The organism is Janthinobacterium sp. RA13, from assembly GCF_000745325.1.
GTDB lineage: Bacteria > Pseudomonadota > Gammaproteobacteria > Burkholderiales > Burkholderiaceae_D > Janthinobacterium > Janthinobacterium rivuli.
Genome location: NZ_JQNP01000001.1, coordinates 5,150,291 through 5,263,309, shown reverse-complemented (window position 1 = coordinate 5,263,309; position 113,019 = coordinate 5,150,291). Strand labels below are relative to the sequence as shown.

Here is a 113,019-nt window from a genome sequence, read left to right as displayed (position 1 = left end):
GCTTTTTATTGAACGTCGTCGTCGTCGCCATCGCCCTGTCGCTGCCGTTCGCCGGCTTGACCATGCTCGACAATGTACGCCCGATGTCGGAACAGATGTCGGTCGACCCGGAAATCAGCGTCTTCCTGAAGATCGACACCCCGCGCGAGCAAGCCGTGGCGCTGGCCAGTTCCATGCGCAAGATCGTCGGCGAGCAAAAGGCGAAAATCGTCTTCATCCCCCGCGAACAGGCGCTCGACACCCTGAAAAACAAGAGCGGCCTGGCTGATGTGCTGAGCACCCTGGGCGACAATCCCTTGCCCGACAGCTATGTGCTGAAACTCGACGCCTTCAGCAGCGCCAGCGAAGCGCAGGACGTCGATGCCGTGGCGGAACAGTTGCGCCAGTTGCCAGGCGTGGAATCAGCGCAAGTCGATTCGGCCTGGGTCAAGCGCCTGGCGGCCCTGCTGGGCGTGCTGCGCCTGGTGCTGTTGCTGCTGGCCATTACTTTGGGCGTGGCCGTGATCGCTGTTGTCTTCAACACCATCCGCTTGCAAGTGATGCAGCAGCGCGATGAAATCAGCATCTCGAAACTGATCGGCGCCACCGACACCTTCATCCACCGCCCCTTCTATTACACAGGCGCCCTGCTGGGCCTGTGCGCCGGTGCGCTGGCCCTGGGCGCCGTGGCGCTGGCCTTGCAACCGCTCAATACCGCGATTGCCGAGTTTGCCCGCCTTTACGCGTCCGAATTCCAGCTGGTGCCGCTGGCGCCGCTGCCGATGGCCGGCTTGCTGGCCGTCAGCGCCGGCCTGGGCCTGATCGGCGCCTTCCTCTGCGTGCAGCGCCACCTGGCGCGCCTGAACTGACCTTCCCTCCCATGGCGGCGCTTCGGCACCGCCATGCGTCCCTGCACTGCTATCATCTTGATATTAAGCAAGTATTCTTAAGGTTCGCTTCAGCCAGAGGCCGTAGACTGATTACGTGTTCAAATCACTGTTCAGATGTATATCAAGCATTAAATCGCCATAGCATTTAGGCTATCAGGCCGATTAAATGTGCTGATTGGCACTCTCAAGCAGAGAGTGCTAATATAGGGACATACCAAAGGCAGAAGCGCCATGGACGCCAGATGAAGATGGTGCCGCGCTCTGCAAAGTGCAAGACCGAATACGCAAACAGACAACCGGACCACGTCGCGTGACGTGGCCAACTGGAACAAAGCAAGACTACGAGGGAGAAAACATGACTATGATGTCCGCAACGTCCGCATTGGTTCCGACCAAAAGTAATGCGCTGGGCCTCGGTTTCACTGGCAATCTGGGCAATATCGACGCCTATATTTCGGCCGTGAACCGCCTGCCCATGTTGACCCACGACGAAGAAATTTCGCTGGCGACACGCCTGCGTGAAAAAAATGACCTGGCCGCCGCGCAAGAACTGGTGCTGTCGCACCTGCGCCTGGTGGTTTCGATTGCCCGCGGCTACCTGGGCTATGGCTTGCCGCACGCCGACCTGATTCAGGAAGGTAATATCGGCTTGATGAAAGCCGTGAAACGTTTCGATCCGGACCAGGGCGTGCGCCTGGTGTCGTACGCCATGCACTGGGTGAAAGCCGAGATGCATGAATACATCCTGAAAAACTGGCGCCTGGTCAAGGTTGCGACGACGAAAGCGCAGCGCAAGCTGTTCTTCAACCTGCGCAGCCACAAGACGGGCCTGGACGCGATGACGCCGAAGCAGATCGATGCGCTGGCCAAGCTGCTCGACGTGAAGCGCGAAGAAGTGATCGAGATGGAAACGCGCTTGAGCGGCCGCGACATTGCGCTGGAATCGCCGACCGACGATGAAGACGACAAGTTTTCGCCGATCGCCTACCTGTCGTCGGAGCAAAGCGAGCCGACCAAGGTGCTGGAAGCGGAACAAGTGACGCGTTTGCAATCGGAAGGCCTGGAAACGGCCTTGAGCAAGCTCGACGCCCGTTCGCGCCGCATCATCGAAGCGCGCTGGCTGGCCAACGACGACGGTTCCGGCGCCACCCTGCACGCGCTGGCGGAAGAGTTCGGCGTATCGGCCGAGCGCATCCGCCAGATCGAAGTGGCGGCGCTGAAAAAAATGAAGGGCGCGCTGGCCGCCTGGGTGTAATCGAAAGCAATGCCGCAATGCAAAAGGCGCCGCAAGGCGCCTTTTAGTTTTACCACTGATATTTATCAACAGATAAACATTGTCAGCCCTTACGCTGCAGCCAGGCCCTTGACGAGGACTTCGGCAACCAATTCATTCAGATCCGCGCCGCGTTCCTTGGCCAGTGTCTGCAATTGCAAGACCAGATCGCTGTTCAGCTTGACGGCGAACGGCACCAGGCCCAGGGCCTGATCGCGCTTGCGCTGCTCGCGGCGGTCGACGACCACCGCTTCCTTACCGAATGCACCGGCGCCGGGAACATTCATCTTTCCCATCAGTTTCTTGGCATCGCTTTTGGCCAGGTCGGTTTTTTTCATGGTTGTTTCCTGATTTTCAAAACAGCCATTTTACGCAGTAATCGGCGCGCCGCGTGGCCGGCGCGTCAATTCATCGGCAGCACGCCAATAGTGCGCCTGAAAAATATCATTTTGTTACTATCATTTCATCCCGCGCGTGAACAAGCACGCCGGAACGCTCTACCTGAAAGGAAAAACATGCATTCTCTGACCCACTCTTATCGTAGCGTGCTGCGGCCCCTGTTCTTCGCCTGCCTGGCCGTGCTGGCCGGCTGCGGCGCGGCCGGCAGCGCCGGCGACGCGGAAAACACGCCGCGCAGCGTCACCCACGTGCTCTCGCCGGGCGAACAGGTCGCCATCACGGCCACCGATACCCTGAAACTCGAGCGCGTCAACGACAGCCGCTGCCGCAAGGGCGCCGTATGCGTGTGGAAAGGCTACGTCAGCTACAGTTTCAGTTTGCTCAACAGTGCAGGCGCCACCGACATCGTCCTGTCCGATTCCATGCCCGGCGCCGCCAGCTCCGTCACCGTCAACCACCTGACGTTTACCTTGCTCGACGTCGACCCGGCCACGCCGCCGGCCCTGAATGCGGCCGAGCCCACTTACCGGGTCAAGGTGAAAATCACGCAGGGCGCGCTGCCCCGCTAAACGCTGTGGCGCTGGCGGCTGTCGGCCGGCGCCTGTTCCCGGTCCAGCATGCCGTAATCGCGCACCACGGCGGCGATGCGCAGCCGGTAATCGTCAAACACGCCCTGCCTGCCGGCCGACTGCGCCGCGCGGTGCGCTTCCAGCTGCCGCCACCGCACCAGCGCCGCCTCGTCGCGAAAGAAGGATAGCGACAGCAATTTACCTGGCTCGCTCAGGCTGCTGAAGCGTTCGATGGAAATAAACCCATCCACTTCATCGAGCAAGGGCCGCAGGGACGCCGCCAGGTCCAGATAGTGCTGGCGCCCTTCGGCGCTGGGCCAGACTTCGAAAATCACGGCAATCATTTCATTTCTCCTGGGCTAAAGACAGGGATGCGGGCATTCAGCGACGGCAGGTAACGCCACGCCAGCGGCAGGCGTTGCAACGCATCGGTCCACGTCTGCAGGCAAGCCGTGGCGATGGTGTGCGCGATGGACTGGCCCGGACAACCGTGGCGGCCATGGCCAAAGCCCAACTCCGCATCGCCAGCGCTGGCCAGCACGACGACGATCATCTGCCCGGCCGGCACGCGCACGCCATGCAATTCCACGGCATCAGCCGTGTAGCGGCGCGTGTTGTGGATGGCCGGATCATTCCGGCTGACCTCGCGCAGCATGGCCGGCCATCGCTGGGGGGCGGCGCGCAGTGACGGCAGCAAGTCAGGCTGCGCGCGCAAAGCCACGATGGCATTGCCCAGCAAGCCGGCTGTGGCGTCGCAGGTCTGCGACAGCAAGCCCACGAGGTTGGCCAGCATGCCGCTCCCCATGGCATCGGTCTCGGCCACGATACTGGCCAGCAGGCTGCCGGGCCTCGCGTTGCCCTCGCGCAGCAAGTGGCCAAAACCTTGCAGCAGGGAATCGGCCGCCACTTGCGCGCCGGCCAGTTGTTTTCCATTGCTCAACGGCGACAGGCAAGCGACAAAATCTCGCGTCCAAACGGCCAGCGCCGGCCATTGCGCTGGCGCAAAGCCCAGCAAGTCCGCCATGGCGAACAGGGGCAGTTGAAAAATCGCATCGTTGAGCTGGGCGGCGCTGCCGGGAACATAATCACGGGCAAGATGCATCGCCCGCTCCTGCAGGCGCGCCAGATCCACCTGGCCCAGCGCGCGCGCCAGCACCTGTTTCGGCACGGCATGCCGCTCGCCATCGTTCATACGCACCAGTTCGGCAAAAATCGCGCCGCACGGCGTGCCAGCCAGAGTATCCGGTACAGGCTGTCCTGTCGGGCGCACGCGGCAAGCGGGATGCGCCAGCACGGCTTGCACGCCGGCCGCACCCGTCGCCAGCCAGCAGTCGAGTGAGGCCTGGAAACGCAGCGGCGGGCCATCCGCCAGGCGGCGATAGTAATCATATGGCGCCGCGTGGGTAACGGCGGCGAAAGGGTCGGCGGGGTCGATAACAAAGTCGGTGGACGGCATGCGCATTCCATTGCAGTGAGGGTGGGACACGAGTATGCTGGTCCTTCCACCACAACACTTCGCCCACGAACGAATCATGGATGACAAACTTCCCTCGGCCGACATGGGTCTGGCGCAACTGGCCGGCGCCATCGCCGAACCGGCCCGCGCGCGCATGCTGTGCAGCCTGCTCGACGGCCATGCGCGCACGGCCACGGAATTGGCCACGCTGGCCGAAGTGGGCGCCTCGACGGCCAGCGCCCATCTGAGCCGCTTGCGCGACGATGGTTTGCTGTCGATGGTGGCGCAGGGCAAGCACCGCTATTACCGCCTGGCCAGCACGGAGGTGGCGCGAGCGCTGGAAGCGCTGCTGGTGGTGGCCGGCGTGCCGGCGACGCCCTTTACGCCTTCCACGCCCGACCGCCTGCGCCATGCGCGCACCTGCTACGACCACATGGCCGGCACGGTGGCCGTCACCGTGCACGACCAGTTGCTCGCCCGAGGCTGGCTGCTCGATGATGGCGGTGGCGGAGAATATCGTTTGTCGGAAGCGGGCACGGCCGGCATGGCGGCGCTGGGCATCGACGTGCCGCAATTACACAAGCAGCGCCGCCGCTTCGCCTGTGCCTGCCTGGACTGGAGCGAGCGGCGTGCCCACCTGGGCGGCGCGCTGGGGGCCGCCATCTTGCAACTGGCCCTGCGCCAGCGCTGGGCCGAACGCGAACTCGACAGCCGCGCCCTGCGCCTCACGCCCGCCGGTGAACGGCGCCTGCTGGCCGCCTTTGGTGGTGGCTGAACGGCGCAGGCATTTTGTATCTCGGAAGCAACGAAAAAGATAAAAGTGTGCTTTTATCATTCTTTTCATTCATCATAGGCTGCGCCCTTGAGCGATCATTTTTTGGCCATGGAAAGAGTTCATCTTGAAAACAGTGTCATCCAGCACCTGCCATAACTGCAATACCGATGCGCCAGGCAACTTCTGCAGCGCCTGCGGCCAGACGACGACCCTGCACATGCCCAGCGCACGCGAATTCCTGCATGAATTCGTTGCCCATTATGTGGCGCTCGAAGGCAAGCTCTGGCGTACCCTGGCCCTGCTGCTGTTCCGTCCTGGCGCGCTGAGCAATGAATACATCGCGGGACGCCGCGTGCGCTACGTGGAACCGCTGCGCGTCTACCTGACCTTCAGCATCCTGTTCTTTGCCATCCTCAAGTTCAGCAGCCCCGACATGTTTCTCACCGTCCACGGCCAGCAAGCCCAGGCAAGCGCCCACGGCCCCCGTCAAACTCAGGAAAACAAACCATCACCTATACAGCTCAGCATCCTGGGCCAGACACCCACCCTGCCGCAGCAATGGCAAGACTTCGAGCAACTGCCCACGGCGGAGAAACAAAAACTCGTGGTGGACAGCTTTTACCATTACGCGCCGTACGCCATGTTTTGCCTGATGCCGCTGTTCGCCCTGTTCCTGAAAATCCTTTACCTGGGCAGCGGAAGGCGCTATGGCGAACATTTCCTGTTCGCCCTGCATGCGAATGCCTTCGCCTTCATCACGATGGCGCTGATGACCTTGATCCCCGTCAACATTATCCGCATCGCGCTCGGCGCCTGGCTGCTGGCCTATCTGCCCTGGGCCATGTGGCGCGTGTATCGAAGCGGCAAACTCGCCACCGTCTGCCGCTGGCTGGTATTGATGGCAGCCTACGGCATCGCCATGAGCCTGGCGATCCTGGCCTGCATCGCCATCGGCGTCATGCTGCGACATTAAGGGACGCGCCAGCGGCACCGTCTCGGGCTATCATCCTGCACGCTATCTTTTTTGGGATGCACGATGATTGCCTTCGAAGGCTTGTCCAAACAGTACGGCACGTTCGAGGCCGTCAAGCCGCTGACCTTGCAAGTGGGCAAAGGAGAAGTCTTCGGCTTCCTGGGCCCGAACGGGGCGGGAAAAACCACCACCATCCGCATGCTGATGGGCATCCTCGTGCCCAGCGCCGGCCGCGTGCTGGTCGATGGCTTCGATTGCCAGCGCGACGGCGCCGCCGTCAAGCGCAAGGTGGGTTACCTGCCAGACAATCCCATCTTTTACGATTATTTGCGCGGCCGTGAAATCCTGCAATTCGTGGCCGAAATGCATGGTTTTTCGCGCACGGAAGCGGCCGCCCGCGCCGCGCGCCTGCTGACGGAATTCGGGCTCGATGAAGCGAGCGAGGATTTCGCCGTCAATTATTCGCTGGGCATGAAGAAAAAACTGGGCCTGGCTTGCGCGCTGATACACGATCCGGCCGTGCTGATCCTCGATGAACCGATCAACGGCCTCGACCCGCGTGCCTCGCGCGACGTGCAGGAACGCTTGCTGCGCCGCGCCGCCGCCGGCACCACGATCTTCGTGTCCACGCATTTGCTCGATATGGCGCAAAAGCTGTGCAGCAGGGTCGCCATCATCCACCGTGGCACCCTGGTCGCCACAGGCAGCCTGGACGATATTCGCCAGCAACTGTCCAGCGATGGCAGCCTGGAAGAGCTCTTCTTGCAACTGACCGATGAAACCACATGACAACGGCGCCGCCCACCACCTGGCGCGCCGTCTGGCTGCTGACCCGCTTGCGCCTGCAGCGCCTGCTCAACGTCAGCGGCCGAGGCCTTTCCTTCAAGAAAAACAGTAAAAGCCGCCCCGCCACGCCGGGCAAGCGTGGCGGGCGCTGGCTGCTGGGCGCGCTGCTATTGCTGCCCATGCTGTTTTCCTTCGGCAGCATCGCCCGCCATAGCGTGCTGAACATGCATTGTTTGCTGGACCAGGTCGCCGCCTGCCAGGCGCGTGGCAGCCTGCACACGGGCAGCCACCTGCTCGACCCCGTCATCGCGCAGCTGATGGCCGCGCCCTTTAGCGCGGTGCTGACCGGCGGCCTGACCCTGCAGCTGGCGCTGCTGTGGCTGGTCAGCGTCCTGCTGCCGCTAGGCATGGGAGAACTGTCGAAGCCGGACTGGGACCTGGAATGGCTGGTCACCCTGCCCGTCGAGAAAAGCACCTTGCTGTGGGCGCGCGTGCTCGAACGCACGCTCGTCAATCCAGCCGGCTTGCTGGCCCTGTGGCCCGGCACGACCGTCATCGCCTGGTATTCGGGCCAGGGCTGGTTTTCGCCACTGTCCGGCCTGCTAGCCAGCCTCGTCCTGCTGGCCCTGGCCGCCATGCTGCGCACCCTCGTCGACACGGGCTTGCGCCTGTCGCTCACGCCATCCCGGCTGGGCAACCTGCAGGCGGTCATTTCCCTGGCGGGCCTGTTGCCCATGTATCTGGGCATGTCCTTCGGCATGGGCACGGGCGGCTTCGCGTATGCGTGGGCGGCCACCATGCCCGCCTGGAGCCACTGGACGCCGCCGGGCCTGCTGGTGCGCCTGCTCAACGCCGATGGTGTGGCAGCCTTGCTGCCCGCCGTCCTGCTGCTGGCGCAATCCCTGTGCTTGATGCTGCTGGGCATGGCCATCCTGCGCCGCCAGTTGCGCCACGGCGTCGTGGGCGCGGGCCAACGCGAAGCGGCGCGCAAGCGGGCTGCGGCGCCCCTGCCCACACGGCGATGGCGCCCGCGCCTCGGCACGGCGATCCAGCGGCGCGAACTGACGTTACTCTTGCGCGACCGTAATTTCCTCGTGCAAACCCTGCTGATGCCCTTGCTGATCCTTGGCGGACAAGCCGTGGTGACGGGCCAGGCGCACGACCTGCACGCGCTGCTGGATCATCCCGTGCTGCTGGCCTCCACCGGCTTTTTCCTCGGTACCTATGTACTGCTGATGTCCGCTTTCCAGACCCTCAACAAGGAAGGCGGCGCGCTGTGGCTGCTGTACACGTTTCCCCTTTCCATCGAGCAGGCGCTGCGGCAAAAGGCCCAGCTGTGGGCCGTGCTGGCCCTGCTGTACCCATTGGTCCTGTTCGGCGTGGCGCTGGTCTGGCTGCCCGCCTGGTCGTGGCAGACGGCGGGCCTGATGCTGCTGGCCCTGGCCGCCATCCCCCTGTATGCGCTGATCGCCGTGGCGCTGGGCGTATTTGCCAGCGATCCGCTGGCCACCGAAACAACGGCAAAGCTGCGTCCCATCTATACGTACCTGTATTTGCTGCTCACCGGCCTGTACATTGCCGCGCTGGCCGCCGGCAGCCTGGTGCAGCAACTGGTGTTTGTCGTGCTCACGTGCGCGCTGACCGCGGCCCTGTGGCAAAAGGCGCGCGACGCTCTGCCCTACCTGCTCGACTCCGCCGCCTCGCCGCCAGCGAGAGTAACGGCGGCGGACGGCCTGATCGCCGCCATGCTGTTTTTCATCTTGCAAACACTGGCCTTGATCCTGCTCAAAGCTAGCAATGCGGCGCCGCTGGCCATCGCCTTCGGCGCGGCCGGCGTGCTCACGTATGCGCCGCTACGCCTCGTCTACTGGCGCGCCAGGACGGCCGGCGTGCCGCGCATCGGACAGGGGCGCCAGCCATGGCGCCGGGGAGTCGCGGGCGCCTGTGCCGCGGCGCTGTTCGGCATCGCTTATGCGGCCCTGTTGCCGCCAAGCGCTTCAACATTGATGCAGATCAATAGCGACGGACTGTGGCTGTTGGCCGTAGGCGTGCTGGCCGCGCCCCTGTGCGAGGAATTCCTCTTCCGCGGCTTGCTGCAGGGAGGCTTGCGCCGCTCTCTGCCCGCCTGGCAAGCGATCGGTATCGCCGCCGCGCTGTTTGCCCTCGTGCATCCACCGGTCGCCATGCTGCCCGCCTTCGTGCTGGGCCTGTGCGCGGGCCATGCCTACGAGCGCAGCGGCGCGCTGCTGGCGCCCATGCTCGTGCACGGGCTCTACAACGCGGCCCTGCTCGGCTGCCAGCTGAATAGGTGATTGTTGCCGAGTTTGCTAGAATCGCACACGTTTCCGTCCGTATCCCAACCCCTGACTACGCACAGATCACGCATGAATCCACGCTTGTTCGTCCCATTTATCCTCGTTGCACTGTTGAGCGGCTGCACGGTACTCGCCCTGCGCCCCAACCGTGGCGTCGAAAACCGCACGTTTACCGTGCAGGAAACCCCGCGCCTGCGCATTGACGCGCCCAAGGCGCGCATCCAGAACCCGATGCCCAACGACCATTTCATCGGCATCGCCCTGTCCGGCGGGGGCAGCCGCGCCGCCAATTTCTCGGCCGCCTCGCTGGAGCAGCTGGAGCAGTTCGGCCTCGTCAGCGGCGCCTCGGCCATTTCCGGCGTGTCGGGCGGCGCCATCGCGGGCGGCTACTATGCGCTGCATGGCAAACAGACGGACTGGCCCTTGCTGCGCAGCAAACTGAAAACGGATTTCTTTGGCCAGACCATCTTGAAACCGGCCAACCTGACGACGATGTTGTTGACGAACAAGACGCGCACCTCGTTCCTGTCCGACGTGCTGGACGATGTGCTGTACGACAAGAAAACCTACCAGGACTTGCCGCACGACGGCCCCATCTTCCTGGCCAACGCGACGGACGCCACCGATGGCGGCAAGCGCGTGGTGTTTTCCTACGAGTATTTCTACAGCACCCTGCATTCGCCGATCCAGGATATTCGCCTGGCCACGGCCGTCGCCACCTCGGCCGCCTTTCCCGGCGTCTTCGATTCCGTCACCTTCGAACGTTTCCGTCCGAAAAACAGTTTCGTGCCGGAACTCGGTTCCGAGTCGCGCGAATCGCCGTCGTATGTCCACCTGTTTGACGGCGGCGCGGCCGACAACCTGGGCGTGGAAACCCTGTGGGACGTGGCCCTGACGCAGCTGTACGGCAACGACATGGCCGTCGTGCCGCCACGCCTGAACAGCAAGCCCTTCATCCTCATTTCCATCGACGCCAACGCGCCCAATTCCAGCGCCGTCTTTGAAAAGATGTCGGACGAGCGCCAGCCGCTGGACCGCATCTTCAACAAGAATATCTACGACGCCGTCGACGCCCTGTTCTCGCGCCAGCGCAAGGAAAACCTTGTCAAGATGGGCTTTGGGCAAGCCCGCTTCGATACCATCACACATGAAAACTTTGGCGACCTGAGCCAGAAATTCGTCAAGGGCAAGCGCACCTCGGCCTTTGCCATCCCCGTGCTGTGCCGCCCCCACCTGGGCCTGTACCGCTGCGAAGTCGATGCGGCCGATCCCTTGCCGGGCCAGATCCGCACGCGGCTGGAAGGCTTTGCCTGGCATATCTCCATCGACCAGATCGCCTCGCTGGCGCTGCGCCTGGCCAGCGAAGACGTGCACGTCGATGGTGCCCGCAAGGAAGAGCGGGCCGCCCTCGTCAAGCTGCAACGCCTGGCCACGCAAACGAAAACCCATCTGAAGCTGACGGGTCCGGAAAATTGCAGCCCGGAAGTCTTGCAATCGGCCCTGTACAGCGCCGCGCGCGTGCTGATCCTCGACGACGAGGAATCGCGCTTCGCCCTGTGCGACTACATGCTGGCGGGCCAGCTGATCAATGACGACACCGTCTGCAAGCAGCGCTATGTCCACGCCGTGCCCCGCTTTGCCATCGAAAGCGAAGATTTGCAGTACCGCAACCTGAGTTCGGACGGCAATTCCGTGAACGTGCCGATACGCTGCAAGAAGTGAGCGCCCACAAAAAAGCCCGCACGATCACTCGTGCAGGCTTTAGCGCAAGGATTCCAAGCGCCCGATTAACTTAAATCAACCGACTGCGCCTGCGCATGTAGCTGCGGCTTAACGCGCCTTCCAGTTCCTGCTCCGTTTTATGCTGGTTCACCGTGTACAGGGCCCACAGGGCCGCCGGCGCCCAGCCGATCACAGTGCACTGCAAGATCAAGGCGGCGGCACCGGCCAGCGGGCGCCCCAGCATGAAAAACGTGAGACACGGAAGTAGCAAGGCTATCAGCAATCGCATCACGACATACTCTCCTTCAATATAGAGCAGCGGACAAGGGCCGGTATCCGGTCCGTCCCCCGCCCGCTGCGTACTGCTCCTTATAGATGCACGGCGATTTGCGGCATCAGGTCGTCAAAAGTGCGACCGTTGCCGTTTTCTCCGATGGCGTGCATCTTCCATTCGCCGTTATGGCGGTACAGCTTGGCCATGATCTGTGCCGTGTGGGAACCTTGCACAGACAGGTTGAAACGCGCGACTTCCTGGTTATTGCTGGCATTCAAGATGCGGCAATAGGCGTTTTCTACCTGCGAGAAGTTCTGGCCAGTAAAGCTGTTGACGGTGAAAACCAGGCTTTTCACGTTCGCCGGCACTTTCGACAGATCGACATTGATCTGTTCGTCGTCGCCATCGCCCGCGCCCGTGCGGTTGTCGCCCGTGTGGACAATGCTGCCGTCCTTGCTTTTCAGCTGGCGGAACCAGACGATGTCGGACGTGCTCTTGTTTTCATCGAACATGACGCACGACGCATCCAGGTCGACGGCTTCCGTCTTCGAACCGAAACCGAGGAAACCCTTGGTCTTGGCCGCATCCCAGCCCAGGCCCATGGTGATACGGGTCAGGGTGGTACCAGCTTCTTTGTCCAGAGAAATCTTCTGGCCTTTGCTCAAATTGACAGACATACGCATAGCTCCTGTTAAGTGTTTACTGCTTGATTACGCCGGCTTGCTTTGGGTCCAGGCGAGGAAGGCCGCGCGGTTGCGCGAGCACACGAGGATTTTCCCCGTGCCTGAAAACTTCAGTACCATGCCCTCACCGCTGGTCTGGCTATTGATCAAATTGCCCAGAAAGCCGCCGCTGCTGCCGGTCGTCATGGAAATTTCGTATTGCAGGCGGTTGTCCCAGCACACAACGTGCGAGTTATCGATCACCACGTCCTTGCCAGGCGTCACTTCCAGTATCGACATCGCGCCAAAACCGGACACCGCCAACTGGCCGCTGCCTGCCGTCTCGGTAATGAAAAAACCACCGCTCTGGGCAAACAGCGCATTGCCAAGACTCTGCGTGCGCACCTTCAATTCCACGCCGGCACTGGCCGCCACGAAGGCGCCGTCGCTGATCATGTATTGTTCGGCGCCCACCTCGAGCACCCGCATCGCGCCGGGCAAGGTAGGCGACAGCAAACAATCGCCGTCGCCCCGCATGGCCTCGATATGCTGCTGAAAGAACGATTCCCCGTTGGCAAAGGTGCGCATCAGCGCGGCGCCTATGCCGCCCGTCATCTTGCCTTTCAGCTCAAGATTGGTTTCCATCATCACCATCGCATTGGATTCGCAATAAATCTTCTCGCCCTTGGCAAGCGACACATGCAGGAACGGGTCGACGTCCCCGGTAATACTAAAAACTGGCATCTGACGATTCCTTCCTCAACTCGGTAATGATGGGGGCGGTCCACACAGCGGACCGCCTTGACTGCTTACAACTTATACGCCGACGCCGAACGAGGCGGCGAGTGGGCCCAAGCCGCCCTTGTAGCCCTGGCCGATGGCCTTGAATTTCCAATCGGCGCCATTGCGGTAGATTTCACCGAAGACCATGGCCGTTTCCGCCGAACCGTCTTCCGACAGGTCGAAGCGGGCGATTTCCGTGTTGCCGTTGGCATTCACGCAGCGTACGTACGCCTTCGATACCATACCAAAGTTTTGCTTGCGCGCTTCGGCATCGTGAATCGTGACGCAGACGGCGATCTTGTCGATCTCGGCTGGCACCGTGGCCAGGTCGACGATGACGGTTTCATCATCGCCATCGCCAGCGCCGGTGGTGTTGTCGCCCGAGTGGGTGACGGAGCCGTCGCTCGACTTCAGGTTGTTGTAGAAAATCATGTCGACGTCGGCGCGAACCTTGCCGTCGGCCTTCAGCATGAAGATCGAACCGTCGATGTCGAACGCGGCGCCGTCGGTGGCGCGGGCATCCCAGCCCAGGCCGATGATCATCTTCGAAATGCCAGGGGCTTCTTTGCTCAGGTTGACGTTGCCGCCTTTTTGCAGACTGATTGCCATGATGTATTTCTCCTATGTGGGTTGTATATGACCAAACACCTGGCGTCCTCCACCGGCCTGACTCCCCAGGCCGGCGGCGACGCTTGCTACAACTTGCCGACAAACGGGTGTAGCGTTTGTCGCGCATTCTTTACACTGCCGTTGCCTTGACCGCTTCCAGCACTTCCGTCTTGTCTTCTTCGAGGGCCATCCTGCGCTTGTAGCGGATCGACGACCACAGCGAGGCGAGAATGAAGGCCACGCCGATCAGACCCGTGAAGATCTCGGGAATGTGGAACTTCATGCTGACCAACATGATCACGGCCAGGATACCGATCGCATAGTGCGCGCCGTGCTCCAGATAAACGAACTCGTCGAGCGTACCCTTGCGCACCAGGAACACCGTCATCGACCGCACGAACATCGCGCCGATTGCCAGACCCAGCATGATGATCACGACATCCTTGGTGATGGCAAACGCGCCGATCACGCCGTCAAAGCTGAACGAAGCGTCGAGCACTTCCAGGTACAGGAAGCCGCCAATACCGCCGCGCTTGATGATGTCGCCCATGTTGCCGTCGCCGTTATCGCCTTCCAGCAAGCCGCTGATCACATCGACGCCCACGTAGGTCAAAATACCCCACAGGCCGGCCGTCAGCACCACCAGTTTCTGGCCTTCTTCGATCATCGACAGGCTGACCATCAGGGTGCCCAGCGCGATCATCACGGAAATCGAGGAGATCTTGCCCAGCGCGCCCAGTTTTTCTTCAATACGGCCCAGCCAGTGGGTTTCTTTTTCCGAATCCAGCAGGAAGTTCAGGAACACCAGCAACAGGAAGATGCCGCCAAAAGCCGCCACTTCCGCATGGTGATTCGTCAGGTGCATCGAATACTGTTCCGGATTGCTCAGGGCCAGATTCCATACTTCCATCAAGCCCAGGTCCGCCGCTTGCGCCACGATGACCAGCGGGAACAGCAGACGCATGCCGAAGACGGCGATGATGATGCCGACGCCGAGGAACAGGTTCTGCCAGAACTTGTCCCAGTTCTTCAGCACCGAGGCATTGACCACCGCGTTGTCAAACGACAGCGAGACTTCCATCACGCCCAGGATCACCGCTATGCCCAATGCCGACAGCATGGTCGACACGCCACCGTGCGTGTAACCCCACCAGGCGGAAATGCCCAGGCAGATAAATGTCACTAGAAATGACACTCTGAAATGTTTCATCGATAGTTCCCCGTTATCCAAATTCAATGGAACGTAGTATAAGGACATGTGACACATTTAAAAATGGAAGATAATGGAAGTATTACTTCGCAAAAACAGAAGATAGAGGATGCAGCGATGAAAACCACGGGTTTCAATTACCGCCATTTGTACTTCTTTTGGGTGGTCGCCAAGGAAGGCGGCGTGACGCGCGCGGCCGAACGCCTGGGACTGGCCGTGCAAACCATCAGCACACAGCTGGCCCTGCTGGAAAAGGAACTGGGCAAGTCCCTGCTGCAGCCGCAGGGACGGCGCTTGGTGCCGACGGAAGCGGGCCGTCTGGCGCTCGGCTACGCGGACCAGATTTTCTTGCTGGGCGAACAGATGCAGGAAGCGCTGGCCGACACGGACGCGGAAAAGATGCGCCTGACGGTGGGCATTTCCGATTCCCTGCCGAAACTGATGGCCTACCGCATGCTTGACGCCACGCGCAGCCTGGACCAGCCCATCAAACTCGTGTGCCTGGAAGACGAGTTCGAATCCCTGCTGGCCGACCTGGCCCTGCACAAGCTGGACCTGGTCTTGACGGACCGCGCCGTGCCGGCCGGCGCCAGCTTGCGCGTGTCCAGCCACCTGTGGGGAGAGAGCGCCATGAAGCTGTTCGGCATCCCCGCGCTGGCGGAACAGTACCGCGACAACTTCCCGCACAGCCTGCACGGCGCCCCGTTTCTGCTACCGGCGCGCAACAACGCCTTGCGCGGGCGCATCGACGAATGGATGGTGCAGCAAGGCGTACGTCCCGACGTGGTCGGCGAATTCGAGGACAACGCCATGCTCAACGCGTTTGGCCGCAAGGGCCTGGGCCTGTTTTTCGCGTCCGCCAGCCTGGCGGCCGATATCGAGGAACAATTCGGCGCCGTGCTGGTCGGCGACGCCTCGTCCCTGCGCGAGCAGTTTTACGTCATTTCCAACGAGCGCAAGATCATGCATCCGGCACTCGACGTAATCCTGGCGGCCATCCAGGGGACGACAAAGATTCACAAGGAAACCTGATAAATCCATTCGAAAATAACGTTTGAATAATCAATCAAAAGCGATTGTAATAAAGCCTGAGACAAACACGCGCCCATCCCTCGCCGGCAGGGCGCGATCACCATAAAAAACAGGAGCGGCACCATGTCCACGGCAGGCAAGACGATCGATATTCCCGATCTCATCAATAACAACAAGATCGGCTCCTTCCAGATCGGCATGCTGATCCTGTGCGGGCTGTGCGTCATCATGGATGGCTTCGACGTGCAGGCGATGGGTTACGTGGCGCCCGCCATCATCGCCGACTGGCATGTGAGCAAGGCCAACCTGGGTCCCGTGTTTGGCGCTGGCCTGCTGGGCATGCTGGTCGGCTCGCTCGTTTTCAGCATCACGGCCGACAAGTTCGGCCGCCGTCCCGTGCTGATCGGCTCGACCATCTTCTTTTCCCTGTGCATGCTGGTCACGCCGCTGGCCACCACCATCGAGCAATTGCAGCTGATCCGTTTCATCACGGGACTGGGCCTCGGTGCCGTGATGCCGAACGCCATGGCGCTGGCCGGCGAATACAGCCCCCTGCGCAAGAAAGTTACCCTGATGATGCTGGTCTCGTGCGGCTTTACCCTGGGCGCCGTGCTGGGCGGATTATTGTCCGCCGCGCTGATTCCCGCCTTCGGCTGGCAATCCGTGTTTTACGTGGGCGGCGTGGTACCGCTGGTGATCGGCGTGCTGATGTTCTTCCTGCTGCCGGAATCGATGCAATTCCTGGTGCTGAAAAAACGCAAGCTGGACAAGGTCGCGCAGTGGCTCAAACGCATCGATCCTACCATCAACATCACGGCCGGCACGCAATACGTCGTGCATGAGAAGGAACACAAGGGCGCGCCCGTGCTGCAATTGTTTACGGGCGGCCGCGCCAAGATGACGGTTTTGTTGTGGGTCATCAACTTCATGAACTTGCTGAACCTGTATTTCCTGTCCAACTGGCTGCCGACCATTGCCAAGGAAGCGGGCTTGTCGACGGCGAACGCCGTGCTGGCCGGCACGGCCCTGCAAGTGGGCGGCACCATCGGTACCCTCGTCATGGGCCAGCTGATCGACCGCTCCAGCTTCCGCCGCATCCTGCTGCCGTGCTTCCTCGTTGCCGCCGTGGCCATTGCCCTGATCGGCCGTCCGGACGTGTCGCTGGCCTTCCTCTTCATCACGATCTTCATCGCCGGTTTTTGCGTGGTGGGCGGCCAGCCGGCCGTCAACGCCCTGGCGGCCAGCTACTATCCGACCACCCTGCGCTCGACGGGCATCGGCTGGAGCCTGGGCATCGGGCGCATCGGCTCCATCATCGGCCCCGTGCTCGGTGGCGAGCTGATCCGCCTGAACTGGCCCAACAGCACGATTTTCCTCGTCGTCGCCATCCCCGCCATCGTCTCGGCCGTCATGGTCTTTGCCATGCGCGGCGGGCCGCAAGCGGCCCCCGCCAAGGTAGCGGCCTGAGGCCGGCGCATCGCGCCGGTTCAAGCGTACGCCGTCACAAAGTTGCATGTTTTATACTCAAATACTCATCCATTTCAGTGTACCGACATGACCAACCTTGCCAATGACGGCGCCGCAAGCAGCCTTCTGGAAACAGCCTGGACCCAGCGCGAAGAAACACTCTACAAAACCCTGTTCGGGGACCTGGGTCCGGGCATCTATCCGCTCAGCATGTCCCTGTTTGAAGAGCTGTTCAACTGTACCGAAGTCGATCCGCGCTGGCTGCATATCGGCGTGTTCGAATGCCCGCCAACACCCACGCGGTCGCATTGGGCCTACGTGTCGTCGGGCCTGTCCAATCCATGGGACGACGAACCGGATAAGGATGAGGAATGGACGGGACTGGGCCGCGAACTGCTGCTGGAATGCCCGCAACAGTCGCCATGGGCGCTGGCGCTGGTGCGCAGGTTCGCCGCGTACCAGATGCTGCTGGCGGCTGGCCGCTTCGGCGACCAGGAACCGCTGGACGCCTGGGACCGCATGTCCGTTGGCGGCCCCATCGATGGCCAGCAGTCCGCGCTGACCGCCATCATCATGGTGCCCAGCGAACATTACCCGGAAGAATACCAATTGGTCTCGGGAAAATTTGCCTTCCTGCAGATTATCGGCCTCAGCGGCGCCGAGCTGGCGCATGGCCGCGCGCACGACTTCGGGGACTTGTTGCAGACGCTGGGCGAACAGGGCGCCGCGCCGCTGGTCGACGCAGCACGCCGCAGCATCGTGTAAAACCGCAGGGCCGATTTGCCGGAAATTAGGATACTGCGCCCTTCGTCGTTTAAGATGTCGTTTTACCAGCCCATCTTCTGCGCCCCCATGCACAATGTCTTGCTAGTCCTGCTCGCCCTCTTCCTGGTCGCGCTGAACGGTTTTTTTGTTGCCGCCGAGTTTGGCATCGTCACCTTGCGGCGCACGCGCATCCGCGCCATCGCCAAGACACAAGGGCTGCGGGGCCGCATCCTGGCCAAGGTGCATGGCCAGCTGGACGCCTACCTGTCCGCCTGCCAGCTGGGCATCACCCTGGCATCGCTGGGCCTGGGCTGGGTCGGCGAACCGGCGTTTGCCGGCTTGCTGGAGCCGCTGTTCGGCGCCATCGGCGTCACGTCGCAAGAGCTGATCCACGGAGTCTCCTTCGTCGTCGCCTTCAGCGTGATTTCCTTCCTGCACATCGTCGTGGGCGAACTGGCGCCCAAATCGATGGCCATCCGCAACCCGGAAGCCGTCGGCTTGTGGAGCGCGATTCCCCTGTACGGCTTTTACTGGGCCATGTATCCGGCCATCTACCTGCTCAACGCCAGCGCCAACTGGGTGCTGCGCATGGCGGGCCTGTCCGGCAAGGGCGGCCACGATGCCCACTATTCGTCCGAGGAACTGAAACTGATCCTGCGCACCAGCCAGCCGGGCGAAAAGTTTACGCGCGACGAGCGCAACATCCTGGCCCAGTCGCTGGATTTCGAGCAGATGACGGTGTCGGACCTGATGCGCCCGATCAATGAAGTGATCGCCCTGCACGCCTCGAACACGCTGGAAGAAAATCTCGACACGGTGCTGCGCAACCGCTTCAGCCGCTATCCGTATTTCGACATGAATGAAGACGACGTGCTGGGCGTCGTGCACTTGAAAGACCTGTTCTTTGCCCAGCAGGCAGGCAAACCGATCGCCTCGCTCACGCCATTTTTACGTCCCGTGGACATCATTTCCGCGCGTACGCCGGCATTGGAACTGTTCCGGCGCTTTCGCGACGGCGCGCCGCACTTCGCGCTGATCGGCGAAAAGGGCAAGCGCCCGCTGGGTTTCATCACGCTGGATAACTTGCTCGGCGCCATGGTCGGTGAAATCCGCGACGAATTCCGCCGCAATGAAAACGACTGGCTCAAGCAGAGCGACGGCACCCTGATCGGCAAGGCCAGCCTGCCCATCTTCTCGCTCGAACGCATCCTCGGCATCGATATCGAAAACGAGGAGCTGGGACTGGATGACGTGGAATCGGTGGGCGGCTTGATCATGGTCAAGCTCGGTGACATTCCGAAGCAGGGCCAGCGCATCACCTTTGTCGACTTCGACATCGTCGTCAAGAAGATGAACGGGCCCCGCATCGTGCTGATCAAGGTGATCCCCAAGCAGGAACGCGACCTCGATGCGGACTTACGCGATTAATCTTTTTTCAAGGTAATCGTATCTTTTCCCTGCGGCACGGTAGTCTCTCCCACCGTCCACGTTTGCAGCAAGCTGTACAGCACCGCCAGCAGGGTCGGGCCGATAAAAATGCCGACGAAGCCGAAGGCCAGCACACCGCCCAGCACGCCGAGCAGCACCAGCAAAAAAGGCAGGCTGCTGCCGCGGCTGATCAGCATGGGTTTCACGACGTTATCCACGCCGCTGATCAGCAGCGCGCCCCACACCAGCATGAAAATGCCCCAGCCCGTCTGGCCGTCGGTAAACAGCCAGATGGCGGCGCCGCCCCAGATCAGAGGCGGCCCGACAGGAATCAGCGAAAAGATGAAGGTGGCCACGCCCAAGAGCGCCACGGCCGGCACGCCGGCGATCAGAAAACCCACCACGGCCACCAGGGCTTGTGCCAGCGCCGTGCCCAGCAAGCCGTACATGACGCCGCGCACGGTACGGCTGATGGTCAGGCCCACGCCCGGCGCGCTGTCGCCGATGATGCGGCCGGCGCCCGTCATCAGGGCGCGGCTCAGCTGCTGGCCGTCGCGGTAGAGGAAGAAGCTCACGAACACGGCCAGGCTGGTCTGCGCCAGGCCCGTGCCCAGCAGGATGCCGCCGGAAGCGAGGAAGTGGCGCGCCGGTTCCAGCATGGTCTTGCCTAAATTGAGTAATTCCTCGCGGTCGGCGAGCAGGCGTTCCACGTAGCCGGCGATGGTTTCGCCCACCACGGGAATGCTGGCCAGCCAGGCCGGCGGGTGCAGGCCGCCCGATTCCAGCGCGGCGCGCAGCTGTTCATAGATGCGCGACACATTGTCGGCCAGGTTGTAGGTGACGAGGGCCAGCGGCAGCACGATGACGAGCAGCAGCGACAGGGTCATGATGGCGGCCGCCCAGTTGCGCCGGCCTTTCAGGCGTTCCAGCAGGAGGATGTACAAAGGCCAGCTGGAAATGCCCACGCAGGCGGCAAACAGCATGGCGGCGAGGAAGGGCCGCAAGACGAAAAAGCAGCCGATCAACAGAAAGATGATGGCTGCCAGGCGGGCGTGCGGCTCGAAACGTTTGTCCATGTACTGCATATCCTGAAGATGGCGCCCTGAGGCGCGACCGGGTCAGGATAGCAGAAGTTTAAGATCGTGCGCGATGGCGGCAGGCTTTTCGCCGTGGCGCACGAACAGGCGGATCTTGCCTTCGCGGTCGAACACATAGGTGCCGGCCGTGTGGTCGACCGTGTAGCTGCTGTCCGTCTCGCCCTCGACCTTGGCGTAATACACCTTGAATTCCTTGGCCACCTTGGCTGTCGCGGCCGCGTCGCCATACAGGCCGACGAAACGCTTGTCGAAGGCCGGCACATACTGCGCCAGCAATTGCTGCGTGTCGCGCTCGGGGTCGACGGTGACGAACAGCACTTGCACCTGCTCCGCCTGCGGACCCATTTCCTGCATCACCTGGGCCATGTCGGCCATGGTGGTGGGACACACGTCCGGACATTGCGTGTAGCCGAAGAACACCAGCACCAGCTTGCCCTTGTAGTCGGCCAGGGTGCGCGGGTGGCCCGTGTGGTCCGTCAGCGCGAACTCGCGCGCGTAGCCAAGGCCCGTCACGTCCGTGTTCTTGAAGGCCAGCTTGGGCGCGGCAGGCTTGCCGCAGCCGGCCAGGACGGCGACCAGCGCGGCCGCCAACAACAGAGTCAGGGTTTTTTTCATGTGCCGAGTGGAATGTAATGGTCGACCAGCAAAGCCGCGAACAGCAATGCCAGGTAGATGATGGAAAACGTAAAGGCTTTGCGCGCGATCAGGTCCGTGTAGTGGCGGTACATCTTCCACGCGTAGTACAGGAAGCCGGCGTTGAGCACCACGGCCGACGCCAGGTAGATCAGGCCGCTCATGCGCACGGCGTACGGCAGCAAGGTGGTGGCGGCCAGCGCGATCGAGTACAGCCAGACGTGAAATTGCGTGAATTGCATGCCGTGCGTGACGGGCAGCATGGGCAAGCCCGAGCGCGCGTAATCATCGCGGCGGTACATGGCCAGGGCCCAGAAATGCGGCGGCGTCCAGACAAAAATGATCAGCACCAGCAGCCACGCCTGCATCGGCACGTCGTTGGCGACGGCGGCCCAGCCCAGCGCGGGCGGCATGGCGCCGGACAGGCCGCCGATGACGATGTTTTGCGGCGTGGCGGGCTTGAGCACCATGGTGTAGATCAGCGCATAGCCGACAAAGGTGACAAAGGTCAGCCACATGGTCAGCGGATTGACGAGGTGATACAGGATCGCCATGCCCAGGCCGCCGATCACCAGCGCGAACACCACCGTCTGTTTCACCGTGATGTCGCCCATGGCCATCGGGCGGCGCGCCGTGCGGGCCATGCGCGCATCGATTTCGCGCTCGGCCAGGCAATTGACGGCAAACGCGGCGCCGGCCAGCAGCCAGATGCCGATGGTGCCGAACACCACCGCGTGCCAGTCAGGCAACTCCTCGCTGGCCAGGAACATGCCGATGACGGCGCAAAACACGGCCAGTTGCGTCACGCGGGGCTTGGTCAGCGCCCAATACTGGGCGATGCGGGGGGATGGTTTACGGCTGATGGTCTGAGTAGTCATTTATGCGGTACGGGAAGAACTGGCTTGTGCCGAGGGCACTGGCGCGGAGGCGCAAGCGCGCTTAACATTGCGCGCTACATCGAGTTGGAATTTAGCCTTGTAGTTTAACATGGTCAGCAATAACACGAGCAGCGCCGCCCCGCCGTTATGCATGACGGCAATCGACAAGGGCCAGCTCAGGTAAATCGTCGCCAGGCCCGTGGCCGCCTGCAGGGCCAGCACCAGCGCCACCCAGCGTGCCGTGCCGCGCAAGGACGGCAGCTTCCATGCGCGAAACACGGTATAGCTGATGCCGGCCGCCACAATGAAGGCGAAATTGCGGTGCACCCAGTGGATGGCCGTCAGCGCGGAAAACGGCAAGTAGTGGCCGGCGGCCGTCTTGCCCAGCTCGCGCCACAGATGGAAACCATGCTCGAAATCCATCTCCGGAATCACCTTGCCGCCGCACAGGGGGAAATCCGTGCAAGCCAGGGTGGCGTAGTTGGTACTCACCCAGCCACCCAGCGCGATCTGCACGGTCAACAGCACGAGCGAAAAGATGGCCAGCGCGCGCACGGGGCGCAGCACGGACTCTTCCGCATCGGCGCGCAGCACGGGTTTGACGGCATGGTCCTGGCGCCCGCCCAGCCACGTCAGCATGGCCAGCAAGCCCATGCCCAGCAACAAGTGGATGGTGACGATCACCGGCTGCAGTTTCAGGGTGACGGTCCAGGCGCCGAACGCGCCCTGCAGGCAGACGAACAGAAACAGCGCCGTCGGCAGCGCCGGGGCGAATTCTTCGCGTTTGTTTTTCCTCCACTGGCGCCACGCCTGCACCATCATCGCCACGATCAAGACGCCGATGGCCATGGCCAGGTAGCGGTGCGTCATTTCGATCCATGCTTTCACCACCGTCACGGGGCCCGTCGGCATCAGGGTTTCCGCCGCCACGATATGCTCGTGCGCAAGGAAAGGATTGGCAGAACCATAGCAGCCGGGCCAGTCAGGACAGCCGAGGCCGGAATCGGACAGGCGCGTAAAGCCGCCAAACATGATCAGGTCGACCGTCAAAAAGACGGCGATCCACACGAGCTTGCGGTATTTATTGGCGTCCGCAGACACCCAGACCATGGTCAGCGGCAGCAGCGCCACCAGCAGACCCGTCAAGCCCAGCTGGGCCAGCGCGGAGAGATGCATCGTCGGCATGCAGACTCCTCAACCGATCGCCGAAGCTTTGAGCAGCTTGGCGATGTCTTTCTTGATCTTGTTCGGGTCCGCGTCTTTCGGGAAGCGCATCATCAGATTGCCCAGCGGATCGATCAGGTAGAAATGGTCGCTGGTCTTGCCGCCCGGCTCTACGGGCAACCACGCTTTCAAGGCGTCGCTATTGACGCGCAGCATGCTGGTGCCGTCGAACTCGCGCATCACCAGGGTGTCGAGCGGCTGGGCATCCGTCACCAGCCAGACTCTTTCCAGGCGTTCGCGTTCCTTGCCCTGCATGAGGCGCAGTTGTTGCATGTCAAACAATTGCTTCTTGCATGCTTCCTGGCAATCGGATGGCCCTGTCTGCAGCAGCACCCACTTGCCCTTGAATTGCGCCAGCGGCGACGCCTTGCCGTCGAGTTCCGTCACCTGCAGCTGCGCTTCCGGTATCGGATGCAAACGCGGGTCGATCAGGGCGCCATAGTTGTTGCGGCCAGTGGGCTTGATGATGTAATACGTGAAATACGAGGCGATGATGGGAAACGCGCACACGGCCACGACGGCCAGCAGCTTCCAGCGTCCCGTATTCTGTGCCTGTTTATTGCTGCTGTCTTGCGTTGCGTCAGGGTTGTTTGTTTGCACGTCGAAATCCTGTAAAGACAAAAAATAGAAAAGCCATCAGTGCCAGTGCGTACCACTGGAATGCATAGCCGCGGTGCTTGTCGGCGCCCAGGTCCGGCGCCGGCCAGTCGCGCACGGGAAGCTGGCCGGACGCTGGCGCCGTTGCTGTCGAATCAACTGTTTGTTCGAGAATGAATGGTTGCAAGGCCAGGCCGCTGGCCTGTGCCAGCTGGCCGATATCGGCATTTTGCACGATGGCGTGCGGCGCCAGGGCCGGCGCCGTGCCCAGTTCCATCACATGACCCGCGTTCAGGCGCGCGATGCCGGAAATCGTCACCGTGCCGGCAGGTGTCGGGTAATCGGGAATGCGCGTACGCTCGGCATTGTTGCGCGGCAGCCAGCCTTGCGCCACCAGCACGTGCATGGTCGAACCGTCGATCTGGAATGGCGTGAGCACGTGGAAACCGGCCTGGCCCTTGTAGGGGCGGTTGTCCAGGTACACCGTCCAGGCGGGCACGAAATGGCCGGTGACGGTGACCCGGCGATATTCAATCGCTTGCGCATCGCTCGGCAGCATGGGCGCGGCCGTCAATGCCAGCGGAGCGGCCAGGTTGCCCGCTTCCAGCCGGGCGGCGCGGGCGACTTTCTCGTCGCCACGGCGCTGCTGCCATTGCGCCAGCGACACGCCCAGGGCCACCAGTAGCAGCATTACAACAAATGGAATCCATCTAAAATGGAAGCGGATACGCATTACAATGAAACCTCCTCAAGCCTGGCGCTACCATCCATGAAAATCCTCGTTGCCATTGCCTTCATCCTGATCCTGGGCAGCCTGGGCTCAGCTCTGTTCTTCCTCATGCGCGACAAGGGCAAGAGCAACCGCACCGTGCAGGCGCTGGCCCTGCGCGTGGGCTTGTCGATCACCCTGTTTTTACTGATCCTGCTGGCGCACAAGCTCGGCTATATCCAGCCGACGGGAATTCATTAAGACCCGACATTGCCTGATTGGCAAATTCTTCACACTAAGAAAAAAGCCGTACCCAGGATCTCCCGGTACGGCTTTTTTATGGTGCCGGCGCACGCATCAACCGCGCGCGCCCTGCCCCGCCATTATAACCAATACACGACCACGTACAGGCCCAGCCAGACGACGTCGACAAAGTGCCAGTACCAGGCGGCGCCTTCGAAGCCGAAGTGGTGTTCAGGGGTAAAGTGGCCTTTCAGCACGCGGTACAGGATGACGGACAGCATGATGGCGCCCAGGGTCACGTGGAAGCCGTGGAAGCCCGTCAGCATGAAGAAGGTGGCGCCGTAGATGCCGGACGTCAATTTCAAGTTCAGTTCGCTGTAGGCGTGCATGTATTCGTAGACCTGGAAGCCCATGAAGATGGCGCCCAGCAAGATCGTGGCGAACAGGAACAGGGCCGTCATGCCGCGGTGGCCGGCGCGCAGCGCGTGGTGCGAGATGGTCAACGTGACGCCCGACATCAGCAGCAAGGCCGTATTGATGGTCGGAATCCAGAACGGCGTCATGGTGGTGAATTCCTGCACCGTGCCGGCCGGGCCCGTATTGCCCCAGTGGGCGGCGAAATCGGGCCAGATCACCTTGTGGTCGAGGTCGGCCAGCCATGGCATCGAGATGCTGCGCGCATAGAACAGGGCGCCGAAGAAGGCGGCGAAGAACATGACTTCCGAAAAGATGAACCAGCTCATGCTCCAGCGGAAGGAATGGTCGATGCGCTCGCTGTACAGGCCTTGCTCCGATTCGCTGATGGCGTCGCCGAACCAGAAATACAGCACCAGCAGGATGCCGGCCAGGCCGATGTAGTTCAGGTACGGGCCCCAGGAGACGTCGTTAACCCAGGCCGAGGCGCCGATCATGGTCAGCAGCAGGCTGGCGCCGCCCAGCATGGGCCAGCGCGACGGGCCGGGCACGAAATAATAAGGTACGGCGGCGTGGTTGGAACTCATCATCATCTCCTCAAAAACTTATAGGGTGGTTTTTTATAATTTATAAAACGACGAATTTAACAATTGAAATCAGGATGCCGATCAGGCAAGCCACCACCAGGAAGCCGGCGATGACGATGTGCACGGGATTGAGCTTGGCCGAATCCGTGTCGAAATCGCTCTTGCGGCGCAAGCCCGTGAATGACCACACGACGGCGCGCAGCGAATACAGGAACGACGCTTTTTCAGGCTGCTTGGATTCGCCCATGCCACTCTCCTATTGGACGGCCGGCGTCTGAGCCTGGCTCAGACCGGCGATCTCGAAAAACGTGTACGACAGGGTGATGGTTTTCACCTCTTTCGGCAGGGCCGGATCGAGGAAGAACACCACCGGCATCTGCCGCGCCTCCTTCGGTTTCAAGGTCTGCTGCTTGAAGCAGAAACACTCGACCTTCTTGAAATGCGGCGTGGCGCTCTGCGGCGCATAGCTGGGAATGGCTTGCGCATTGACGACGCGGTTTTGCGTGTTGACCACTTCATACATGACGGTCACCAGTTCGCCCGGATGCACCTGCATGCTCGACACGGTCGGGCGGAAGCGCCATGGCCCCTGCGCATTGCCGTCGAACTCGACGGTGATGCTACGCGTCGTGTCGACCTGCGTATTGTTGTCGTAAGCTACCGTGCCATCTTTTTGCGTCAGCACGTTAATGCCCATCACTTCGCAAATCTGCTTGTAGACGGGAATCAGGGCATAGCCAAAGCCGAACATCAGCACGGCAATGACGAGCAGCTTGCCCAGCATCTTGCGGTTCAGGCCGCGTGTTTCCTGTTGGATCGGCGTCGTCACGTCAGAGCCACATGCGCTTGACGAACACGGACAGGAAGAATAAGGCCGCCAGGCCCCCCAGTATCAGCCCGGTACGCAGGTTGTTCGGTTTTTTACGCTCAGTTTTCACTTCGGTCATGACAGGCACTTTATTCAAGACGGGCCGCGCAACACGCCGGCCCGGGATACCTTATTTCACTGTCGGCGGCGTTTCAAACGTGTGGAAAGGCGCCGGGCTCGGCACGGTCCATTCCAGACCTTCCGCACCTTCCCATGGTTTCGCTGGCGCAGCCTTGCCGCCGCGGATGGTCGGCAAGACCACGAAGAACAGGAAGTACACCTGCATCAGGCCAAAGCCGAAGCCGCCGATCGAGGCGATCATATTAAAATCCGTGAACTGCGCCGGATAGTCGGCATAGCGGCGCGGCATGCCGGCCAGGCCCAGGAAGTGCATCGGGAAGAAGGTCACGTTGAACGTGATCAGCGACAGCCAGAAGTGGATCTTGCCGCGCGTCTCGTTGTACATGTGGCCCGTCCATTTCGGCGACCAGTAGTAGAAGCCGGCGAACAGAGCGAACAGCGAACCGGCCACCAGCACGTAGTGGAAATGCGCCACCACATAATAGGTATCCTGCAACTGGATGTCGATCGGCGTGACGGCCAGGATCAGGCCCGTGAAGCCGCCCATGGTAAAGACAAAAATGAAGCCGACCGAGAACAGCATCGGCGTCTCGAACGTCATGGAACCCTTCCACATCGTGGCGATCCAGTTGAACACTTTGACGCCCGTCGGCACGGCGATCAGCATGGTCGCGTACATGAAGAACAGCTGGCTGGTCACCGGCATGCCGGTGGTAAACATGTGGTGCGCCCAGACGATGAAGGACAGGATCGCGATGGAAGCGGTCGCGTAGACCATCGACGCATAGCCGAACAGCGGTTTGCGGGCAAACGCGGGCAGGATCTGCGAGACGATGCCGAAGGCCGGCAGAATCATGATGTAGACCTCGGGATGGCCGAAGAACCAGAAGATGTGCTGGTACATGACGGGGTCGCCGCCGCCTGCCGCGTTAAAGAAGGAGGTGCCGAAATGGCGGTCCGTCAGGGTCATGGTGATGGCGCCGGCCAGCACGGGCATGACGGCGATCAACAGATACGCGGTAATGAGCCAGGTCCAGCAGAACATCGGCATTTTCATCAGGGTCATGCCCGGCGCGCGCATGTTCAGGATGGTAACGATGATGTTGATCGAACCCATGATGGACGAGGCGCCCATCAGGTGCATGGCGAAAATCGCCATGTCCATGCCAGGGCCCATCTGCGTCGACAGCGGCGCATACAGGGTCCAGCCGGCAGCCGTGGCGCCGCCCGGCACGAGGAAGGACGTGGCCAGCAAGATCGCGGCCGGTGGCAGCAGCCAGAACGAGAAGTTGTTCATGCGGGCAAAGGCCATGTCGGACGCGCCCACTTGCAGCGGGATCATCCAGTTGGCGTAGCCGACGAAGGCCGGCATGATGGCGCCGAACACCATCACCAGGCCGTGCATGGTGGTCAGTTGATTGAAAAATTCCGGGTGGAAGAATTGCAAGCCTGGGTGAAACAGTTCCGTACGGATCATCAGGGCCAGCACGCCGCCCGACAGCAGCATGATGAACGAGAACCACAGGTACAAAGTACCGATATCCTTGTGGTTGGTGGCAAACAGCCAGCGGCGGTAGCCAGTCGGGTGGTCGTGGGCATGGTCGTGATCATGACCGGCGTGATCCAAGGTGCTAGTGCTCGTGCTAGTACTCATATACGGCTCCTAATTACTTGCGTGCAGCCACGATTTCGGCTGGTTGAACGATGTTCTCTGCGGCCTTGTTCGACCAGGAATTGCGCGTGTAAGTGATCACTGCGGCAATTTCCGTGTCGGACAGCTGTTTCCAGGCTGGCATTTCAGCGGGATACTTGCCGCTCTTTTGCCCGTTCAGCAAGACGTGGATCTGTTCCGCTTTCGGACCGTTCACCACGGCCGAGCCGTCCAACGGCGCGAACGCACCGGGCACTCCCTTGCCTGTCGCCTGGTGGCAGACCACGCAGTTGGCCGCATACACTTTCTCGCCCTTGACCTTCAATTCATCGATGGTCCACACCTTGCTTGGATCATCAGCCAATGCCGCCATTTCCTTTTGTTTTACATCAACCCAAGCCTTGTAGTCTTCGTTGGACACGACCTTGACGACGATGGGCATGAACGCATGTTCCTTGCCGCACAGCTCGGCGCAATTGCCGCGGAAAGTGCCGATATGGTCGGCCTTGAACCAGGTGTCGCGCACGAAACCGGGAATCGCATCCTGCTTGACGCCGAAGGCGGGCACGGACCAGGCGTGGATGACGTCGTTGGCCGTCAGTACCACGCGGATCTTCTTGTTGACCGGCACGACGACTTCGTTGTCGACTTCGATCAGGTAGTTTTCGCCGCGTTTTTCCGTCGGCGGCACGCCTGGCGCACCCACTTGCGAGCGCGGCGTGGCCAGGTTGGAAAGGAAGGAAATGCCTTCGCCCTCGCCTTTCAGGTAGTCATAGCCCCATTTCCACTGCATGCCGGTGGCCTTGATGGTGATGTCGGCGTTCGAGGTATCTTTCATGCCGACGACGGTGCGCGTGGCAGGCAGGGCCATGCCGATGACGATCAGGAAAGGCACGACGGTCCAGGCGATCTCGACGGTGGTGCTTTCGTGGAAAGTGGCCGGCTTGTGGCCCAGAGACTTGCGGTGCTTGAAGATGGAATAGAACATGACGCCGAACACGGCCACGAAGATCACCAGGCAGATGATCATCATCAGGGTGTGCAAATCGTAGATTTCATGGGCGATCTGTGTCGCCGGCGGTTGCAGATTCATTTCGAACGGCACGGGACCGCCGGTGCCGGGATAGGTGCCGGCAGCCGGTGCCGCCGTGGCCCATCGCCCGATGCCAAACGCTGTCAAAGACAGCCCGAGCAGCAACGATTGAAGTCGCTTTGCATGTGTCATGTTTTCCCCAACCACCCAAAAAATAATGATATTTTAAACGGCTGCGGACTTCTCCGTACTGGACCGCTGCCGCTCCTCCATGAAAGCAACACGGCCAGAATGCGGCCATGTGCGTCAAGCACCAGCGAATTCCATGCTGGCTGCCGACGCCAAAACGCTGACGGACAACCATGCTGGAACCCTGTTTTTCTTCCCCACATCGAAATGGCCTCGTGTGGAAGATGGTTACTATACTAATGCAGTAACTTCGAATTCGTCTCGCTTTGTTTTTTTTATTTTGTATGCAGCCCTTGTTTTTTACACTTATTAAGCTGACAAACAATCAACGATTATAATCAAGTAAACTTGAATCCATCAAGCAATAATCGGCTTTGTGCGCGCCCTTCTCCCGGCCGCCGCGCGCTTTGCAACGCTTGCTGCAACATTAACGCGCGGATGGCGACCAAGTGTCGGTTTCTTTAGCCTTTTATTTGGGTTTGCGCGGCAAATCAAAGCGGATGATCGCCTCGCCATTGCGCGTCACGCGCGGCGCCGGACGGAAGGCGTGGCCATAGATCACCTCGAAACTCAGGCCCAGCTTGCCGTCGGGACGGCGCGTTTTTTCCAGCGCGGCCAGCATGCGCTGCCAGGCCGCCTTGCCCATCAGGCCGCGGCGGCGCGTGGTCAGCGGGTTGCCGCCAAAGGCGCGCACGTCCGCCAGCAGTTTTTCCGCCGTATCGTAGGTCACCGTAATGATTTCCATATCCAGCACGGGCGTGGAAAAACCCGTCTCGACCAGCATGTCGCCAAAGTCGTGCATGTCGACAAAGGGCAAGGCGTGCGGATATAAATCGGCCTCGGCAAAGGCATCGCGCACTTCGCGGAAGGTGTCGGGACCGAAACAGGAAAACATCAGCAAGCCATCGAGGCGCAGCGCGCGCCGCCATTCGGCAAACACGCGGTCGGGTTGCGCATGCCAGTGCAGCGCCAGATTCGACCACACGAGGTCGATGCTGCCCTGCGCCAGCGGCAAGTCACCGAGGTCGCCGCACAATAAATCCACGCCCGCCTTGGCCGGCAGCAGTTTGCTGAGGAACTGGTTCAAACTGGCCAGTTTCGACGCGGGCGCGCGCGCCGCCTGCATCATCGCTTGCGCTGCATCGAGACCGATAATCTGCGCGGCGGGATAATCCTTTTGCAGCTGCGCCAGATCCGCACCCGGACCGCAGCCGGCGTCCAGCACGCGGTGCGGCGTGATTTTCACCAGCTCCAGGCGCTCGTGCATGCGTGCCGACACTTCGCGGCGCAGGAAGTCCGACGGCGCGACGCGCGCCGGACGGGAAAAGAAATCGCGTACTTGCACCGCATCGATGGGCGCACTCATTTTGGGTGGATTGGCGGGAACAGGCATGTTGAAACCGGTGAGGTGAGATAATGTCGGCAGTGTACATGGAACGACGCCATCGCGATGCGGACGGCCACCCAACTCCGCCTTGAGGCCGCCTGGCAGGCGTTGCGCCAGTGGCTGGGCGCCACGGTGCTGCCGGCCCAGTGCGCGCTGTGCGGCATCGGCTGCCCGCAAGTGCTGTGCCCGCCCTGCCGCGCGCAATATCTGGGGCAAGGACGCGGACAAGTGCGCCCCCGCTGCCGCCAGTGCGCCAATCCGCTCGACGATGTGGCAACACTGTGCGGACGCTGTTTGCGCCAGCGCCCCGCGTATGACGCCACGATCACGGCATTCGATTATGCGGCGCCCGTCGACCAGTTGCTGCTGCAACTGAAATTCGGCGCGCGCCTGGCGCTGGCGCCCCTGTTGGCGGAATTGCTGCATGTTGCCATTCAGCAACAACCAGCTTGGCAAGCGCCGCAACTGCTGTGCCCGGTGCCCTTGGGCCCGGCCCGGCTGGCCGAACGGGGTTTTAACCAGGCGCTGGAAATTGCCCGCCCGCTGGCGCGCCTGCTGGACGTGCGTTTACATCCGCGCCTGGCGCTGCGCGTGCGCGACACCCGGGCGCAAAGCGGCGTGGCGCCGCAGGAACGGCAAGCCAACCTGGCGCACGCGTTCGCCATCGCGCCCGAACACGCGCCGTCATTGCAAGGGTGTCATGTGGGCATCGTCGACGACGTGATGAGCAGCGGCCATACCGTCAACGCGCTGGCGGCCGCCTGCAAGAGCGCAGGCGCGGCCAGGGTCAGCATACTGGTGGTAGCGCGCACGCCGCCGCATTGAATTAGTTATATATATGAGGAGAGCATTTTGTTTCACGTTGTTTTGGTAGAACCTGAAATCCCGCCCAACACGGGCAACGTCATCCGCCTGTGCGCGAACACGGGCGCGCAGCTGCATCTGGTCGAACCGCTGGGCTTTCCGCTCGACGATGCCAAGATGAAGCGCGCCGGCCTCGATTACCACGATTACGCCAAGATGAAGGTGCACAAGAACTGGGATGCGTTCCTGGCCGACACCCAGCCCGACCCGGCCCGCATGTTCGCCATGACGACGCGCGGCTCGCGCCCGTTCGGCGACGTGGCCTTCCTGCCGGGCGACGTATTCGTGTTCGGCTCGGAAACGAAAGGCCTGGACCCGGCCCTGCGCGACGGTTTTCCCGCCGAGCAACGCATCCGCCTGCCGATGCGACCGGACAACCGCAGTTTGAATTTATCGAATACGGTGGCGGTCGTCGTGTATGAAGCGTGGCGCCAGCATGGGTACGCCGGTGGCGCTTAACTAACGCAGCGCCAATTGCGGCGCGGCGCCGTCCGCATCCAGCATCACCAGCTGCGTGCGCAAGTCGCGCGTGGCGGCCAGCTTGCCGTTCACGTACAGATTCGTCCTGACGCCATACACGCCTTGCGACACGCCTTCCGGAAAGGTCAGCTGGAACGAGTTTTCAAAGCGCCCGCCCGACTTGTTGTTGCTGGCCAGGGCCTTCGAGCCGGACTTGAATGGCTGGCCTTGCGGGTCGAGCACCACCAGCTCTTCGCGCACGTCGGTGACGCTTTGCGCGCTGCCGTTGACCAGCTCCACCACCGAATTGACCTTGAACGGCTGGCCGCGCTTGACGGTCGACGCGCTCAGCTGCGGCGTGTACGACACCACTTGCGGCTCGCGCGGCAGCGCGCCGCGCGTGCGGATGTAGTCGCGGTCCGCCTGCGCCGCCGTCTTGGTCTGGCGCGAATTGACATTGATGGCCAGACAACCGGCCGCCGCCAGTCCCCCGCCGATGGCCGCGCCCTTCAGCGCAGCATTCTTGCCGCCCGCCAGCGCGCCCAGCAATGCCCCCACGGCTGCGCCGGCGGCGGCCGTCGCGCCCATGCTGCACGGGTCATCGTCCGTTGCCGCCTGGCTTCCACCTTGCGGATAGGAACCGTCCTGGCGCACGCCGTTCGGGCTCATCGGCGCCGTGGCGCAGCCGGCCAGCATGGCCGCGATGGTCAGCGCGGCAGCGGCGCGCACAGTGGTGTGATTCAGCATGTTGACTCCCAGGATTGCTAATTGATCGTTGTTTCCGTCTGCAGCACTTGCCGTTCGCGCTCGCGGATGCGGCGCGACAGATTGTCGATGCGCGCATTGCCCGGATCGACGCGGCGCGCGCTTTCCAGATACGTCTTGGCCGCATCGAACTTGCCTTCCAGCAAAGAGCGCTCGGCATCGCGCAGGAACGATTGCGCCATCTCGTTGCGCATGGCCGCGCCGCTATCGACGGGCGACGTTTCCAGCGGACGGCGTTCGGCCACCGCTGAACGTTCGACCGCGTGCGCGGGCACAGGTTCCTGCTGTGCCGGCGCCAACACGGGGGCCGGGGCTGCAACGGGTGTCGCGGGCGCCGACAGCGCCAGCACGTCTGCCTTCAACTGCGGCAATTCCACCGCTTCGCGGTCGATGGCTTCCAGCCTGGCGATGCCATTTCTTGCCGCCGTCGCATCCTTGCCGTCGAGCGCCTGGCGCACGCCCACCAGCACGGACGCGGCTGCCGCCTGCTGGCGCGCCAGCTGCTTGCGCAAGGAGTCGACGCTCGCTGCGCCCGCGCAATCGGCGTCGAGCGCGGCGATGCCCTTGGCCGCGCTTTGCAATTGATGGCCGTCGATGGCGCGCTCGATGGAACGCACGCCGCGCTGGCAACCGCTGGACGCGGCGCCGGCCTTGCCGATGGCCGCCTGCAAATCGTCCGCCTTGGCGCTGGACTTGCCCGTACATACATTCTTCGCCGTCGCCAGCTTCTGCCGGGCGCCGTCCAGGCTGCCATCCGCCACCAGTTTCAAGCCGCTGTCGATGGCGTCGTTGCAGGCCGACTCATTCTTGCCGCCCGGCTTGCCGTTCATGTAGACGATCACCAAGGCCAGTACGGCGATGCCACCGAGCCAGCGCAGCCACTTGCGCGGCGGCGATGACCGTTCGGTTGACGCCGGTGGCGCTGCCGGCGCGGGCTTGGGCACGGCTTTCGGCTGAGCCGGCTGGACCTGTTTCGCTGGCGCCGGCGGCGGCACGGCAGCCGGCTTCGGCGGTGCTTTCGGCGCAGGGGCCGGTGTCACCGGCACGGGCGGCGGCTTGGGCGCTACCGGCGCCGGCGCGGGTACAGGCAGCGGCGGCACGGCCGCGGCTGGCCGGGCCGCGCCAGCCATCGCGTGACCGCAGTACGGACAATGGCTGACAACGGTCCACAGGCCCGTCTTGCATTTGTTACAGATATCCAAAACTAATCCTTCATTCCAACGTCATTCCAGCGTTCACAGAGGCGGCGGCATCAACGGTGGCGGCGCGCTGAGGAACAGGGGCGCCAGTTCCGGGAACTGGGCCAGGTCGGCCCAGGCCGGCAAGCCGGCGCGCCACACCTTGGTGGTGCCTGGTGCGACCTGCCCCGCCTGCACGTATTGCACGATCTGCTGGGCCGTGAACGGTCCCTGCTGCTGGCCATTGATGCCCAGGAAATACTGGTATTCCACCAGCGGCGGCGGCATGCCGCCCAATGGTGGCGGCGCCATGCCGAACACGGCCGCCGCCGGGGCAGCGGCCGCGCCGGCCGGGCGCAGCAATTGCTCGAGGCGCCCCGCTTCCAGCATTTCCCCCTTGATCGCATACTTTAACCGCGGCTGCCCGTCCGCTTCCGGCTCGCGCACTTCCCAGTCGTAGGCATCGCTGTCGGAGTCGCCGATGACGTTCGCCCACTCCTTCAGGCGGCCCAGCAGGGTTTGCACCGTGCGGTCGAGCTCATCGCTGGCCATGCCCTTGCGGCGCGCCGATTCGCGCAGGCGCGCGCCCACTTCGGCGGAAATGGCGCTGCCAAAACCGACGTACGGCAGTTGTGAGCCGTCGGCCTGCGCCACCAGCTTGGGCGCATACACGGTGCGTTCATAGTATTTTGCCAGCGCGGCCATGGCCGCTGTCTGCACGGCATCAAGCGCCGTCAATTTTTCCTCGATGCGCAGGGCGATATTTTTCTCGTACGAGGCCGGCATGCCGTTCTGGCGGATGGCCCGTTCGTTGCCGATGCGGCGCAAGTCGCCCGGTTCGACGGCAAACTGGTACTGGCCCGGCGGCACCACGCGGCCCGTGTGGCGCGTCAGTATGCCCAGCATGATGGCTTGCAGGAACTCGCCGAAGTCTTCTGCCAGACGCTTCATCTCGTCCGTGTTCGGCGCGATCGGATGCGTAAATTGCGTCGGATCGATATGCGTGTGGGTCGGCGCCTTGTCGTTGTCGCCTTCCTTGCGGTAACTGGTACGCCAGCCTTCCAGGCCGCGCAGCACCGTCATCGGCACGCCAGCCAGTTCGCAATAGCAAACGGCGCGCCCGCGGATGCCCGTCTCGACGATTTCCAGCTGGCTCACCGTGATGCCCACCTGGGTCGGCACGCACGATTCGAGCTCGGCGCCGAACTTCGCCTTGAAGGCGGCCGCGTTGGCCACGCCGATCACGCACTTGAACTGGTCCGACACGACCGTGAAGTCACCGGCCATATTGGCGTCGATCCACGGCATGGAGCAGGCCAGCAGCTTGCGGAAGCGGTCCAGGCGTTCGGACACGTCCATCTGTTCCAGCGCTTCGAACAGCGGGTCGGGCGTGCTCGTCGCGCCTTCGGTCAGACCGGCGCTGGCGATCATGTTTTCCGCCATGCGCGTGACCTTGGCCAGGATCAAGCCCCGTTGCGCCGGTTCGGCCAACATGGGGAACAGCGCTTTCGAGCCGCCCATGTCCTTGAACGCTTCATCGGCCCACTGGCGCAAGGTGGCCGCCGATGGCAGCGCGATGTCTTTTTCCGTGACGGGAATGACGATCAGGGTCGCGTGTTCCTTGTCCAGGTCCTTTTGCAGGATGGTATTGGCCGTTTTGAGTTCCGCCAGCATGGCCAGCACACCTTCGCGGCCCGTTTGCAGCTCGCCCACGAGGCCATTCCACTGCGCGCGGCCCTGTGCGTCGACGCCGACCCGGTTGCCCAGCCAGCGCGACAGTTCGCCCAGCAGGATGACGGACTCGTCCGCCGCCTTGGCGCGCAAATGGAATTTCAGGGCATTCGCCATTTCCGTGCGCAAATGGTCCATCACTACGCCGGCCTGCTTTTCGCCATTGCTGAGGAAACCGAAGGTGCTGCGCGTCTGCTCCAGGTTGTTCAGCAGGCGCTCGTATTCGCGCGAACGCACGGCTTCCTTGATTTCGCGGTAGCGTTCGGCATTGTTGCCGATCTGCGCCGTCAAGCCGCTGCCCGGCGCCTCGATGCGGTCCTTGATCTGTTCCACCAGCGACAGCACGTATTCCAGGCCGCCGAATTCTTTATTATCAAGATAGCCATACAGCTGGTCGCGCACGACTTTCTTGACGTCTTCCAGCACTTCGCGGCGGCGCTTGCTGATGCGGTCTTCCGTCGTGTCGGCCGTGGAATCCTGGTCGCGCACGGCGTCGCGTTCCAGGTGCTTCATGGCGTCGCGCACCTGCGCCGGCCACTCGCTGCGGTCAAAACCCGTGCGGATATCGTTGATGCGCGTATTGACCCGGTTTTCCACGCCGGCCAGCAAGTGGCCGTGGCGGTCTTCCAGCAATTCGTCGACGACGCGGAAATCGATGAAGTCGCCGCTCGAACGCTTCAGTTCGATGCTCTTGTCGGAAAACTCGGGGAAGTCGCTGAAAGGCGTGCCCTTCAGGAACATATTGGCGGCGAGGAAATTGTCGCGCTGCGTATCCGTGGCCCGGTTGGCGCCCGCATCCGTGCCGCCCACGCCAAAGAACGCTTGCAGCATGGCGCCGGCCCAGCGGTGAGCCCGCTCGTCGCGCGCCGCTTCCTGGCGCGTATCGAGCACGGCCATGCCGAACGAGGAAAAGCGCTTCGAGAAATACAGGCGCATGTCGCCGAAACGGTCTTGCGGCACGGGCGCGTTGTACAGCGAGTTCTTGTGCTGCGCCTGGTTGACGGCGATCGAGCGCTTGGCGCGCGCGAAGTCGGCCGAGGCGAAATCCTCGAACAGCGAATCGGCCACCATGTGGTAGACGTCGCTGACATCCTTGGTGTGCTGCTGGGCAAGGTTGCCCGAATCAATCAGGTAGACCTCGCTGTACGGCTCGCGCGTCAGTTCCGGACGGTCATACGCATCCCAGCGGCCCACATAGCCCTTGTTGCCCATCATCGCCGATTCCAGCTCCATCAGTGCCGCATAGCCGTTGGCCTCGACCCGGTCCTTGTTGGCCTTGGTGTAGCCGGTCGGCAAGAACAGCATCAGCTCCACGTCGGCCGCGCCCACTTCGCTGCGCGCCAGCCAGCGCGCCAGCAAGCCCATGTCGAGGAAGGAGCCGGAACCCGTGCCACCGGCCACGGAACCGACGATGACGATGCGGAAACGGTTCGTTTCCATGCGTAAACCCAGCTCGGCCAGCTGGCGCTCGTGTGACAGGCCCGCCTTCAGGGCTTTCAATTTCAAGCGGATCTTGTCGCGGATCTTTGCATACTTGTCAAAGAAATACAGGCGCGAGACGGCGCGGATCTGGCCGGCGCCGCTGCTCATGTCGAAACGCAATTCGCGGATGCGCTGCGGCGTCAGCGGCAGCCACTCCTTGATGTGCGGATATTTTTCCAGAGAATCTTCATCGCGGCTGTACTTGTCCATGTCGAACGATTCGACCACCTTGTCATCGTCCGTGAACTTCACCTGGTCGAACTGCAAGTCCTTCGCCTGCGACTCGCCGCTCTCGATCACGGCGCCATTGTCGAGGTCGAAATGGATGAATTGCGCGATGGGAAAGTCGGCCAAGCCCTCGATGCGCGTGCGGTTGCCCGCGCCGCCCCACAGGGTGTTGAGGACGCGCCGGCGCACGCGCATCAGCACCTGCATGCCCGTGCCGCCGATGCCGATGAACAGGGTCGGGCGCAGTTCGATGATCTTGTCCTGCTTGCGCTCGCTGGCGCCGCCGGTGATGGTTTGGTTCAGGTTCTCTGCCATGGTGATTCCTTCGATGATGCGTGTTACGGCGTGTGCTTAACGGCGGCTGGAGGTAAAAGTCAGCAACAGGGCGACCAGGCCCACCAGCACCAGCGGTCCCATGAACAGTGGCGCGAGGAATTTATGCGCGTTCACGGCGGCCAGCACGACACCGGTCGCCAGGCTGGCCAGGAAGATGAACAGCCACCAGCCCGAGGCATTGGCCTTGTTCGGCGGCACGCGCTTGGCCACGAGGCCATTCGCGTAGGCATTCTTGGCAAAGAAAAAGGCGATGAACAGCAGCAACAGCACGACGCCGCCGATCAGGGTGTCGCGCGACGAAGTGTCGGTCGTGCTGGCAGGGTCGAGCGCGGGCGCAGGTTCGGTGGTGGCCGTGGTGGCGGCTGCGCTTGCCGCCGGTGCGTCCGCCGCGGGCGGCGCGGACGCCGGGGCCGGCAGGATAAAACCAGTGTTGTCTTTAGGAGTCTCTTGCGCCATGGTATGCCTCTGGTGGATTTGAATAGTTTAAAAGGAAATCGTGATCAGGCCAGGCTCAGGGTATGGCCTTCAGCCACGCGCACGACGGCCGGCTTGCCCAGGCCCCGCTTGAGTTCGCCAATATCGCGGCCGTCGTCATCGCGGATCTGCACGCTCTTGAATGGTTTTAATAGCACTTGCCGCTGCACGCCGTCGGCCATCACCTTGTAGCGCGTGGCGCGCGTACCAAGCAAACCCAGCGCCAGCAAGCCCAGCACGAGCGCCAGCACGCCGCCGAGGATCACCAGCACGGGCAGCAGCGGATACTGGATGCGCACCAGCAGCGGTATCGTTGCCTGCGAGGCGCGCACGCTGTCGGGCGGCGTAAACATGCTGGATATCGGGTCGCCCGGGAACAGTTCCTGCAAATCCTTGCCAAAGCTGGACGCCAGCGCCAGCCGCTGTTCCGACAGGCCCACCTGCGCCTGCATCGGCAGCATCACCTGCTTGCCCATGGCGGCGATCGCCTGCGCCGACCATGGCGACGGAATTTGCGCCATCGGCAGGGCAAACTGTACTTGCACGGACTGGCTGGCGCCCGGCTGCAGCTGACGGATTTGATCTGGCACAACGTGCAGCGGTGCGTTCTGTCCCGCCAGGCTGGCGTGCACTTTGGCGCTATCGATCACGTACGGGAAAAACATGTTTTGCAGGGACGCCTGCAACACCACTTGCGGCACCAGCTTGGCCGCATCGACGTCGAGCACGATGGTGCGCCCGTCGCGGCCCAGGCTGGCGTGCACATTGGCGCTGTTCTTGACGGACTGGGGCACAATGCGCACGGCATCCTGGTCCACCGGTTTCAGGCGCGCGGGCGGGCGCGTCAGCACTTGCGACAGCCGCCCTTCGGCCAGGATGCGGTTCAGGGCCTCGGACGCCGGCTGGCCGTAGGCGAGCGCATACACCATCAAGCCCTTGGCGCTGTACAGCTTGCCCTGCACGGGCATACGCAAGGGAAACACCACCGTCTTGGTGATCGACGGTTCCAGGTGCAGCAGGCGGTAAAAGTCGCGGTTGCGCTCGGCCGTCTGGCTGTCGTTGTTGGGACTGTTCTTGTTATTCGTAAAGATCCACACGATGCCGGAGGCGGACTGGAACGGTCCCGTGATGGTCTTGGTGACGGCTTCCTGGAAATCCGTGTCGGCCAGCGTGCCGCCGGCGCTCTTGCGCGCCAGGCCCAGGCTGGCCAGCTGGCCCGCCACGCCGGCGCCGCCCTGTCCCTGCCCGATCAGTGCGGGCGACACATTGCTGCCGCTGCTCTGGCTGAAGGCCAGCGTGTAGACCTTGTCGGACGGGCTCGTCGCAGCCTGCGCCACGGCGCCCACGAGGGCTTTCAGTTGCGACTGTTCATCCGTGTAAAACGGCTCCATCCAGCCCGAGTTTTGCACGAGGAACGCTTGCTGGATGCCGGCGGCCTGCACGCCGGCGGTGGCGAAGGCGAGCAAGGCGGCGCCGGCCGCGATCAGGGCGCGCGCCTTCATGCCTGCAAGGCCCAGCCATCGATGCGCGACAGCAGCGGGTGATACGCCCACAGCATGCCTTCATGCACAAACAGGCGCACCCGCCACGGCTCGCCGACGGCGAACGTGTGGAACACGGTTTCGCGCAATTCATCGTCCTGCACCAGCTGGGCGGCCAGGCGCTCGTTCGAGCGCAGCACGCTCGACAGGCCGGCGCTGGTGGCGAACTTAACGCCAAAAACGCTGTTGCCAACGCCTGACTCCAGCAGCGGCATGACGGCCTGGTTCTTGCCGCCATCGTCGCCATGTTCCGGCTCTTCCCACGGCGCCGTTTTCAGCTTGGTGGCAAAGCGGTAATTGAAGCTGCCCGAACACAGGCGCGGCGCCAGCGCGTCGGCACGTTCGGACTGCGCGCCCAGTTTCACGTAAACATAGGTGCCGCGGCTGCGCTCGAAGCACAGCTGCCACAGGCCGCCATCGCGCGACACGTAGGGGCTGCCGAATTCGAAATGCGGCACCAGCCCTTCGGGCCAGGGCGTAAACGAGGCGGCCACGTTGCCATCCGGCTGCAGTTGCAGGCGCAGCTGGCCGTTGGCGCAAGGCCACACGGCCATGCGGTTGTAGGCGACGGGCGCGCTGACGTTGCCCAGGTCGACCAGGCCGTCGAGCAGCACGTCACTGCCCGGCTTTTGCGCGGCATCAAGATTGACGAAGCGGAGGCGGCCGTCGTCGTCGCGCAGCGGCGCCCACAGCCGGTTCTGGAACCAGACGGGCGCGGCCGCACACGGCGCGCCGCCCACGTGCTCGACCACGTAGGTCAGCGAAGGCACGTCAGGGCGGATACAGGCCAGGCCATGGCTGGTCGGCAAGACCAGCACGCTATTGAACTCCGGCACCAGCTCGGCGCGCCAGGCGCCGTGGGCCAGATCCGATTCAGCCAGCAGGCTGCCATAGTCGGGGTCCAGCGCCAGCCAGCGTTTCGAGGCGGGCAGCCAGGCGTGCAGGACGGCCTTGCGCGGGTCGAGCGCCAGCAGCGCGGGCGCGCTGGTGCCAAACTGCGCGGAAAAAAATTCGTATTCACCGGGCGGCGGCATGGGCAGCGAGGCATCTGCCTGCGCATGCTCTTCGCGCGCGCGCTGGTCGGCCAGTTTCAGCGCTACGCTGGCCTGGCGCAAGCCGGACGGGCCGGCCGGCGGCACGTCGCTGACGGGATAGGCGCCGTAGGGCGGCACCCACGGCGGGCTAATTGACGTGTCGGGCGGCACTTGCAAGGCCGCGCCCGAAGCGGGGTCGAACGCAAATTCGGGCGGAAACTGCCGCACGGGTGCGTCGGCCGCCGCGGGCAGGCGCCGCGCGAGCATCAGCTTGCCGATATCGGCATCGCTCACCAAGGGCGAGACGTTCTGGCCGTCCGCGCTGCGCTGCATGCTCCATGCGCCCTCGTCATCCACGTGCCAGGCGCCGGAAGGCAGTGGCCAATCCCCAGAAGTTTTATGGTCCATTTATTTTCTATGACTAGCAATGCATTCAGACGGTGTAACGTGCTGGGGCTGTCGAAACCAAGTCGCAGCCCTAGCAGTTCTCATAGTAACGTCTTTTTATCTGTATGGAAACATTGACGACAGTCCTCAGCCTTGCTGCGTCCGCACTTTCGTCAACAGCTTGGTGGTCGAGCGGTCATGCTCGAAATCGATGGCCACGGCCTGGCCGCCATACGCGAGCACGGCCTTGCCTTCGGGGATGGCCGCCATGTCGTAGTCGCCGCCCTTGGCATAGATTTCCGGTTCGATGTCCTGCACCACTTCCAGGGCGCTGTCTTCCGAGAACGGCACCACCAGGCTCACCGCTTCCAGCGCGGCCAGCACGGCCATGCGGTCTTCGCAGTTGTTCAGGGGGCGGTCATCGCCCTTGCCCAGGCGTTTCACTGAAGCATCGGTATTCACGGCAACGATCAGCGAGGCGCCCAGTGCGCGCGCCTGCGCCAGATACGTTACGTGGCCGCGGTGCAAAATGTCGAACACGCCGTTCGTCACCACCACCGGTTTCGGCAGGGCCGCGGCGCGGGCGCGCAATTCGTCGCGGCCACACAGTTTGTTTTCAAAGTCAGGCATGAATATCTCTTGTAGGGTTAAATAGGGTCACGCTATGGTCACGCTCAGGCGTGGCTATCGCCTTGGATGCCGCCGGCATCGCGGCGCCAGGCGTCGATCAAGGCCAGAATGGCCGGTTCCAGGCCCTCTTCGGCGATGCAATCTTGCCGGTTGTAAATCATCAGCGCATACACGCCGGCCAGACGGCTGACGGGCGGCGACAGCGCATATTCATTGCCGCGCGCCGGTTGCCTGGCACGCCAGTAATTGATTGCCGCTTCCAGCGCCTGCATCCGCAATTCCATCACAGTCTCCCTTCGCCGCCCGGTCCCGCATTATAGGGGGCGATCCGCTACAATACGCCATCGGCGCCACAGTTTCACGTTTGCGCCACCTTTCATTCATTGCAAGTAAGTACTTCCTGTGTTTCAATCAACCTATGACACTGACTGAACTGAAATATATCGTTGCAGTCGCGAGAGCGAAGCACTTCGGCCATGCCGCCGAAGCTTGCTTCGTTGCCCAGCCCACCCTGTCAGTGGCCATCAAGAAACTCGAAGACGAATTGGGCGTCGTCCTGTTCGAACGGGGCGGCGCGGAAATCTCCGTCACGCCCCTGGGCGCGCAGATCATCGCGCAAGCCGAGCGCGTGCTGGAACAGACGGCCGCCATCAAGGAACTCGCCAAGCAAAACAAGGACCCGCTGGCCGGCCCGTTGCGCCTGGGCGTGATCTACACGATCGGCCCCTATTTGCTGCCGCCGCTGGTCAAGGCCATGATAGACCAGGTGCCGCAGATGCCCTTGATCTTGCAGGAGAATTTCACGGTTCGCCTGCTCGAATTGCTGCGTCAGGGCGAACTGGACGTGGCCATCATGGCCCTGCCCCTGCCCGACCACGGCATGGCGATGCAGGAACTGTATGACGAACCGTTCGTCGTCGCCATGCCGCGCCAGCATCCATGGACGGCGCGCGACAAAATCGCCGCGCAGGATTTGAAATCGGAAACCATGCTGCTGCTGGGCAATGGCCACTGCTTCCGCGACCAGGTGCTGGAAGTGTGCCCCGAAATGGCGCGTTTTTCCTCGCCCGGCAACGGCATGCAGCGCACGTTCGAAGGTTCTTCACTGGAAACCATCCGCCACATGGTGGCCAGCGGCATCGGCCTGACGGTCTTGCCGCGCGCCTCCGTTGCCAATATGCACGCCACCGACGGCATGCTCGAATACCGGCCCTTCGCCGCCCCCGTGCCATCGCGCCGGGTAGTCATGCTGTGGCGCAAGAGTTTTACGCGCAAGGCCGCCATCGACGCCTTGTGCGCGGCCATCGCCAGCTGCAACTTGCCGGGAATTACGCCGCTCTGCGAAGACGACGACTAGCGCCCCAGGCGCAAAATAGTACATTTACATACTATTTGCGATAATCGACCTTTCTCTTCAACAAGATCGAGTCTTCCATGAACAAGCTGGCGCTGTATTTCCGCCTGATACGGCTGGACAAGCCTATCGGTACCGTATTGCTGCTGTGGCCTACCCTGTGCGCGCTGTGGCTGGCGCAGCAGGGCGTGCCGGACTGGCGGCTGCTGCTCATCTTTACTCTTGGCACTTTCCTGATGCGCTCGGCAGGCTGCGCCATCAATGACTACGCCGACCAGGATATCGACAAATTCGTCAAGCGCACGGCCGAGCGCCCCATCACCAGCGGACGCATCAGCGGCAAGGAAGCGCTGGCCGTGGCCGGCGTGCTCACCGTACTTGCCTTTTGCCTGATCCTGCCCCTCAATGCGCTGACCAAGCAGCTGTCCGTGGCGGCCGTCATCATCGCCGGCACCTATCCCTACTTCAAGCGTTTCTTTGCCATCCCGCAAGCGTATCTCGGCATTGCCTTCGGTTTCGGCATTCCCATGGGCTTTGCCGCCATCACGGATGCCGTGCCCGTCGTCGCCTGGCTGCTGCTGCTCGGCAATGTTTTCTGGGCAGTGGCCTACGATACGGAATACGCGATGGTCGACCGCGACGACGACTTAAAAATCGGCATCAAGACCTCGGCCATCACCTTTGGCCGCTACGACGTGGCCATCGTCATGTTCTGCTATGCCGTTTTCCTGCTGCTGTGGCTGGCATGCGGCTGGTATCTGGGCTTGCGTTACTGGTTCGTCGCGGGGCTGGTGGTGGCGGCCGGCTGCGCCGTTTACCACTACACCTTGATCCGCGCACGCGAGCGTATGCCGTGTTTTGCGGCATTCCGGCATAATAACTGGCTAGGAGCGGCGGTGTTTGCGGGCGTGGTTCTGGACTTTGCTTTCCGTTAAGCAATCATCCTTGCGCCGCGGTAGCCCTTGAGGCGGCGCAAGACAGCCTGGCCGCAGCTGCCTACACTGGTATTTCACTGTGCAGTTTCACTTCCATGAGGTAATACATGAGCTCGATACATACCGGAAAATCCAGCAGCGACAGCATCCTCGCCGACGCCGACAAGGCCCGCGACAAACTGGTCGGCGACCTGAAAACCGTCATCAATGAAGCGGAAGGCTGGCTCGACGGTGCCAAGGATCAGACGGGCGAGAATGTCAAAGCCGTCAAGGACAAGTTCATCGCCACGCTGGAAACGGCCAAGAAAGACTTGATCAAGCTGGAAGAAGACTTGCTCGAACGGACCAAGAAGGCGGCCAAGGCCACCGACGAATACGTACAGGACAATCCGTGGAAAGCCGTGGGCGCGGGCGCCGTCGTGGGCGTGCTGTTCGGCCTGCTGCTTTCCTCGTCACGCCGCTAGTCAGTACCGACGCAGTACCGACGGCCTTGGCCGTCTCCTGACGCGAAAGGCAGCATATGGCTATCGTGCACCATGTCGCCCAAGTCGCAGCGACGCTCGCCGCCATCGTCCAGACCCGTCTGGCCCTGGCGGCCGTGGAAATGGAAGAAGAGTCGCTGCGCTTCCTGTCCTATCTGGCGCTGGCCATGCTGGCACTGCTGTGCCTGTTCGTCGGCCTCGTATTGATCGTGTTCCTCGTCATCGTGCTGTTCTGGGATACGCACCGCATCGCCGCCATCGCCATCACGGCCGCCGTTTTCATCGTCGCCGCCATCGCCACCCTGCTGGGCGTGCGCGCCAGTTTCCGCAGCAAGCCGAAACTGCTGTCCTTCACACTTTCCGAACTGAACAAAGACCTGGACGAGCTGCAATTGCTGGCCCGCCGGGGAGCGGAGCGGCCATGACCACGCATCCCACCAAGTTGTCGCATGTGCACACGGCCGCTAGCCTGGCGCAGCGGCGCGACGCGCTGCTGGCCGAATGCGCGCTGCAGCGCCTGGCCCTGGGCGTGCAGACGCGCCAGTTGCTGGAACCGCTCACGGGCGGCAACCTGCGCCACACCCTGGCCACGCGTTTCAAAATTCCCCTGATGATAGGCGGCGGCGTGCTGGGTTTGCTGCTCGTGCGCCCGCGCCGTTTCCTGCCGCTGTTGCGGGCCAGCGGCGCGCTGCTCAAGCATGCCACCACCGCCATGCCCGTCGTGCTGGCGCTGGCGCAGCGTTTCAGCAAGAAAGACACGCCGGACTAAAATATTTTTTCCTGGCTGCATCCAAATGGCAAACCCCTGCGTAGTAATGGTATCAACCAGCCGGTTGAGCCAACTACCAGGAGTTCGCCATGCTTGCCTTCACCGCCCCACGCCACACCGTTCCCGCACTGACTTTGCTGGGCGCCGCCCTGCTGCTGACGGCTTGCGCGCCCATGAGCGCGCGCTATTCGCAGGAACAATTGCCGAACGCCGTCAAAGTGCCCGATGGCCACCAGGTCGCCATGCAAACGGTGGGCGTGGGCAAGATCGCCTACGAATGCAAGGCCAAGAAAGACATGACGGGCCATGAATGGGTCTTCGTGGGACCGGACGCAGCCTTGAACGACCGCAGCGGCATGCAGGTCGGCACGTATGTCGGCCCGCCTGCCACCTGGGCCAACCTGGACGGCTCGAAAGTGACGGCGACGCAAGTGGCCGTGGCGCCGGCCGGTGCGGGCAACATCCCGTATCAGCTGGTGAAAGCCAACCCTGCCACGGGCAGCGGCGCCATGCAGGGCGTCAGCTACATCCAGCGCGTGGCCACCAGCGGCGGCGTGGCGCCAAGCAGCCCCTGCGGCATGGAGTCCATCGGCGCCAAGCAATGGGTACCTTACCAGGCCGATTACATCTTTTGGAAAGCAGCATAAAAGCGTGAGCGTGACGGTTGGCAAGCTGGTTTCTGGCCTATACTCGGTCTTGAAAACTTGCTAACCGTTAACTCCAACGATTGCGCCAACCTTGCCAACCCTAGCCACCCCTTACGATTACGATGCCGCCCTGCGCGCCTGCGCCAGGGGCGAGCAGCAGGCATTGCACGGCCTGTACCAGCAGGAAAGCCGCTATCTGCTGGGCGTGGCTCTGCGCATCGTGCGCCAGCGGGACCTGGCCGAAGACGTGCTGCACGACGCCTTTCTGAATATCTGGCGCCGCGCCGGCAGCTTCGACGCCACGCGTGGCAGCGGCAAGGGCTGGATCTATGTCGTGGTGCGGCACCAGGCGCTGGATGTGGCGCGCGCCCGCGCCCATGAAGTATCGGCCGACGAGGATACCGTGGAAACCCTGCTGCACGAACGCCAAGGCCATGATGCCGGCGATGCCTATGCCGACCAGGCGGATCTGGGCAAGCTGCACGATTGCCTGGGCCACCTGGAGGAAGGCAAACGCAATAGCATCCTGTACGCCTATGTCGATGGCTGTTCCCATAGCGAAATCGCGCAGCGGCTGCAAGCGCCGCTGGGCACGGTGAAAGCCTGGGTCAAGCGGGGCCTGGCCGCCTTGCGGGAGTGCATGGGATGATCGACAGCGACGATGAATTGCAACGGCTGGCCGGCGAATACGTGCTGGGCACCCTGGAACGGGCCGAACGGGCGGGCGTGGAACAGCGTTTGCCGCGCGACGCCGCCTTGCGCGACGCCGTCGACGCCTGGGAACAGCGTTTGCTGCCCTTGACGACACTGGCGCCGCCCGAAACGCCCTCGGCGCAACTGTGGCCGCGCATCGGCGCCAGCCTGTTCACGCCAAAAGCCGTGCGGCAGGCGGGCGGCTGGCAGGCGTGGTGGAACAACCTGGCCTTTTGGCGAGTGCTGGCCGGCGGCGGCCTGGCGGCCACGGCTGTGCTGGCCGTGCTGGTCACTATGCAACTGCAGGCGCCAAGCGGACCCGGCTATCTGGTGGTGCTGGTGGCGCCGCAAGATAAATCGCCTGGCTGGATCGTGCAGGCGGGCGGACGCGGCGGCAAGAACCGCGACCTGAGCCTGATCCCGCTGGGACCAACAAACGTGCCGCAGCAGAAAGCCCTGCAATTCTGGACCAAGGGCAAGGACTGGGGCGCGCCCGTCTCGCTGGGCCTCGTCAAGCCGGGGCAAAGCCTCAAGCTGACGTTGGACAAGCTGCCGCCGCTGCAGCCCGATCAACTGTTTGAAATCACGCTGGAGCCGCAAACAGGCTCGCCGACGGGCCGGCCGACAGGGCCGATCCTGTATATCGGCCGCGCCGTCAAGGTCATCTGATTACTTGGACAGCTCGTCCCCCATCTCGCGCCCGCGCTGCGCGGCCGCCTTGATGCCCTTGACGATGGCCGCCTTCACGCCGCTCTCTTCCATGCTGGTGAGGGCCGCGTACGTCGTGCCGCCCTTTGACGTGACCCGCTCGCGCAGCAAGGATACGGGTTCGCTGGAGTTCGCCGCCAGCTGCGCCGCGCCCGTAAAGGTGGCAATCGCCAGCTGCGTGCCCTGCTCCGGCGTGAGACCCAGCTCGGCCGCCGCCTGCTGCATCGCTTCGATAAAGTAAAACACGTAGGCAGGGCCGCTGCCGGACACGGCCGTCACAGGATCGATCTTGGCTTCGTCATCGAGCCAGACGGTCTGGCCGACGGCGCGCAGGATGGCGTCCGCCGCCTTTTTCTGTTCTTCGCTCACGCCGCCGCTGGCCACCATGCCCGTGATGCCCATGCCGATCAGGGCCGGCGTGTTCGGCATGCAGCGCACGATGGCGGGGTAATCGCCGAGCCAGCGCGACAGGTCTTGCGCGCGTATGCCGGCCGCGATCGACAGGATCAATGGCGCCCGGTCACCATCAAGGAAAGGCAGCAACTGCGCCGCCACCTCGCGCATGCTTTGCGGTTTCACGGCCAGCACGATCACGTCCACGGCGCGCAGCGCGTCGCTGGCGGAGGTGGCCGTCGTCACGCCGAATTGCGCCTGCAATTTTTCCAGCGCGGGGGCGTGCGGGTCGATCACGTGGATGTTGCCGCCCAGGGTTAGCTTGCCCGCCAGGCCGGCGATCAGGGCGGCGGCCATGTTGCCGCCGCCTACGAATGCGATATTCAATTCTGTCGTCATGCTTGTTCTCTCTTTATCAGGAATAGTTGCGGGAACCGAAAATGGCGCTACCCACGCGCACGATGCTGGCGCCTTCCAGCACGGCGGCGCGCAAGTCGGCCGACATGCCCATCGACAAGGTGTCGAGCGCCAGCCCGTCGGCCTTCAATTGTTGGTACAACACGCGCAATTGCGCAAAGGCAGCCCGCTGCAGCGTGACATCCGTTTCCGGCTCGGGGATGGCCATCAGGCCGCGCAAGCGCAAACGGGGCAGCTGCGCCACGGCATGCGCCAGCGCCGGCAATTCGGCGGGTGCCACGCCGCTCTTGCTCGCTTCGCCGCTGATATTGACTTGCAGGCAGATATTCAGGTCCGGCAAGCCGGCCGGGCGCTGTTCCGACAGGCGCGCGGCGATCTTTTCCCGTTCCACCGTGTGCACCCAGTCGAAGTGCTCGGCAATGGGGCGCGTCTTGTTGCTCTGGATGGGACCGATGAAATGCCAGACGGGTGCGCCTTGCGGCAGCGCAAGCTTGACGGCGGCAATCTTGTCGAGCGCTTCCTGCAGATAATTTTCGCCAAACGCCGTCTGGCCCGCGCGCATGGCGTCCAGCACAGCGTCCGCGCCAAAGGTTTTCGACACGGCCAGCAGGGTCACGTCGGCCGGCGCACGCTGCGCCTCAGCGGCGGCCTGCGCAATACTGTCTCGCACGGCTTGCAAGTTCTGTTCGATTGTGGACATAATCATTTTCTAGTGTATAGGGGCGGCGGCACAGTGCGCCAGCCCATCAATGCAGGCACAGGGATTATAAATGGACATCTCCGAACTACTCGCTTTCTCCGTCAGCAACAAGGCTTCCGACTTGCACCTGTCTTCCGGCCTGCCGCCGATGATACGGGTCAACGGCGACGTGCGCCGCCTGAACGTGGCCCCGCTCGAGCACAAGGAAGTGCACAGCATGATCTACGACATCATGAACGACAGCCAGCGCAAGGCGTATGAAGAAGCGCTGGAATGCGATTTCTCGTTCGAGATTCCCGGCCTGGCCCGCTTCCGCGTCAACGCCTACAACCAGGAACGAGGCGCCTCGGCCGTGCTGCGCACGATTCCGTCGAAAGTGCTGACCCTGGAAGAGCTCAACGCGCCGCGCATCTTCGGCGAGCTGGCCATGCGCCCGCGCGGCTTGGTGCTGGTGACGGGTCCGACCGGTTCGGGCAAGTCGACCACTCTGGCGGCCATGGTGAACCACGTCAACGAGCGCCTGAACCACCATATATTGACCATCGAAGACCCGATCGAATTCGTGCATGAACCGAAAAAATGCCTGATCAACCAGCGCGAAGTCGGTTCGCACACGCATTCGTTCAGCAATGCGCTGCGCTCGGCCCTGCGCGAAGACCCGGACGTGATTTTAGTGGGCGAATTGCGCGACCTGGAAACCATCCGTCTGGCGCTGACGGCGGCCGAAACGGGCCATCTGGTCTTCGGCACCCTGCATACCTCGTCGGCGGCGAAATCGATCGACCGCATCATCGACGTCTTCCCCGCCGAGGAAAAGGAAATGGTGCGCGCCATGCTGTCCGAATCCTTGCAAGCCGTCATTTCGCAGAACTTGCTCAAAACCAAGGATGGCGCGGGCCGCGTGGCCGCGCATGAAATCATGCTGGCCACGCCGGCCGTGCGCAACCTGATCCGCGAAGCGAAAGTGGCGCAAATGTATTCGGCCATCCAGACGGGCAGCAATGTCGGCATGCAGACGCTGGACCAGTGCTTGAGCGACCTGGTGCGGCGCGGCACGATCTCGGCGGAAACGGCCCGCTCGGCCGCCAAAGCCCCTGAAAACTTCCCCGGATAAGCCATGCAGACGACGCACGAACACTATGGCGCCATTCACGCGCTGCTGGCGCAGATGCGCGCACGGGGCGGCTCGGACCTGTTCATCACGGCCGGCTTTCCTGCCGCCATCAAGCTCGACGGCAAACTGACGCCGCTGGCGGACGACGCACTCGATGCGCAGCAAGCGGCCGGCTACGTGCGTGCCGTCATGAACGAACGCCAGGCGGCCGAGTTCGAATCCAGCCGCGAAGCCAATTTCGCCATCAGCCCGGACGGACTCGGGCGTTTCCGCGTGTCCGCCTTCGTGCAGATGGGCCAGGCAGGCATGGTCTTGCGCTTGATCAATACCGCCATCCCCACCCTCGATGGGCTCGGTTTACCCGCCATCCTGCAAGACGTGGTGATGAGCAAGCGCGGCCTCGTCATCATGGTGGGCGCCACGGGCTGCGGCAAGTCGACCACCCTGGCGGCCATGGTGGGCCACCGCAACGCGCACAGCCATGGCCACATCATCACCATCGAAGACCCGGTGGAATTCATCCATCCGCACGGCAACTGTATCGTTACCCAGCGCGAAGTGGGCGTCGATACGGACGACTGGGGCACGGCCCTGAAAAACACCCTGCGCCAGGCGCCTGACGTGATACAGATCGGAGAAATCCGCGACCGGGAGACGATGGACCACGCCATCGCGTTTGCCGAAACGGGCCATCTGTGCTTGGCGACCTTGCACGCAAACAACGCCAACCAGGCGCTGGACCGCATCATCAACTTCTTCCCCGAAGAGCGGCGCCAGCAGTTGCTGATGGACCTGTCACTCAATTTGAAGGGCATGATTTCGCAGCGCCTGATTCCCAACAAGGACGGCGGCGGACGCAAGGCGGCGCTGGAAATCCTGCTCAATTCGCCGCTGATGAGCGACCTGATCTTCAAGGGCCAGGTACACGAGATCAAGGAATTGATGAAAAAGTCGCGCGAGCATGGCATGCAGACCTTCGACCAGGCCCTGTTCGACCTGCACGAAGCGGGCGCCATCAGCTATGAAGACGCGCTGCGCAATGCCGACTCCGTCAACGACCTGCGCCTGACGATCAAACTCAAGGGCGCCACGGCGCCGGAACCGGCCCCGCAAGCGGGCGCCACCAAACTGGGACTCCTCTGACATGACCAGCATCCATGATTTCCAGGCCGAGGCGCTGGACGGCACGCCGGTCGACCTGGCGCGCTACAAAGGCAAGGTATTGCTGATCGTCAACACGGCCAGCGCCTGCGGCTTCACGCCGCAATACCAGGGACTCGAAACGCTGTACCGCGAATTTCACGAGCAGGGCCTGGTCGTGCTGGGTTTTCCCTGCAATCAATTCCGCCAGCAAGAACCGGGATCGAACGGGGAAATTGGCGCCTTTTGCGAGAAAAACTTCGGCGTCACCTTTCCCCTGTTTGCCAAGGTCGACGTGAATGGCGCGCAGACCCATCCCCTGTTTGCGCAATTAAAACAGGAGGCGCCCGGCATATTGGGCACGCAATCGATCAAATGGAATTTCACCAAGTTTTTGGTGCGCAAAGATGGCAGCGTATTTCGCCGCTATGCGACGGCCAGCAAACCGGCCAGTCTGGCGGCCGACATACGGCAATTGCTACAGGAGTAAAAACGGATTGCTTTGATTTAAGACAACAATCATGTGAAATCCATAAAACTGCATTTATTTCATGCTTGATATCAATATTGTGTTTCAAATAGCAAATATCGGTGATAATGTTTACATAATTATTCGCAGATATCGATCATAAAACGATGCCAGTCTTTGGGAAAATATTATCTTCTTGGATGCGGATGGGCAGTTATCCCCGCCTTTTCATCCCTATTACCTTCCTGATACTCGCCGTTTCCGCCGTTCGCTATCACGCCCTGCTGGGTACCGAAACGGCGCTGGCCAATGCGCGCTACCAGAGCGACGCCCGGCAACTCGACCTGTTCCTGGCCAATAGCGTGCTGCCGCTGGCCGTGCACACGGACCGGCATGCGACGCACGACAGCGTGCGGCAGGCGCTGCGCAGCGCCCTGCCGCTGAACCGCAGCCTCGTTTCCGCGCGCTGGGATACGGCTGGCGCGCATGTCGAAGTGCTGGCCGACAACAAGCCAGGCGACACACTGGCCGACGGCGTGCCGGCGTGGTTTGCGCGCCTGGCGGGCATGGCGGCCATCCGCAGCCGCCTGACGGTGGCGCTGCCGGACGGCGGCGACGGCATCCTCGACCTGCACTACACGCCCGGCCGGCCTCTGGCGCAGGTGTGGCAAAGGGTGCTCGAGCAGGCCGTCCTCAGCAGCATCAATATCGTCCTCGTCTTCCTCCTGCTGGGCTTGATCCTGGCGTCGCACCGCAAGCTGCTGGCGCGCTTCGTGCAAGCGACCGACCATTTTCGTGATGGCAATTTCGCCGTGCGCCTGGCGGCTGGCGCCACGCCCGAGGCGCAAGCCGTGTCGCAGTCGTTCAACGGCATGGCCGGCGATATCGAAGGACTGCTGACTTCGCTGAAAACCAGCCAGCGCCAGCTGGGCGAACAGCTGAACGAAACCGTGCACATGCAGCAAGCGCTGCAAAAGCTGTCGTGGCAAAACTACAATGACGTGCTGACGGGTTTGCCCAACCGTGCCGCGCTGGCCGCCCGCTTCGAGCAGGAACTGTTCCTCGCGCGCGAACGCCAGCGTCTGCTGGCCGTCTGCCTGTTCGACCTCGACCACTTCCAGGCCATCAACGACCGCTACGGCGCCGAGGCCGGCGATGAAATCCTCAAGCAGGTGGCCGGCCGCCTGCACGGCTTCACGGGCCAGGTCCATTACGCGGCGCGCCTGGGCGGCGATGAATTCGTCATGCTGCTGTGCGGCCAGGCCAGCATCGCCAGCATCGAACAGAACATCACGCAATTGATGCAGGAACTGAGCCGCCCCTACCAGTGCGACCAGCAGGCGCTGCACGTGACGGCCAGCGCCGGCATCGCCGTCTACGCGGGCAAGGACCTGAATACGGAAAGCCTGCTGCGCCACGCCGACCACGCCGTCTACCAGGCGAAACTGACGGGGCGCAACCAGTACCACTTCTTCGACACCAACCTCGACGAGGAAGTGCGCACGCACCACAACCAGCGCACGGAAGTGCGCCACGCCCTGATCAACGGCGAACTGCGGCTGTACTACCAGCCCAAGGTGAACATGCGCGCTGGCACGGTGGTGGGCATGGAAGCGCTGCTGCGCTGGCAGCATCCGCGCCGCGGCGTGCTGTCGCCTGCGCAATTCCTGCCGCTGGTGGAGCAGACGGATTTGATCATCGACATCGGCGAATGGGTGCTGCGCCAGGCCCTGTGGCAGATGCAGCGCTGGGTGGCTTGCGGCAAGCACTGGGTAGTCAGCGTGAACATCGCGGCACGCCACTTCCAGCAAGCCGACTTTGTCTCGCGCCTGGAAACCATCCTCGGCGAATTTCCCGGCGTGCGCGCCAGCATGCTGGAACTGGAAATCCTCGAATCGTCAGCCCTGCACGACATCGAAGACGTGCGCCGCATCATCCGCGCCTGCCAGGCGCTGGGCATCACCTTCGCGCTCGACGATTTCGGCACCGGCTACTCGTCGATGTCATATTTAAAACGCCTGCCGGCGAATATCGTCAAGATCGACCAGAGCTTCGTGCGCAACATGCTCAACGACCGCGACGACCTGCACCTGGTGCGCGCCGTCATCGGCCTGGCCCGTTCCTTCAGCTTGACGGTGATCGCCGAAGGCGTAGAAAGCGTCGAGCATGGCGCGCGCCTGATCCAGCTGGGCTGCGACCTGGCGCAAGGCTACGGCATCGCCCGCCCCATGCCGGCCGACGCCGTGCTGGAGTGGGCTGCGAACTTCGTGCCGGCGCCCCAATGGCGCATTGCGCAGTACAGCGAAGCGCCTATTTAGGCGTCAAGGCGGAGTCGATCAGCTCGATCCAGTGCCGCACGGGCGTCTCCGTGCCTGACTGCAGGTGGCTCAGGCAGCCGATATTGGCCGACACGATCATCTCCGGCTCGCACGCTTCCAGATTCGCCACCTTGTTGTCGCGCAGCTGCTGCGACAGTGCCGGCTGCAGTATCGAATACGTGCCCGCCGAACCGCAGCACAGATGGCTGTCGGCGCACAGGCGCACGTCGACGCCGACGGCGCGCAAGACCTGCTCCACCTTGCCGCGCACCTGCTGGCCGTGCTGCAGGGTGCATGGCGGGTGATATGCCACCCTTTTCCCGATGCGTCCTTTCAGCAGCGCCGCCAGCTCGTTTTCAAACGCCGGCATGATCTCGGACAGATCGCGCGTCAGTGCCGCGATGCGCCGCGCCTTCTCCGCATACTGCGCATCGTGCGCCAGCAGATGGCCATACTCCTTGACGGTGGCGCCGCAGCCGGAGGCCGTCATGACGATGGCTTCGGCACTTTCCACGCTGTCTACGTAAGGCCACCAGGCGTCGATATTGCGGCGCATGTCGTCCAGCGCCGCGTCCTGGTCATTCAAGTGATGGCGCAGCGCGCCGCAGCAGCCGGCCTTGGGCGCGACGATCAGTTGCACGCCCAGCGCATCGAGCACGCGCGCCGTGGCCGCGTTGATGTTCGGCGACATGGCCGGCTGCACGCAGCCGTCCAGCAGCAGCATGCTGCGCGCATGCTGGCGCGTGGGCCATACCCCCGCTTGCGCGCCCGGACGCAATTTATCCTGCAAGCTTTTCGACAGCAGTGGCCGCAGCGCCTGCCCCGCCTTGTACACGGGCGTAAACAGCCAGCGGCGCGGCAAGGCTTCCTTCAGGGCGAAGCGCAGCGCGCGTTCGCGCAAGGGGCGCTGCACGCGCTGCTCGACGACGTTGCGGCCGATGTCGACCAGGCGCCCGTACTGCACCCCGGACGGACAGGTCGACTCGCAGTTGCGGCAGGTCAGGCAGCGGTCCAGGTGCGTCTGCGTCTTGGCCGTGACGGGCGCGCCTTCGAGCACTTGTTTGATCAGGTAAATGCGTCCGCGCGGGCCATCGAGTTCGTCGCCCAGCAACTGGTAGGTGGGACAGGTGGCCGTGCAAAAGCCGCAATGCACGCAGGCGCGCAAAATGGCTTCGGCTTCGTCGCCTGCCGGCGTATTCTTGATGAAATCGGCGAGATTGGTTTGCATGCGCTCAATCCATTCTGTGCGGGTTGAAGATGCCGGCCGGGTCGAAAGCCAGCCGCAGGCGCTGGTGGATGGTGGCGATGGCGGGCGCCAGCGGGTGGAATACGCCCACGGCCTTGTCGCCGCCGCGAAACAGGGTGGCGTGGCCGCCGGCGGCCGCCACGGCCTGGCGAATCTGCGCGCTGCTGGCCGCATCGGCGTCGCCATCGAGCTTGAGCCAGCGCTGCGCCCCGCCCCACTCGATCAGCTGGCGCCCCTTTAAAATCATGGCGCTGGCGTGCGGCGGCAGCGACAAGCGCCACAGGCTGCCCGCGCCCGCGAAGAATGCGTGCGTTTGCTCGCGCACGGCCAGCCAGAAGGCGGCCGCGTCATCGTGCGTCAGCACTTCGCCTCCCAGCGATTGCAGGGCCGCCGAGACAGCCGCCTCGGCGCCGGACAGGCGCACCGTCAACACGCCATCGTGCCAGCAGCTGGCCGATATCGGCAGCGGCTTGCCCGCCCACTCATTGAGCATGCGCAAGGCGGCGATTTCCGCGCAGGCCACGCGGAACGTCGCTTCGCGCAGCGGCAAGGGCAGCACCTTCAGCGACACTTCCAGGATCAGGCCCAAGGTGCCCAGGGACCCCGCCAGCAGGCGCGAGACATCGTAGCCGGCCACGTTTTTCATCACCTGTCCGCCAAAGGCCAGGCGTTCGCCATGGCCATCCATCAGCACGGCGCCCAGCACGAAATCACGCAAGGCCCCCGCGCTGGCCCGGCGCGGGCCGGACAAGGCGCTGGCGACGACGCCGCCCACCGTGGCGCCAGCGCCGAAGTGCGGCGGCTCGAACGCCAGCATCTGGTTGCGCGCGCCCAGCGCCGCCTCGATTTCCACCAGCGGCGTGCCGCAGCGGGCCGTGATCACCAGCTCCGTCGGTTCATAGTCGATGATGCCCGCATACGCGCGCGTGTCGAGCACCTCGCCTTCGAGCTGCTGTCCATACCAGTCTTTCGTGCCGCCGCCGCGCAGGCGCAAGGGGCTGCCCGCCGCGCTGGCCGCCAGGATCTGCTGCCTGAATTGTTCCACGATTGCTTGCAAAAGAGTCTCCGGCGGATTAAAAACGGGGCAGGTTGGCGAACGGCAGGCGCCCCGCCGTCACATGCATCTTGCCGAATTCGGCGCAGCGGTTCAAGGTGGGAATCGCCTTGTCCGGGTTCAGCAAGGCATGGGGATCGAAGGCGCGCTTGACGGCGAAGAAGGCATCGAGTTCGGCGCGCGTAAATTGCACGCACATGGAATTGATCTTTTCCATGCCCACGCCATGCTCGCCCGTGATGGTGCCGCCCACGGCCACGCACAGGGCCAGGATGTCGGCGCCAAACGCTTCTGCGCGCTCGAATTCGCCGGGCATGTTGGCGTCGAACAGGATCAAGGGATGCAGATTGCCGTCGCCTGCGTGGAACACGTTGGCGCAGCGCAAGCCATGCGTCGTTTCCATGGCGGCGATACCCGTCAACACTTCCGCCAGTTTCTTGCGCGGGATGGTGCCGTCCATGCAGTAGTAATCGGGCGAGATGCGACCGGCGGCGGGAAAGGCGTTCTTGCGGCCGGACCAGAATTTCATGCGCTCCGCTTCCGACTGCGACACGGCAATCGCGCTGGCGCCCGCCCCTTCCAGCACGGCCGTCATGCGCGCGATTTCCTCTTCCACTTCCTCGTGCGTGCCATCCGCTTCGCACAGCAAAATGGCGGCCGCGTCGATGTCGTAGCCGGCCTTGACGAACGGTTCGACCATGCGCGACGACGTCTGGTCCATCATTTCCAGCCCGGCCGGGATGATGCCGGCGGCGATCACGTTGGCCACCGCATTGCCACCCGTGACGACGTCGCCGAACGACGCCATGATGACTCTGGCCGTAGCAGGCTTCGGTATCAGTTTCACGGTCACTTCCGTGACGATGCCGAGCATGCCTTCGGAGCCGATGAAGACGGCCAGCAGGTCGAGGCCCGGAGCGTCGAGGCATTCGCCGCCCAGTTCCAGCACGTCGCCAGCGATGGTGACGACGCGCACGCGCAGTACATTGTGCACGGTCAGGCCGTATTTCAGGCAATGCACGCCGCCCGAGTTTTCCGCCACGTTGCCGCCGATGCTGCAGGCGATCTGCGAGGATGGATCGGGCGCGTAATACAAGGCATATTGCGCCGCCGCTTCGGAGATGGCCAGGTTGCGCACGCCCGGCTGCACCACGGCGATGCGGGCATACGCGTCGACGCGCACGATGCGGTTCAAACGCGCCGTCGACAGCACCACGCCATCGGCGATCGGCAAGGCGCCGCCCGACAAGCCCGTGCCGGCGCCGCGCGGCACGATCGGCACCTTCAATGCACGGCAGACGCCGAGGATGGCGATGACCTGTTCTTCCGTGTCCGGCAGGGTCACCACCATCGGCAGCTGGCGGTAGGCGGCCAGGCCATCGCATTCATACGGGCGCGTATCTTCGGCCTCGGACAGCACGCAGCGTGCCGGCAGCACGGCCAGCAGGGCAGCGACGACGGCTTGCTGGCGCGCGGCGGTCAATCCGGATTCAGGAGCGGTATTGAGCATAAGATGGAGGACAAATGAGCATGGGCGTGCAACGATTGTAAGCACAAACGTGGCGTGCAGCGCATTTTTTGTCACAATGGCGGGCAAATGCAGGGCCAGGCGGCGCGCGGTGTCGTATGCTGCCCCCATTCTTCTTTACAGGATCAGCATCATGGGCAACCGACTTTCGAAAATCGCCACGCGCACGGGCGACAATGGCAGCACCGGCCTGGGCGACGGCAGCCGCACCAGCAAGGACAGCGCCCGCATCCATGCCATGGGCGACGTGGACGAACTCAATTCGAATCTGGGACTGCTGCTGTGCGAGGCCATGCCCGACGCCTTGCGCGAGGATCTGGTGGCCATCCAGCACGACCTTTTCGACCTGGGCGGAGAAATCTGTATCCCCGGCTACCAGCTGATCAAGGAAGAACACGTGCTGCGCCTCGACGACCTGCTGGCGAAATACAATGCGGACTTGCCGGCGCTCTCCGAATTCATCCTGCCGGCCGGCTCGCGCGCCGCCTCGCTCGCGCATGTATGCCGCACCGTGTGCCGCCGCGCCGAGCGCAGCATCGTCGCGCTGGCCAATGCGGAACCACTGCACGAGCATCCGCGCCAGTACGTGAACCGCCTGTCCGACCTGCTGTTCGTGCTGTCGCGCGTGCTCAACCGCTTTGCCGGCGGCAGCGACGTGTTGTGGCGGCATGACCGCACGCGGGGTTAAAGCGGCCTATGCCGGTCTGACCAGCGTACTGGCCAGCCGGCAATCATCATTTACGGCAAGTATGGATCGCAGCTTTTAGTGCACATCCGGTGAATCTTGGTGCACGCGCCTGGTGCCGTCGGATGATCCGTCATGCACTGCACCAGATCGTCGTCACACTGCGAATAGCATTCCGGCTCGCCGCCGCCGGCGATCGCATACGAGGCGCTGACGCCCATGGCAAACAAAAAGAAACCCAGCTTTTTGAACATAAGTACTCCTTTGTAGAAACGAGGGACTGCGGACGGATGAGGTGATTCAGCCAGACCTTCCAGGATACTGGCAGGCCGGTAATTTACGGCAAGTCTGGAGCGCAGCGGTCATTGCACAGCATGTATGCCTTATTGCAGATACCTGGCGACATCGGATTTTTAATCATGCACTGCTCCAGATTGTCATCGCAGGTGAGATAGCATTCCAAATCGCCGCCGCCAGCGATCGCATACGAGGCGCTGACGCCCATGGCAAACAAAAAGAAACCCAGTTTTTTAAACATAAGCACTCCTGTTGAATTGACAGACGATGAGTAACAGCCATGGCGCGCCGTCTCTTACGCGCCATCGATAAGCCGGTATTGCCTCCGCGCGTCAATGACGTGGCGGATGCAGGCATTCCTTCTGGCAAGCCTGATAATTTTCCATGCAGGCCGGCTGGCCGAATTCCACGCAATCGAGCAGGTTGCGTTCGCAGACAAAGGTGCAGTCAGGGCCAAATGCCTGGGCACTGAAGGACAACGCGGCGCCGGCGGCAAACAGGAACGCGGCAATCTTTTTGAACATGGTCAGCCTTTCGAGTTAACGATTGAAACGTCAGATTTTCTTCAGCGCCGCTTCCAGCGCGCCCGTATTGAAACCCTGGATCTTGCGGTTGCCGATCAACACCACGGGCACGCCGCCGCCACCGAGTGCTTCATGGGCTTTTCGTGCTTCCGGGGATTTTTCGATATCAAGATCGGCGAAATCGATCTTGTTTTCCTTGAAGTACGCGCGCGTCTTGGCGCAATAGCCGCACCAGTCCGTGCCGTACAACACCACTTTCGTCTGGGCGTTCGGGAAATACGCGGCGTAATTGCCCTCTGTGTAATTCGACTTGAGCAAGCCGGGCAACAGGGACAGGCCATAACCGCTGCCCAGGCCGGCGGCCAGTATCAAGCCATACATGGCAATGGTTTTAATTTTTTTCTGCATCATAAGTATTGTCAGAGGCGTCAAGAATCGAGGGCGACCGGTGCAGCATGCGCTTGCCGGCCGCCTCGCAATGCAAAAACAGCTATCAGGCGCCGGCTTGGCAGGCTCTCAGGCAGGCTTTGTAATTGTTGCTGCACAATGGGGATCTGTCGCCATACACCATCTTGCATTCCCGCAGTTCCTCCTCGCAGCTATAGCAGTCGATATCGGAGGCGATGGCATAGGAAGCGCTCAGTCCCAGGGTAAAAATAAACGCGGCAATCTTTTTCATTTACTACTCTCCATGTTGGCGATTGCACCAGGCAAAGCCGGCAATCGCGTCAGATCAGTCGTAAAAAATCCATACAGATTTCGTCTTTGCTTGCTACGAAAACGAATATAGACCGCACTTATTTTAGAGTCAACGTTTCCTTTCGATAAATTTCCAGTTTGGAAAATATATCGGGAAAGCCCGTGAAATGTGGAATTTGGAGAGATTGGCAGGCGTCAAACGTCTATACAATATCGGCGCCGCAAGCAGAAAAAGGCCGGTTGCGGGCGCAACCGGCCGAGCGGCCATCCGTTAGCGCGAGGATGTCACCGCGCTATCGACCGCCAGCACATGCTCGCGCAGCAAGCCGCGCAGCAGCTGCACCTGGGCCACGGCATCGGCTTGCAGCGGCGTCAGGCTGTCGGCAAGACACGGGCCAGGCGCGCCGGCAGTGGCTTCACCGCGCAGCAAGGCATCGATTTCCCCGCTGACCTCGGCAATCCACCGTTGCAATGCGGGCGGCGCCGGCTCGGCCTGGGGACTCAGGCTGATGCGCGCCGTGCTGCCTGCCACGCGGCGCAGCAGCGGCAAGGTGCGCAGCGCCGCCAGGCCCACGCCACTGCTGCGGTCCAGGCGGCGCTCGATGCGCAAGCGCTGCAGCACCTGTTCCGCGTTATTGCTGGCCAGCCCAGCCTCGCGGCGCAGGCGCGCGATGGCGCTGTCCCATTTACCACCGGCGGCCAGCACGGCCAGCAAGTATTTCAGGTTGGCCGACACGGCTTGCGCCAGGCGCTGATCCAGGTCGTCCGCCTCGCGGTCCGGCCACAGGAAAAACGTGGCCAGCAAGGCCAGCACGCAGCCGAGCACATTGTTGCCCAGGCGGCTCATGGCGTACACCATCTCGCTGGCCGGCGCCGCATAGTCGGCCACCAGTACGAAGGCGGGCGTCATGAACAGCACGTGCAGGCTGTAGCTGACACGGCGCAAGGCCATGGTGGCGACAATCAGGGGAAACACCACCAGCGAGATGCCGAGCGGCGTGTAAATGACCAGGCCGATCAGCACGGCCAGCACGGCGCCCAGCACGCTGCCCGCGACGCGCTCGATGCCGCGCGGCCAGGTGGTCGACACGGACGGCTGCAGTATCAGCAGGGTCGCCATGGTGGCCCAGTAGCCGAACGGAATATGCAAGGCCTCGACCAGCAGGAAGCCGGCCGTCGTCGCCAGCGACACGCGCGCCGCATGGCGCCAGCTCAGCGACTGCGGCGTGGCGTTGACTTTCGCCGTTTGCCACGCCTGCCCCAGCGCCAGGAAAGCGGCCTCGCGCCACGGCAGCTGCGCCGCGCGCGGCAAGCCCAGTTCCATGAAATCCACGTTCAGGCGCAAGGGCAGCAAGGCGCCCAGCGCCGCCTCCAGGCGCCTTCCGCAGCCCGCCAGGCGGCGCTGCAATGCCAGCGGCGGCGTTGCCGGCTGGCGCTGCACGGCTTGCCCCAGGCGGCGCAGCAGCACGGCCATCACTTCCAGGCTGCGCCGCGCGCGCGGGTCCTGGCGCAGGCGCTGCTGCTCGCGCTCGCACGTATGCGTGACGGCGATCAGATAGGCGAAGATGCGCTCGGCATCGCTGAGCGCCAGCAGCAGGTTGTCGTACAGGGCGCTGCGTCCCGCGCGCGCCGGGGGCACGGCGGCCAGCGCCACCCGCGCCGCTTCCAGCGCGGCGCGCGCCTGCGAACGGTAGCTGGCGCCATGCGCGGCAACACCCGCCTGCGCGGCGTCATGTTCGAGGAAACGCGCATTGTCGCGCGCGATGCCGGCCAGGCGCGAATACGCGGCACGGATGGCGCGTCTGGCCGGGCTGAACGGGTGGATGCGCCAGACGGTAAAACTGAGCACGGTGGCGAACAGGCAGCCGAACATGTACAGGCCCAGGAAAGGCGCCGTCTGCGTCATCGATTCCAATGGGTGCGTGACCATCACCACGCAGGCCGTGGCCGCCAGGATGGCCACCTGCGCCGTGGCCGCACCCCAGATGCGCGCCAGCGCGCCTGCCCAGGAAAACAGCAGCACGGCGATAGCCGCCGTCGCCACGCCATGCCCGGCCGCCAGCGCCGTCAGGCCGCCAGCGACCGTCGACAGCAAGCCGAAGCCCACCATCGAGACGAAGCGCATGCGCCGCGTGCCGGCCGCGTCGGCCAGGCACGTCCAGAAGGCGCCGATGGCGGCCCAGGAAAAATCGGGGTGGTCGAACAGCAGGCCCAGCAGCAGCATGGCGCTCGAGGCGCAAGCGGCCCGCAGTCCCTCGGACAGATTCGTTTCATCGATGGCCAGGCTGACCATCCACAGGGGACGGCGCTGCGCCAGGGTATCGGTATAGGCGTGCATGCCCGTCAGCCAGCGGCCGGCCAGTGCGCGCGAACGGCGGTGAAGTTTCCTGAAATGCAAGTTGGACTTTGAAAGGGTATCAAAGCGTCATCGTAGCATTCCCCGGCAGAAAATGTTGCAGTGCAGCGTAAAATTCCTGCGGACGAAAAAAAAGGCTATGTCACCGTCAAATGTGGGAATGCGCCCAGCGTTGCTTTCAATAACGTTTCCGGTGAGCGGATACGCCTGGCGTCGAGTATCCAGCGCCATCCCAGGTAGTTCGGCAGGTAGCGCGTCGCCACGCCATGAAACGGACCCAGCCATTGCCGCAAACGGCTGTGATAGGCATTGACGTTCTGCACATGGGCGGCGCCCTGCACGCGGATGCCGGCGCGCAAGTTGACGGCCTGGTGGCTGATGCCCGCTTCCCTCGCAAAGGCCCGGTAGGCGGCATGGCCATCAGTCACCAGCAGCACGTCCTTGTCGATGACAGGCAACAAGCAATGATGCAGCTGCGCTTTCGTCAACGCCCCTTTCCCCGTGACAAAATCGAGCGTCTGCCCCGTGCGGTCGCGTGCCACCAGGATGCAGACCTGTTCATTGGAAATGCCGCGCTTGTGGGCATGGCCGCCCCGGCGGCGCGCCGGACGCGTCATGTTTCTGGATCCCTTTTCCGATTCCAGCAGATATAACTCGTCGGCTTCGGCAATGCCGTGCAAACCATGCGGTCTGTCCGTCTTTGCCAACGACAAAAACCGGTGGCGCCAGCGGAACATCGTGTTGCGGTGTACGCCCAGCTGTAACGCCGCCTTGCGCACGGAATCCGATGCCAGCAGGTAATCGGCATAATCGAGCCACAGCGCCTTGTGGCGCAAGCGGGCCAGCGGCGTGCCCGTCAAGGCATTGAAGGTGCGGCCGCAGGACACGCAGCGGTAGCGCTGCAAACCGTGCGCATGGCCATGCCGGTGCAAGTGGTCTGAATGGCAGGCGGGACAGGCCAATCGCGGTTGGGCCACACTTTCCAGCAGCGCGACGGTCGCGTCGTGTGGCGCGCTGCCACACAGCAGGGCAATGCTTGCTTGCCGCTGACGCTGGCTCAACTGAGCAAACTGCGCAATCAAGGTGATCCATTCGGCTGGCCGCATGATCTGCTCCTGCAGGGTGGGTATGCAGAGTCAGACAGCACGGTCACAGGAAGATTCCGGCATTTCCCCTACTTGCCGATGACAGAGCCAAAAAAAGCGGCACCGCAGTGCCGCTTCTCAATATGCAGGCAAACTTAGCTGACGGCGGCCAGGCGCGGCTGCGTGCCGCCAAAACGCTGCTCGATCGACGCGGCGATGCCGTTCGCATCGAGACCCACGCTTTTCAGCAACTGCACGGGGTCGCCATGGTCGATGAAGACGTCTGGCAAACCCAGCATCAGGATCGGCTTGACGATCCCTTCCGCCGCCAGCGCTTCGGCCACGGCCGAACCGGCGCCGCCCATGATGCAGCCCTCTTCCACCGTCACCAGGTAATCGTGTTCCGCAGCCAGCTGTTTCACCAGCGCCACGTCGAGCGGCTTGACGAAGCGCATGTTGGCGACCGTCGCGTCGAGCTTCTCGCCCGCCGCCACGCTCGGCGCCACCATCGAGCCGAAGGCGAGGATGGCGATGCGCTTGCCGTGGCGCTTGAGCTCGCCCTTGCCGATCTCGATGCTGGTCAGTTCCGGCACGATGGCCACGCCCGCACCGGCGCCGCGCGGATAGCGGATGGCGGCCGGGCCCGGATAGTGGTAACCCGTGGTGAGCATCTGGCGGCATTCGTTTTCGTCCGACGCGGCCATGACGACCATGTTCGGGATGCAGCGCAGGAACGCCATGTCGTAGTTGCCCGCGTGCGTGGCGCCATCGGCACCCACCAGGCCGGCCCGGTCCAGCGCGAACGTCACGTCCAGGTTTTGCAGGGCCACATCGTGGATCAATTGATCGTAGGCGCGCTGCAGGAACGTGGAATAGATGGCCACGACGGGTTTCAAGCCTTCGCAAGCCAAGCCCGCGCCGAAGGTCACGGAATGCTGCTCGGCGATGCCGACGTCGAAATAGCGGTTCGGGAATTGCTGTTCGAACTTGACCATGCCCGAGCCTTCGCGCATGGCCGGCGTGATGCCCACCAGGCGCTTGTCGTGCGCGGCCATGTCGCACAGCCAGTTGCCGAACACTTCGGTGTACGTCATCTTGGCCGGCGCCGTGGCTGGCTTGATGCCTTCCGCCGGATTGAACTTGCCCGTGCCGTGGTACAGGATCGGTTCCGCCTCGGCCAGCTTGTAGCCTTGCCCCTTCTTGGTGACCACGTGCAGGAATTGCGGGCCCTTCAATTGCTTGATGTTTTGCAAGGTCGGGATCAGCGAATCGAGGTCGTGGCCATCGATGGGGCCGATATAGTTAAAACCGAATTCCTCGAACATGGTGGCGGGCACGACCATGCCTTTGGCGTGCTCTTCAAAGCGCTTCGCCAGCTCCAGCACGGGGCCGGGCAAGACGGACTTGCCGACATTTTTCGCGGCCGCATAGAACTGGCCCGACATCAAGCGCGCCAGGTGGCGGTTCAGCGCGCCGACGGGCGGCGAGATCGACATGTCGTTGTCGTTCAAAATCACCAGCAGATTGACGTCTTCCTGCACGCCAGCATTGTTCATCGCTTCGAAGGCCATGCCGGCCGTCATCGAGCCGTCGCCGATCACGGCGATCGCGTGCAGCGGGTCGCCCTTGATCTTGGCGGCCTGCGCCATGCCCAGCGCGGCCGAGATCGACGTCGACGAGTGCGCCGTGCCGAAGGTGTCGTATTCGCTCTCGTCGCGTTTAGGGAAGCCGGAAATGCCGTCTTTCTGGCGCAGGGTATGCATGCGCTCGCGGCGGCCCGTGAGGATCTTGTGCGAATAGGTCTGGTGGCCCACGTCCCACACGATGCGGTCGTGCGGCGTGTTGAACACGTAATGCAGCGCGACGGTCAGCTCGACCGTGCCCAGGTTGGACGACAGGTGGCCGCCCGTCTTGGAAACGGAATCGAGCAGGAAGCCGCGCAATTCCTGCGCCAGCGGCACCAGTTGCGAGCGGGCCAGCTTGCGCACTTGCGCTGGTTCATTGATGGTTTCTAACAGTTTCATTTATGCCTTCCGCTGCACGACCAGGTCTGCCAGCTCGCGCAGACGGCGTGCCTTGTCCCCGAATGGCGCCAGCGCCGCATGGGCGTCGCACCGCAATTGTTCTGCCAGGGCTCTCGATGGTTCCAGCCCCAGTATCGATACGTAAGTGGGCTTGTTGGCGGCCGCATCCTTGCCTGCCGTCTTGCCCAGGGTGGCCGAATCGGCCGTGGCGTCGAGCACGTCGTCGACCACCTGGAACGCCAGCCCGACGGCGCGCGCATACGCGTTCAGCGCCGTCATGTCGTCTGGCGTCAAGTCCTTGCCGGCCAGCGCGCCGAGAATCACGGCCGCGCGCAGCAAGGCGCCCGTTTTGAGTTGATGCATCTGTTCCAGCTGCGGCAAGGTCAAGGCCAGGCCGACGCTGTCGAGGTCGATCGCCTGGCCGCCGCACATGCCGCTAGACCCGGAAGCCTGTGCCAGCAGGCGCACCATGGCCATTTGCCGCGCCGGCGCAATGGCCGCGCCTTCGGCCAGCAGCATGAAGGCCTGCGATTGCAGGGCGTCGCCGACCAGCAGGGCCGTCGCTTCATCGTAGGCGATGTGCACGGTGGGTTTGCCACGGCGCAAGGCATCATCATCCATGCACGGCATGTCGTCATGCACGAGCGAATACACGTGAATCATTTCCAGCGCGCAAGCGGCGCGCGCGAGGGTATCTTGATCGGCATCAAACAATTCGCCAGCCGCCATCACCAGCAGCGGGCGCACGCGCTTGCCGCCACCGAGCAGCGCATAGCGCATGGCCGCGTGTAGCTTGTGCGGCACGACGTCCGCCGCCGGCAGGAACTGGTCGAGCCGAGCTTCCACGCCGGACTGGGTCGCTTGCATCCAGTCGCCGAAGGTCACGCCGTCTTGTTGCACGCTGGCCATCATAGTGCGGCCTCGCCGGCATCCACGAACGGTTTCAACATGTCGCCTTCGAGTACTTTCACCTGCGCTTCGACACTGTCGAGCTGGGTAGCGCAATACTTGACCAGTTCCGAGCCGCGCTGGTAGGCCGCGACCGATGCTTCCAGCGGCAACTGGCCCGCTTCCATTTGCGTTACCAGCTGCGCCAGTTCCGCCATCGCCTCTTCAAACGAGGCCGGCGCTGCGGCAGCGGCAGTTAATTTCTTCGACATAGACTCAGATCTCTTCGTGGCACGAGGGGCTTGTAGGGAGACGCCGGGGATTCCCGGCCAGCATAGAAGCGTTATTTTAGAACAAACCACACTATTAAGTGAAAACTAAAGCGCAATCGGCGCGCTCAAAGTCAATAGCGTTGCCAGCTTGGCAGTGAATTTTAGCGCAATCGCCCCCATCTACCGGAAATTGCGCGCCAAATGACAATGTTTCTCATTAAAGTCATTATTTGCCGGGGGGTTTTGGCAATGCCGAGGCCGATACGCGCTATAATCGCCGGTTCTGTCCGAAATACCGTTTCAACAAATTTGAATTCAGGTCTTTGCGGATTCTTTCTCTCTGTAGCGGCTGCCCAGGGAATGGCCTGGGGCACTGCTGACCGTTGTACATTTATGGGGGGTTGGGATGTCCGATCTGGCTACTCACGCCAAGCTGGCGCGCTCAAACGCGCAACTTCCGGTCCACGTCTATTTTGACGAAACGCTGTTGCAGCGTGAAATGCAGCAATTGTTCCAAGCCGGCCCGCGCTATGTCGGGCATGAGCTAATGGTGCCGGAAACCGGCGATTTTGCGACCCTGGCGTCTGAGAACGAAGGGCGCATGCTCGTGCGCAACGCCAATGGCATCGAAGTGCTGTCCAACGTGTGCCGCCACCGGCAGGCGCTGATGTTCAATGGCCGCGGCAATGCAAACAACATCGTCTGCCCGCTGCACCGCTGGACCTACGACCTCAAGGGCGAACTGATCGGCGCGCCGCATTTCCCCGAGACGCCGTGCCTGAACCTGTCAAAAACGCCGCTGCAAAGCTGGAATGGCTTGCTGTTCGAGCAAAATGGCTACAACGTGATGGAAAAATTGAAAGATTTGTCCGTCTCGAAAGAACTCGATTTTTCCGGTTACATGTTCGACCACGTGGAAATCCACGAGTGCGACTACAACTGGAAAACCTTCATCGAAGTCTATCTGGAAGACTATCACGTCGAACCGTTCCATCCGGGCCTGGGCAGCTTCGTCAGCTGCGACGACCTGCGCTGGGAATTCGGCAAGGATTACAGCGTGCAAACCGTGGGCGTGCACCGCGGCTTGCAACAGGCCGGTTCGCCCGCCTACAAGAAGTGGCAGGAGCAGGTGCTGCAATTCCGTGGCGGCGAAGCGCCACCGTATGGCGCCATCTGGCTGACCCTGTATCCGAACATCATGGTCGAATGGTATCCACACGTGCTGATCGTCTCGACCCTGTGGCCCGACGGTCCGCAAAAGACGCGCAACGTGGTCGAGTTCTATTATCCGGAAGAAATCGTGCTGTTCGAGCGCGACTTCGTCGAAGCGGAACGGGCCGCCTACATGGAAACCTGCGTCGAGGACGATGAAATCGCCCTGCGCATGGACGCCGGCCGCAAGGCCCTGATGGCGCGCGGCGTGAGCGAAGTGGGCCCTTACCAGTCGCCCATGGAAGATGGCATGCAGCATTTCCACGAGTGGTACCGCAATAATATCGAACTATAATTCCCTCCAGGGCCGCATTGCGCGGCCTTTTCTTTTTCATCATCAGGATTTCTCATGCAATCGCTTTGGATGCTATTTGCCAGTTTCATGTTCGCCATCATGGGCGTGTGCGTCAAACTGGCGTCGGATATGTATTCAACGTCCGAAATCGTCATGTACCGCGGCATCATCGGCATGACCGTCATGAGCTGCACGATTTTGTACCAGGGCGGCAGTTTTAAAACCACGATGCCGGGCCAGCATCTGTGGCGCGGCGTGGTGGGCGTGATCGCCCTGTGGCTGTGGTTTTATGCCATCGCCATCCTGCCGCTGGCCACGGCCATGACGCTCAACTATATGGCGCCCATCTGGATCGCCGTGATCCTGCTGGCCGGCGGCTGGTGGAAAGCAACAAAACAAGTCGAGTGGCCGCTGGTGGCGGCCATTGCCATGAGCTTTGTCGGCGTGACCCTGCTGCTGCAACCCGTGTTCGAAACGGACCAGGCGGCCGGCGCCATCACGGCCTTGATTTCCGGCATGCTGTCGGCCCTCGCCTATTTGCAAGTGCGCAAACTGGGCTTGCTGGGCGAACCCGAATACCGGGTCGTGTTTTATTTCTCGGTCGTCAACTTCCTGGCCGGCGTGATCGGCCACGTGGCCAGCGCCGGCGGCGGCCCTGTCGTCTGGCACGCGCACACGAGCGGCTATGGCATCGGCTTGCTGGCCGCCATCGGCCTGTGCGCCACCATGGCGCAGATGGCCATGACGCGCGCCTATCGCCTGGGCAAGACCCTCGTGGTGGCGAACTTGCAATACACGGGCATCGTCTTTTCCAGCTTCTGGGGCGTGGTGATCTTCGGCGACCTGTTCGACTGGCACGGCTGGGCCGGCATCGGCATCATTCTCGCGTCCGGCATCGCGGCAACCTATTACAATACCCGCAACACGGCCCGTGGCGCGGCGATCGCGCGCACGGATCCGATTGCCAGCGAAGTGTAAAGGAGCGTTTCCGATGTACACCACCTTGTTACAGGCCAGCGAACTGGCCAGCCACCTGAACGACAGCAACTGGGTCATCCTCGATTGCCGCCACGACTTGCTCAACCCGACCGCCGGCAGCGACGCGTTTGCCGCCGGCCATATCCAGAACGCGCAGTTCGCCGATATCGACACGGCCCTGTCCGGCCCCAAGACGGCGCGCGGTGCGGCATTTACGGGCCGCCACCCCTTGCCCGAGCGCAACGCCCTGCTGGCCACTCTGCGCGGCTGGGGAATCAATGACGACACGCAAGTGATCGCCTATGACGGCCAGGGCGGCATGTTCGCCGCCCGTGTGTGGTGGCTGCTGCGCTGGCTCGGCCACCCGGCAGTCGCCGTGCTCGACGGCGGCCTGGCCTCCTGGCAGGCGCAAGGCTTGCCACTGGTCACGCCCGTGGCGCCCCGCCCTGTTGGTAACCTCACGGAAAAAGCCAGCCTGACGCGCACAGTCAGCGTGCAGGACGTCATCGCCAACCTGGAAACCCAGGCCTTGACCGTCATCGACGCGCGGGCACCCGACCGTTATCGCGGCGAAAACGAAACCATCGACCCCGTCGGCGGCCATATCCCCGGCGCGAAAAACCGTTTTTTCAAGGATAACTTGCAAGCGGACGGCCGCTTCAAAAGCGCGGACGAACTGCAGCGCGATTTCAGCGCATTGTTTGACGCACCGCAAGCGGCCGTGCTGCAATGCGGCTCCGGCGTGACGGCTTGCCACAACCTGCTGGCCCTGGAAGTGGCAGGTTTACCTGGCGCGGCCCTGTATCCGGGCTCGTGGAGCGAATGGTGCGCCGATCCGGCGCGGCCTGTGGCGACGGGGAATTAAAAAATGGCGGACCAACTGGTCCGCCATTTTCTTACCAGTGGATAACTACGACGTTATCCCCAGCGCTTGATTCAAACGTTCCAGTTCCGCCAGCCACGCCTGCTGGCTGGCCGGTTTCTGGTGGCGCGGCTTGCGGGCCAGGTCCTCGGCCAGCAATTGCTCCAGTTCGCACAAGCGCTCCAGCTGCACGTCGAGGTCCGCCAGTACCGCGGATGCACGCTCCACTCTTGGCGCGGGCGTCAGCGCTTGCCCATCTTCCGCGCTCAGCCGTGCATACGCGCTGGCCGCATCCGGCCACTCTTCCAGCCCGCCATCGGCTACCACCCAAAAACGGTTGCACGCCGTCTCGATCAGGTCGCGGTCGTGCGAGACCAATAAACAGCCGCCAGCAAAGCTGAGCAGCGCTTGCCCCAGTTCCGCCTTGCCCTGCATGTCCAGGTGGTTGCTCGGTTCATCCAGCAGCAGCAAGTGGTAGCTGGCCAGCGACAGCCCCAGGAATAGCAGCCGCGCCCGCTCGCCGCCGCTCAGGGTCGCTACCGTCTGGCCATGGCGCGCATACGGAAAGCCAGCCGCAATCAAGGCCTGCTTGCGCGCCACCTGGCTGCGGGCAGCCTCGTTTTGCACGGCAAACGGGTACAGGGCGTCGGACAAATCCGCATCGTCCGCCAGTTGCTTGAGCGACTGGTCGTAGTAACCGATGTTGGCCGCCTTGTGGTAGCGCAAGTCAGGCCGCTCGTCCTGCGCCTGGATCGCTTGCCAGAACAGGCGCAACAAGGACGACTTGCCGCTGCCGTTGGCGCCCAGCAAGGCGATGCGGTCACCCGGTTTCAGCCACAGCTGGCCGACCCGGAATAGTACGGCAGACGTGGGCACGGCGCGCACATCGAGTTCGTCCAGCGCCAGCAGCTGGTCGGCCGCCAACGCCTTGCCGCGCAGGCTCAAGCACCACGGCGCGCCGTCGCTGACGAACGATTGCACATCCTTCAATTTATCAATGCGCCGCTGCATGGTCTTGGCCTTGCGCGCCAGGTCTTCATTGTCATAGGTGCGGCCCCACAGGGCCAGGCGGGCGCTGCTGGCCGACAGGCGGTCGATTTCCTTCTGTTCGGCCGCATAGCGGGCGGCCGCGGCAAGATCGGCTTCGGCCAGCGCCGCCAGCGCGGGGCCGCACGGCAAGTCGAAGTCGTACAGGCGGCTATCGCGCAAGATCCAGCTGCGCGTGGCAACATTGTCGAGCAGGCGCTGGTCGTGCGAGACGAGGATGAAGGCACCGCGCCAGGCCAGCAGGAATTGCTCCAGCCACAGCAGCGACGGCAAATCCAGGTGATTGCTCGGTTCGTCGAGCAGCAGCACGTTCGGTTCCTGCAGCAGGGCCCGTCCCAGCAGCAGCCGCGTGTGCTGGCCGCCGGATAAAGAATGCACGGGCACTTGCGCGGTTTCCTGGTCGAAACCCAGTTCAGCCAGCAGGCTGTCGACCCGCCAATGCAGTTCCGGCTGCTCCAGCACGGGCGCCAGCAAGGCGTCGTACAGGCTCAGGCTGGCAAGTTCCGCCGGCAAATGCTGTTCCACATGCTGCAAGCGGCAGGCACGGGCGTAGTGGATGGTGCCGGACGTGGCTTCCCGCGTGCCGCTGAGCAGACCCAGCAAGGTGGATTTGCCGCAGCCATTGTGACCGATCAGGCCGATGCGGTCGCCCTGGCGCAAGGTAAAGGCGAGTTCGTTGAACAGAAAACCGTCGTGGGTATCCAGTTGTAAAGCTTGTGTCGAGATAAGGGTAGTCATGGCTCTTGTCTTTGTTCGGGATGCAAGCATCCGCGTTAACAGGAGCGCTAACGACAACGGAGTACCAGGAAAGGACTCGTGGAGGAGGGTAACTTTGCTCTGGCCAGGTTATCGCAGCGCGATAGAACGTGGGCAAGAGCTGGCAAATGTGCTTAAAGAACGCGCATCCCATAGGGCGAGCATAAAAATTTCCATATTTTCCTCCTTTCTGTGCAAGTTAGTCAGAAAGGCAATACTACACCCACACAGTCAGTACATCAACCGCCGTGGCGCTTGTGCGTCAGGAACAGCACGATGCACACGCCCAGCGCGATCAAGAGCACTTGCGGAATGGTTTCGCGCAGGGTGGCGCGGCGCTGCATCTGCGGCATCAGGTCGCTCAAGGCGATGTAGATGAAACCGGACGAGGCGAACACGAGCACGTAAGGAATCAGATTGCTGGCGCGGTCCAGGGTGAAATAGCCGAGCAGGCCGCCCGCCACCGCCATCAGGCTGCACAGCAGATTGAAGATGTAGGCACGCAGGCGCGAGAAGCCGGCGTTGAGCAGCACGATAAAATCGCCGATTTCCTGCGGGATTTCATGCGCGATGATGGCCAGGCCCGTCACCAGGCCCAGCTTCGGGTCGGCCAGGAAGGCGGCGGCGATCAGGATGCCGTCCGTAAAGTTGTGCATGCCGTCGCCGACGAGAATCATCCAGCCGGCCTTGCCCGCCTCGTGCTTGTCGTGGCCGTGCGCATGGTGGTGTCCATCGCCTTCGTGGTGGTGCGAATGGCGCAGGATGGCGAATTTTTCCAGCATGAAAAAGGCCAGCAAGCCCGCCAGCAGGGTGGCGAACAGGCTGCGCGGGTCCGCCTGCGATTCAAACGCTTCGGGCAAGGCGTGCAGCAAGGACGTCGACAACATGATGCCGACGGACAAGCTGACCATGCGCTCGACCACTTTGGACAGGAATGCAAACGAAAAGATCGCCGCCGCGGTAATGCTCAACACGCCCGCGATCGTGGTCGCGAGCAAAATGGATATAAGGACGGGATCGATGATTTTCTTACCTCAAAATGGCGCCGGGTCACTGGCGCCCGCGATGCTGGCGTCTGGCCTGATGAATGCGTTGTTATCTATTGTTTACATTTGCGCGTCTGGCGGCAGCGTCGCGCGATGAAGATGCAATTGTACTGCATTGGCGCGCAGCGGGCATTTTACAGCCCGGTGCACCTTTCGCGTTAACTTCTGGGAAATGCGGTGTTTTTCTGTTGCAGATCACGCCACGCCGTGCTGCTTGAACCAGGCCAGGCAGCGCGCATAGCCGTCTTTCGCATCGGCCGCCACATAGCTGGGGCGGTAATCGGCATTGAAGGCGTGGCCCGCATCGGGATACACGACGAATTCCGACTTGTTGCCGCCCTTGGCCAGCGCATCCTTCATTTTGCCGATCGATTCCTGGCTGATGCCCGTATCCTTGCCGCCATACAAACCCAGCACGGGGACCTTCAGGGTGGCGGCGATATCGATGGGGTTGCTCGGCTGCAAGGGAGTCGGTTCGCCCACGAGGCGGCCGTACCAGGCCACACCCGCCTTGACGGCCGGATTGTGCGCCGCGTACAGCCACGTGATGCGCCCGCCCCAGCAGAAACCCGTGATGCCCAGGCGGCTCGTGTCGCCGCCATTCTGCTTCGCCCACGCCACCACCGCATCGAGGTCCGCCATCACTTGCGCATCCGGCGTCTTGGCGATGATGCCTTTCATCAGCTCCGGGATGCTGCCCACCTTGGTCGGATCGCCCTGGCGCACGAACAAATCAGGCGCCAGGGCCAGATAACCCTGCTTGGCGAAGCGGCGCGCCATGTCGGCGATATGTTCATGCACGCCAAAGATTTCCGAAATGACCAGTACCACGGGCAAACCCGTCTTGCCTTCCGGCTGCGCCGCGTACACGGGCACGGCCTGGCCATCGACCATCACCGACATGCTGCCCGTGACAAGCCCGGCGGAATCCGTCTTGATGACGTTTTGCGCCGCCACGGGCAGCACGGCCACGGCAAAACCCGTACCCAGCGCCACCTTCAGGAAACCACGCCGGCCATCCGGCCCGGACAAGCTGCTCTGGCCCAGCAAACTTTCACAATCGGTGATCATGTCGCTCATGCGTTTCTCCTGAAGGGGGTGTTCACAAAAAATGTCGGCTTACGCGCTGCGCGCTAAGCCGACCTACGGTCATTGCCGCTATGTCAGATGGTTAATGCGCTTCGTCCCAGTTTTTGCCGACTCCGACTTCCGCCGTCAGCGGCACCTTCAACTCGGCCACGCCAGCCATCAGTTCCGGCAGCTTGCGCTTGACCAGTTCCAGCTCGGCGTCCGGCACTTCCAGCACCAGCTCATCGTGCACCTGCATGATCATTTTTGTTTGCAAGTTGTCCGTTTCCAGCCAGCCTTGCACGGCGATCATGGCCAGCTTGATCAGGTCGGCGGCCGTACCCTGCATCGGCGCGTTGATCGCCGCCCGTTCCGCACCCTGGCGGCGCGGGCCGTTTGGCGAATTGATTTCCGGCAGCCACAAACGGCGGCCGAACACGGTTTCCACGTAGCCGCGCGCCTTGGCTTGCTGGCGCGTGTCTTCCATATACTGTTTCACGCCGGAAAAACGGGCGAAATATCGGTCGATATAGCTTTGCGCGGCCGTGCGGTCCACGCCCAGGTTGCCGGCCAGACCGAATGCGCTCATGCCGTAGATCAAGCCGAAATTGATGACCTTGGCGTAGCGGCGCTGTTCGTTCTGCACTTCCGCAGCCGGCACGCCAAAGATCTCGGCGGCCGTGGCGCGGTGAATGTCGATGCCGTCGGCAAATGCGCGCAACATGGCTTCATCACCCGAGATATGCGCCATGATGCGCAATTCGATCTGCGAATAGTCGGCCGAGACGATGTGGCTGCCGGGCGGCGCAATAAACGCTTCGCGGATGCGCCGGCCTTCCGCGCTGCGGATGGGAATATTTTGCAAGTTCGGGTCGTTCGACGCCAAGCGACCCGTCACCGCCACGGCTTGCGCATAGTTCGTATGCACGCGTCCCGTCGTGACGTTGATCATCTTCGGCAATTTATCGGTATAGGTCGATTTCAGCTTGGCCATGCCGCGGTATTCCAGCAGCACTTTGGGCAGCGGATAATCCTCGGCCAGTTTTTGCAAGACTTCTTCATCCGTCGATGGCGCGCCCGTCGGGGTTTTCTTGACCACCGGCAGTTTCAACTTCTCGAAGAAAATTTCACCGATCTGCTTGGGCGAACCGAGGTTGAACGGCTGCTCGGCCAGTTCGTACGCCTTCTTTTCCAGTTCCAAAATCTTGACGGCCAGCTCGGCCGACTGGATGTTGAGCAATTCGTCATCGATCAGCACGCCGTTGCGTTCGATCTTTTGCAAGACCACAGCCGTCGGCATCTCGATCTTTTCATAGATGAAGGTGAGTTTTTCATCGTTGGCCACATTGCCCCACATGGCATTGTGCAAGCGCAAGGTGACGTCCGCATCCTCGGCAGCGTATTTGGCCGCCTGCTCCACTTCCACCTGGTTGAACGTGATCTGCTTGGCGCCCTTGCCGCACACGTCCTCGAACGGGATCGTCGTATAGTTCAGGTGGCGCAGGGCCAGGCTGTCCATGTCGTGCTTCTTGTGCGACTCGAACACATACGATTCAAGCAAGGTATCGTGGGCGATGCCGCGCAGAATCACGCCATGGTTGGCGAAGATATGGCTGTCGTATTTCAGGTTCTGGCCCAGCTTGGGCTTGTTGGCATCTTCCAGCCACGGGCGCAGTTTCGCCAGCACGTGTTCGCGCGTCAATTGTTCCGGCGCGCCCGCGTAATCGTGGGCCAGCGGGATGTAGCAGGCGGCGTGCTCTGCCACCGAAAGGGAAATGCCGACCATTTGCGCCGTCATCGGTTCCAGCGAGGTGGTTTCCGTGTCGACGGCCGTCAAGGGCGCCGCATCGATGAGGGCGATCCATTTGTCCAGCTGCTCATCCGTCAGCACGGTTTCATACACGGCTTCCACCGCTGGCGCGGCATCGGCAAACATGTCGCCCGTCGTGTTGGCAACAGCACCGCCGGCAACCGGCGCACCGACCGGCGACATCGGCGGCGGTGCCGCACCCAATTCGCGCAGCAGGGCCTTGAAGCCGTAGCGGTTGAAGAAGGCCAGCAGCGCTTCCTTGTCTTCGTGTTTTGCCACCAGCGAGTCGGCGATCGTTGTCATGTGCTCCGACAAATCGCAATCGGTCTTGACGGTGATCAAGGCGCGCGCTTGCGGCAACCATGGCAGGGCCGTGCGCAGGTTTTCACCGACGGCGCCGCCCACCTTGGCCGCATTTTCCATCACGCCTTCCAGACTGTCGTACAAGGTCAGCCATTTGACGGCCGTCTTCGGGCCGCATTTCGACACGCCAGGCACGTTATCCACGGTATCGCCGATCAGCGACAGATAATCGATGATGCGGTTCGGCGGCACGCCGAATTTGACCAGCACGGCCGCTTCGTCGAGCTTTTCATTGCTCATGGTATTGATCAGCATCACCTGGCTGTTGACCAGCTGCGCCAGATCCTTGTCGCCAGTCGACACCACCACGTTCATGCCGGCACTAGCCGCCTGCACGGCCAAAGTACCAATCACGTCGTCCGCTTCCACGCCGTCGACCATCAAAATAGGCCAGCCCATGGCGCGCACGGCTTCGTGGATCGGCTCGATCTGCAGGCGCAAGTCGTCCGGCATCGAGGCGCGCGTGGCCTTGTATTCGGGATACATGTCGTCGCGGAAAGTTTTACCTTTGGCATCGAACACGCAGGCGATGTAAGCGGCCGGGAAATCGGCGCGCAGACGGCGCAGCATGTTGACCATGCCGTGCATGGCGCCCGTGGGATAGCCATCCGGGCTGCGCAGGTCGGGCAGCGCATGGAAGGCACGATAGAGGTAACTGGAACCGTCGACTAACAGCAGGGTGTTTTGCATAATGCCAATAAAATAAGGTGAGCCGCGCCAGCCGGGAAGACACAGCGGCGAACGGGCGGAATATCGCACAATTATCGCAGAGTTTAGGGCCGCGCCACCGGCCGCCACACGTGCCGTTCTTGCTGTTTTTGCCACCCTGGCGGCCTCGTGCGGGCGTGCGGGCTGCCACCTGGGCCGATTTCAACCCATTTAAACAGCATTGCCTACCAGTTTGTTACAATGCCTTATAGATAAATTGACGGCATTACACCACTGCACGCGCTGCAGTCCCACACATGGAAGCGAACCCATCATGATGCGTACATCGACACTCTGGACATTCCTCGCCCTGCCCCTGCTGGCATGTTCGGCCCTTGCCAGCGCCCAGACGCCGGCCAAACCGAGCGACGCGCCACCCCAGCTCGAACGTATCGAGGAAATGGGCGAAGCACCGATCACCGTGGCGCCAGCGGCGGCCAAGCAGCAGATCACCGAAAAGCGCGAAGCGGGCGTGACGTCCGAAGTGAAAGTGACGAGCGGCGGCAGCACGTATTACATGAAACCGGCCGCTGGCGCCGACCAGGCCCACGGCGGCGCCCTGCGCGGCCCGCAATGGAAAGTGCTGGAGTTTGACCTGGGCAAGAAGAAACAGAAACAACGCGACGAAGAGGCAGCGGACGCGCCAGCGCCGCCCGCACCAGCGAAGTAAGCAGCCACTCTCTTCTGCCCTGCCCCGGCCACCTGCGGGGCAGCCGGCTTTTTTTGACCTTTTAGACCATTCCCCTCTTTCCCATGGCAGTTTTTACCGCGCTACACCTGGACGATATCGGCCAGTGGATCACGCAATTTCCACTCGGCAAACCTCTGGCGCTCAAGGGCATCGCGTCCGGCATCGAAAACAGCAATTTCTTCCTGAGCACGGAGCGCGGCGAGTATGTGCTGACGATCTTTGAAAACCTCAGTTTCGAGCAATTGCCGTTCTATCTGCAACTGATGCGCCATTTGGCGGACCGGGGCGTGCTGGTGCCGGCGCCGATCGCCAATGCGGACGGCGAACTGGTGACGGCCTTGCAAGGCAAGCCGGCCGCCATCGTCAGCAAACTCGACGGCAGCTCGCAGATGGCGCCGCAAGCCGTGCATTGCGCGGCTGTCGGCGCCATGCTGGCAAAAATGCACCTGGCGGCGCAGGACTTCCCCCTGCAACAGCCGAATCTGCGTGGCCTGGACTGGTGGAACACCACCACGCCGCTGGTCTTGCACCACCTCGACGATGCCAGGGCGCATCTGCTGCGCGCGGAAATCCATTTTCAGGACGCCTTTGCTGCCTGCGATACCTATAAAGCCATCCCGCGCGGCCCCGTACATGCCGACTTGTTCCGCAACAACGTCATGTTTGACGGCGAGCAACTGACGGGCTTTTTCGACTTTTACTTTGCCGGCTGCGACACCTGGCTGTTCGACGTGGCCGTCACCGTCAACGACTGGTGCGTGGACCTGGCCACGGGCGTGCTCGATACGGCAAGAGTGCGCGCCCTGCTCGACGCCTACCAGGCCGTGCGCCCGTTTACGCAGGAAGAACAGACGGCATGGCAAGCAATGCTGCGCGCCGCCGCGCTGCGTTTCTGGCTGTCGCGCCTGTACGATTATTACCAGCCGCGCGAAGCGGAAATGCTGACCCCGCACGATCCGGCGCATTTCGAACGCATTCTGCGCGAACGTATCGCCACACCTGCTCCGGAACTGTTTTAAACATGGAAAAATTACCTGCAAGTACAGGTTGGCAATGGGTGAAACAAGGCTTTACCCTGTTTCGCAAGCAACCTGGCGGCATGTCGATGCTGTTTCTCGGCTATATGTTCTGCATGCTGGCCGTCAGCATCGTGCCCGTGCTCGGCCAATTGCTGCCCGTCATCCTCGTCCCCGTCTTTTCCGTCGCCTTCGTGCAAGGCTGCCTGAATATCGACCAGGGCAAGCGCGTCTTGCCCAGCCTCTTGATCTCGGGCTTCCGCAAGCCGGCTTTTCCTTCCCTGTTCGGCCTGGGCGTGCTGTACATCCTGATGGCCATCGTCGCCATCGGCGCCTCGACCCTGGTCGATGATGGCTTGCTGTGGAAACTGGTCACAGGGCAATTGACGGAAGAAGCGGCACGCGCCGCCATCCCCGAATCGCGCCTGGGCCTGGGCATCCTGCTGGCCATCGTGCTGTACGTGCCGGCCGCCATGGCATTCTGCTTTGCCGCGCCGCTGATCTACTGGAAACAAGTCAGCCTGGGCAAGGCGCTGTTCTTCAGCTTTTTCGCCGTCTGGCGTTCGCTGTCGGCCTTCATCGTCTTCGCCGCCACCTGGTTCGCCATCAGCATCGTCACCAGCCAGTTGCTAGCCATCATCTTTGGCCGCACGCAGCTGATGATGCAACTGATGATGCCGCTGTCGATGATCTTGACCATCATCATGCATTGCTCGTTCTACGCCGCCTACCGCCAGATCTTCGGCCTGCCCGTCGATGAGAGCAAGACGGTGTCGCTGGACAAGAGCGGCGAGTGATCGCCAGACACTGGTCGGCCGCGTAATCCGACCTACGCGACCGGCCAGTAGGTCGGATTAGCGGGGCCGAGGCCACGCGTAATCCGACAACATTGTTAGCACCCGCAGTGGTGCCGGGTTACCTTCACAGCCGTTCCAGCTTCGCAATCCCCAGATCCAGCACCTTCATGCCGTGCTGTCCGAAATTGATCTGCGCGCGCGCATTGCCGCCGCCGCCTTCGATGTTGACGATCACGCCTTCGCCGAACTTGGCGTGCGCCACCGATTCACCGATGCGCCAGCCGCCGCCCGTGGCTTTTTGTGCGATCTTTTGTGCAATCGCATTGTCCGACCCCAGGCTGGCCACACGCGGTGCCTCGTCCCAGGCCGACTTGCGGTTGCCGAACCAGTTTGCCTGCACTTTCGGCGACAGCCATTTCAGCGATTCTTCCGGCAATTCATCAAAGAAACGCGACTTCATGTTGTAGCGCGTCTGGCCGTGCAGCATGCGCGTCTGCGAAAAACTCATGTACAGCCGCTTGCGCGCGCGCGTGATGGCCACGTACATCAGCCGGCGTTCTTCTTCCACGCCATTGTCTTCCTTCGAGCTGCTTTCGTGCGGGAACAGGCCTTCTTCCAGGCCCGTGATGAACACGTTGTCGAATTCCAGGCCCTTGGCCGAGTGCACCGTCATCATCTGCAGCGCATCCTGGCCCGCCTGCGCCTGGTTGTCACCCGCTTCCAGCGACGCATGCGACAGGAAGGCGGAGAGCGGCGACATCACGGCCGGCAGCGGCGCATCCGCATCTAAAATTTCGATGCCATCCTGGTTGACGACGGGCGCGCCCGACTGCGCCTGGGCGGCAGGGCCCAGATGGGCCGGTGCGCCCTGGCCGAAACCTTCCTCGGAAATGAACTGGCTGGCCGCGCTGACCATCTGCTCCAAGTTCTCGATGCGGTCGGCGCCTTCCTTTTCATTCTGGTAATGCTGCAGCAAGGTACTCGCTTCCAGCACCACTCTGACCATTTCCGGCAAGGACAATTGCTGCGTTTCAAAGCGCACGCCTTCGATCAGCTTGACGAAGCCGGCCAGCACGCTGCCCGCCTTGCCCGCCACATACGGCACGGAGGCGTACAGCGAAATGCCGTACTGTTCCGAGGCGGCCTGCAATTGCTCGATTGAGCGCATGCCGATGCCGCGCGTGGGGAAGTTGACCACGCGCAAGAAGGCCGAATCGTTGTGCGGATTGTCCATCAACTGCAAATAGGCAATCGCGTGCTTGACCTCGGCGCGCTGGAAGTAGCGCTGGCCGCCATACACGTGATATGGAATCGCGGCCGAAAACAGCGCATGTTCGATCACGCGCGACTGCGCATTCGAACGGTACAGAATCGCGATTTCGCTGCGCGAAGCGCCATCGGCGATCAGGCTTTTCGCCTCTTCGATGATCCACTGCGCTTCCTGCAGGTCGGAACTGGCTTCATACACGCGCACCTGCTCGCCATGGCCCGCATCCGTGCGCAGATTCTTGCCCAGGCGCTTGCTGTTGTTTGCGATCAACACGTTGGCGCTGTCGAGGATGTGACCATGCGAGCGGTAGTTCTGCTCCAGCTTGATCAAGTTCTTGACCTGGAACTCGTGCTCAAAGGCGCTCATATTGCCCACGTTGGCGCCGCGGAAGGCGTAGATGCTCTGGTCATCGTCGCCGACGGCAAACAGGGCGCCGCCATCGCGGCTGCCGTGGCCAGCCAGCAATTTGAGCCAGTTGTATTGCAGGTTGTTCGTATCCTGGAACTCGTCCACCAGAATGTGGCGGAAGCGCGCCTGATAGTGTTCACGCAAGGGCTGGTTGCGGCTCAGCAATTCATACGTGCGCAGCAGCAATTCCGCAAAATCGACGACGCCTTCGCGCTGGCACTGGTCATCGTACAGCTGGTACAGCTCGACCATCTTGCGCTCGTGCGCGTCGTACGCTTCCACGTCCGTGGCGCGCAAGCCCTGGTCCTTGGCATTGTTGATGAAATACATCACCGTCTTCGGCGGGAATTTTTCATCATCGATGTTGTTTGCCTTCAACAAGCGCTTGATCACCGACAATTGATCCTGCGAGTCGAGGATCTGGAACGTTTGCGGCAAGGCCGCGTCGCGGTAATGCGTACGCAGCAAGCGGTTGCACAGGCCGTGGAAGGTGCCGATCCACATGCCGCGCGTATTGATCGGCAGCATGGCCGACAATCGCGTGAGCATTTCCTTGGCGGCTTTATTGGTAAACGTCACGGCCAGGATGCCGGGCGGCGATACCTGCTGGGTCTGGATCAGCCACGCGATGCGGGTGGTCAGCACGCGGGTCTTGCCCGAACCGGCGCCTGCCAGGATCAGCGCATGTTGCGCCGGCAAGGTGACGGCAGCCAATTGTTCGGGATTGAGGTTGTGAAGAAGATTTTGCATCCCGTGATTATACCGGCATGGCTAAAAATACTGTGCATTTGTCCAGCGGTCGCGCCAGTTTTCCATGTGCGCGCTACAATCGGCGTCCCGACACAGCAGCCTGTATCCCATGACACCACCGACCCACCTCGACGGCGCCCGCGTACTGGCCTGGGCCTGGTCCGACCTGCCCTTCGGCCATGTCGCCAGTGAAGATGGCGCCGCCCCCACCGCCATCCACGGCCTGGCCGTGTGCCGCTACGGGGACGAAGCGCCAGTCTACCGTTTCAGCTGCGACGCGCAGTGGGAAACCGTGCAGGATGACGTGTATGCCAGCGAGGACGACGCCAGGGAGCGGTTGCCGGCACAATATTGCGCCGTGGCGGCCGCGTGGAACACGCCATGAGCAACACCATCCGCGCGGCCACCCGTGCCGACCTGCCGTTGCTGGCCCAGGTCGAACGCAGCGCCGCAATCCTGTTTGCCCAGGCCGGCCCCGAACTGGCCTGGCTGGCGCATGGCGAACCCTTGCCACTGGAGACCTTGCAGGCGCTGCAGCAGGATGGCGGCGTGTGGGTGGCCGCCGATGGGCAGGATGCGCCAGCGGGTTTCCTGGCCGCCCAGCCGCTCGACGGCCAGTTGTTCATCGTGGAATTGTCCGTTGCACTGCCGCAGCAACGGCAGGGACTGGGCGCGCGCCTGCTCGACGCGGCGGCGGCCCATGCCCGGGCGCTGGGCTGCGCCTGGCTGACACTGAGCACGTATCGCCACCTGCCATGGAACGCGCCCTACTATGCGCGCCATGGCTTCAGCGAAATCGAGGCCGTGGCGCTGGGCGCTGGGCATGCGCTCAAGCTGGCGCGCGAAGCGCAGGACGGGCACGATCCGGCGCTGCGCTGCCTGATGCGCAAGCCGCTGGCCCGCTGATTCGGCACAGCACTCAGCGCACCAGTTTTGCCTTGCCTTCGCTGAGCGCCTGGGCGATTACCTGGCGCGTGGTCTTGTCGGCGATCTTGACGACTTTTTCCTGCTGGCGGCCCAGGTCGCCCATTTGCTTGCCCAGCGCTTCCATCGGCTTGCTGCGCTGTTCCATCTGGCGCGACATCTGCTCCACTTTCTCGGCCTCGCGCTCATGCACATCGGCGATGCGGTCGTTGATCTCTTCCATCTCTTCCTGCGCATCTTCCATCTGCTGCTGCAGGCGCTCCACGTCGCGCTCGGCCGCGCGGCGCGCCGTGTCGCTCGTCGCCAGCGCCTGGCGGCGCGAGGCGTCGCCAAGCTTGCGGCCCAGTTCCTGCTGCTGGCGGCCCAGCGCGCGCAACTGCTCCGACTCGCGCGCGCTGCCTTTTTCCAGGCTGCGGGCACCCATCTTGCGGCCCATTTCGCCCATGGCCTTGCCGTGCGCGCCCATTTGATCGCCGAGCGCACTCATCTCCTTGCCGAGCTGTCTCGAGGGCTGCCATGCCGTGCGCACCTTGCCCAGCAAGGCCGCATCCTGCAGCACATAGGCCTGGCCCTGGTCGCGGAACCACAGGAACGGCCCCTTGATCGAGCGCTTGAGCTTTTCCACCTGCTGCGAGTGGATATCGCTGTCGACGACGATGACGCCCTCGCTATCCGTGGCGCCATCGACGAGCGCATAGCTTTCGCCCTTGTCGAGCGAACGGCTGACCTGCACGCTGGGCGCCGCTGGCGGGGCCGGTGGCGCGGGAGGCTGCGGCGGCTGCACGGCCAGCGCGCTGCCGCCAAGCAGGATGCCTGCCAGGCTGAGGATCAAACGGTGGGAAGTGGACATGGCTGCCTCGTCGCAAAAGTAGTGGAGCATTGACTTTAGCGACGGGTGGAGCACGGCTCCAGCGCGATGCGACAGGCTGCAAAAAGACCTGCCTGGATGGCAGACATGGACGATGGATGGCAAGCGGGCAAAAAAAAACGGAGGCCGCAGCCTCCGCAAAACGCCGTGGTACGGCGTATTTATATTAGTACAACACGACGGAGCGGATCGATTCACCGCTCTTCATCAGGTCAAAACCCTGGTTGATGTCATCGAGCTTCAAACGGTGCGTGATCAAATCGTCGATATTGAGCTTGCCTTCCATATACCAGTCGACGATCTTTGGCACGTCCGTACGGCCGCGCGCGCCGCCGAAAGCGGAGCCTTTCCACACGCGCCCCGTCACCAGCTGGAATGGACGCGTGGAAATTTCCTGGCCGGCCGCCGCCACGCCGATGATGATGGACTGGCCCCAGCCCTTGTGGCAGCACTCGAGCGACTGGCGCATGGTGGTGGTGTTGCCGATGCATTCAAACGAATAGTCGGCGCCGCCGTCCGTCAGCTGCACGATGGTGTCGACCACGTTTTCCACCTCGTTGGCGTTGACGAAATGCGTCATGCCGAACTTGCGCGCGATGTCCTGGCGCGCCGGGTTGATGTCGACGCCGATGATCTTGTCCGCGCCGACCATTTTCGCTGCCTGGATCACGTTCAAGCCGATGCCGCCCAGGCCGAACACGACCACGTTGGCGCCCGCCTCGACCTTGGCCGTAAACAGCACGGCGCCCACGCCGGTGGTGACGCCGCAGCCGATGTAGCAGACTTTATCGAACGGTGCGTCTTCGCGGATCTTGGCGAGAGCAATTTCCGGCACGACAATGTAGTTCGAGAAAGTCGAGGTGCCCATGTAGTGGAAGATGGGCTTGCCATCGATGGAAAAGCGCGAGGTCGCGTCCGGCATCAGGCCGCGGCCCTGGGTCGAGCGGATCGACTGGCACAAATTGGTTTTTTGCGACAGGCAGAATTTGCACTGGCGGCATTCCGGCGTGTACAGGGGAATGACGTGGTCATCCTTTTTCAGGCTTTTCACGCCCGGCCCCACGTCGACGACGATGCCGGCGCCTTCATGGCCGAGGATGGATGGGAAGATGCCTTCCGGATCGGCGCCCGACAGGGTGTAGTAATCGGTGTGGCAAATGCCGGTGGCCTTGATTTCGACCAGTACTTCGCCCTCGCGCGGGCCGGCCAGGTCGACTTCTTCGATGGTCAAAGGCGCGCCGGCCTTCCATGCAATCGCTGCTTTGGTTTTCATGTGTGTCCTGTGTATGGTTGAAACGTTTACTTGGCTTTCGCGCGGTTGAGGAAGGCGCCGTGCAAGCCGTTCAGGGTTTCCTCGGCCAGCAGCAGCTGGCTGGCGATTTCATTGATCTTGCGGCGGCTGGAACGGGCGTGGTCGCGCAGCACTTCGAAAGCCGTGTTGCGGTCCGTCTGGAATTTGCCCATCAGCAAGCCCACGGCCAGACTCGTTTCGCGGCCGGCGGCCAGGGCCGCGTTCAGGTTCAGCTCGGTGCGGCGCAGCTGGCGGATTTCATCGGCGCGCGCCAGGCCCGCTTCGAAGGCGGGCATCAAGCGGGCTTCATCGACGGGTTTCACCACGTAACCGACCGCGCCGTAGGCGGCCGCCTGCTTGCCCGATTCGCTGTCGCCGCTGCCGGACAGGAACATGAATGGCACGGCCGTTTCGCCATGCAGGCGCTTGGCCAGTTCCAGGCCGGACATGCCCGGCATATGGATGTCGAGCAAGGCCAGATCCGGCTCGCGCTGGGCGATCAGCTGCAACGCCACTTCGGCCGAATGGGCCAGGGCCGTCTCGTAGCCGGCATGGCGCAGGACTTCGCCGAGGAATTCCAACAGGAGCTGGTCATCGTCAACGATCAGGATAAGGCGTTTCGCGGCGGCTGGCTGACTCATGGGTGGGGGACCTCGGTAATGAATGATGCTCATATTATATGCCGATTACTGCCCCAAACCAGCCCTGCACGCCCATGCTCATGCCGCAAACAAGTGATTGAATTGCTGCACCGCAATATCCACATCGTCCGCTTGATAGACGCTAGTGATGGCCGCCACCATGTCGGCGCCGCGCGCGGCCAGCGGCGCCGCGTTCTCCGGCGTCATGCCGCCGATCACCACGCAGGGCAAGGCGATCTCGCGCTTGGCTTGCAGCACGATATCCAATGGTGTCGTGAGCGGGTATTTTTTTACCAGCGACGGATAAAAGCCGCCGAAGGCGACGTAGCTGGCGCCGCCCGCCTCGGCCGTCCTTGCCAGGGCCATGTCGCCATAGCACGAGGCGCCGACGATCTTGTCCTTGCCCAGGCGCGCGCGCACCTGCGCCACGGACGCATCCGTGCCGCCCACGTGCACGCCGTCCGCGTCGAGTTCTTCGCACAGCTCGATAAAATCATTGATGATGAAAGGCACGCCATATTTGCGGGCCAGTGCCAGCAAGGCGCCCGCCTGTTCGCGCCGTTGCTCCGCCTCGGCGCTCTTGTGGCGGTATTGCAGCAGGGCCACGCCTTCCTGCAAGGCTTGCTCGCTCACGTCGAGCAGGCGGTCGGTGTCGTCCCAGTTCGGGGTGACCAGATACAGTCCACGCATGATGTTTTCCTTATTGAATGAATCGTTGCGGCATGAGTTGACCTGGCGCAATCGCATACGCGCCGGCCAGGGCCGCATGGCAATAACGTTGCGCGCCATCGAGCGCCTCGGGCAATGCCTGGCCCAATGCCAGGCGCGCCGCGATGGCCGACGCCAGGGTGCAGCCGCTGCCGTGAAATTCGCCGGGAAGACGGGGCCAGCGCCACTCGCGCTCCCTGCCCTCACCATCGACCCAGCGGTTGACGATCACCTCGCCGTCGCCATGGCCGCCCGTCACCAGCACGTTCCGACAGCCTTGCGTGCGCAAGTTTTCTGCGCCACCGAGGGCCGCCGCTTCCGGCCCGTTCGGTACGATGACGGTGGTCACCGGCAGCAAGGGCGCCAGCGCCAGCACGGCGTCGTCCCGGCTGAGCACGTCGCCATGGCCGCTGGCCAACACGGGGTCGAGCACGACAGGCAAGCCTGGGCGGGCCAGCCGCATTTGCGCGATCAGCTGCGCAATGACGGCTGCATTCGCGGCGCTGCCGGGAATGCCGATCTTCACGGCGTGAATGGCCATCTTGTCGATCAGGGCCAGCGCCTGCCGGCGCAATAGCTCCGGCACCACCGCCTGCACGCCAAAAACCCTGTCGTTGTCCTGCACCGTCAAGGCCGTGATGACGGGCAAGGCATGCGCGCCCTGCGCGGCAATGGCCACGATATCGGCGGCGATGCCGGCGCCGCCCGACGGGTCGGCACCGGCAAACACCAGCACAGTGACACGCATCGGCGCCATCACGCCAGGCGGCCCGCCATCGGCGACGATGGCGAGGCGGCAAACTTGCGCGGCATGCGGCCCGCCAGAAATGCTTCGCGACCTGCCCGCACGGCCAGCTTCATCGCACGCGCCATGCGCACGGGGTCGCGCGCGCCGGCAATGGCTGTATTCATCAGCACGCCATCGCAACCGAGTTCCATGGCAATGGCCGCATCGGACGCCGTGCCCACGCCGGCATCGACGAGCACGGGCACTTTCGCCTGGTCGATGATCAGCGACAAGTTCCACGGATTCAAGATGCCCATGCCCGAGCCGATCAGGGACGCGAGCGGCATGACGGCCACGCAGCCGATGTCTTCCAGTATCTTCGCCTGGATCGGGTCGTCGCTGCAGTAGACCATCACGTCAAAGCCATCCTTGACCAGCGCTTCGGCCGCAATCAACGTTTCCGGCATGTGCGGAAACAGGGTCTTTTCATCACCGAGTACTTCCAGCTTTACGAGATTGCGCCCGCCCAGAAGCTCGCGCGCCAGTTGCAGGGTGTAGACGGCATCTTTGGCGTTGTAGCAGCCGGCCGTGTTCGGCAGTATCGTGTACTGGTCGGGCGGCACGAAGTCGAGCAGGCTGGGCGCGTTCGGGTCTTGCCCGATATTCACCCTGCGGATCGCCACCGTGATGATCTGCGCCTCGGCCGCATCCGTCGCTTCGCGCGTCTGCGGCAAATCCTTGTACTTGCCGCTGCCCACCAGCAAGCGCGATTGATACTGTTTGCCTGCGATGGTCAGCAGGTCGTTGTTATTACTGTTCATTGCTTTTTCCTTAGTTCAGCCGCCGCCGATGGCGCGTACTATTTCAACCTGGTCGTGTACCTGCAAAACCTGCCCCGGCCACGCCTTGCGCGGCACGACGTTGCGGTTGACGGCCAGCGCCAGCGCCTGGTTTTCCAGCGACAGCGCGGCGATCAATTGGTCGAGGGTTTGCCCCGGCGGCACCTGGTGCGGTGCGCCGTTGAGCGTGATGGATATCAATGCAGGCATCACGCTCTCCTTCAGACCTTGCGGTACAGCTCGGCGCCGTTCTTGATGAATTCGATGGCCTTGATTTCCATGCCCTGCTTGAGCGCCTTGTCTTCCGCGATCCCCATGCCGGCCGCGTATTCGCGCACTTCCTGCGTGATCTTCATCGAGCAGAAATGCGGGCCGCACATGGAGCAGAAATGCGCCACCTTGGCCGAATCCTTGGGCAGGGTTTCATCGTGGAATTCGCGCGCCTTGTCCGGGTCCAGGCCGATATTGAACTGGTCATCCCAGCGGAATTCAAAGCGGGCTTTCGACAGGGCGTTGTCGCGGATTTGCGCGCCCGGATGGCCCTTGGCCAGGTCGGCCGCGTGCGCCGCAATCTTGTAGGTGATGATGCCGTCTTTCACATCGGCCTTGTTGGGCAGGCCCAGGTGTTCCTTCGGCGTCACGTAGCACAGCATGGCCGTGCCGTACCAGCCGATCATGGCCGCGCCGATGCCCGAGGTGATGTGGTCGTAGCCGGGCGCAATATCGGTGGTCAGCGGCCCCAGCGTATAGAACGGCGCTTCGCCGCACTGTTCCAGCTGCAAGTCCATGTTTTCCTTGATCAACTGCATAGGCACGTGGCCCGGCCCCTCGATCATCACCTGCACGTCGTGCTTCCAGGCGACTTGCGTCAGCTCACCCAGGGTTTTCAGCTCGCCCAGCTGCGCCTCGTCGTTGGCGTCATAGATGGAGCCGGGACGCAAGCCGTCGCCCAGCGAAAACGACACGTCATACGCCTTCATGATTTCGCAGATCTCTTCGAAATGCGTGTACAGGAACGATTCCTGGTGATGCGCCAGGCACCATTTCGCCATGATGGAGCCGCCGCGCGAGACGATGCCCGTCAGGCGCTTGGCCGTCATCGGCACATAGCGCAGCAGCACGCCTGCGTGGATGGTGAAATAATCGACGCCCTGCTCGGCCTGTTCAATGAGAGTATCGCGGAAGATTTCCCAAGTTAAATCTTCGGCCTTGCCATTGACCTTTTCCAGCGCCTGGTAAATCGGTACGGTGCCGATCGGCACGGGGCTGTTGCGCACGATCCATTCGCGCGTTTCGTGGATGTGCTTGCCTGTGGACAGATCCATCACGTTGTCGCCGCCCCAGCGGATGGCCCAGGTCATCTTTTCCACTTCCTCGCCTATCGACGAGGTGACGGCGGAGTTGCCGATATTCGCGTTGATTTTCACGAGGAAATTGCGGCCGATAATCATCGGCTCGACTTCCGGGTGGTTGATGTTGGCGGGGATGATGGCGCGGCCGCGGGCGATTTCCTCGCGCACGAATTCAGGCGTGATTTCCGCCGGGATGCTGGCGCCAAACGACTGGCCCGGATGCTGGCGGCCCATCAGGTCGGCCAGGCGCTCGCCCATGGGGCCGGAGGCTTTCAGCTCGCGCAAATATTCCTGGCGGCGCATGTTTTCGCGGATGGCGACGAACTCCATTTCCGGCGTGATGATGCCGCGCCTCGCGTAATGCATTTGCGTCACGTTCTTGCCGGCGATGGCGCGGCGCGGCTTGCGGTGCAAGTTGAAACGCAGCTCGGCCAGCTTCGGGTCCGCCAGGCGGGCGATGCCGTAGTCGGAGGTCGGGCCGGGCAATTCTTCCGTGTCGGCACGCTCCATGATCCACGGCAGGCGCGGCGTATCGAGGCCCGAGCGGATATCGATCTGCACGTCCGGGTCCGTGTACGGGCCGGAGGTGTCGTAGACGTAGATCGGCGGATTCTTTTCGCCGCCGAACGACGCTTCCGTGTCGGACTGGCTGATCTCGCGCATGGGTACACGGATGTCGGGACGGCTGCCTTCAACATAGATCTTGCGCGAATTGGGCAGCGGCGCGATGGCGGCTTCGTCGACCGTGGCGGTGGCGGAGAGAAATTTCGGGTTGGCGTTCATTTTGGCTCCTTGGCTAGACTATTTTTAAGCCTGGAGCCAGCTAAGGAGGTTCGGAATTACGCACGCGGAAAAGCGGGGTGCGTTCATCCTAAAGCTTCCCTTCGCTGGCATTATCCAGATCAGGTTCGGAGGGTATTTCTCACCCGCGCTTGCACCGTGTTTCCACAGCGAAAGGCAGGACCCCTAGCGTTTGCCGCCTTGCGGCAGCGAGCCAATTATACGCGGTTCACGCCGCGCGGCCAGATGATTTCTTGCAGGTGTCGTCTTTGTACATCGCCCTTACTTCTTCTTGCCCCAGCGCCAGCTGGTCGGTTCACCCTTCAGCTGGCAGATGAAAATGAGCGCGGCAACGATGGCCACTTCATAGACGATGTAGCCCACCAGCATGGTTTGCGGCGGGAACAGGAAGGCGCCGCAGGCGAACAGCGCCAGCGCGCTCAAAAAGACCAGCCAGCCCTGCCAGGTGATGGGCAAGCCCCAGCCCCAGCCATAGGTCTTGGCGGGAAACCAGTATTGCGGCGTTGATTTGTCAGTCATGATTTTTCCTGGTCAGTATCGATAGCACCCAGTATAAATCAGGCAATGCGATGGCGCTCCGTGACATCGAGGCCGATGCCGCGGTAGCCGATGAAGCGGCTGCCATTGTCGAACATCGGCTCGCCGCTCACTTGCAGATACTGCGTGCTGCCGTCGAGGTTGGCGCGGCTGTAAATGAAATCGAGAAACGGTTCACGTGCGGCGATTTTTGCGTCGAGCAGCGCTCGTTCAGTGGCGTTCCAGCGCTGCGGCTCTTCTTCGCTGCCAATGCCCAGCATTTCAGCCACGGGGCCGGAAAAACGCGTCAGGTTGCCTTGCGCATCCTGCTCCCAGTACCAGTCGGACGACAGTTCCGTGAAGCGCTGGAAACGCGCTTCGCTTTCGCGCAACTCCGCCGTGCGCTCTTCCACCATTTGCTCCAGCGACTTGTTGTATTCGGCCAGTTTCTGGTACAGCAGGCGCACTTCCAGCATGTTGTGGATGCGCGTCTTGACTTCCACCAGATCGAACGGTTTGCTGACGAAATCCTTGGCGCCCGCTTGCAGCGCGCGCAGCTTGTGGCCGGGCTGGGCCGTGATCACCAGCACGGGCAGGTAGCTGCCCGCCTCGATGTCGCGCAAGCCTTCCATGACTTCAAAACCATCCATTTCCGGCATTTGCAAGTCGAGCAGGATCAGGTCGTAGCGGTGCTGCTGGTGCAGCGTGTGCACGGCTTGCGGGTCCATGGTGGAGGTGATGCGCGTATAACCGGCATTGCGCAGCACCTGTTCCAGCAGCATGACGTTCGCCTCCTGGTCATCGACGATGAGAATGCTGGCGTTCAGAATCTCGGTGGCTTGAAGCATGGCGGTATTCCTAAAAATAAATGCTGAATTAGCGTACTGCGTGAATGTCGTCGGCCAGGCCGTGCGCGGCCGCATGGTGCAGGGCCACGTCAAGTGCATCCATGAATTCGACGACCTTGATCGGCTTGGTCAGGTAGCGGAAGAAGCCCGCTTCCAGGCCTTTCTCGATGTCGCGCGGCACGGCGTTGGCAGACAGGGCCATCACGGGAATATGGCTCGTCAGCGGGTCGTCATGCAGGATGTGCAGGGCGCCAAAGCCGCTGATGCCGGGCAGGTTGATGTCCATCAAGATCACGTCCGGCTGATACGTGCGGGCCAGGTCGATGCCCAGGTGCGCATCGATGGCCGTGAGCAATTTCAAATCGCTGCGGCGGGCGATCAATTGCTCCACCAGCGCCAGATTGGCGGGATTGTCTTCCACGTACAGCAAGGTGCGCTGGCTTTCCTGCGGCACCTGCACCTGCGGCAGCGCGTCGCCGTCGCCCAGCACCAGGGCCGGCGCGCTGCTGGCGGCCAGCTCGAACCAGAACGTGGTGCCCACGCCGACCGTGCTGTCGACGCCGATGGTGCCACCCATCAATTCGACCAGCTGCTTGGTGACGACGAGGCCGATGCCCGTGCCCTCTTCCGTGCTGTTTTCCTGTCCCAGGCGATTGAAGGGCTGGAACAGCTGGGCCACCTGGCCCGCATCGAGACCGGCGCCGCTGTCGCGCACGCTGACCCGCACCTTGCCGCCACGCTGGCTGCAGTCGACGGTGACGGCGCCGCCACTCTGGTTGTACTTGATGGCGTTCGACAGCAGGTTGACCATCACCTGTTTCACGCGCGTGCGGTCCGCATGCACGAAGTAAGCTTCGCCGCAGCGGGGGAATTGCATGCGGATGCCGCGCTTTTCCGCCTGCGGCGCGATCATCGCCTGGCAATCCTGCAACACGTCGAGCAAGGACATGGCTTCCTGCGACAAGGTGACCTTGCCCGATTCGATCATGGCCAGGTCGAGGATTTCATTAATCAAACGCAAGAGGTACCAGCCACCCTTGAGGATTTGCTCGATCGAGCGCTGCTGCGGCGGGCTCGGTGGCGGCACGTCGGACGCCATCAGCTGCGCAAAGCCCAGCACGGCATTGAGCGGCGTGCGCAATTCGTGGCTCATGCTCGACAGGAATTCGGACTTGGCGCGGTTGGCCTTTTCCGCCACCTGGCGCGCCTTCTTCAACTCCGCATTGTTGGTCTCGACCAGCGAACGGGTGTACGCCTGCTGCTCCTGCAGGCGCTGGTCCAGCAAGGCCTGTTCCGCCTCGACCTGCTTGCGTGCCGTGTTGTCCGTGCCGATCAGCAGGTAGCCGATGACCTTGCTTTGCGCATCGCGCAAGGCCGTCACGGAGACGATGGCGGGGAAGCGGCTGCCATCCTTGCGGATATACGTCAGTTCATAAATGTCTTCGATGCCGCGCGTGGCCTTGAACACGAGCGTTTCCACGCCAGGCGTGATGACGGTATCGAGTTCGGCACTGAGGGCGGCCGCGCGCGCGACGATTTCTTGCGCATCGGAAATACCAGCCGGCGTCAGCTTGTCGACCACGTCGCTCGCCGCATAGCCCAGCATGCGTTCGGCGCCCACGTTGAAAATCTGGATCACGCCCTGCGCATCGGTGGCGATGCACGAGAAATTGGCGCTGTTGAAAATCGCATCCTGCAAGGCGCCCGCCTTGAGCAGCTGGCGCGGCAGGCTGGCCGCCAGGGTGCGCCGGTACAGCGCCACGAGCAGCATCAGCAGCAAGAAGACCAGCGCGTCGATGACGCAGGCCGTTTCGAATGGCGCGCGCCAGGCCAGCAGGCCGATGGCCAGCAGCACGATGGCGCTGAACGAAAACGCCAGCGCCATGGGCCAGCGCGACGGCGCGCGCGGAGGAATGTTTTCAACAGATTGCATGAGGTAGCCTGGGCTGTGACAACGATAGAGAGAAGATGCGGTATTCAGCGCGCCTGGCGCTGGCGCACGTCCGACAACAGGCGCGCGAATTCCTTTTTGACCACGCCATAGCATTCGCACACATGGCCTTCGAGGCCGGCGCGGTCCAGCACGGAAATATGGCCGCGACGGTAGCTGATGAAGCCCCGCGTCTGCAAACGCCCGGCCGCTTCCGTCACGCCTTCGCGGCGCACGCCCAGCATGTTGGCAATCAACTCCTGCGTCATGGTCAGCTCGCGGTTCGGCAGGCGGTCCATGGTCAGCAGCAGCCAGCGGCACAGCTGCTGCTCCACCGTATGGTGGCGGTTGCACACGGCCGTCTGCGACATTTGCGTGATCAAGGCTTGCGTATAGCGCAGCAGCAAGCGCATGACGGGACCGGCGCGGTCGAATTCTTCCATCAGCAGGTGGGCCTTGAGCCGGTAGCCGACGCCGCCCGTCTGCACGACGGCGCGGCTCGGCGTCGAGTTGCCGCCCATGAACAGCGACACGCCCACGACGCCTTCATTGCCGACGCCGGCAATTTCCGACGAGCCGCCATTTTCCAGCAGGTAGTGAATGGAAACGATGGCCGTGGTGGGGAAATACACATGCTGCAGCTTGTCGCCCGAATCGTAGATCACGTCACCGAGCAGCATCGATACTTGCTCCAGATGGGGGGCCAGGCGCGCAAAATCGGCGTCGAGCATGGCGGCGAGCAAATGGTTTTGATTCGGGTTGTGCAGCTGGGCATGCGGACTCGACATGGGCAGGTTTCCTGTTTTCCAGTCGTCAGCTAGGGGATAGTTGAAAGGCGTCCGAACGAGGGGCGCCATGTGGTGCAGCGTAACACAGCGCTGGCACAGTGACCCGACTATATTTCTTGTCAGCATCGCCGTCCGTTCGGTAGCGAACGGACGACATTTCGCCGCGCACCCTACAGTCGGTCACTGCCCGGCCTGCCTGATCATGGATCGGCACCGGCGCTGCCACGGGACGTCACCATGCAATCATTCTTCAAACGCATTTCCATTTCCGTTTCCACCTCGGCCCTGCTCACTCTGGCGTTCGGGTTGTGCCTGACGGCCCTGTGCTACGCCTCGGCGCGCCAGATCGAAGGGGAAAGCGCACGGCTGCTGCTGCAGTACCACGCCAGCGGGCACACCGTGGGCGCCGCCCTGCTGCCGGCCAAAGGCATGGGCCTGGACGCCAACCATCGCGGCTCGCTGTATGTGCTGCTGGGTGGAGTGCTGTCGAGCCTGCTGGCAGCAGCCTATGTGTATCAGCTGGTGTCGCGCAATTCGGTCATTGCCCGCATCACGGGCGAACGCACGGCGGCGCTGCAGTTTGCCAATTTGCGCCTGTCCGAGGATATCGCTGCGCGCATGCGCAATGAAAAGTCGCTGCGCCTGCGCGAACGCATCATCGAAGTGTCGGCCAACGCCATCATCCTGTGCAGCGCCGACGCGCCGGGCTACCTGATCGAATACGTCAACCCCGCCTTCGAACGCATCACCGGCTATGCGGCCGGCGACGTCATCGGCCAGCGCCTGGAAGATCTGCAGGGGCCGGAACATGCGCGCCAGGACATGCACGCCATTAGCGCAGCCCTGCACGAACAGCGCGAAGGCAAGGCCATCGTGCGCAATTTCCGCAAGGATGGCAGCACTTACTGGAGCGAGCTGTTCGTCGCTCCCGTGCGCGACGAGGGCGATGGCGCCGTCAGCCACTTCGTGGTGGCGCAATACGACATCAGCACCGTCATGCGCTTCGAGCAGGAACTGGAATTCCAGTCCCGCCACGATATCCTGACGGGCCTGGCCAACCGTTTGCTGCTGCGCGAACGGTTGGAACAGGCGATGGCCGTGGCGCGCCGCAACACCCTGCCCCTGTGGGTGGTCTTCATCGACCTCGACCGTTTCAAATTCGTCAATGACACCCTGGGCCACGACGCGGGCGATACCCTGCTGAAACTGATCGCCGACCGCCTGCGCGCCGCCACGCGCGAAGTCGATACGGTGGCGCGCCTGGGCGGCGACGAATTCGTCCTGCTGCTGCCGCAACACACGAACAGCGAACCTGGCCAGCTCATCCTGCAGCGCGTGCTGGACACGGTGGCCCAGCCACTGCAGGTGGGCGGCCATGAATTCTTTCTTACATGCAGCATGGGCGTGGCCACCTATCCCGACGATGGCGACAGCGCGGAAACCCTGATCAAGCATGCCGACATCGCCATGTACCGGGCCAAGGAGCAGGGACGCAACCATTGGCAAAGCTACGCGCCGGCCATGAATGCCAGCATGCTGGCCCGCTTAAGCCTGGAAAGCGAATTGCGCCATGCGCTCGAGCGTGGCCAGTTCCACCTCGTTTACCAGCCGCAGGTGGAACTCGACAGCGGCAGGATCGTCGGCATGGAAGCGCTGCTGCGCTGGCAGCACCCCACCCTGGGCGCCATCGCGCCCGGCGACTTCATCCACCTGGCCGAAGAAATGGGCTTGATCGTGCCCATCGGCGCGTGGGTGCTGCAGACGGCGTGCGCGCAGGCAAAAGCATGGCAACGACAGGGACTGGGTGGCTTGCGCCTGGCAGTGAATTTGTCTGCCCGGCAATTCCGGCAAAGCGGCTTGCTGCAATCGGTGCGGGAAATTCTGGCCGTGACGGGCCTGGAAGCGCGTTTCCTCGAGCTGGAGCTGACGGAAAGCATGATGATGCAGGATGTGGAACAGGCGATCAGCACCATGGGCAAGCTCAAGACGCTGGGCTTGCAACTGTCGATAGATGACTTCGGCACTGGCTATTCAAGCCTGGCGCACTTGCGCCATTTCCCCATCGACGTATTGAAGATCGACAAGTCATTCGTCAGCGACATCACGCACAGCAACGACGACGCGGCCATCGTGCAAGCCATCATCGCGCTGGCGCACAGCTTGCGCCTGAAAGTCATCGCCGAAGGCGTGGAAACGGCGCAGCAACTGGCCTTCCTGCGCCAGCACGGCTGCGACCAGATGCAGGGCTACCTGTTCAGCCGACCGCTGGCCGCCGCCGCCTTCGAAACATTGCTGCTCGAAGGCAACATGCTGCCCGCTTAGCGTAAAAACTTAAAACGCGTGGCGCAGGCCGACGTTGAAGGCGCGGTTGCCGCTGCCCACTTCGGTGGCATTGCCCACCATGTAGGCGGCGTCGTTGCGGTTGCGGATATGCGCGTAGGCAAGATACACCTTGCTGCGCTTGGATAAGGCATACGTGGCGCCGATGGCCAGCTGCCGCGCGTCGCGGTTGGCTGCGTCACGGTCATCCTTGTGCACGTACGAGGCCAGCAAGGTCGTCGCGCCCAGTGGCACGGACACGCCGACGATGGCGTCGCGGCTGTCCGTCGACTGGGCCGGCGCCTGCGCCGCGCCGTACGGGTTTTCCGCAAAGAACATGGTGCTGCCGTCGCCCGTGTTGCGGCCATAGCCGGCAAACGCCGTGGCCACGCCGAAGTTGTAGTTACCGGCCAAAATCGTGTTGTTCACGTCGGCCTTGCCCGGTTCGCCGGCACGGCTCTGGCGCGCCAGGCGCAGGGTCAGCGGACCGTTGACATAGCCGAGGGCCAGGCCCAGCGAACGCTGATCTGCCACAATCCCCGTGTGCTCGCCGGCACCATACATGACGGTGGCCGTGACGCCACGCCATTCGGGCGAGGTGTAGCGCACGGTATTGTCGATGCGCGTGGCCGAATAGCCGGCCAGGTTGGTCGCCGCGCCAGCCAGGCCGCCTTCGAATGGATCGGCCACGTCGGTCAGCGCCTGGCTTTGCAGATTGTACTGGCGGCCCACGGTCAGCATGCCCAGTGGGCTGTTGAGGCCGACAAACGCCTGGCGGCCGAACAATTGCCCCGCCTGGTCGGAGCGGCCCGTGTCGCTCAGGACACCCGCTTCCAGGGTGAACACGGCTTGCAAGCCATTGCCCAGCGATTCCGTGCCGCGCAAGCCCAGGCGCGAGCCGGCCGACACGCCGCTGGTGAGCTTGCTGACGCCGCCTTCCTGCACCAGGCCCGCATCCATCAAGCCATACACATCAACGGATGATTGGGCGTGGGCCGCAGGCAAGGCGCCCACGGTGGCGATGGTCGAAACGAGGCCGACGGTGATCGAGATTTTTTTCATGCTGGTTTCCTTGTCAAGGCAAAACCGGGAAAGCGCGCGGCCATGGCGCGGCCACAGGCGCCAAAGGCGCGCTGGGGAGTGCCGTATCGAAAGACGACTGGCCAGGCAGCAAGATTCCTGGCTAAGCTGTGGCGGCAGCGGCGTGCAATGATGCGCCGCGTTGATTCCGCCGTGAATGGTGCACCGCTGGCGGTGCGCGTGGCTCAGGCGCCCAGCCCGAAGGGGACGCTCTGAAAGTGGCTGGCATCGCGGATGCGCTGGCCTTGAGACGCGGACGAGTGCTGGATATGAAACTTAAATACAACCGCGTCTGCTGGCGCCGTCCGCAAGGATGGGGCAGGAGGCGCCGGGGCCGGAATTATAGCATCGGCAGCGCCTTGATCCCCGTTCTGTTGCAGGAAAACGACTCGCCAGGCCGCTAAAACCCGGCGTTGTCGCCGGGCAAGATGACGCATGCCGACCAGGCAAACGCTATTGCGGCAACGGTGCGGCGGCCGCAGGCTTGCGCGCCGCGGCGGCCGCCTTCAGCAAGCTCAGCACCGCCTTACTTTCCGGCGTCGACGCCCGTTGCTGCGCCATCTTCAATACGGGAAATTCCCCGCCCAGCGGATCGGCGCCCAGACTCAGCAGCAGCTTGACCATCGCCGCGTCGCTATTTTCGACGGCCGCCAGCAAGGGCGGCAGATAACCGCCGGTGGCGATGGGCGCGCCCATCGCGGCCAGGCGGGCGACCCAGTCGTGCCGCTGGCTGCGCACCGCATGCCACAGCAGCGTCTCCTTTTCCAGACGCCGCGAATCGAGCGCCGCCTGCTGTCCCTTGTAAGAAACTTCGGCGGCGGGTCCGACTTGCTGCCATGGCATGCCGGGCACCACCAGTTGGCGCAGCACGTCCTCGGACGTCGGCTGGTAGTTGTACATGGCGCGCATCGCAGCGTCGAGCCAGCGGTCATTTCCCTTCGCGTCATGCCGGGGCACGCGCTGCTTGAGCCAGTCCAGCGCGCCGGCGTTGCCCGCTTCGGCGGCATAGGCGTACAGCGACTTTTCCTGCTCATCAGTATTTGGCGTGGTGCCGGTGGCCAGCATTTTATCGAGCACTTCGGTGCCGCGCGTCAGGCGCAGCAAGGGCCCCCATAGCAAAGAATCGGCCAGCGGCCGTTCCGCTGGCTGCGCAGCCCCGCCTTTCTTGGCCTTTTTCTCTGCCAGGTATTGGTCTACCAGCAAATAGGGCCGGCCCGCGCCTGCGTCGAGCATGGCGATCATGCTGGCCGTACGTTCTTTCGCGTCGATCAATTCCGGCAAGATGTCCGCATCCTCCTGCTGCAAGGCGTATTCCAGCGGCGCCTGCGTGTGGTTTTCGCCGCCGTATTGCCGCACATCGGCGCCATGCGCCAGCAACAGGCGCACCATTGCGGCATTGCCGTACAGGGCAGCCAGATGCAGCGGTGCGGCGTGGTAAAGCGTATCGCCTTCGCCGAGCGGCACGCCGCGTTGCAACAGCAGCGTCATCATGCGCAGCTTGGCGGGCAACAGCGCGGCGTACTGCTCACGCAGCGCCTGGCGGCGCGCCTGCAGCGGCGCCTGCGCCAGTCGCTGCTGATCGTCGTCCTGCCGGGTTTGCGCATTCAGCCATGCCGCTTCGGCTTTGTACATGCTCGATGGAGGCGAAATCAAATAGTTCAGCAAGGGACTCCTGTCGAGCGCATAGGCGCCCGGCTCGGCGACGCCGGCCAGCAGCTTGCCAAAGGCAGCTTCGTCGCCCTCTTTGGCAGCCTTGAACAGCGCCGTCACCTCTGGCGTCGGCGGCAGCTTGTTGCGTGCCTCGCGCACATAATTGATCAAGCGTTCCATGCCATGCACCGAAACCTGCGGCAACGGCATGCCCACTTTCCATGCCCGCGCCAGCTGCTGCGCCTCGGCCTGTTGCGCCGCATTCAGTTTCTTTGTCCAGCGGGCCACGGCGTCGCCGGCGCCCGTCGCGCCGCCCGCCGCCGCCAACTGGCTCAGCATGGATGCGAGCACATAGTCCTGCGGCACGCCCGCCTCCTCGCCATACAGCACGGCCAGCTGCAGCTGGGCCTTGACAATGCCGCTTTCGGCAGCCTTGCGCAGCCAGCGGGCGGCCTGCTTCTCATCCAGGCCGCCCGTGCCTTTCCAGCACAGCAAACCCAGCTGGTAAGCGGCTTCCATGTCGCCCCCTTCGGCGGCGCGGCGGTACCAATCCTGCGGCGAACGCTGTCCCGTCTGCGACGTCGTCGGCAGAGGCGCGCCGCGCTGCCAAAGGCCGGCCAGGCGCACGGCCTCGTCGACCTGGTCCGGCGACATCCTGCCACGGCGCGCCGGCAGGGACTTCTCCATCGCGGCCGCACCGCTCCACTCCTTGTCTTGCAGCGCCAGCAGGTTGAGCGCATACGACAGCACCCGGTCGACCGGCCCGCCTTCGCCCCGCTCATACATTTGTGCCAGGTCCTGCAGCGGCTTGCCCTCACCCTGCGCGGCCATGACGCCCAACCAGGGCCGCGCGCGCGATGGATTGAGCATGCGGCCCGGCGCGTATGCATACATGAAAACCAGCGCCTCCTGCGCGGCGCGATCGCCGCCCTTGGCCGCCAGCAGATACCAGCGCTCCGCTTCGACCTCGCTGCGCTCCACGTCCCGGCATCCTTTCTCGCCCATGTAGATATCGGCGAGGACTTTTTGCGCCTCGACATTGCCACCTTGCGCCGGTCCGCGCAATTGCGCCACAGCCTTGCTGCAGCGCCCATCCTGCAGAGCAGCCATCCCCTCCGGAACGCCGGCGCACGCGCCACCGGCAGCCCATCCAGCGCCGAGCACGGCCAATTGCCACAATTTTTTCATGATTACCTAAGCTTTCAAATAATGTTGCAAAGATGATAGCTTAGAAAAAATACAATGCAGCAATATTGCGCAATCGTGCGCGGCTTTTCGGGCCATCCAGGCCCGCTATTTGCTGCGCATGCTTTATGCACCCCTTATAATGGTTCCTTTTGCCAATCACACGCCAAATCATGGAATTAGCCAAGTCTTTCGAGCCCGCCGACATTGAACAATTCTGGCGCACCGAGTGGGAACAGCGCGGTTACTTCACCGCCACCCTCGATGCCGGAAAACCTTCCTTCAGCATCCAGTTGCCGCCGCCGAACGTCACCGGCACCCTGCACATGGGCCATGCGTTCAACCAGACCATCATGGATGGCCTGACCCGCTACCACCGCATGCTGGGCCACAACACGGCCTGGATACCCGGCACCGACCACGCGGGCATCGCCACGCAAATCGTCGTGCAACGCCAGCTGGACGCGCAAAAGATTTCGCGCCATGACCTGGGCCGCGAGAAATTCGTGGAAAAAGTGTGGGAATGGAAAGAAAAATCCGGCTCCATCATCACCGGCCAGATGCGCCGCCTGGGCGCCTCGGCCGACTGGCAGCGCGAATACTTCACGATGGACGAGCCGCGCTCGAAAGTCGTCACCGACGTCTTCGTGCGCCTGTTCGAGCAAGGCCTGATCTACCGCGGCAAGCGCCTGGTGAACTGGGACCCCGTGCTGGGCACGGCCGTGTCCGACCTGGAAGTGGTGTCCGAAGAAGAAGACGGTTCCATGTGGTACATCAAGTACCCGCTGGCCGACGGCAGTGGTTTCCTGACGGTGGCCACCACGCGTCCTGAAACCATGCTGGGCGACGTGGCCGTGGCCGTCGATCCGACGGACGAGCGCTACCTGCCGCTGGTGGGCAAGATGCTGAAACTCCCGCTGACCGACCGCGAAATCCCCATCATCGCCGACGAATACGTCGACAAGGAATTCGGCACGGGCTGCGTGAAGATTACCCCCGCGCACGACATGAACGATTACGCCGTGGGCCAGCGCCACAAACTGGCGCAGATCGTCATCCTGACGCTGGACGCGAAGATCACCGACGACGCGCCGGAAGCCTACCGCGGCATGGACCGCTTTGCCGCGCGCAAGCAGATCGTCGCCGACCTCGACGCGCAAGGCTTGCTGGAACAGGTCAAACCGCACAAGCTGATGGTGCCGCGCGGCGACCGCACGGGTGTCGTCATCGAGCCGATGCTGACGGACCAGTGGTTTGTCGCCATGAGCAAACCGGCCCCGGAAGGCACGTTCTTCCCAGGCAAATCGATCGCCGAAACGGCGCTGGACAAGGTCGCCAACGGCGAAATCAAGTTCGTGCCGGAAAACTGGAGCACTACCTACAACCAATGGCTCAACAACATCCAGGACTGGTGCATCTCGCGCCAGCTGTGGTGGGGCCATCAAATCCCGGCGTGGTACGACGACGCCGGCAATATCTTCGTTGCCAAGACGGAAGCCGAGGCACAAGCCAAGGCGCAGGCGGCCGGCAGCACCGGTCCGTTGAAGCGCGACGACGACGTGCTCGACACGTGGTTCTCGTCGGCCCTGGTGCCGTTCTCGACCATGGGTTGGCCTGAAGAAACGCCGGACATGAAGGCGTTCCTGCCATCGTCCGTGCTGGTGACGGGTTTCGACATCATCTTCTTCTGGGTCGCGCGCATGGTCATGATGACGGCGCATTTCACGGGCAAGGTACCGTTTGAAACCGTCTACGTGCACGGCCTGGTGCGCGATTCGACGGGACAGAAAATGTCCAAGTCGAAGGGCAACACCCTGGACCCGATCGACCTGATCGACGGCATCGACCTGGAAGGCTTGATCGTCAAGCGTACCACGGGCCTGATGAACCCACGCGACGCGGAAAAGATCACCAAGGCGACGCGCAAGGAATTCCCGGAAGGCATTTCGGCCTACGGCACGGACGCCGTGCGCTTCACCATGGCCAGCTATGCCTCGCTGGGCCGCAACATCAATTTCGACCTGGGCCGCTGCGAAGGCTACCGCAACTTCTGCAACAAGATGTGGAACGCCACCCGTTTCGTCATGATGAATACGGAAGGCAAAGACTGCACGCCGAATGACGCCGACCTGTCGCAGGCGGACAAGTGGATTATTTCCCTGCTGCAAAAGGCGGAACTGGACGTGGCCAAGGGCTTTGAAGACTTCCGTTTCGACAATATCGCCGCATCGATCTACAAATTCGTCTGGGACGAGTATTGCGACTGGTACCTGGAAGTAGCCAAGGTGCAAGTACAGCAAGGTACGGAAGGCCAGCAGCGCGCCACCCGCCACACCTTGCTGCGCGTGCTGGAAGTGGTGCTGCGCCTGGCCCATCCGATCATTCCGTTCGTCACGGAAGCCCTGTGGCAGACGGTGGCGCCTTTGGCTGGCAAAACGCTCAAAGCTGAGGGTGATTCCATCATGATGCAACCGTATCCGATCGCCAACACCGACAAGATCGATGAAAGCGCGGAAGCTTGGATGCAGCAACTGAAAGCCTTGACGGACGCGACGCGCAACCTGCGCGGCGAAATGCAGATCTCGCCTTCCGTGCGCGTGCCGCTGATCGTCGAAGCGGGCAATGCCACTGAAAAGGCCGCGCTGGCGTCGTACGCACCGTACATCCAGTCGCTGGGCAAGCTGGCGGAAGTGCAGATCGTCGATGCGTTGCCGGACTCGCCAGCAGCCGTCGCCATCGTCGGCACCACCAAGCTGATGCTGAAAGTGGAAATCGACGTGGCTGCCGAACGTGAGCGCCTGGGCAAGGAAATCGCCCGCATCGAAGCGGAAATTGCCAAAGTCAACAGCAAATTGGGCAATGAAAGCTTTGTCGCGCGCGCGCCGGCCGCCATTGTTGCGCAAGAAAACGAGCGTTTGCTCAGTTTTTCGGCGACAATTGAAAAACTGCGCGAACAGTTTGCTAAACTAGCCAGCGCATAAGGCAAGTTTGGAAGGATTGCGCGGCCGTCCCAGTGACGCCGCGCAGCACTCTTGGTCTTGCCTTGGTATATAACTGTTCGTGACACGATCAAAAAACCAATGGAGACTAGCGATGCATAAAGTATTCAAAGCAAGTGTACTGGTGGCCGCCCTGGCCATCGCCGGCAGCGCCACCGCGCGCGATGGCAACTATACCCCCGTGGGCACGTGGAAAACCATCGACGACGCCAGCGGCAAGCCAAAATCCCTCGTCGTCATCACGGAAAACAATGGCGTCTTGCAAGGCAAGATCGAAAAACTGTTCCGTGCCCCGAATGAAGATCAAAATCCCAAGTGCGACAAGTGCGCGGGCGCCAACAAGGACCAGCCCATCATCGGCCTGGTGATCCTGTCCGGTCTGAAATATGACGGCAAGGAATGGACGGGCGGCGAAATCACGGACCCGGCCACCGGCAAGGTCTACAAGAGCAAGGCCGAATTGATTGAAGGCGGCACCAAGCTGCAAGTGCGCGGCTATGTCGGCGTGCCGATGTTTGGCCGCTCGCAGACGTGGGTGCGCGAAGAGTAAGCGACCACCCCGCCCTGTCAAAGCCGGCCATGCGCCGGCTTTTTTGCGCCTGTCTTCCGCACACTGGCGTTGTTTTTCAGGCCGAATCGTGTCCTTTCGAACCCATTCACAGCCAAAGACAAGCTATGCGCGCCACCGAACATACTTGAAGTTTCCTAAATGAAATAGTGCATGCCTGTGACGCCATCGCCCTTTAGCGAAGGGCGGCATGGCTCTGCGGATGACCCCATCGGCGGATGCCCGGCAAATATTTGCCCATGCACAAAGGAAACACATGAACATCTTCAAGCGATACATGACCCCGCTGCTCGTCTCGGCAGGCTTGCTGGCCATGGCCGCCCTTGCCGGCTGCGGCGGCGGTGACCAGGGGCGCGATCCCATCCTCGGCTTGCCGGGCGCTACCCTGTCCAGCCTCGTCGTCACGCCAGCCACGGCCTCGGTCGCCATCGGCGCGGGCCAGCAATTCACGGCCATCGCCACGTATAGCGACGGCTCCTCGCAAGACGTCAGCGCCAAGTCGGCCTGGACGTCGGCCACGCCGGCCAGCGCGACCGTCAATGCCGCCACAGGCTTGAGCACCGGCATCGCCGCCGGCAGCAGCGGCATCAGCGCCACGTTTGGCGACAAGAGCGCGGCAGCCCAGTTGACGGTCACGCCAGCCACCTTGCTGTCGATCGCCGTCACGCCGCAAAACCCGATCATCCCCGTCGCCGCGACGCGCCAGCTGGCCGTCCTTGCCACGTATTCGGATGGCAGCAGCGCTGACGTCACGTCCGGCAGCAGCTTCGTGTCCGCCACGCCAGCCGCGGCCACCGTCGCCAGCGGCGGCCTCGTCACCGGCGTTGCCTTTGGTAGCAGCGTCATGAACGCCAGCTTCAACGGCAAGACGGCCAGCACCACCGTCACCGTGCCCGCCATTACCCTGGTCAGCATCGCCGTCACGCCAGCCACCGCCAGCATCGCCGTCGGTACCCAGCAGCAATTCGTTGCCACGGCAACGTATTCGGACAGCTCGAACGCCATCATCACCAACGGCGCCGCCTGGACGTCGGGCACCGCCGCCAACGCCACGGTACTGAACACGGGCGTCGCCACCGGCATCGCCGCCGGCACCAGCAGCATCACGGCCACGGCCGGCGGCCAGTCGGGCAGCGCGCTGCTGACCGTCACGGCCGTCGCCATCCCACCCGTCCTGAACCCGATCATCCTGGGCCGCGCGGCACCATTCGGCGTGCTGGCCGGCACCTCGATCACGAATAATTCGGGCGGCACGACCCTGGTCACGGGCGACGTCGGCTCACCGTCGCAAACGGTCGATCCGACCCAGGCGGCAGGCTTTACCAACTACAAGTCGGGCGCCATCCTGGCCGGCGCCATGACGGACCTGCAAGCGGCCATCACGGACGGCAACAGCCGCAGCTGCGACGTCAGCTTTGCCGGCGGCATCGACCTCGGTGGCCAGACCTTCGGCCCCGGCGTGTATTGTTATGCGGGCGCCATCAGCATCACGGGCACCCTGACACTGAACGGTCCTGGCGTGTACATCTTCCGCACGGCGCTGACCTTGAACTCGACCGTCAACTCGGTGGTGGCCCTGAACAATGGCGCCACGGCCGACAACGTCAGCTGGCTGCCAGTCGGCCCGACCACCCTGGCCGCGAATAGCGTCTTCAAGGGCAATATCCTGGGCCAGTCGGCTGCCATCACGGTGGGCGACAACACGACCCTGCTCAATGGCCGCGTGCTGACGGCTGCTGCCGTTACCCTGCGCAACAACCAGATCACCAAATAACCGGGACATGACCATGACTATCGCACACACATTGGGCGCACTGAGCGTCATGACCGGCGCCTTGCTGGCGGCGCAATCGGCGCAGGCGCAGGACAACACTTTCATCAACCCGGACTGGGCCAACAGCGCCTGGTATATCGGCGCGGGCGTAGGCCAGTCACGCGCCACCATCGACGAGCCGCGCCTGCGCGCCAGCCTGGCCGCCAACGGCGAAACCGTCACTGGTTTCAGCAAGGACCAGCGCGACACCGGCTATAAACTGTTTGTCGGCCGCCAGCTGAACCAGTATGTCGCCTTGGAAGCGGGCTACTTTGACCTGGGCAAGTTCGATTTCCAGTCGACCACCAGCGGCAACGGCGTGCTGAACGGGCAAGCGGCCTTTCGCGGCGTGAACCTGGACTTGCTGGGCCAGCTGCCGCTGTCGCAGCGCCTGTCCTTGCTGGGCCGTGTCGGCATGCACTACACCAAGACCAACACGGAGTTCAGCGGCAACCGCCTGCTGGGTTCGACCAATACCCATGCCAGCGAGCGCAAGCTCAACGCCAAGCTGGGCCTGGGCCTGGAATACAAATTCAGCGAAGCACTGGCCTTGCGCGGCGAAGTCGAGCGCTATCGCCTGAACGACGCCGTGGGCAACCGCGGCGATGCGGACCTGTATTCCGTCAGCCTCGTGTACAAGCTGGGCCGCCCGGCCAGCGCCACGCCCGCCTACCAGCCGGCGCCCGAAGTTGCCCCTGTCGTCGCCATGCCGGCGCCTGTCATCGTGGCCGCACCGGCGCCAGCGCCCGTGTCGGAAAAAGTGTCGTTTGCCTCCGAAGCGCTGTTTGATTTCGATCAATCGACGCTCAAGCCGCAAGGCAAGGCGGCGCTGGACCAGTTGCTCGGTCAATTGACGGGCATGGACCTGGAAGTCATCGTCACGGTGGGCCATACGGATGCCGTCGGCCCGGACGCCTACAACCAGAAACTGTCGCAGCGCCGCGCCGAAGCCGTCAAGGCCTATCTGGTGGCGCAAGGCGTGGAAACGAACCGCGTCTACACGGAAGGCAAGGGAGAAACGCAGCCCGTGGCCGACAACACGAGTGCCGCCGGCCGCGCCAAGAACCGCCGCGTGACGGTGGAAGTGGTGGGTACGAGAAAAGTGCCACGCTAAGTCAGCTGCACACGTAAAAAAACCGGCTTGGCCGGTTTTTTTTCGTCCTCGGATTATGGCGCTGGCGCCGGCTTGCGGTGATGCTTGCTTAGGTGCCGGTCCAGGCTGTTGGCGAACTGCTGACGGTCGGACTGGCTGAAGGCGGCCGGGCCGCCCGTGTCGACGCCGCCGCTGCGCAATTCTTCCATGAAGGCGCGCATCGTCAGTTGCTGGGCGATATTGTCCTTCGTGTAAAACTCGCCGCGCGGATTCAGCGCAAAACCGCCCTTGGTCAGCACGTCGGCGGCCAGCGGAATGTCGCCTGTGATGACGAGGTCGCCGGGATTCAACAGCCGCACGATTTCCTGGTCGGCCACGTCGGCGCCCGACGGCACTTGCACGGTACGGATGAAACGCGAGGGCGGCACGCGCAAGCCCTGGTTGGCGACCAGGGTGAGCGGCAACTCCAGGCGGTCGGCGACCCTGTACAGGATTTCCTTGATGACGACGGGACAGGCGTCCGCGTCGATCCAGATTTGCATACCCGGCATACCTTCTTGCGCCATCACAGTTCCCACGCTTCGCCGCCCGGGCCCATGCGCGGCGCGCTGACGCCGAAGTGCAAATAGGCGGCCGGCGTGGCGACACGGCCACGGGGCGTGCGCTGCAAAAAGCCTTGCTGTATCAGATATGGTTCCAGCACGTCCTCGATGGTATCGGCCGCTTCGCCGATGGCCGCCGCCAGGTTCCCTATGCCGACGGGGCCGCCGCCGAACTTGAACAGCACGGCTTCGAGCAGCTTGCGGTCCATCACGTCGAAGCCGGCGGAATCGACGTCAAGCATGGCCAGCGCGCGGTCGGCCACCACCTTGGTGATCTCGCCATTGCTTTTGACTTCCGCGAAATCGCGCACGCGGCGCAGCAGGCGGTTGGCGATGCGGGGTGTGCCGCGGGCGCGCTGGGCGATTTCGTGCGCGCCTTCCGGGTCGATCGGCGCCTTCAGCAAGGCGGCGCTGCGCGTGACGATCTTCGTCAATTCGCCCGTGTTGTAAAACTCCAGCCGCGCGACGATGCCGAAGCGGTCGCGCAGCGGATTGGTCAGCATGCCGGCACGCGTGGTGGCGCCCACCAATGTAAACGGTTGCAGATCGAGTTTCACGGAACGGGCGGCCGGGCCTTCGCCGATCATGATATCGATTTGATAATCCTCAAGCGCCGGATATAAAATTTCCTCGACGACCGGCGACAGCCGGTGGATTTCATCGATGAACAGGACGTCGTTCGCTTCCAGGTTCGTCAGAATCGCCGCCAGGTCGCCCGGGCGTTCCAGCACGGGGCCGGAAGTCTGGCGCAAGTTGACGCCCATTTCGCGCGCGATGATGTGCGCCAGGGTCGTCTTGCCCAGGCCCGGCGGGCCGAACAGCAAAGTGTGGTCGAGCGCTTCCTTGCGCTGGCGCGCGGCCGTGATGAAAATCTCGAGCTGGTCGCGGATCTTTTCCTGCCCGACATACTCATCGAGCTGCTTGGGACGCAAGGCCCGTTCGATCGCCTCCTCGTTGTGCGAGATGGGCGCCGCGTCGATGATGCGCTGTTCCGTGAAGATGTCGGTCTGGATGCTCATGCCCTATCAGCCTTTCGACAGCGCTTTCAGCGCCAATTTGATGCCGTCCGACACGCCGGTACCGGCCGGCACGTTCTTCACGGCGGCCAGCGCTTCCTTGTCCGAGTAACCGAGCGCGACGAGCGCGTTGAGGATGTCCGACTGGGCGTCCGGCGCCGCATGCGCGCCCAGCGGACCAAGATCGGCACCGATCTTGCCCTTCAATTCCAGCAACAGCCGTTCCGCCGTCTTCTTGCCGATGCCGGGCACTTTGACCAGACGGCCGGAATCCTGCAGGGTAATGGCTTGGGCCAGATCGGCAATCGTCATGCCGGAGAGAATCGACAGCGCCATGCGCGCGCCCACGCCCGTGATCTTGATCAGCTGGCGGAAGACGGCCCGTTCGGCCGCATTGCCGAAGCCAAACAGCAAATGCGCATCTTCGCGGATGGCCTGGTGCGTGAACAGCACGACTTTTTCGCCCACGTGGGGCAAGTTGTAAAAAGTGCTCATCGGCACGTCGACTTCATAGCCGACGCCCTGGCAATCGACCAGCAATTGTGGCGGATTCTTTTCAAGCAAAATACCGGAGAGACGGCCTATCATCGCGTGTTCCTAATGTTAAATTTGAGAGTGATTATCCAACTAAACGGCCGCGCTTCATGCGCAAGCCCTGCAGTTGCGGCGCCAGCGCGCCGAGCATGGCCAGCGCATCGATGCTGTTGGCATGGCAAATGGCCACGCCCAGGGCATCGGCCGCGTCCGTGCCGGGCAGGCCGGGCAAGGACAGCAGCCGCGACACCATGTCCTGCACCTGCTCCTTGGCCGCCTTGCCGTGGCCCGTGACAGCCTGTTTCACTTGCAGCGCCGTGTACTCGGCCACCGACAGGTCAGCGTTGACCAGCGCGCAAATGGCCGCGCCACGCGCCTGGCCCAGCAGCAAGGTCGATTGGGGATTGACGTTGACAAACACTTTTTCGATGGCCGCGCAATCGGGCTGGTAGGTGCCGACGATTTCGCTCACGCCCCGCAGGATGACCTTCAGGCGCGGCGGCAATTCCCCTTCGGAACCCGTCTTGACGGTCCCCGACGCGATATAGCGCAGCTTGTTGCCGTGTTTTTCAATGACCCCAAAGCCGGTCGTGCGCAGGCCAGGATCGATGCCAAGAATAATCATCGCCAGATTCTATAATGAATACGGCAGGCACCGGTGAATAACCGGTGCCTGCCGCTGAGTACTTTTTAGAGTAGCTGTAGGTCGGATTAGCGGTACGCGTAATCCGACATGCGTCGCCAACTGCGCTTGTCGGATTACGCGCGGCCTGCGGCCCCGCTAATCCGACCTACTCCGTCTCTATATTATTAGTGGCGGAAATGACGCGTACCCGTGTACAGCATCACCACGCCACGCTCGTCCGCCGCATCGATCACTTCCTGGTCGCGCATGGAGCCGCCCGGGTGGATGACGCAGGTCGCGCCCGCGTCGACGACGACGTCGAGGCCGTCGCGGAACGGGAAGAAGGCGTCCGACGCCACGACGGAACCGGTCAGCGACAGGCCGGCGTTTTGCGCCTTGATCGAGGCGATGCGGGCCGAATCGATACGGCTCATCTGGCCTGCGCCCACGCCCAGCGTCATGTTATTGCCGCAGAAGACGATGGCGTTCGACTTGACGAATTTCGCCACTTTCCAGGCAAACATCAGGTCGGCCAGTTGCTGCGGCGTTGGCTGCAGCTTGCTGACCACGCGCAAGTCGCCGATACCGACGTTTTTCGCGTCCGGCGATTGCACCAGCAGACCTCCACCGACGCGCTTGAAGTCCATGGCGTGCACGCCGCTGCCCAGCGGGATTTCCAGCATGCGCACGTTTTGCTTGCTCGACAGAATCTGTTTCGCTTCGGCCGAGAACGACGGGGCGATCAGCACTTCGACGAACAGCTTGGCGATTTCGCCGGCCGTGGCGCCGTCGAGTTCCGTGTTGAAGGCGATGATGCCGCCGAATGCCGAGGTCGGGTCCGTCTGCAGGGCGCGCGCATACGCTTCGGCCGCATTCTTGCCCAGGGCGACGCCGCATGGATTCGCGTGCTTGACGATGACGCAAGCGGCGCTCTGCTCGAAGCCGCCCATGCTCTTCACGCATTCCCACGCCGCATCAGCATCGGCGATGTTGTTGTAGGACAATTCCTTGCCTTGCAGCTGGCGGTAATTGGCCAGCGCGCCATCGGTGGTGACGAGGTCGCGGTAGAAGGCGGCGCTCTGGTGCGGGTTTTCACCGTAGCGCATGTCTTGCACTTTTTCAAAGGCCACGTTGAGGATTTGCGGGTAAGCACCGCGCTCGGCGTGCACCTTCGTCGGGCCCAGGCTCGTCAGGTAGTTGGTGATGGCGCCATCGTATTGCGCCGTGTGCGCAAAGACTTTTTTCGCCAGCATGAATTTGGTGTCATAGCTGACGTCGCCTGCCTTGCCGTCGGCCGAGCGCATTTCCGCCAGCACCGCGTCGTAGTCGGTCGGGTCGCAGATGACGACCACGTCCTTGTGGTTCTTGGCCGCCGAACGCAGCATGGTCGGGCCGCCGATATCGATGTTTTCGATCGCGTCTTCCAGGGTGCAATCGGCCTTGGCGACCGTGCCCTGGAACGGGTACAGGTTGACCACCACCATGTCGATGGTCGGCATGTCGTGCTCGACCAGTTTCGACATGTGTTCAGGGAAATCGCGGCGCGCCAGGATACCGCCGTGCACTTTCGGGTGCAGGGTTTTCACACGGCCATCGAGCATCTCCGGGAAACCCGTGTAATCGGCAACTTCCGTCACAGGAACACCGTTGTCTGCCAGCAATTTGGCGGTGCCGCCCGTGGACAGGAGGTTGACGCCGAGGGCGGACAGGGCGCGGGCGAATTCGAGAACGCCGGTCTTGTCGGAAACGGAGAGGAGAGCTTGTTTGATCATGGCTGTGGCTAGGTGGTTAAGTGTTCTTGGCGAATGGCGCAGCGGTCAGCTATCAGGCTGGGCCCGCTGCGGCGGATTCAAATCTTGGCGTCACTTGCATGCCGGCATTACAGCAAACCGTGCTCCTGCAATTTCTTGCGCAGGGTATTGCGGTTGATGCCCAGCATCTGCGCGGCGTGCGACTGGTTGCCATCGGCGCGTGTCATCACGACTTCCAGGATGGGCTTTTCCACGGTCAGCACGACCATGTCGTAGATATTCGATGCTTGCTGTTCGCCCAGGTCATTGAAGTAATCTTCTAGACTTTTCTGTACGACTTCCTGAATGCTTTCTTTGCTCATTTGTATGCTTCAACCGGCTGAACACCTGGCCATCCGGCACCGCGCCGCTCATGCGGTCCGCGTGCTGCCCTCTTGCCTCGGTGTTGTAATTAATATTGCATGACGCTCTGTATAGGCGCTCGCCCTTGTACTGCCGACAACTGACTACCCTGCTTATTGCTATCTGCTCATGCTGCCGTGGCCATCGGTTTGATCACATCGATCAGGCCACTTTCACTGGATTCGGAGAGGCGGTATTGTAACCGTTCGCCAAATTTCCATTGCGACTCAAAAAATTGATCGACGGCCAGCAACTGCGCGTCCGTCGACTCCAGCAAGTTCATTTGCTGCCGGAACGCTTCGCCGCCTTCCAGATCCTTCACATACCAGCCGATGTGCTTGCGCGCCGTGCGCACGCCGAGAAATTCCCCGTAAAACGCGTAATGGGCGCGCAAATGCTCATCCATCAGGCTACGCACTTCGTCCACGTACGGCGCCGGCAACAAGGTGCCGGTGCGCAGGAAATGGTCGATTTCACGGCAAATCCACGGCCTGCCCTGCGCCGCGCGGCCGATCATGACGGCATCGGCGCTCGTTTGATCGAGCACAAAGCGGGCCTTTTCCGGACTGGTAATGTCGCCGTTGGCCACCACGGGAATGCCCACCGATGCTTTCACGGCGGCAATGGTTTCATATTCGGCATCGCCCTTGTAGCCATCGGCGCGCGTGCGGCCGTGCAGGGTCAGCATCTGGATGCCGGCTTGCTCGGCGATGCGGGCGATTTTCAAGGCGTTCTTGTTTTCGCGGTTCCAGCCCGTGCGAAATTTCAGGGTGACGGGCACGTCGACGGCGTTGACGACGGCGTGCAAGATTTTTTCCACCAGGCTTTCGTTTTGCAGCAGGGCCGAACCGCACCAACTGTTGCACACCTTTTTGACGGGGCAACCCATGTTGATGTCGATGATCTGCGCGCCCCGGTCCACGTTGAACTTGGCGCAGTCCGCCAGGTCTTGCGGATCGGCGCCGGCAATCTGCACGGCTTTCGGCTCCATTTCGCCTTCGTGGTCCGTACGCCGCGAGCTTTTTTCCGTTGCCCACAGGCGCGGATTCGACGCCGCCATCTCCGACACGGCGTAGCCGGCACCCAACTGCTTGCACAACTGGCGGAAAGGCCGATCCGTCACGCCCGCCATGGGAGCGACGAAAACGTTATTGCGCAGAATGTGAGGGCCGATTTGCACTGAGGAACCTGGAATGGACGGAGGAACC

The 113,019-nt window shown here is 62.6% G+C and carries 111 protein-coding genes and 1 riboswitch (1 of these 112 running past the window's edge); of the genes, 41 read left to right on the top strand and 70 right to left on the bottom strand.

From position 1 onward, the window contains the following. Positions 1-848 carry the 3' portion of a permease-like cell division protein FtsX gene (gene ftsX, locus FG13_RS23355; RefSeq protein ID WP_035824786.1) on the top strand. It extends 73 nt beyond the left edge of the window, so 848 of the gene's 921 nt are visible here — the last part of the coding sequence; its start codon lies off the left edge, out of view; the stop codon is at positions 846-848. Positions 849-1,230: 382 nt separating this feature from the next. Next, a complete protein-coding gene (rpoH, locus tag FG13_RS23350; protein WP_035824784.1) occupies positions 1,231-2,124 on the top strand; it encodes an RNA polymerase sigma factor RpoH in 894 nt (297 codons plus the stop codon). An 89-nt stretch (positions 2,125-2,213) separates the two neighbouring features. Here the strand turns inward: rpoH and FG13_RS23345 are convergent, their stop codons facing one another. Next, positions 2,214-2,480, bottom strand: coding sequence for a hypothetical protein (locus tag FG13_RS23345; protein ID WP_034748940.1), 267 nt, complete (start codon positions 2,478-2,480; stop codon positions 2,214-2,216). Positions 2,481-2,657: 177 nt separating this feature from the next. Between FG13_RS23345 and FG13_RS23340 the strand changes: the two genes are divergently transcribed. After that, positions 2,658-3,110 carry a hypothetical protein gene (locus FG13_RS23340; protein ID WP_035824781.1) on the top strand — a complete coding sequence of 151 codons (453 nt, stop codon included), beginning with the start codon at positions 2,658-2,660 and terminating at the stop codon, positions 3,108-3,110. Here the strand turns inward: FG13_RS23340 and FG13_RS23335 are convergent. Next, a complete protein-coding gene (locus tag FG13_RS23335; protein WP_035824779.1) occupies positions 3,107-3,454 on the bottom strand; it encodes an antibiotic biosynthesis monooxygenase family protein in 348 nt (115 codons plus the stop codon). The two genes, FG13_RS23340 and FG13_RS23335, sit on opposite strands and share 4 nt — an antisense overlap. Further along, the gene (locus FG13_RS23330; RefSeq protein ID WP_035828642.1) at positions 3,451-4,566 is read right to left on the bottom strand and encodes a cytochrome P450; all 1,116 of its coding nucleotides are present in this window, start codon (positions 4,564-4,566) and stop codon (positions 3,451-3,453) included. Before FG13_RS23330 ends, FG13_RS23335 begins: the two co-directional genes overlap by 4 nt. Before the next feature lie 76 nt (positions 4,567-4,642). Here FG13_RS23330 and FG13_RS23325 point away from each other — a divergent pair, with 76 nt between their 5' ends. The 5 genes from FG13_RS23325 to FG13_RS23305 all read left to right on the top strand — a co-directional run bounded on the left by FG13_RS23325 (position 4,643) and on the right by FG13_RS23305 (position 11,137). Continuing rightward, complete coding sequence (locus FG13_RS23325; RefSeq protein ID WP_035824777.1) at positions 4,643-5,341, top strand: ArsR/SmtB family transcription factor; 699 nt, start codon at positions 4,643-4,645, stop codon at positions 5,339-5,341. Between the two features lie 133 nt (positions 5,342-5,474). Further along, positions 5,475-6,314, top strand: a complete 840-nt coding sequence (locus FG13_RS23320; protein ID WP_235211855.1) for a DUF3667 domain-containing protein — start codon at positions 5,475-5,477, stop codon at positions 6,312-6,314. Positions 6,315-6,377: 63 nt separating this feature from the next. After that, a complete protein-coding gene (locus FG13_RS23315) occupies positions 6,378-7,103 on the top strand; it encodes an ABC transporter ATP-binding protein (protein ID WP_035824773.1) in 726 nt (241 codons plus the stop codon). Then, complete coding sequence (locus FG13_RS23310) at positions 7,100-9,412, top strand: type II CAAX endopeptidase family protein (protein ID WP_035824772.1); 2,313 nt, start codon at positions 7,100-7,102, stop codon at positions 9,410-9,412. The genes FG13_RS23315 and FG13_RS23310 overlap by 4 nt, the downstream gene beginning before the upstream one ends. A gap of 72 nt (positions 9,413-9,484) precedes the next feature. After that, positions 9,485-11,137, top strand: a complete 1,653-nt coding sequence (locus FG13_RS23305; protein ID WP_081922688.1) for a patatin-like phospholipase family protein — start codon at positions 9,485-9,487, stop codon at positions 11,135-11,137. 70 nt (positions 11,138-11,207) lie between these two features. On the opposite strand, the gene FG13_RS23300 is transcribed toward FG13_RS23305, so the two are convergent. The 5 genes from FG13_RS23300 to FG13_RS23280 form a co-directional block, all read right to left on the bottom strand. Further along, a complete protein-coding gene (locus FG13_RS23300) occupies positions 11,208-11,426 on the bottom strand; it encodes a hypothetical protein (RefSeq protein WP_034784905.1) in 219 nt (72 codons plus the stop codon). A gap of 80 nt (positions 11,427-11,506) precedes the next feature. Next, a complete protein-coding gene (locus FG13_RS23295) occupies positions 11,507-12,088 on the bottom strand; it encodes a TerD family protein (RefSeq protein ID WP_035824768.1) in 582 nt (193 codons plus the stop codon). A 33-nt stretch (positions 12,089-12,121) separates the two neighbouring features. Further along, a complete protein-coding gene (locus tag FG13_RS23290) occupies positions 12,122-12,817 on the bottom strand; it encodes a TIGR00266 family protein (RefSeq protein WP_035824765.1) in 696 nt (231 codons plus the stop codon). A 72-nt stretch (positions 12,818-12,889) separates the two neighbouring features. Beyond that, entirely contained in the window at positions 12,890-13,465 is a 576-nt protein-coding gene (locus FG13_RS23285) for a TerD family protein (RefSeq protein ID WP_035824762.1), read from the bottom strand. 130 nt (positions 13,466-13,595) lie between these two features. Then, positions 13,596-14,675, bottom strand: a complete 1,080-nt coding sequence (locus tag FG13_RS23280; RefSeq protein WP_035824759.1) for a DUF475 domain-containing protein — start codon at positions 14,673-14,675, stop codon at positions 13,596-13,598. Positions 14,676-14,792: 117 nt separating this feature from the next. On the opposite strand from FG13_RS23280, the gene nhaR reads away from it, so the two are divergent. From nhaR to FG13_RS23260, 4 genes are all read left to right on the top strand, one after another. Next, positions 14,793-15,707: a transcriptional activator NhaR gene (gene nhaR, locus FG13_RS23275; RefSeq protein ID WP_035824756.1), complete on the top strand. Its 915-nt coding sequence runs from the start codon at positions 14,793-14,795 to the stop codon at positions 15,705-15,707. A gap of 123 nt (positions 15,708-15,830) precedes the next feature. Then, positions 15,831-17,174: an MFS transporter gene (locus tag FG13_RS23270; RefSeq protein ID WP_035824754.1), complete on the top strand. Its 1,344-nt coding sequence runs from the start codon at positions 15,831-15,833 to the stop codon at positions 17,172-17,174. Positions 17,175-17,261: 87 nt separating this feature from the next. Next, positions 17,262-17,939, top strand: a complete 678-nt coding sequence (locus FG13_RS23265) for a suppressor of fused domain protein (protein ID WP_035824752.1) — start codon at positions 17,262-17,264, stop codon at positions 17,937-17,939. 87 nt (positions 17,940-18,026) lie between these two features. Then, a complete protein-coding gene (locus tag FG13_RS23260) occupies positions 18,027-19,367 on the top strand; it encodes a hemolysin family protein (RefSeq protein WP_035828641.1) in 1,341 nt (446 codons plus the stop codon). Here the strand turns inward: FG13_RS23260 and FG13_RS23255 are convergent. From FG13_RS23255 to FG13_RS23230, 6 genes are read right to left on the bottom strand one after another with little or no spacing between them, the layout of a single operon-like run. After that, entirely contained in the window at positions 19,364-20,443 is a 1,080-nt protein-coding gene (locus tag FG13_RS23255) for an AI-2E family transporter (RefSeq protein WP_035824750.1), read from the bottom strand. The genes FG13_RS23260 and FG13_RS23255 overlap by 4 nt on opposite strands. 42 nt (positions 20,444-20,485) lie before the next feature. Then, positions 20,486-21,079 carry an SCO family protein gene (locus FG13_RS23250; protein ID WP_035824747.1) on the bottom strand — a complete coding sequence of 198 codons (594 nt, stop codon included), beginning with the start codon at positions 21,077-21,079 and terminating at the stop codon, positions 20,486-20,488. Continuing rightward, the gene (gene cyoE, locus FG13_RS23245; RefSeq protein ID WP_035824745.1) at positions 21,076-21,975 is read right to left on the bottom strand and encodes a heme o synthase; all 900 of its coding nucleotides are present in this window, start codon (positions 21,973-21,975) and stop codon (positions 21,076-21,078) included. The genes FG13_RS23250 and cyoE overlap by 4 nt, the downstream gene beginning before the upstream one ends. Beyond that, complete coding sequence (locus FG13_RS23240; RefSeq protein ID WP_035828640.1) at positions 21,976-23,151, bottom strand: COX15/CtaA family protein; 1,176 nt, start codon at positions 23,149-23,151, stop codon at positions 21,976-21,978. 18 nt (positions 23,152-23,169) lie between these two features. Beyond that, positions 23,170-23,799, bottom strand: coding sequence for an SCO family protein (locus FG13_RS23235; protein ID WP_035824742.1), 630 nt, complete (start codon positions 23,797-23,799; stop codon positions 23,170-23,172). Beyond that, positions 23,780-24,529, bottom strand: coding sequence for an SURF1 family protein (locus FG13_RS23230; RefSeq protein ID WP_035824739.1), 750 nt, complete (start codon positions 24,527-24,529; stop codon positions 23,780-23,782). Before FG13_RS23230 ends, FG13_RS23235 begins: the two co-directional genes overlap by 20 nt. Before the next feature lie 36 nt (positions 24,530-24,565). Between FG13_RS23230 and FG13_RS23225 the strand changes: the two genes are divergently transcribed. After that, complete coding sequence (locus FG13_RS23225; RefSeq protein ID WP_034748996.1) at positions 24,566-24,766, top strand: twin transmembrane helix small protein; 201 nt, start codon at positions 24,566-24,568, stop codon at positions 24,764-24,766. 122 nt (positions 24,767-24,888) lie between these two features. Here the strand turns inward: FG13_RS23225 and FG13_RS23220 are convergent, their stop codons facing one another. From FG13_RS23220 to FG13_RS23195, 7 genes are all read right to left on the bottom strand, one after another. Beyond that, positions 24,889-25,749, bottom strand: a complete 861-nt coding sequence (locus tag FG13_RS23220; protein ID WP_035824737.1) for a cytochrome c oxidase subunit 3 — start codon at positions 25,747-25,749, stop codon at positions 24,889-24,891. A gap of 40 nt (positions 25,750-25,789) precedes the next feature. After that, positions 25,790-25,996: a DUF2970 domain-containing protein gene (locus FG13_RS23215; RefSeq protein ID WP_034749002.1), complete on the bottom strand. Its 207-nt coding sequence runs from the start codon at positions 25,994-25,996 to the stop codon at positions 25,790-25,792. Positions 25,997-26,005: 9 nt separating this feature from the next. Continuing rightward, entirely contained in the window at positions 26,006-26,578 is a 573-nt protein-coding gene (locus tag FG13_RS23210) for a cytochrome c oxidase assembly protein (protein ID WP_077399733.1), read from the bottom strand. Position 26,579: 1 nt separating this feature from the next. After that, on the bottom strand, positions 26,580-26,696 hold the full coding sequence (locus tag FG13_RS31005; RefSeq protein ID WP_235211793.1) for a cytochrome oxidase small assembly protein: 117 nt from the start codon (positions 26,694-26,696) through the stop codon (positions 26,580-26,582). 51 nt (positions 26,697-26,747) lie between these two features. Further along, on the bottom strand, positions 26,748-28,352 hold the full coding sequence (gene ctaD / locus FG13_RS23205) for a cytochrome c oxidase subunit I (protein WP_034784874.1): 1,605 nt from the start codon (positions 28,350-28,352) through the stop codon (positions 26,748-26,750). Positions 28,353-28,365: 13 nt separating this feature from the next. Beyond that, positions 28,366-29,574: a cytochrome c oxidase subunit II gene (gene coxB / locus FG13_RS23200; RefSeq protein ID WP_035824734.1), complete on the bottom strand. Its 1,209-nt coding sequence runs from the start codon at positions 29,572-29,574 to the stop codon at positions 28,366-28,368. A gap of 466 nt (positions 29,575-30,040) precedes the next feature. Continuing rightward, on the bottom strand, positions 30,041-30,937 hold the full coding sequence (locus FG13_RS23195; RefSeq protein ID WP_046683389.1) for a methyltransferase domain-containing protein: 897 nt from the start codon (positions 30,935-30,937) through the stop codon (positions 30,041-30,043). A gap of 84 nt (positions 30,938-31,021) precedes the next feature. Here FG13_RS23195 and FG13_RS23190 point away from each other — a divergent pair, with 84 nt between their 5' ends. Both FG13_RS23190 and trmL read left to right on the top strand, forming a co-directional pair. Next, entirely contained in the window at positions 31,022-31,783 is a 762-nt protein-coding gene (locus tag FG13_RS23190) for a phosphoribosyltransferase family protein (RefSeq protein WP_051959377.1), read from the top strand. A gap of 27 nt (positions 31,784-31,810) precedes the next feature. Further along, a complete protein-coding gene (trmL, locus tag FG13_RS23185; RefSeq protein WP_035824729.1) occupies positions 31,811-32,281 on the top strand; it encodes a tRNA (uridine(34)/cytosine(34)/5-carboxymethylaminomethyluridine(34)-2'-O)-methyltransferase TrmL in 471 nt (156 codons plus the stop codon). Here the strand turns inward: trmL and FG13_RS23180 are convergent, their stop codons facing one another. From FG13_RS23180 to FG13_RS23145, 8 genes are all read right to left on the bottom strand, one after another. Then, complete coding sequence (locus tag FG13_RS23180; protein ID WP_051959375.1) at positions 32,282-33,028, bottom strand: hypothetical protein; 747 nt, start codon at positions 33,026-33,028, stop codon at positions 32,282-32,284. It abuts the gene before it with no gap. A gap of 17 nt (positions 33,029-33,045) precedes the next feature. Continuing rightward, positions 33,046-34,248: a hypothetical protein gene (locus FG13_RS30740; protein WP_152598846.1), complete on the bottom strand. Its 1,203-nt coding sequence runs from the start codon at positions 34,246-34,248 to the stop codon at positions 33,046-33,048. Between the two features lie 33 nt (positions 34,249-34,281). Next, the gene (locus FG13_RS23170) at positions 34,282-37,980 is read right to left on the bottom strand and encodes a tubulin-like doman-containing protein (protein ID WP_051959372.1); all 3,699 of its coding nucleotides are present in this window, start codon (positions 37,978-37,980) and stop codon (positions 34,282-34,284) included. 36 nt (positions 37,981-38,016) lie between these two features. Further along, positions 38,017-38,457, bottom strand: coding sequence for a hypothetical protein (locus tag FG13_RS23165; protein WP_081922687.1), 441 nt, complete (start codon positions 38,455-38,457; stop codon positions 38,017-38,019). A 44-nt stretch (positions 38,458-38,501) separates the two neighbouring features. After that, positions 38,502-39,977: a hypothetical protein gene (locus tag FG13_RS23160; protein WP_035824724.1), complete on the bottom strand. Its 1,476-nt coding sequence runs from the start codon at positions 39,975-39,977 to the stop codon at positions 38,502-38,504. Further along, on the bottom strand, positions 39,974-41,458 hold the full coding sequence (locus FG13_RS23155; protein WP_152598845.1) for a hypothetical protein: 1,485 nt from the start codon (positions 41,456-41,458) through the stop codon (positions 39,974-39,976). The genes FG13_RS23160 and FG13_RS23155 overlap by 4 nt, the downstream gene beginning before the upstream one ends. Positions 41,459-41,584: 126 nt before the next feature. Beyond that, complete coding sequence (gene rfaE2 / locus FG13_RS23150; RefSeq protein ID WP_035824719.1) at positions 41,585-42,067, bottom strand: D-glycero-beta-D-manno-heptose 1-phosphate adenylyltransferase; 483 nt, start codon at positions 42,065-42,067, stop codon at positions 41,585-41,587. 44 nt (positions 42,068-42,111) lie between these two features. Beyond that, positions 42,112-42,351, bottom strand: a complete 240-nt coding sequence (locus tag FG13_RS23145; protein WP_035824717.1) for a DUF3717 domain-containing protein — start codon at positions 42,349-42,351, stop codon at positions 42,112-42,114. A 134-nt stretch (positions 42,352-42,485) separates the two neighbouring features. Here FG13_RS23145 and FG13_RS23140 point away from each other — a divergent pair, with 134 nt between their 5' ends. The 8 genes from FG13_RS23140 (at position 42,486) to FG13_RS23105 (ending at position 47,616) form a co-directional block, all read left to right on the top strand. After that, entirely contained in the window at positions 42,486-43,424 is a 939-nt protein-coding gene (locus FG13_RS23140; protein ID WP_035824715.1) for a hydrogen peroxide-inducible genes activator, read from the top strand. 77 nt (positions 43,425-43,501) lie between these two features. Next, positions 43,502-44,356 (top strand): 4-hydroxybenzoate octaprenyltransferase, encoded by an 855-nt coding sequence (gene ubiA / locus FG13_RS23135; RefSeq protein ID WP_035824713.1) that lies wholly within the window; start codon positions 43,502-43,504, stop codon positions 44,354-44,356. A 107-nt stretch (positions 44,357-44,463) separates the two neighbouring features. Then, positions 44,464-44,820 (top strand): glycine zipper domain-containing protein, encoded by a 357-nt coding sequence (locus tag FG13_RS23130; protein ID WP_046683402.1) that lies wholly within the window; start codon positions 44,464-44,466, stop codon positions 44,818-44,820. Between the two features lie 56 nt (positions 44,821-44,876). Continuing rightward, positions 44,877-45,263, top strand: a complete 387-nt coding sequence (locus tag FG13_RS23125) for a phage holin family protein (RefSeq protein WP_035824711.1) — start codon at positions 44,877-44,879, stop codon at positions 45,261-45,263. Further along, positions 45,260-45,607 carry a hypothetical protein gene (locus FG13_RS23120; protein ID WP_035824704.1) on the top strand — a complete coding sequence of 116 codons (348 nt, stop codon included), beginning with the start codon at positions 45,260-45,262 and terminating at the stop codon, positions 45,605-45,607. Before FG13_RS23125 ends, FG13_RS23120 begins: the two co-directional genes overlap by 4 nt. An 89-nt stretch (positions 45,608-45,696) precedes the next feature. After that, positions 45,697-46,254, top strand: a complete 558-nt coding sequence (locus tag FG13_RS23115; protein ID WP_035824701.1) for a DUF3455 domain-containing protein — start codon at positions 45,697-45,699, stop codon at positions 46,252-46,254. A gap of 91 nt (positions 46,255-46,345) precedes the next feature. Beyond that, a complete protein-coding gene (locus FG13_RS23110) occupies positions 46,346-46,903 on the top strand; it encodes a sigma-70 family RNA polymerase sigma factor (protein WP_035824699.1) in 558 nt (185 codons plus the stop codon). After that, positions 46,900-47,616 (top strand): anti-sigma factor, encoded by a 717-nt coding sequence (locus tag FG13_RS23105; RefSeq protein ID WP_035824697.1) that lies wholly within the window; start codon positions 46,900-46,902, stop codon positions 47,614-47,616. Before FG13_RS23110 ends, FG13_RS23105 begins: the two co-directional genes overlap by 4 nt. Here the strand turns inward: FG13_RS23105 and proC are convergent, their stop codons facing one another. Then, positions 47,617-48,447, bottom strand: a complete 831-nt coding sequence (gene proC, locus FG13_RS23100) for a pyrroline-5-carboxylate reductase (RefSeq protein WP_035824695.1) — start codon at positions 48,445-48,447, stop codon at positions 47,617-47,619. It lies immediately after the preceding gene. A gap of 16 nt (positions 48,448-48,463) precedes the next feature. Further along, a complete protein-coding gene (locus FG13_RS23095; RefSeq protein ID WP_035828632.1) occupies positions 48,464-49,165 on the bottom strand; it encodes a YggS family pyridoxal phosphate-dependent enzyme in 702 nt (233 codons plus the stop codon). 70 nt (positions 49,166-49,235) lie between these two features. Between FG13_RS23095 and FG13_RS23090 the strand changes: the two genes are divergently transcribed. From FG13_RS23090 to FG13_RS23075, 4 genes are all read left to right on the top strand, one after another. After that, a complete protein-coding gene (locus FG13_RS23090; RefSeq protein WP_035824693.1) occupies positions 49,236-50,279 on the top strand; it encodes a type IV pilus twitching motility protein PilT in 1,044 nt (347 codons plus the stop codon). 3 nt (positions 50,280-50,282) lie between these two features. After that, positions 50,283-51,422, top strand: coding sequence for a PilT/PilU family type 4a pilus ATPase (locus FG13_RS23085; RefSeq protein ID WP_035824691.1), 1,140 nt, complete (start codon positions 50,283-50,285; stop codon positions 51,420-51,422). 1 nt (position 51,423) lies between these two features. Continuing rightward, a complete protein-coding gene (locus FG13_RS23080) occupies positions 51,424-51,909 on the top strand; it encodes a glutathione peroxidase (protein ID WP_035824689.1) in 486 nt (161 codons plus the stop codon). Positions 51,910-52,094: 185 nt separating this feature from the next. Next, on the top strand, positions 52,095-54,206 hold the full coding sequence (locus FG13_RS23075; RefSeq protein WP_035824686.1) for a putative bifunctional diguanylate cyclase/phosphodiesterase: 2,112 nt from the start codon (positions 52,095-52,097) through the stop codon (positions 54,204-54,206). Here FG13_RS23075 and glcF read toward each other — a convergent pair. The 3 genes from glcF to FG13_RS23060 are packed head-to-tail and all read right to left on the bottom strand — an operon-like array spanning position 54,199 to position 58,016. Next, positions 54,199-55,434 carry a glycolate oxidase subunit GlcF gene (gene glcF, locus FG13_RS23070; RefSeq protein ID WP_035824683.1) on the bottom strand — a complete coding sequence of 412 codons (1,236 nt, stop codon included), beginning with the start codon at positions 55,432-55,434 and terminating at the stop codon, positions 54,199-54,201. The two genes, FG13_RS23075 and glcF, sit on opposite strands and share 8 nt — an antisense overlap. A 4-nt stretch (positions 55,435-55,438) precedes the next feature. Next, on the bottom strand, positions 55,439-56,500 hold the full coding sequence (glcE, locus tag FG13_RS23065; protein WP_235211854.1) for a glycolate oxidase subunit GlcE: 1,062 nt from the start codon (positions 56,498-56,500) through the stop codon (positions 55,439-55,441). A 25-nt stretch (positions 56,501-56,525) separates the two neighbouring features. Continuing rightward, complete coding sequence (locus FG13_RS23060; protein ID WP_035824678.1) at positions 56,526-58,016, bottom strand: FAD-linked oxidase C-terminal domain-containing protein; 1,491 nt, start codon at positions 58,014-58,016, stop codon at positions 56,526-56,528. A gap of 151 nt (positions 58,017-58,167) precedes the next feature. Here FG13_RS23060 and FG13_RS23055 point away from each other — a divergent pair, with 151 nt between their 5' ends. Then, complete coding sequence (locus FG13_RS23055) at positions 58,168-58,722, top strand: cob(I)yrinic acid a,c-diamide adenosyltransferase (RefSeq protein ID WP_035824675.1); 555 nt, start codon at positions 58,168-58,170, stop codon at positions 58,720-58,722. A 50-nt stretch (positions 58,723-58,772) separates the two neighbouring features. Here the strand turns inward: FG13_RS23055 and FG13_RS23050 are convergent, their stop codons facing one another. From FG13_RS23050 to FG13_RS23005, 10 genes are all read right to left on the bottom strand, one after another. Continuing rightward, entirely contained in the window at positions 58,773-58,973 is a 201-nt protein-coding gene (locus FG13_RS23050; protein WP_035824673.1) for a hypothetical protein, read from the bottom strand. 83 nt (positions 58,974-59,056) lie between these two features. After that, positions 59,057-59,257 carry a hypothetical protein gene (locus tag FG13_RS23045; RefSeq protein ID WP_035824671.1) on the bottom strand — a complete coding sequence of 67 codons (201 nt, stop codon included), beginning with the start codon at positions 59,255-59,257 and terminating at the stop codon, positions 59,057-59,059. A 91-nt stretch (positions 59,258-59,348) separates the two neighbouring features. Continuing rightward, on the bottom strand, positions 59,349-59,540 hold the full coding sequence (locus tag FG13_RS23040; RefSeq protein WP_035824668.1) for a hypothetical protein: 192 nt from the start codon (positions 59,538-59,540) through the stop codon (positions 59,349-59,351). A gap of 30 nt (positions 59,541-59,570) precedes the next feature. Then, positions 59,571-59,951 (bottom strand): glutaredoxin family protein, encoded by a 381-nt coding sequence (locus FG13_RS23035; RefSeq protein WP_035824666.1) that lies wholly within the window; start codon positions 59,949-59,951, stop codon positions 59,571-59,573. 82 nt (positions 59,952-60,033) lie between these two features. After that, positions 60,034-60,219 (bottom strand): hypothetical protein, encoded by a 186-nt coding sequence (locus tag FG13_RS23030; protein ID WP_035824665.1) that lies wholly within the window; start codon positions 60,217-60,219, stop codon positions 60,034-60,036. A 291-nt stretch (positions 60,220-60,510) separates the two neighbouring features. Continuing rightward, positions 60,511-62,577: an FUSC family protein gene (locus tag FG13_RS23025; RefSeq protein WP_051959652.1), complete on the bottom strand. Its 2,067-nt coding sequence runs from the start codon at positions 62,575-62,577 to the stop codon at positions 60,511-60,513. Positions 62,578-62,732: 155 nt separating this feature from the next. Beyond that, positions 62,733-63,701: an IS1595 family transposase gene (locus FG13_RS23020; protein WP_035824663.1), complete on the bottom strand. Its 969-nt coding sequence runs from the start codon at positions 63,699-63,701 to the stop codon at positions 62,733-62,735. Positions 63,702-63,835: 134 nt separating this feature from the next. Then, the gene (gene dxs / locus FG13_RS23015; RefSeq protein WP_035824660.1) at positions 63,836-65,704 is read right to left on the bottom strand and encodes a 1-deoxy-D-xylulose-5-phosphate synthase; all 1,869 of its coding nucleotides are present in this window, start codon (positions 65,702-65,704) and stop codon (positions 63,836-63,838) included. Further along, the gene (locus tag FG13_RS23010; protein ID WP_235211792.1) at positions 65,705-66,616 is read right to left on the bottom strand and encodes a polyprenyl synthetase family protein; all 912 of its coding nucleotides are present in this window, start codon (positions 66,614-66,616) and stop codon (positions 65,705-65,707) included. Then, complete coding sequence (locus FG13_RS23005) at positions 66,613-66,864, bottom strand: exodeoxyribonuclease VII small subunit (RefSeq protein ID WP_010394784.1); 252 nt, start codon at positions 66,862-66,864, stop codon at positions 66,613-66,615. The genes FG13_RS23010 and FG13_RS23005 overlap by 4 nt, the downstream gene beginning before the upstream one ends. 406 nt (positions 66,865-67,270) lie before the next feature. On the opposite strand from FG13_RS23005, the gene FG13_RS23000 reads away from it, so the two are divergent. The 3 genes from FG13_RS23000 to FG13_RS22990 are packed head-to-tail and all read left to right on the top strand — an operon-like array spanning position 67,271 to position 70,214. Further along, on the top strand, positions 67,271-68,371 hold the full coding sequence (locus FG13_RS23000) for an aromatic ring-hydroxylating oxygenase subunit alpha (RefSeq protein WP_035824656.1): 1,101 nt from the start codon (positions 67,271-67,273) through the stop codon (positions 68,369-68,371). Between the two features lie 54 nt (positions 68,372-68,425). Further along, the gene (locus tag FG13_RS22995) at positions 68,426-69,349 is read left to right on the top strand and encodes a DMT family transporter (RefSeq protein WP_035824654.1); all 924 of its coding nucleotides are present in this window, start codon (positions 68,426-68,428) and stop codon (positions 69,347-69,349) included. Between the two features lie 13 nt (positions 69,350-69,362). Then, positions 69,363-70,214, top strand: a complete 852-nt coding sequence (locus tag FG13_RS22990; RefSeq protein ID WP_035824651.1) for a sulfurtransferase — start codon at positions 69,363-69,365, stop codon at positions 70,212-70,214. Between the two features lie 45 nt (positions 70,215-70,259). Here FG13_RS22990 and FG13_RS22985 read toward each other — a convergent pair whose 3' ends face one another. From FG13_RS22985 to polA, 4 genes are all read right to left on the bottom strand, one after another. After that, positions 70,260-71,996, bottom strand: a complete 1,737-nt coding sequence (locus FG13_RS22985) for an ABC-F family ATP-binding cassette domain-containing protein (protein WP_035824647.1) — start codon at positions 71,994-71,996, stop codon at positions 70,260-70,262. 257 nt (positions 71,997-72,253) lie between these two features. Then, positions 72,254-73,012 carry a ZIP family metal transporter gene (locus FG13_RS22980; protein ID WP_051959370.1) on the bottom strand — a complete coding sequence of 253 codons (759 nt, stop codon included), beginning with the start codon at positions 73,010-73,012 and terminating at the stop codon, positions 72,254-72,256. Positions 73,013-73,255: 243 nt separating this feature from the next. Then, on the bottom strand, positions 73,256-74,140 hold the full coding sequence (locus FG13_RS22975; RefSeq protein WP_035824644.1) for a dienelactone hydrolase family protein: 885 nt from the start codon (positions 74,138-74,140) through the stop codon (positions 73,256-73,258). 91 nt (positions 74,141-74,231) lie between these two features. Further along, positions 74,232-76,991, bottom strand: coding sequence for a DNA polymerase I (gene polA / locus FG13_RS22970; protein ID WP_035824642.1), 2,760 nt, complete (start codon positions 76,989-76,991; stop codon positions 74,232-74,234). Between the two features lie 292 nt (positions 76,992-77,283). On the opposite strand from polA, the gene FG13_RS22965 reads away from it, so the two are divergent. The 3 genes from FG13_RS22965 (at position 77,284) to FG13_RS22955 (ending at position 79,513) form a co-directional block, all read left to right on the top strand. Next, a complete protein-coding gene (locus FG13_RS22965) occupies positions 77,284-77,679 on the top strand; it encodes a hypothetical protein (RefSeq protein WP_035824640.1) in 396 nt (131 codons plus the stop codon). Between the two features lie 83 nt (positions 77,680-77,762). Next, a complete protein-coding gene (locus FG13_RS22960; protein ID WP_035824637.1) occupies positions 77,763-78,719 on the top strand; it encodes a homoserine kinase in 957 nt (318 codons plus the stop codon). Positions 78,720-78,721: 2 nt separating this feature from the next. After that, complete coding sequence (locus tag FG13_RS22955) at positions 78,722-79,513, top strand: BPSS1780 family membrane protein (protein WP_035824635.1); 792 nt, start codon at positions 78,722-78,724, stop codon at positions 79,511-79,513. A gap of 124 nt (positions 79,514-79,637) precedes the next feature. Here the strand turns inward: FG13_RS22955 and FG13_RS22950 are convergent, their stop codons facing one another. Continuing rightward, on the bottom strand, positions 79,638-81,941 hold the full coding sequence (locus FG13_RS22950) for a UvrD-helicase domain-containing protein (RefSeq protein WP_034749150.1): 2,304 nt from the start codon (positions 81,939-81,941) through the stop codon (positions 79,638-79,640). 109 nt (positions 81,942-82,050) lie between these two features. Between FG13_RS22950 and FG13_RS22945 the strand changes: the two genes are divergently transcribed. Both FG13_RS22945 and FG13_RS22940 read left to right on the top strand, forming a co-directional pair. Beyond that, positions 82,051-82,326, top strand: a complete 276-nt coding sequence (locus FG13_RS22945) for a hypothetical protein (protein WP_035824634.1) — start codon at positions 82,051-82,053, stop codon at positions 82,324-82,326. Beyond that, a complete protein-coding gene (locus FG13_RS22940) occupies positions 82,323-82,847 on the top strand; it encodes a GNAT family N-acetyltransferase (RefSeq protein ID WP_035824632.1) in 525 nt (174 codons plus the stop codon). Before FG13_RS22945 ends, FG13_RS22940 begins: the two co-directional genes overlap by 4 nt. Positions 82,848-82,860: 13 nt before the next feature. On the opposite strand, the gene FG13_RS22935 is transcribed toward FG13_RS22940, so the two are convergent. The 12 genes from FG13_RS22935 to FG13_RS22880 form a co-directional block, all read right to left on the bottom strand. Next, positions 82,861-83,715, bottom strand: coding sequence for a hypothetical protein (locus tag FG13_RS22935; protein ID WP_152598843.1), 855 nt, complete (start codon positions 83,713-83,715; stop codon positions 82,861-82,863). 184 nt (positions 83,716-83,899) lie between these two features. Further along, on the bottom strand, positions 83,900-85,006 hold the full coding sequence (locus tag FG13_RS22930) for an S-(hydroxymethyl)glutathione dehydrogenase/class III alcohol dehydrogenase (RefSeq protein WP_035824628.1): 1,107 nt from the start codon (positions 85,004-85,006) through the stop codon (positions 83,900-83,902). 26 nt (positions 85,007-85,032) lie between these two features. Next, positions 85,033-85,665 carry an ANTAR domain-containing response regulator gene (locus FG13_RS22925; protein ID WP_035824626.1) on the bottom strand — a complete coding sequence of 211 codons (633 nt, stop codon included), beginning with the start codon at positions 85,663-85,665 and terminating at the stop codon, positions 85,033-85,035. A gap of 78 nt (positions 85,666-85,743) precedes the next feature. Beyond that, a complete protein-coding gene (gene thiE, locus FG13_RS22920) occupies positions 85,744-86,355 on the bottom strand; it encodes a thiamine phosphate synthase (protein ID WP_035824624.1) in 612 nt (203 codons plus the stop codon). 10 nt (positions 86,356-86,365) lie between these two features. Further along, positions 86,366-87,121 (bottom strand): bifunctional hydroxymethylpyrimidine kinase/phosphomethylpyrimidine kinase, encoded by a 756-nt coding sequence (gene thiD / locus FG13_RS22915; RefSeq protein ID WP_035828625.1) that lies wholly within the window; start codon positions 87,119-87,121, stop codon positions 86,366-86,368. Between the two features lie 8 nt (positions 87,122-87,129). Further along, positions 87,130-87,921 carry a thiazole synthase gene (locus tag FG13_RS22910; protein ID WP_035824622.1) on the bottom strand — a complete coding sequence of 264 codons (792 nt, stop codon included), beginning with the start codon at positions 87,919-87,921 and terminating at the stop codon, positions 87,130-87,132. Positions 87,922-87,936: 15 nt separating this feature from the next. Further along, positions 87,937-88,140: a sulfur carrier protein ThiS gene (thiS, locus tag FG13_RS22905; RefSeq protein ID WP_035828624.1), complete on the bottom strand. Its 204-nt coding sequence runs from the start codon at positions 88,138-88,140 to the stop codon at positions 87,937-87,939. A 20-nt stretch (positions 88,141-88,160) separates the two neighbouring features. Next, entirely contained in the window at positions 88,161-90,074 is a 1,914-nt protein-coding gene (gene thiC, locus FG13_RS22900; RefSeq protein ID WP_035824620.1) for a phosphomethylpyrimidine synthase ThiC, read from the bottom strand. Positions 90,075-90,153: 79 nt separating this feature from the next. Next, a riboswitch (TPP riboswitch) is annotated at positions 90,154-90,269 on the bottom strand. An 84-nt stretch (positions 90,270-90,353) separates the two neighbouring features. Next, on the bottom strand, positions 90,354-90,611 hold the full coding sequence (locus FG13_RS22895) for a hypothetical protein (protein ID WP_035824618.1): 258 nt from the start codon (positions 90,609-90,611) through the stop codon (positions 90,354-90,356). A gap of 38 nt (positions 90,612-90,649) precedes the next feature. Continuing rightward, complete coding sequence (locus FG13_RS22890; protein WP_035824615.1) at positions 90,650-91,456, bottom strand: response regulator; 807 nt, start codon at positions 91,454-91,456, stop codon at positions 90,650-90,652. Between the two features lie 28 nt (positions 91,457-91,484). Beyond that, positions 91,485-93,389, bottom strand: coding sequence for a PAS domain-containing hybrid sensor histidine kinase/response regulator (locus FG13_RS22885; RefSeq protein WP_235211791.1), 1,905 nt, complete (start codon positions 93,387-93,389; stop codon positions 91,485-91,487). Between the two features lie 44 nt (positions 93,390-93,433). Beyond that, positions 93,434-94,174, bottom strand: a complete 741-nt coding sequence (locus tag FG13_RS22880; RefSeq protein WP_035824612.1) for a Crp/Fnr family transcriptional regulator — start codon at positions 94,172-94,174, stop codon at positions 93,434-93,436. Positions 94,175-94,411: 237 nt separating this feature from the next. On the opposite strand from FG13_RS22880, the gene FG13_RS22875 reads away from it, so the two are divergent. Then, positions 94,412-96,496, top strand: coding sequence for a putative bifunctional diguanylate cyclase/phosphodiesterase (locus tag FG13_RS22875; RefSeq protein ID WP_051959368.1), 2,085 nt, complete (start codon positions 94,412-94,414; stop codon positions 96,494-96,496). A 9-nt stretch (positions 96,497-96,505) separates the two neighbouring features. Here the strand turns inward: FG13_RS22875 and FG13_RS22870 are convergent, their stop codons facing one another. Continuing rightward, complete coding sequence (locus FG13_RS22870) at positions 96,506-97,555, bottom strand: porin (RefSeq protein WP_035824610.1); 1,050 nt, start codon at positions 97,553-97,555, stop codon at positions 96,506-96,508. 471 nt (positions 97,556-98,026) lie between these two features. Further along, positions 98,027-100,333 (bottom strand): ankyrin repeat domain-containing protein, encoded by a 2,307-nt coding sequence (locus tag FG13_RS22865; protein WP_161784207.1) that lies wholly within the window; start codon positions 100,331-100,333, stop codon positions 98,027-98,029. Positions 100,334-100,581: 248 nt separating this feature from the next. On the opposite strand from FG13_RS22865, the gene FG13_RS22860 reads away from it, so the two are divergent. The 4 genes from FG13_RS22860 (at position 100,582) to FG13_RS22845 (ending at position 106,902) form a co-directional block, all read left to right on the top strand. Beyond that, complete coding sequence (locus tag FG13_RS22860) at positions 100,582-103,389, top strand: valine--tRNA ligase (protein WP_035824605.1); 2,808 nt, start codon at positions 100,582-100,584, stop codon at positions 103,387-103,389. Between the two features lie 112 nt (positions 103,390-103,501). Further along, positions 103,502-103,957 (top strand): DUF2147 domain-containing protein, encoded by a 456-nt coding sequence (locus tag FG13_RS22855; protein WP_035824603.1) that lies wholly within the window; start codon positions 103,502-103,504, stop codon positions 103,955-103,957. A 274-nt stretch (positions 103,958-104,231) separates the two neighbouring features. After that, positions 104,232-105,749 (top strand): ice-binding family protein, encoded by a 1,518-nt coding sequence (locus tag FG13_RS22850; protein WP_035824602.1) that lies wholly within the window; start codon positions 104,232-104,234, stop codon positions 105,747-105,749. A gap of 13 nt (positions 105,750-105,762) precedes the next feature. Further along, positions 105,763-106,902 carry an OmpA family protein gene (locus FG13_RS22845; protein WP_035828619.1) on the top strand — a complete coding sequence of 380 codons (1,140 nt, stop codon included), beginning with the start codon at positions 105,763-105,765 and terminating at the stop codon, positions 106,900-106,902. A gap of 53 nt (positions 106,903-106,955) precedes the next feature. On the opposite strand, the gene FG13_RS22840 is transcribed toward FG13_RS22845, so the two are convergent. The 7 genes from FG13_RS22840 to dusB all read right to left on the bottom strand — a co-directional run bounded on the left by FG13_RS22840 (position 106,956) and on the right by dusB (position 112,991). Beyond that, entirely contained in the window at positions 106,956-107,423 is a 468-nt protein-coding gene (locus FG13_RS22840; RefSeq protein WP_035828617.1) for a YaiI/YqxD family protein, read from the bottom strand. 23 nt (positions 107,424-107,446) lie between these two features. After that, positions 107,447-108,502 carry a Holliday junction branch migration DNA helicase RuvB gene (gene ruvB / locus FG13_RS22835; RefSeq protein WP_035824600.1) on the bottom strand — a complete coding sequence of 352 codons (1,056 nt, stop codon included), beginning with the start codon at positions 108,500-108,502 and terminating at the stop codon, positions 107,447-107,449. Positions 108,503-108,508: 6 nt separating this feature from the next. Then, positions 108,509-109,087 carry a Holliday junction branch migration protein RuvA gene (ruvA, locus tag FG13_RS22830; protein ID WP_035824598.1) on the bottom strand — a complete coding sequence of 193 codons (579 nt, stop codon included), beginning with the start codon at positions 109,085-109,087 and terminating at the stop codon, positions 108,509-108,511. A 31-nt stretch (positions 109,088-109,118) separates the two neighbouring features. Then, on the bottom strand, positions 109,119-109,658 hold the full coding sequence (gene ruvC, locus FG13_RS22825; RefSeq protein WP_035824595.1) for a crossover junction endodeoxyribonuclease RuvC: 540 nt from the start codon (positions 109,656-109,658) through the stop codon (positions 109,119-109,121). Between the two features lie 185 nt (positions 109,659-109,843). Beyond that, entirely contained in the window at positions 109,844-111,430 is a 1,587-nt protein-coding gene (purH, locus tag FG13_RS22820; protein WP_035824592.1) for a bifunctional phosphoribosylaminoimidazolecarboxamide formyltransferase/IMP cyclohydrolase, read from the bottom strand. A gap of 107 nt (positions 111,431-111,537) precedes the next feature. Beyond that, positions 111,538-111,771, bottom strand: coding sequence for a helix-turn-helix domain-containing protein (locus FG13_RS22815; RefSeq protein WP_008445162.1), 234 nt, complete (start codon positions 111,769-111,771; stop codon positions 111,538-111,540). Between the two features lie 167 nt (positions 111,772-111,938). Continuing rightward, positions 111,939-112,991 (bottom strand): tRNA dihydrouridine synthase DusB, encoded by a 1,053-nt coding sequence (gene dusB, locus FG13_RS22810; protein WP_081922684.1) that lies wholly within the window; start codon positions 112,989-112,991, stop codon positions 111,939-111,941. Positions 112,992-113,019 lie beyond the last annotated feature (28 nt).

Excerpts from the sequence above, each read along its gene's own strand:
- rpoH (WP_035824784.1), top strand. The coding sequence starts at position 1,231 with ATGATGTCCGCAACGTCCGCATTGGTTCCGACCAAAAGTAATGCGCTG.
- FG13_RS23345 (WP_034748940.1), bottom strand. The coding sequence starts at position 2,480 with ATGAAAAAAACCGACCTGGCCAAAAGCGATGCCAAGAAACTGATGGGA.
- FG13_RS23340 (WP_035824781.1), top strand. The coding sequence starts at position 2,658 with ATGCATTCTCTGACCCACTCTTATCGTAGCGTGCTGCGGCCCCTGTTC.
- FG13_RS23335 (WP_035824779.1), bottom strand. The coding sequence starts at position 3,454 with ATGATTGCCGTGATTTTCGAAGTCTGGCCCAGCGCCGAAGGGCGCCAG.
- FG13_RS23330 (WP_035828642.1), bottom strand. The coding sequence starts at position 4,566 with ATGCCGTCCACCGACTTTGTTATCGACCCCGCCGACCCTTTCGCCGCC.
- FG13_RS23325 (WP_035824777.1), top strand. The coding sequence starts at position 4,643 with ATGGATGACAAACTTCCCTCGGCCGACATGGGTCTGGCGCAACTGGCC.
- FG13_RS23315 (WP_035824773.1), top strand. The coding sequence starts at position 6,378 with ATGATTGCCTTCGAAGGCTTGTCCAAACAGTACGGCACGTTCGAGGCC.
- FG13_RS23310 (WP_035824772.1), top strand. The coding sequence starts at position 7,100 with ATGACAACGGCGCCGCCCACCACCTGGCGCGCCGTCTGGCTGCTGACC.
- FG13_RS23305 (WP_081922688.1), top strand. The coding sequence starts at position 9,485 with ATGAATCCACGCTTGTTCGTCCCATTTATCCTCGTTGCACTGTTGAGC.
- FG13_RS23300 (WP_034784905.1), bottom strand. The coding sequence starts at position 11,426 with ATGCGATTGCTGATAGCCTTGCTACTTCCGTGTCTCACGTTTTTCATG.
- FG13_RS23295 (WP_035824768.1), bottom strand. The coding sequence starts at position 12,088 with ATGTCTGTCAATTTGAGCAAAGGCCAGAAGATTTCTCTGGACAAAGAA.
- FG13_RS23290 (WP_035824765.1), bottom strand. The coding sequence starts at position 12,817 with ATGCCAGTTTTTAGTATTACCGGGGACGTCGACCCGTTCCTGCATGTG.
- FG13_RS23285 (WP_035824762.1), bottom strand. The coding sequence starts at position 13,465 with ATGGCAATCAGTCTGCAAAAAGGCGGCAACGTCAACCTGAGCAAAGAA.
- FG13_RS23280 (WP_035824759.1), bottom strand. The coding sequence starts at position 14,675 with ATGAAACATTTCAGAGTGTCATTTCTAGTGACATTTATCTGCCTGGGC.
- nhaR (WP_035824756.1), top strand. The coding sequence starts at position 14,793 with ATGAAAACCACGGGTTTCAATTACCGCCATTTGTACTTCTTTTGGGTG.
- FG13_RS23270 (WP_035824754.1), top strand. The coding sequence starts at position 15,831 with ATGTCCACGGCAGGCAAGACGATCGATATTCCCGATCTCATCAATAAC.
- FG13_RS23265 (WP_035824752.1), top strand. The coding sequence starts at position 17,262 with ATGACCAACCTTGCCAATGACGGCGCCGCAAGCAGCCTTCTGGAAACA.
- FG13_RS23260 (WP_035828641.1), top strand. The coding sequence starts at position 18,027 with ATGCACAATGTCTTGCTAGTCCTGCTCGCCCTCTTCCTGGTCGCGCTG.
- FG13_RS23255 (WP_035824750.1), bottom strand. The coding sequence starts at position 20,443 with ATGGACAAACGTTTCGAGCCGCACGCCCGCCTGGCAGCCATCATCTTT.
- FG13_RS23250 (WP_035824747.1), bottom strand. The coding sequence starts at position 21,079 with ATGAAAAAAACCCTGACTCTGTTGTTGGCGGCCGCGCTGGTCGCCGTC.
- cyoE (WP_035824745.1), bottom strand. The coding sequence starts at position 21,975 with ATGACTACTCAGACCATCAGCCGTAAACCATCCCCCCGCATCGCCCAG.
- FG13_RS23240 (WP_035828640.1), bottom strand. The coding sequence starts at position 23,151 with ATGCATCTCTCCGCGCTGGCCCAGCTGGGCTTGACGGGTCTGCTGGTG.
- FG13_RS23230 (WP_035824739.1), bottom strand. The coding sequence starts at position 24,529 with ATGCGTATCCGCTTCCATTTTAGATGGATTCCATTTGTTGTAATGCTG.
- FG13_RS23225 (WP_034748996.1), top strand. The coding sequence starts at position 24,566 with ATGAAAATCCTCGTTGCCATTGCCTTCATCCTGATCCTGGGCAGCCTG.
- FG13_RS23220 (WP_035824737.1), bottom strand. The coding sequence starts at position 25,749 with ATGAGTTCCAACCACGCCGCCGTACCTTATTATTTCGTGCCCGGCCCG.
- FG13_RS23215 (WP_034749002.1), bottom strand. The coding sequence starts at position 25,996 with ATGGGCGAATCCAAGCAGCCTGAAAAAGCGTCGTTCCTGTATTCGCTG.
- FG13_RS31005 (WP_235211793.1), bottom strand. The coding sequence starts at position 26,696 with ATGACCGAAGTGAAAACTGAGCGTAAAAAACCGAACAACCTGCGTACC.
- ctaD (WP_034784874.1), bottom strand. The coding sequence starts at position 28,352 with ATGAGTACTAGCACGAGCACTAGCACCTTGGATCACGCCGGTCATGAT.
- coxB (WP_035824734.1), bottom strand. The coding sequence starts at position 29,574 with ATGACACATGCAAAGCGACTTCAATCGTTGCTGCTCGGGCTGTCTTTG.
- FG13_RS23195 (WP_046683389.1), bottom strand. The coding sequence starts at position 30,937 with ATGAGTGCGCCCATCGATGCGGTGCAAGTACGCGATTTCTTTTCCCGT.
- FG13_RS23190 (WP_051959377.1), top strand. The coding sequence starts at position 31,022 with ATGCGGACGGCCACCCAACTCCGCCTTGAGGCCGCCTGGCAGGCGTTG.
- FG13_RS23180 (WP_051959375.1), bottom strand. The coding sequence starts at position 33,028 with ATGCTGAATCACACCACTGTGCGCGCCGCTGCCGCGCTGACCATCGCG.
- FG13_RS23170 (WP_051959372.1), bottom strand. The coding sequence starts at position 37,980 with ATGGCAGAGAACCTGAACCAAACCATCACCGGCGGCGCCAGCGAGCGC.
- FG13_RS23165 (WP_081922687.1), bottom strand. The coding sequence starts at position 38,457 with ATGGCGCAAGAGACTCCTAAAGACAACACTGGTTTTATCCTGCCGGCC.
- FG13_RS23160 (WP_035824724.1), bottom strand. The coding sequence starts at position 39,977 with ATGAAGGCGCGCGCCCTGATCGCGGCCGGCGCCGCCTTGCTCGCCTTC.
- FG13_RS23155 (WP_152598845.1), bottom strand. The coding sequence starts at position 41,458 with ATGGACCATAAAACTTCTGGGGATTGGCCACTGCCTTCCGGCGCCTGG.
- rfaE2 (WP_035824719.1), bottom strand. The coding sequence starts at position 42,067 with ATGCCTGACTTTGAAAACAAACTGTGTGGCCGCGACGAATTGCGCGCC.
- FG13_RS23145 (WP_035824717.1), bottom strand. The coding sequence starts at position 42,351 with ATGGAATTGCGGATGCAGGCGCTGGAAGCGGCAATCAATTACTGGCGT.
- FG13_RS23140 (WP_035824715.1), top strand. The coding sequence starts at position 42,486 with ATGACACTGACTGAACTGAAATATATCGTTGCAGTCGCGAGAGCGAAG.
- ubiA (WP_035824713.1), top strand. The coding sequence starts at position 43,502 with ATGAACAAGCTGGCGCTGTATTTCCGCCTGATACGGCTGGACAAGCCT.
- FG13_RS23130 (WP_046683402.1), top strand. The coding sequence starts at position 44,464 with ATGAGCTCGATACATACCGGAAAATCCAGCAGCGACAGCATCCTCGCC.
- FG13_RS23125 (WP_035824711.1), top strand. The coding sequence starts at position 44,877 with ATGGCTATCGTGCACCATGTCGCCCAAGTCGCAGCGACGCTCGCCGCC.
- FG13_RS23120 (WP_035824704.1), top strand. The coding sequence starts at position 45,260 with ATGACCACGCATCCCACCAAGTTGTCGCATGTGCACACGGCCGCTAGC.
- FG13_RS23115 (WP_035824701.1), top strand. The coding sequence starts at position 45,697 with ATGCTTGCCTTCACCGCCCCACGCCACACCGTTCCCGCACTGACTTTG.
- FG13_RS23105 (WP_035824697.1), top strand. The coding sequence starts at position 46,900 with ATGATCGACAGCGACGATGAATTGCAACGGCTGGCCGGCGAATACGTG.
- proC (WP_035824695.1), bottom strand. The coding sequence starts at position 48,447 with ATGACGACAGAATTGAATATCGCATTCGTAGGCGGCGGCAACATGGCC.
- FG13_RS23095 (WP_035828632.1), bottom strand. The coding sequence starts at position 49,165 with ATGTCCACAATCGAACAGAACTTGCAAGCCGTGCGAGACAGTATTGCG.
- FG13_RS23090 (WP_035824693.1), top strand. The coding sequence starts at position 49,236 with ATGGACATCTCCGAACTACTCGCTTTCTCCGTCAGCAACAAGGCTTCC.
- FG13_RS23085 (WP_035824691.1), top strand. The coding sequence starts at position 50,283 with ATGCAGACGACGCACGAACACTATGGCGCCATTCACGCGCTGCTGGCG.
- FG13_RS23080 (WP_035824689.1), top strand. The coding sequence starts at position 51,424 with ATGACCAGCATCCATGATTTCCAGGCCGAGGCGCTGGACGGCACGCCG.
- FG13_RS23075 (WP_035824686.1), top strand. The coding sequence starts at position 52,095 with ATGGGCAGTTATCCCCGCCTTTTCATCCCTATTACCTTCCTGATACTC.
- glcF (WP_035824683.1), bottom strand. The coding sequence starts at position 55,434 with ATGCAAACCAATCTCGCCGATTTCATCAAGAATACGCCGGCAGGCGAC.
- FG13_RS23060 (WP_035824678.1), bottom strand. The coding sequence starts at position 58,016 with ATGCTCAATACCGCTCCTGAATCCGGATTGACCGCCGCGCGCCAGCAA.
- FG13_RS23055 (WP_035824675.1), top strand. The coding sequence starts at position 58,168 with ATGGGCAACCGACTTTCGAAAATCGCCACGCGCACGGGCGACAATGGC.
- FG13_RS23050 (WP_035824673.1), bottom strand. The coding sequence starts at position 58,973 with ATGTTCAAAAAGCTGGGTTTCTTTTTGTTTGCCATGGGCGTCAGCGCC.
- FG13_RS23045 (WP_035824671.1), bottom strand. The coding sequence starts at position 59,257 with ATGTTTAAAAAACTGGGTTTCTTTTTGTTTGCCATGGGCGTCAGCGCC.
- FG13_RS23040 (WP_035824668.1), bottom strand. The coding sequence starts at position 59,540 with ATGTTCAAAAAGATTGCCGCGTTCCTGTTTGCCGCCGGCGCCGCGTTG.
- FG13_RS23035 (WP_035824666.1), bottom strand. The coding sequence starts at position 59,951 with ATGATGCAGAAAAAAATTAAAACCATTGCCATGTATGGCTTGATACTG.
- FG13_RS23030 (WP_035824665.1), bottom strand. The coding sequence starts at position 60,219 with ATGAAAAAGATTGCCGCGTTTATTTTTACCCTGGGACTGAGCGCTTCC.
- FG13_RS23025 (WP_051959652.1), bottom strand. The coding sequence starts at position 62,577 with ATGCACGCCTATACCGATACCCTGGCGCAGCGCCGTCCCCTGTGGATG.
- FG13_RS23020 (WP_035824663.1), bottom strand. The coding sequence starts at position 63,701 with ATGCGGCCAGCCGAATGGATCACCTTGATTGCGCAGTTTGCTCAGTTG.
- dxs (WP_035824660.1), bottom strand. The coding sequence starts at position 65,704 with ATGAAACTGTTAGAAACCATCAATGAACCAGCGCAAGTGCGCAAGCTG.
- FG13_RS23010 (WP_235211792.1), bottom strand. The coding sequence starts at position 66,616 with ATGATGGCCAGCGTGCAACAAGACGGCGTGACCTTCGGCGACTGGATG.
- FG13_RS23005 (WP_010394784.1), bottom strand. The coding sequence starts at position 66,864 with ATGTCGAAGAAATTAACTGCCGCTGCCGCAGCGCCGGCCTCGTTTGAA.
- FG13_RS23000 (WP_035824656.1), top strand. The coding sequence starts at position 67,271 with ATGTCCGATCTGGCTACTCACGCCAAGCTGGCGCGCTCAAACGCGCAA.
- FG13_RS22995 (WP_035824654.1), top strand. The coding sequence starts at position 68,426 with ATGCAATCGCTTTGGATGCTATTTGCCAGTTTCATGTTCGCCATCATG.
- FG13_RS22990 (WP_035824651.1), top strand. The coding sequence starts at position 69,363 with ATGTACACCACCTTGTTACAGGCCAGCGAACTGGCCAGCCACCTGAAC.
- FG13_RS22985 (WP_035824647.1), bottom strand. The coding sequence starts at position 71,996 with ATGACTACCCTTATCTCGACACAAGCTTTACAACTGGATACCCACGAC.
- FG13_RS22975 (WP_035824644.1), bottom strand. The coding sequence starts at position 74,140 with ATGAGCGACATGATCACCGATTGTGAAAGTTTGCTGGGCCAGAGCAGC.
- polA (WP_035824642.1), bottom strand. The coding sequence starts at position 76,991 with ATGCAAAACACCCTGCTGTTAGTCGACGGTTCCAGTTACCTCTATCGT.
- FG13_RS22965 (WP_035824640.1), top strand. The coding sequence starts at position 77,284 with ATGATGCGTACATCGACACTCTGGACATTCCTCGCCCTGCCCCTGCTG.
- FG13_RS22960 (WP_035824637.1), top strand. The coding sequence starts at position 77,763 with ATGGCAGTTTTTACCGCGCTACACCTGGACGATATCGGCCAGTGGATC.
- FG13_RS22955 (WP_035824635.1), top strand. The coding sequence starts at position 78,722 with ATGGAAAAATTACCTGCAAGTACAGGTTGGCAATGGGTGAAACAAGGC.
- FG13_RS22950 (WP_034749150.1), bottom strand. The coding sequence starts at position 81,941 with ATGCAAAATCTTCTTCACAACCTCAATCCCGAACAATTGGCTGCCGTC.
- FG13_RS22945 (WP_035824634.1), top strand. The coding sequence starts at position 82,051 with ATGACACCACCGACCCACCTCGACGGCGCCCGCGTACTGGCCTGGGCC.
- FG13_RS22940 (WP_035824632.1), top strand. The coding sequence starts at position 82,323 with ATGAGCAACACCATCCGCGCGGCCACCCGTGCCGACCTGCCGTTGCTG.
- FG13_RS22935 (WP_152598843.1), bottom strand. The coding sequence starts at position 83,715 with ATGTCCACTTCCCACCGTTTGATCCTCAGCCTGGCAGGCATCCTGCTT.
- FG13_RS22930 (WP_035824628.1), bottom strand. The coding sequence starts at position 85,006 with ATGAAAACCAAAGCAGCGATTGCATGGAAGGCCGGCGCGCCTTTGACC.
- FG13_RS22925 (WP_035824626.1), bottom strand. The coding sequence starts at position 85,665 with ATGAGTCAGCCAGCCGCCGCGAAACGCCTTATCCTGATCGTTGACGAT.
- thiE (WP_035824624.1), bottom strand. The coding sequence starts at position 86,355 with ATGCGTGGACTGTATCTGGTCACCCCGAACTGGGACGACACCGACCGC.
- thiD (WP_035828625.1), bottom strand. The coding sequence starts at position 87,121 with ATGCGTGTCACTGTGCTGGTGTTTGCCGGTGCCGACCCGTCGGGCGGC.
- FG13_RS22910 (WP_035824622.1), bottom strand. The coding sequence starts at position 87,921 with ATGAACAGTAATAACAACGACCTGCTGACCATCGCAGGCAAACAGTAT.
- thiC (WP_035824620.1), bottom strand. The coding sequence starts at position 90,074 with ATGAACGCCAACCCGAAATTTCTCTCCGCCACCGCCACGGTCGACGAA.
- FG13_RS22895 (WP_035824618.1), bottom strand. The coding sequence starts at position 90,611 with ATGACTGACAAATCAACGCCGCAATACTGGTTTCCCGCCAAGACCTAT.
- FG13_RS22890 (WP_035824615.1), bottom strand. The coding sequence starts at position 91,456 with ATGCTTCAAGCCACCGAGATTCTGAACGCCAGCATTCTCATCGTCGAT.
- FG13_RS22885 (WP_235211791.1), bottom strand. The coding sequence starts at position 93,389 with ATGCAATCTGTTGAAAACATTCCTCCGCGCGCGCCGTCGCGCTGGCCC.
- FG13_RS22880 (WP_035824612.1), bottom strand. The coding sequence starts at position 94,174 with ATGTCGAGTCCGCATGCCCAGCTGCACAACCCGAATCAAAACCATTTG.
- FG13_RS22875 (WP_051959368.1), top strand. The coding sequence starts at position 94,412 with ATGCAATCATTCTTCAAACGCATTTCCATTTCCGTTTCCACCTCGGCC.
- FG13_RS22870 (WP_035824610.1), bottom strand. The coding sequence starts at position 97,555 with ATGAAAAAAATCTCGATCACCGTCGGCCTCGTTTCGACCATCGCCACC.
- FG13_RS22865 (WP_161784207.1), bottom strand. The coding sequence starts at position 100,333 with ATGGCTGCTCTGCAGGATGGGCGCTGCAGCAAGGCTGTGGCGCAATTG.
- FG13_RS22860 (WP_035824605.1), top strand. The coding sequence starts at position 100,582 with ATGGAATTAGCCAAGTCTTTCGAGCCCGCCGACATTGAACAATTCTGG.
- FG13_RS22855 (WP_035824603.1), top strand. The coding sequence starts at position 103,502 with ATGCATAAAGTATTCAAAGCAAGTGTACTGGTGGCCGCCCTGGCCATC.
- FG13_RS22850 (WP_035824602.1), top strand. The coding sequence starts at position 104,232 with ATGAACATCTTCAAGCGATACATGACCCCGCTGCTCGTCTCGGCAGGC.
- FG13_RS22845 (WP_035828619.1), top strand. The coding sequence starts at position 105,763 with ATGACTATCGCACACACATTGGGCGCACTGAGCGTCATGACCGGCGCC.
- FG13_RS22840 (WP_035828617.1), bottom strand. The coding sequence starts at position 107,423 with ATGCAAATCTGGATCGACGCGGACGCCTGTCCCGTCGTCATCAAGGAA.
- ruvB (WP_035824600.1), bottom strand. The coding sequence starts at position 108,502 with ATGAGCATCCAGACCGACATCTTCACGGAACAGCGCATCATCGACGCG.
- ruvA (WP_035824598.1), bottom strand. The coding sequence starts at position 109,087 with ATGATAGGCCGTCTCTCCGGTATTTTGCTTGAAAAGAATCCGCCACAA.
- ruvC (WP_035824595.1), bottom strand. The coding sequence starts at position 109,658 with ATGATTATTCTTGGCATCGATCCTGGCCTGCGCACGACCGGCTTTGGG.
- purH (WP_035824592.1), bottom strand. The coding sequence starts at position 111,430 with ATGATCAAACAAGCTCTCCTCTCCGTTTCCGACAAGACCGGCGTTCTC.
- FG13_RS22815 (WP_008445162.1), bottom strand. The coding sequence starts at position 111,771 with ATGAGCAAAGAAAGCATTCAGGAAGTCGTACAGAAAAGTCTAGAAGAT.